The organism is Maribellus maritimus (genome assembly GCF_022267315.1).
In the GTDB taxonomy this organism is placed as follows: Bacteria; Bacteroidota; Bacteroidia; order Bacteroidales; family Prolixibacteraceae; genus Draconibacterium; species Draconibacterium maritimum.
Window position 1 is genome coordinate 57,672 of sequence record NZ_JAIKLE010000017.1, and the last position, 92,643, is coordinate 150,314.

General features: G+C 37.9%; 77 protein-coding genes, 1 tRNA gene, 1 other RNA gene and 1 pseudogene (1 of these 80 cut by a window edge). 27 read left to right on the forward strand and 53 right to left on the reverse strand.

Annotated elements, in window-relative coordinates:
- The 5 genes in view from treY to treZ are tightly spaced (at most 25 nt apart) and all read right to left on the reverse strand, a layout consistent with a single transcriptional unit that may run on beyond the window.
- Positions 1-1,085, reverse strand: partial view of a malto-oligosyltrehalose synthase gene (treY, locus tag K5G00_RS15770; RefSeq protein WP_238767145.1) — the 5' portion only. The gene continues 1,609 nt to the left of window position 1, outside the view; the window shows 1,085 of its 2,694 coding nt (coding positions 1-1,085); its start codon is at positions 1,083-1,085; its stop codon lies beyond the left edge, outside the window.
- Between the two features lie 3 nt (positions 1,086-1,088).
- Positions 1,089-3,071: a 1,4-alpha-glucan branching protein GlgB gene (gene glgB / locus K5G00_RS15775; RefSeq protein ID WP_238767146.1), complete on the reverse strand. Its 1,983-nt coding sequence runs from the start codon at positions 3,069-3,071 to the stop codon at positions 1,089-1,091.
- A gap of 25 nt (positions 3,072-3,096) precedes the next feature.
- Entirely contained in the window at positions 3,097-6,438 is a 3,342-nt protein-coding gene (gene treS / locus K5G00_RS15780; protein WP_238767147.1) for a maltose alpha-D-glucosyltransferase, read from the reverse strand.
- An 11-nt stretch (positions 6,439-6,449) separates the two neighbouring features.
- Positions 6,450-8,444: an alpha-1,4-glucan--maltose-1-phosphate maltosyltransferase gene (locus K5G00_RS15785; protein ID WP_238767148.1), complete on the reverse strand. Its 1,995-nt coding sequence runs from the start codon at positions 8,442-8,444 to the stop codon at positions 6,450-6,452.
- A 6-nt stretch (positions 8,445-8,450) separates the two neighbouring features.
- Positions 8,451-10,274: a malto-oligosyltrehalose trehalohydrolase gene (gene treZ, locus K5G00_RS15790; protein ID WP_238767149.1), complete on the reverse strand. Its 1,824-nt coding sequence runs from the start codon at positions 10,272-10,274 to the stop codon at positions 8,451-8,453.
- A gap of 233 nt (positions 10,275-10,507) precedes the next feature.
- Here treZ and glgX point away from each other — a divergent pair, with 233 nt between their 5' ends.
- Positions 10,508-12,670 (forward strand): glycogen debranching protein GlgX, encoded by a 2,163-nt coding sequence (gene glgX, locus K5G00_RS15795; RefSeq protein WP_238767150.1) that lies wholly within the window; start codon positions 10,508-10,510, stop codon positions 12,668-12,670.
- Positions 12,671-12,840: 170 nt separating this feature from the next.
- Entirely contained in the window at positions 12,841-13,263 is a 423-nt protein-coding gene (locus tag K5G00_RS15800; RefSeq protein WP_238767151.1) for a bacteriohemerythrin, read from the forward strand.
- Between the two features lie 82 nt (positions 13,264-13,345).
- On the opposite strand, the gene K5G00_RS15805 is transcribed toward K5G00_RS15800, so the two are convergent.
- The 8 genes from K5G00_RS15805 to K5G00_RS15840 all read right to left on the reverse strand — a co-directional run bounded on the left by K5G00_RS15805 (position 13,346) and on the right by K5G00_RS15840 (position 20,777).
- A complete protein-coding gene (locus tag K5G00_RS15805) occupies positions 13,346-14,464 on the reverse strand; it encodes an ABC transporter permease (protein WP_238767152.1) in 1,119 nt (372 codons plus the stop codon).
- A gap of 70 nt (positions 14,465-14,534) precedes the next feature.
- Positions 14,535-15,641, reverse strand: a complete 1,107-nt coding sequence (locus tag K5G00_RS15810) for an ABC transporter permease (protein ID WP_238767153.1) — start codon at positions 15,639-15,641, stop codon at positions 14,535-14,537.
- 151 nt (positions 15,642-15,792) lie between these two features.
- Entirely contained in the window at positions 15,793-16,512 is a 720-nt protein-coding gene (locus K5G00_RS15815) for an ABC transporter ATP-binding protein (RefSeq protein ID WP_238767154.1), read from the reverse strand.
- Between the two features lie 33 nt (positions 16,513-16,545).
- On the reverse strand, positions 16,546-16,920 hold the full coding sequence (locus tag K5G00_RS15820; RefSeq protein ID WP_238767155.1) for a four helix bundle protein: 375 nt from the start codon (positions 16,918-16,920) through the stop codon (positions 16,546-16,548).
- A 77-nt stretch (positions 16,921-16,997) separates the two neighbouring features.
- The gene (locus tag K5G00_RS15825) at positions 16,998-17,906 is read right to left on the reverse strand and encodes an ABC transporter ATP-binding protein (protein WP_238767156.1); all 909 of its coding nucleotides are present in this window, start codon (positions 17,904-17,906) and stop codon (positions 16,998-17,000) included.
- 58 nt (positions 17,907-17,964) lie between these two features.
- On the reverse strand, positions 17,965-18,843 hold the full coding sequence (locus K5G00_RS15830) for an HlyD family secretion protein (protein WP_238767157.1): 879 nt from the start codon (positions 18,841-18,843) through the stop codon (positions 17,965-17,967).
- A gap of 57 nt (positions 18,844-18,900) precedes the next feature.
- Positions 18,901-20,166 carry a TolC family protein gene (locus K5G00_RS15835; RefSeq protein ID WP_238767158.1) on the reverse strand — a complete coding sequence of 422 codons (1,266 nt, stop codon included), beginning with the start codon at positions 20,164-20,166 and terminating at the stop codon, positions 18,901-18,903.
- Positions 20,163-20,777, reverse strand: coding sequence for a TetR/AcrR family transcriptional regulator (locus K5G00_RS15840; RefSeq protein ID WP_238767159.1), 615 nt, complete (start codon positions 20,775-20,777; stop codon positions 20,163-20,165). Before K5G00_RS15840 ends, K5G00_RS15835 begins: the two co-directional genes overlap by 4 nt.
- 385 nt (positions 20,778-21,162) lie before the next feature.
- Here K5G00_RS15840 and K5G00_RS15845 point away from each other — a divergent pair, with 385 nt between their 5' ends.
- The 10 genes from K5G00_RS15845 to K5G00_RS15890 all read left to right on the forward strand — a co-directional run bounded on the left by K5G00_RS15845 (position 21,163) and on the right by K5G00_RS15890 (position 37,573).
- Positions 21,163-24,549 carry an autotransporter outer membrane beta-barrel domain-containing protein gene (locus K5G00_RS15845; protein ID WP_238767160.1) on the forward strand — a complete coding sequence of 1,129 codons (3,387 nt, stop codon included), beginning with the start codon at positions 21,163-21,165 and terminating at the stop codon, positions 24,547-24,549.
- Positions 24,550-24,894: 345 nt separating this feature from the next.
- Complete coding sequence (locus tag K5G00_RS15850; protein WP_238767161.1) at positions 24,895-25,344, forward strand: hypothetical protein; 450 nt, start codon at positions 24,895-24,897, stop codon at positions 25,342-25,344.
- 407 nt (positions 25,345-25,751) lie between these two features.
- Entirely contained in the window at positions 25,752-26,288 is a 537-nt protein-coding gene (locus K5G00_RS15855) for a DUF4402 domain-containing protein (protein ID WP_238767162.1), read from the forward strand.
- Positions 26,289-26,369: 81 nt separating this feature from the next.
- Positions 26,370-26,882, forward strand: a complete 513-nt coding sequence (locus K5G00_RS15860; protein ID WP_238767163.1) for a DUF4402 domain-containing protein — start codon at positions 26,370-26,372, stop codon at positions 26,880-26,882.
- A 172-nt stretch (positions 26,883-27,054) separates the two neighbouring features.
- A complete protein-coding gene (locus K5G00_RS15865; RefSeq protein ID WP_238767164.1) occupies positions 27,055-27,930 on the forward strand; it encodes a fimbrial biogenesis chaperone in 876 nt (291 codons plus the stop codon).
- Between the two features lie 99 nt (positions 27,931-28,029).
- Complete coding sequence (locus tag K5G00_RS15870; RefSeq protein WP_238767165.1) at positions 28,030-28,500, forward strand: DUF4402 domain-containing protein; 471 nt, start codon at positions 28,030-28,032, stop codon at positions 28,498-28,500.
- Between the two features lie 89 nt (positions 28,501-28,589).
- On the forward strand, positions 28,590-31,151 hold the full coding sequence (locus K5G00_RS15875) for a hypothetical protein (RefSeq protein ID WP_238767166.1): 2,562 nt from the start codon (positions 28,590-28,592) through the stop codon (positions 31,149-31,151).
- A gap of 185 nt (positions 31,152-31,336) precedes the next feature.
- A complete protein-coding gene (locus K5G00_RS15880) occupies positions 31,337-32,179 on the forward strand; it encodes a 3-keto-disaccharide hydrolase (RefSeq protein WP_238767167.1) in 843 nt (280 codons plus the stop codon).
- Positions 32,180-32,619: 440 nt separating this feature from the next.
- Positions 32,620-35,346, forward strand: coding sequence for a CotH kinase family protein (locus tag K5G00_RS15885; protein WP_238767168.1), 2,727 nt, complete (start codon positions 32,620-32,622; stop codon positions 35,344-35,346).
- Between the two features lie 175 nt (positions 35,347-35,521).
- Positions 35,522-37,573, forward strand: a complete 2,052-nt coding sequence (locus K5G00_RS15890; RefSeq protein WP_238767169.1) for a M13 family metallopeptidase — start codon at positions 35,522-35,524, stop codon at positions 37,571-37,573.
- 56 nt (positions 37,574-37,629) lie between these two features.
- Here K5G00_RS15890 and K5G00_RS15895 read toward each other — a convergent pair whose 3' ends face one another.
- Entirely contained in the window at positions 37,630-38,562 is a 933-nt protein-coding gene (locus tag K5G00_RS15895) for a DMT family transporter (RefSeq protein ID WP_238767170.1), read from the reverse strand.
- A 188-nt stretch (positions 38,563-38,750) separates the two neighbouring features.
- Here K5G00_RS15895 and K5G00_RS15900 point away from each other — a divergent pair, with 188 nt between their 5' ends.
- Both K5G00_RS15900 and K5G00_RS15905 read left to right on the forward strand, forming a co-directional pair.
- On the forward strand, positions 38,751-39,215 hold the full coding sequence (locus K5G00_RS15900; protein WP_238767171.1) for a MaoC family dehydratase: 465 nt from the start codon (positions 38,751-38,753) through the stop codon (positions 39,213-39,215).
- Between the two features lie 147 nt (positions 39,216-39,362).
- Entirely contained in the window at positions 39,363-40,070 is a 708-nt protein-coding gene (locus tag K5G00_RS15905) for an MgtC/SapB family protein (protein WP_238767172.1), read from the forward strand.
- 8 nt (positions 40,071-40,078) lie between these two features.
- On the opposite strand, the gene K5G00_RS15910 is transcribed toward K5G00_RS15905, so the two are convergent.
- From K5G00_RS15910 to K5G00_RS15920, 3 genes are read right to left on the reverse strand one after another with little or no spacing between them, the layout of a single operon-like run.
- On the reverse strand, positions 40,079-40,549 hold the full coding sequence (locus K5G00_RS15910; RefSeq protein ID WP_238767173.1) for a low molecular weight protein-tyrosine-phosphatase: 471 nt from the start codon (positions 40,547-40,549) through the stop codon (positions 40,079-40,081).
- A 14-nt stretch (positions 40,550-40,563) separates the two neighbouring features.
- Positions 40,564-41,313, reverse strand: coding sequence for a shikimate dehydrogenase family protein (locus K5G00_RS15915; RefSeq protein ID WP_238767174.1), 750 nt, complete (start codon positions 41,311-41,313; stop codon positions 40,564-40,566).
- A gap of 5 nt (positions 41,314-41,318) precedes the next feature.
- Positions 41,319-42,257: a DUF368 domain-containing protein gene (locus K5G00_RS15920; RefSeq protein ID WP_238767175.1), complete on the reverse strand. Its 939-nt coding sequence runs from the start codon at positions 42,255-42,257 to the stop codon at positions 41,319-41,321.
- Positions 42,258-42,426: 169 nt separating this feature from the next.
- Here K5G00_RS15920 and K5G00_RS15925 point away from each other — a divergent pair, with 169 nt between their 5' ends.
- A complete protein-coding gene (locus K5G00_RS15925) occupies positions 42,427-43,005 on the forward strand; it encodes a hypothetical protein (protein WP_238767176.1) in 579 nt (192 codons plus the stop codon).
- Positions 43,006-43,011: 6 nt separating this feature from the next.
- Here the strand turns inward: K5G00_RS15925 and K5G00_RS15930 are convergent, their stop codons facing one another.
- From K5G00_RS15930 to K5G00_RS15940, 3 genes are all read right to left on the reverse strand, one after another.
- Positions 43,012-43,911, reverse strand: coding sequence for an EamA family transporter (locus K5G00_RS15930; RefSeq protein WP_238767177.1), 900 nt, complete (start codon positions 43,909-43,911; stop codon positions 43,012-43,014).
- A 98-nt stretch (positions 43,912-44,009) separates the two neighbouring features.
- The gene (locus tag K5G00_RS15935; protein ID WP_238767178.1) at positions 44,010-45,434 is read right to left on the reverse strand and encodes a tetratricopeptide repeat protein; all 1,425 of its coding nucleotides are present in this window, start codon (positions 45,432-45,434) and stop codon (positions 44,010-44,012) included.
- A 59-nt stretch (positions 45,435-45,493) separates the two neighbouring features.
- A complete protein-coding gene (locus K5G00_RS15940; RefSeq protein ID WP_238767179.1) occupies positions 45,494-47,023 on the reverse strand; it encodes a DUF4301 family protein in 1,530 nt (509 codons plus the stop codon).
- Positions 47,024-47,181: 158 nt separating this feature from the next.
- Between K5G00_RS15940 and K5G00_RS15945 the strand changes: the two genes are divergently transcribed.
- A complete protein-coding gene (locus K5G00_RS15945) occupies positions 47,182-48,126 on the forward strand; it encodes a TIGR01212 family radical SAM protein (RefSeq protein ID WP_238767180.1) in 945 nt (314 codons plus the stop codon).
- An 85-nt stretch (positions 48,127-48,211) separates the two neighbouring features.
- Here K5G00_RS15945 and K5G00_RS15950 read toward each other — a convergent pair whose 3' ends face one another.
- From K5G00_RS15950 to K5G00_RS15990, 9 genes are all read right to left on the reverse strand, one after another.
- Positions 48,212-50,539, reverse strand: a complete 2,328-nt coding sequence (locus K5G00_RS15950; protein ID WP_238767181.1) for a GH92 family glycosyl hydrolase — start codon at positions 50,537-50,539, stop codon at positions 48,212-48,214.
- A gap of 129 nt (positions 50,540-50,668) precedes the next feature.
- Positions 50,669-51,796, reverse strand: coding sequence for a class-III pyridoxal-phosphate-dependent aminotransferase (locus tag K5G00_RS15955; RefSeq protein ID WP_238767182.1), 1,128 nt, complete (start codon positions 51,794-51,796; stop codon positions 50,669-50,671).
- A gap of 20 nt (positions 51,797-51,816) precedes the next feature.
- Complete coding sequence (locus K5G00_RS15960; protein ID WP_238767183.1) at positions 51,817-52,572, reverse strand: LytR/AlgR family response regulator transcription factor; 756 nt, start codon at positions 52,570-52,572, stop codon at positions 51,817-51,819.
- Positions 52,569-53,642, reverse strand: coding sequence for a sensor histidine kinase (locus tag K5G00_RS15965; protein WP_238767184.1), 1,074 nt, complete (start codon positions 53,640-53,642; stop codon positions 52,569-52,571). The genes K5G00_RS15960 and K5G00_RS15965 overlap by 4 nt, the downstream gene beginning before the upstream one ends.
- Positions 53,643-53,766: 124 nt before the next feature.
- Positions 53,767-54,399 (reverse strand): hypothetical protein, encoded by a 633-nt coding sequence (locus K5G00_RS15970; RefSeq protein WP_238767185.1) that lies wholly within the window; start codon positions 54,397-54,399, stop codon positions 53,767-53,769.
- A gap of 229 nt (positions 54,400-54,628) precedes the next feature.
- Positions 54,629-55,399, reverse strand: coding sequence for a hypothetical protein (locus K5G00_RS15975; RefSeq protein ID WP_238767186.1), 771 nt, complete (start codon positions 55,397-55,399; stop codon positions 54,629-54,631).
- 17 nt (positions 55,400-55,416) lie between these two features.
- On the reverse strand, positions 55,417-55,833 hold the full coding sequence (locus K5G00_RS15980; RefSeq protein ID WP_158869168.1) for a PAS domain-containing protein: 417 nt from the start codon (positions 55,831-55,833) through the stop codon (positions 55,417-55,419).
- 147 nt (positions 55,834-55,980) lie between these two features.
- A complete protein-coding gene (locus K5G00_RS15985; RefSeq protein WP_238767187.1) occupies positions 55,981-56,742 on the reverse strand; it encodes a DUF4197 domain-containing protein in 762 nt (253 codons plus the stop codon).
- Positions 56,743-56,799: 57 nt separating this feature from the next.
- Complete coding sequence (locus tag K5G00_RS15990; RefSeq protein WP_238767188.1) at positions 56,800-58,638, reverse strand: YgiQ family radical SAM protein; 1,839 nt, start codon at positions 58,636-58,638, stop codon at positions 56,800-56,802.
- Between the two features lie 235 nt (positions 58,639-58,873).
- On the opposite strand from K5G00_RS15990, the gene K5G00_RS15995 reads away from it, so the two are divergent.
- Positions 58,874-60,664, forward strand: a complete 1,791-nt coding sequence (locus K5G00_RS15995) for a GNAT family N-acyltransferase (protein ID WP_238767189.1) — start codon at positions 58,874-58,876, stop codon at positions 60,662-60,664.
- A 25-nt stretch (positions 60,665-60,689) separates the two neighbouring features.
- Here K5G00_RS15995 and K5G00_RS16000 read toward each other — a convergent pair whose 3' ends face one another.
- The 3 genes from K5G00_RS16000 to K5G00_RS16010 all read right to left on the reverse strand — a co-directional run bounded on the left by K5G00_RS16000 (position 60,690) and on the right by K5G00_RS16010 (position 63,879).
- On the reverse strand, positions 60,690-62,306 hold the full coding sequence (locus K5G00_RS16000) for an ABC-F family ATP-binding cassette domain-containing protein (protein ID WP_238767190.1): 1,617 nt from the start codon (positions 62,304-62,306) through the stop codon (positions 60,690-60,692).
- 143 nt (positions 62,307-62,449) lie between these two features.
- A complete protein-coding gene (locus K5G00_RS16005) occupies positions 62,450-62,665 on the reverse strand; it encodes a YwbE family protein (protein WP_238767191.1) in 216 nt (71 codons plus the stop codon).
- A 2-nt stretch (positions 62,666-62,667) separates the two neighbouring features.
- Positions 62,668-63,879 (reverse strand): S-adenosylmethionine:tRNA ribosyltransferase-isomerase, encoded by a 1,212-nt coding sequence (locus tag K5G00_RS16010; protein WP_238767192.1) that lies wholly within the window; start codon positions 63,877-63,879, stop codon positions 62,668-62,670.
- Positions 63,880-63,995: 116 nt separating this feature from the next.
- Between K5G00_RS16010 and K5G00_RS16015 the strand changes: the two genes are divergently transcribed.
- From K5G00_RS16015 to rnpB, 3 genes and pseudogenes are all read left to right on the forward strand, one after another.
- Positions 63,996-65,042 (forward strand): Smr/MutS family protein, encoded by a 1,047-nt coding sequence (locus tag K5G00_RS16015; protein ID WP_238767193.1) that lies wholly within the window; start codon positions 63,996-63,998, stop codon positions 65,040-65,042.
- 302 nt (positions 65,043-65,344) lie between these two features.
- A pseudogene (locus tag K5G00_RS30205) lies at positions 65,345-65,482 on the forward strand (four helix bundle protein); the annotation flags it as partial.
- A gap of 41 nt (positions 65,483-65,523) precedes the next feature.
- Positions 65,524-65,939: RNase P RNA component class A (gene rnpB / locus K5G00_RS16020), an RNA gene on the forward strand.
- Between the two features lie 56 nt (positions 65,940-65,995).
- Here the strand turns inward: rnpB and K5G00_RS16025 are convergent.
- The 10 genes from K5G00_RS16025 to K5G00_RS16070 all read right to left on the reverse strand — a co-directional run bounded on the left by K5G00_RS16025 (position 65,996) and on the right by K5G00_RS16070 (position 75,976).
- Positions 65,996-66,562, reverse strand: a complete 567-nt coding sequence (locus tag K5G00_RS16025; RefSeq protein ID WP_238767194.1) for a fused DSP-PTPase phosphatase/NAD kinase-like protein — start codon at positions 66,560-66,562, stop codon at positions 65,996-65,998.
- 116 nt (positions 66,563-66,678) lie between these two features.
- Complete coding sequence (locus tag K5G00_RS16030) at positions 66,679-67,053, reverse strand: DUF3795 domain-containing protein (RefSeq protein ID WP_238767195.1); 375 nt, start codon at positions 67,051-67,053, stop codon at positions 66,679-66,681.
- The gene (locus K5G00_RS16035) at positions 67,050-67,775 is read right to left on the reverse strand and encodes a DNA alkylation repair protein (RefSeq protein ID WP_238767196.1); all 726 of its coding nucleotides are present in this window, start codon (positions 67,773-67,775) and stop codon (positions 67,050-67,052) included. The genes K5G00_RS16030 and K5G00_RS16035 overlap by 4 nt, the downstream gene beginning before the upstream one ends.
- A gap of 67 nt (positions 67,776-67,842) precedes the next feature.
- Positions 67,843-68,622, reverse strand: coding sequence for a helix-turn-helix domain-containing protein (locus K5G00_RS16040; RefSeq protein ID WP_238767197.1), 780 nt, complete (start codon positions 68,620-68,622; stop codon positions 67,843-67,845).
- Between the two features lie 10 nt (positions 68,623-68,632).
- Positions 68,633-69,271: a hypothetical protein gene (locus K5G00_RS16045; protein ID WP_238767198.1), complete on the reverse strand. Its 639-nt coding sequence runs from the start codon at positions 69,269-69,271 to the stop codon at positions 68,633-68,635.
- Positions 69,272-69,371: 100 nt separating this feature from the next.
- Positions 69,372-69,941 (reverse strand): DUF4256 domain-containing protein, encoded by a 570-nt coding sequence (locus K5G00_RS16050; protein ID WP_238767199.1) that lies wholly within the window; start codon positions 69,939-69,941, stop codon positions 69,372-69,374.
- 167 nt (positions 69,942-70,108) lie between these two features.
- Positions 70,109-71,116: an NAD-dependent epimerase gene (locus K5G00_RS16055; protein ID WP_238767200.1), complete on the reverse strand. Its 1,008-nt coding sequence runs from the start codon at positions 71,114-71,116 to the stop codon at positions 70,109-70,111.
- 9 nt (positions 71,117-71,125) lie between these two features.
- A complete protein-coding gene (cysN, locus tag K5G00_RS16060) occupies positions 71,126-73,120 on the reverse strand; it encodes a sulfate adenylyltransferase subunit CysN (protein WP_238767201.1) in 1,995 nt (664 codons plus the stop codon).
- 21 nt (positions 73,121-73,141) lie between these two features.
- The gene (gene cysD / locus K5G00_RS16065; protein WP_238767202.1) at positions 73,142-74,050 is read right to left on the reverse strand and encodes a sulfate adenylyltransferase subunit CysD; all 909 of its coding nucleotides are present in this window, start codon (positions 74,048-74,050) and stop codon (positions 73,142-73,144) included.
- Positions 74,051-74,170: 120 nt separating this feature from the next.
- Positions 74,171-75,976: an SLC13 family permease gene (locus K5G00_RS16070; RefSeq protein ID WP_238767203.1), complete on the reverse strand. Its 1,806-nt coding sequence runs from the start codon at positions 75,974-75,976 to the stop codon at positions 74,171-74,173.
- A gap of 380 nt (positions 75,977-76,356) precedes the next feature.
- Between K5G00_RS16070 and K5G00_RS16075 the strand changes: the two genes are divergently transcribed.
- From K5G00_RS16075 to K5G00_RS16085, 3 genes are all read left to right on the forward strand, one after another.
- Positions 76,357-76,429, forward strand: a tRNA-Lys gene (locus K5G00_RS16075).
- Positions 76,430-76,685: 256 nt separating this feature from the next.
- The gene (locus K5G00_RS16080; RefSeq protein ID WP_238767204.1) at positions 76,686-77,912 is read left to right on the forward strand and encodes a site-specific integrase; all 1,227 of its coding nucleotides are present in this window, start codon (positions 76,686-76,688) and stop codon (positions 77,910-77,912) included.
- Entirely contained in the window at positions 77,881-78,429 is a 549-nt protein-coding gene (locus K5G00_RS16085) for an ORF6N domain-containing protein (RefSeq protein WP_238767205.1), read from the forward strand. Before K5G00_RS16080 ends, K5G00_RS16085 begins: the two co-directional genes overlap by 32 nt.
- Before the next feature lie 47 nt (positions 78,430-78,476).
- On the opposite strand, the gene K5G00_RS16090 is transcribed toward K5G00_RS16085, so the two are convergent.
- The 6 genes from K5G00_RS16090 to K5G00_RS16115 all read right to left on the reverse strand — a co-directional run bounded on the left by K5G00_RS16090 (position 78,477) and on the right by K5G00_RS16115 (position 87,150).
- A complete protein-coding gene (locus tag K5G00_RS16090; protein WP_238767206.1) occupies positions 78,477-79,145 on the reverse strand; it encodes a RipA family octameric membrane protein in 669 nt (222 codons plus the stop codon).
- Positions 79,146-79,147: 2 nt separating this feature from the next.
- Positions 79,148-82,948 (reverse strand): DEAD/DEAH box helicase family protein, encoded by a 3,801-nt coding sequence (locus K5G00_RS16095; protein ID WP_238767207.1) that lies wholly within the window; start codon positions 82,946-82,948, stop codon positions 79,148-79,150.
- On the reverse strand, positions 82,945-84,252 hold the full coding sequence (locus K5G00_RS16100) for a restriction endonuclease subunit S (protein WP_238767208.1): 1,308 nt from the start codon (positions 84,250-84,252) through the stop codon (positions 82,945-82,947). The genes K5G00_RS16095 and K5G00_RS16100 overlap by 4 nt, the downstream gene beginning before the upstream one ends.
- On the reverse strand, positions 84,249-86,318 hold the full coding sequence (locus tag K5G00_RS16105) for an HsdM family class I SAM-dependent methyltransferase (RefSeq protein WP_238767209.1): 2,070 nt from the start codon (positions 86,316-86,318) through the stop codon (positions 84,249-84,251). Before K5G00_RS16105 ends, K5G00_RS16100 begins: the two co-directional genes overlap by 4 nt.
- A 9-nt stretch (positions 86,319-86,327) precedes the next feature.
- Positions 86,328-86,615, reverse strand: a complete 288-nt coding sequence (locus tag K5G00_RS16110; protein ID WP_238767210.1) for a helix-turn-helix domain-containing protein — start codon at positions 86,613-86,615, stop codon at positions 86,328-86,330.
- Between the two features lie 352 nt (positions 86,616-86,967).
- The gene (locus K5G00_RS16115; protein WP_238767211.1) at positions 86,968-87,150 is read right to left on the reverse strand and encodes a hypothetical protein; all 183 of its coding nucleotides are present in this window, start codon (positions 87,148-87,150) and stop codon (positions 86,968-86,970) included.
- 178 nt (positions 87,151-87,328) lie between these two features.
- On the opposite strand from K5G00_RS16115, the gene K5G00_RS16120 reads away from it, so the two are divergent.
- The 4 genes from K5G00_RS16120 to K5G00_RS16135 are packed head-to-tail and all read left to right on the forward strand — an operon-like array spanning position 87,329 to position 88,518.
- Positions 87,329-87,541, forward strand: a complete 213-nt coding sequence (locus K5G00_RS16120; RefSeq protein WP_238767212.1) for a hypothetical protein — start codon at positions 87,329-87,331, stop codon at positions 87,539-87,541.
- Positions 87,542-87,548: 7 nt separating this feature from the next.
- On the forward strand, positions 87,549-87,893 hold the full coding sequence (locus tag K5G00_RS16125; RefSeq protein ID WP_238767213.1) for a hypothetical protein: 345 nt from the start codon (positions 87,549-87,551) through the stop codon (positions 87,891-87,893).
- A 15-nt stretch (positions 87,894-87,908) separates the two neighbouring features.
- A complete protein-coding gene (locus K5G00_RS16130; protein ID WP_238767214.1) occupies positions 87,909-88,283 on the forward strand; it encodes a hypothetical protein in 375 nt (124 codons plus the stop codon).
- A gap of 10 nt (positions 88,284-88,293) precedes the next feature.
- Positions 88,294-88,518 carry a hypothetical protein gene (locus tag K5G00_RS16135; RefSeq protein ID WP_238767215.1) on the forward strand — a complete coding sequence of 75 codons (225 nt, stop codon included), beginning with the start codon at positions 88,294-88,296 and terminating at the stop codon, positions 88,516-88,518.
- 127 nt (positions 88,519-88,645) lie between these two features.
- Here the strand turns inward: K5G00_RS16135 and traN are convergent, their stop codons facing one another.
- From traN to traJ, 5 genes are all read right to left on the reverse strand, one after another.
- Complete coding sequence (gene traN, locus K5G00_RS16140) at positions 88,646-89,527, reverse strand: conjugative transposon protein TraN (protein ID WP_238767216.1); 882 nt, start codon at positions 89,525-89,527, stop codon at positions 88,646-88,648.
- Positions 89,528-89,560: 33 nt separating this feature from the next.
- Positions 89,561-90,856 carry a conjugative transposon protein TraM gene (gene traM / locus K5G00_RS16145; RefSeq protein WP_238767217.1) on the reverse strand — a complete coding sequence of 432 codons (1,296 nt, stop codon included), beginning with the start codon at positions 90,854-90,856 and terminating at the stop codon, positions 89,561-89,563.
- Positions 90,840-91,106, reverse strand: a complete 267-nt coding sequence (locus K5G00_RS16150) for a TraL conjugative transposon family protein (RefSeq protein WP_238767218.1) — start codon at positions 91,104-91,106, stop codon at positions 90,840-90,842. The genes traM and K5G00_RS16150 overlap by 17 nt, the downstream gene beginning before the upstream one ends.
- Before the next feature lie 2 nt (positions 91,107-91,108).
- On the reverse strand, positions 91,109-91,732 hold the full coding sequence (gene traK / locus K5G00_RS16155; protein ID WP_238767219.1) for a conjugative transposon protein TraK: 624 nt from the start codon (positions 91,730-91,732) through the stop codon (positions 91,109-91,111).
- Between the two features lie 62 nt (positions 91,733-91,794).
- A partial coding sequence (gene traJ / locus K5G00_RS16160; RefSeq protein ID WP_238767220.1) for a conjugative transposon protein TraJ occupies positions 91,795-92,643 on the reverse strand: 849 nt, incomplete at its 5' end.

A 92,643-nucleotide genomic window follows, 5' to 3' on the forward strand; every position in this document is an offset into this window, starting at 1 on the left:
ACCAACGCTAAAAAATCGTAGCCAGTTGTTCCTTCCACCGGCCAGTTTTCAGGAATATCTTCTTCTTTTTCCAGAATCTTTTCCACCACCACGTAAGCGTCATTTCCTGTTAGATCTCTCAGGCGTTCGAGATATTCCGAAGGATTAAACAACCCGTCAATATGGTCAACCCGAACTCCCTGAACAACATTACTATCTATCCATTTTTTTAAGAGATTATGAGTTGTGCTGAAAATAGCTTTATCCTGAACATTGACACAAATTAACCCATTGATGGTAAAAAAGCGGCGGTAGTTAATTTTTTGTTCTGTGTCTTTCCAAAAAGCTGGCTGATAACTTAAATGATTTATCAGCTCTTTTATCTTTTCAGGGTTATTATTTATTGCTGAAAGACATTTGTCTATGAAACTTCTGGTGTTCTCTTTCGATGAATATTCATTTAAAAGATTCTCATACGCGTCACCAAAATTTTTATTCTGCATAACCGCGTTTAAAAGCTCTGTAACTGTTGCAGGGAGAGTTTCCTCTGGTTTATCGTTTAGGATTGAGGCGAATGCTGAAACCGACACAGGATAACTGGTGTCGAAATAGTTTAATTTAAATCCGTTTTTCCCGATACCAACCGACAACTCTCGTTCTTCAATCATTTGTTCCGGAGGTTTGCCAAAAAAGGGCAACATTAATTGATTTTTTGCAGTTTCATTTGGCTGATTTTTAAGGATGTCGAAAAAAGAATAAAATGCTGAATCTTTTCCTTTTTCGAGTACATCATAAATCCACGGATTTTCAACAGAAAAAGCCATGTGGTTGGGGACTATATCGAGTAACAATCCCATTTTTAACTTCCGGAGTTTCCTTATAAAGGATTCCAAATCGTTTTTGGTACCAATTTCTGGATTTAACAATAAGGGATTAGTAACATCGTAACCATGTGAACTTCCTTTTATTGCTTGAAATAGCGGGGAGCTGTAAATGGTTCTTATTCCCATTTGATTTAAGTAGGGTAATATTTTTTCCGCATCGTTTAGTGTGAACTCTTTATTGAATTGCAGCCTGTACGTTGTTACCGGGTTATATTTTGTCATTTTTTACTCTTTTGCAAACATTACGATACTTAGCGGTGGCAGTAAAACATTTATTGATTGTTCTTCCCCATGATACGGAACCGGATTGGATGCAACTCCTCCAAAATTACCCATTCCGCTTCCTCCATATTGGTTGGCATCACTGTTCAGAATTTCAAGCCAACTAACCTCTTCCGGAACGCCAACCCGGTAATTGTGTCGGGGAACAGGTGTAAAATTGGCAATTACAATAACCGGATTCTTTCCCGACTTATCATATCGTATAAAACTAAGAATTGAATTTTGTGAGTCGTTGGCATCAATCCATTTAAATCCTTCACCAAGAAAATCGTTTTCATATAAGGCCGGGAATCGTTTGTAAACACTGTTAAGATCTTTTATGAAAAATTGTATTCCTCTGTGGTTTTCTGCATCAAGCAAATGCCAGTCGAGACTACTTTCATGGTTCCATTCTTTCCACTGGCCAAATTCCATTCCCATAAAATGTAGTTTTTTACCGGGGTGGGCAAACATGTATCCGAACAATGTTCGCAAATTGGCAAATTTTTGCCAGTCGTCACCTGGCATTTTATTAATCAAACTACCTTTTCCGTGTACTACTTCATCGTGAGATAATGACAGCATAAAATTTTCATTAAATGCATACATAATGCTGAATGTCATTTGGTTGTGGTGGTAGCTTCGATGAATAGGCTCATTTTTAAAATACCCCAGCGTATCGTGCATCCATCCCATATTCCATTTCATCCCAAAGCCCAGTCCGCCGGTATAAACAGGCCGCGTTACCATGGGCCAGGCGGTAGATTCTTCAGCAATTGTTTGTATATCGGGGAATTTTGAATACAAAGATTCGTTCATATCGCGCATAAATTGAATGGCATCGAGATTTTCGCGCCCGCCGTGTTCGTTGGGAATCCATTCTCCTTCTTTTCGCGAATAGTCGAGGTATAACATGGAGGCTACCGCATCAACGCGAATTCCATCGATATGAAATTGCTCCATCCAACTGTGGGCACTACTTATTAAAAAATTACGGATTTCATTGCGACCATAATTAAAGATATAGCTGTTCCAATCGGGATGATACCCTTTTCGCCGGTCCTGGTGTTCATATAAATAGGTTCCGTCAAAAAAGTGCAGGCCGTGTTGGTCGCCCGGAAAATGTGAGGGTACCCAGTCGATTATAACACCAATGTCGTTTTGATGAAGGTAGTCAATAAAATACATAAAATCATCGGGAGTGCCGAAGCGACTGGTTGGTGCAAAGAATCCGGTTACCTGGTAACCCCATGATCCTGAAAAGGGGTATTCAGTTACAGGCATAAGCTCCACGTGTGTATAGCCCATTTCTTTAACATATGCTGCAAGTTGTTCTGCAAGTTCAGAATAATTCAGTGGTTTCATATTTTCCTCCGGTTTTCGTCGCCACGATTCGAGGTGGACTTCGTACACAGAGAAGGGACTGTCAAGAGCATTGTTTTTTTTTCGGTTATTCATCCACTTTTCATCGTTCCAATTGTAGTTATATTCCCAGACAACCGAAGCAGTTTTAGGCGGTTGTTCGCTATAAAATCCTACCGGATCGGCTTTTTCAACTTCGTAGTTTTTATATTTTGAACGAATAAAATACTTATATGCTTCACCCTTTTCCACTCCGGCGACAAATCCTTCCCATAAGCCTGATTCATCTTTTCGACGTTTAAGCGGATTGGCTTCTTTTTGCCAGTCGTTAAAATTTCCTATAACTGACACTGATTCGGCATTGGGAGCCCACACCGCAAAAAAGGTTCCCCGGATATTGTTGTGTTCAATTACATGAGCGCCCAGTTTCTCGTGTAAAGAAAAATGTTTTCCCTCCCTGAAAAGATAGATGTCATAATCAGAGATAAAATCATCCAAATTTTCCACCACAATCGACTGATTTTTTGTAATTGATGTATTTATTGATTGTTCTGTTGTATTCGATTTATTTTGCTTTTCATTCATAATTTCCTTTTTTCTTTTTTTTGTTTTATTGTTGTTCAACTTCAACCAAATCGTTAAGAATTTTCTTTAGCCCGTTAAGTGGGATGTGTAACCAATCCGGGCGGTTGTTAAATTCATAATCGGCTTCGTAAATGGCTTTTTCGATCGTATAAACCGACAGTAAATTATTGATTTCCTGCTCTTCTTCAGGGATGAAGGAAGCTTTTCCTGCTGTTTTTAAGTAGCCCTCCATAAATGCATTTTGAACCATTTCGTACCACGCATCAAGCCACGGTTTTAGAAAGTCAGAATCCCCCGGTATTTTCGACTTATTCTCCAACTGGCCCATATATATAGCATAATGAAATGAACGCAACATTCCGGCAACATCCTTAAACGGACAGTGTTTTAGTTTACGCGCAGTAAGCGAACGTGTTGGTTCTCCTTCAAAATCGATAATCATAAAATCCTTCCCCACAAACAATACCTGGCCAAGATGATAATCGCCGTGTATCCTGGTTTTTGAAGTATGAATTTTTTTTCTTTCCAGTGTACTTTTTATGGTCGAAAGAAGCAAACTTTCATTGCTGATGATGTCATCAATCAGCTCCTTCTGTTCATCATTCAATTTCTTTTTCGACGATTTCATTTGGTTTACCGTTCTTTTTATGAGTGTGCGGAACGACTGATACAATGATTTTTGGTACAAAAGAGAAAATGGTTCGGGCGTAAATTCTTTTTTGTTTTTTACCGAGGCCAGCGCCAAATGCATTTCGGCTGTTCGGCGTCCCAGTAACTTCATCATTTCCAAAAAGAATGAGCCGAGCAGATCTTTCATCTTTTCTTTTCCTACAATTTCAACTACATTCAGATGCTCGTCGTCATCTTTGAAATCAACCGTTAAATTTTCTTTGTCAGCGACAATCCGGTCGAAGTACTGGTCGATGGCTGATTGGGTAAACTCCCATGCATTTCCTTCGTTTGAAACAAAATCGACCAAAATACCTAGTGCTGAACTTTCATCATCCTTTTTCCTATACTCAAGTGCTCCCGCAAAAGTTGGAAAGTTCCGAAAAGAGGTATTTTCAGTCAGTGTTTTTATGATTTCCAATTCCGGATTATTGCCTTCCTCAGGACTTCTGTAAAGTTTAAAGAAAAAGCGACTGTCGTATAAAAAAGAAGTATTCGACTGTTCGGCAAGTAATACACGTGAGGGAACAGGAAGTTCTTCTTTTTTTACTTTTGATCCTATTTTTTTACCGGGAACACCTGCAATTTGAGTGTCTTTGTTTTTTATCTTTCCCTTTTGAAAGATTAGGCGGAAAAACAGATCCCTTATGTTCTTGTTATAGGATCCGTCGTATAATAATCCTTCATTGTTGTCAACTTCAACATATGCAATCAGTGCTTCCGGGTGATTGTACTTGATTTCAGTTGCCTCGTTACCTGTAATTAGTGAAATTAGTGAAAGAGGAATTACATATTTTTCATTTTTCCCTTCAAGGTAAAAGATTTCAATCAGAAAAATGTAAGATTTTAACGGACCATCAGAAAGGGGAATGGTGTCTTTTATTTCAATACTTTTTATTTTTTTTGCTTTTCCTCTAAACCATCGGCTTTTGGGTAAATAGTTTGAAAACAGCTTTTGAAGTTCTGTTTTTGTTGTCATTTTCATTTGATTCCATGCGGTGCCTGAAATTTCCAATTGCGGATTGGTTGACAAAGATTCGGCAAATTCCTCCACTTCCTTTTTGCTCAATTCAAACCAAAAATAGTTCTTCAATTGCAGTGGAAAGATATAAGGCTCTTTTCCTATGGCCGCAAACTCGTTTTGACTGAATACTTCTGTTGGTACATAGCCTTCGTATTCAGACAAATCGAGTTCGGCTTGTTGTGAATATCTTGAAAGATTGATTACAACCAGTATTCTTTCTTCTTTGTAACTTCGGGTAAATGCAAGTATTTTTGAGTTATTTGTATCAATAAACCTGATGTCGCCACGACTAAAAGCTTTAAATTGTTTTCGTTTGTCAATTACTCTGCGCATCCACCATAAAAGCGAACTTAGATTTTTTTCGTGGTTCTCCACGTTAAGGGTCTCGTAATGATAATCGTGGCTGAATATCACAGGTAAGAACAATTGCTGAGGTTCAGCGGGAGAAAAACCGGCATTTTTGTCGGATGACCACTGCATTGGTGTTCTTACTCCATCGCGGTCGCCTAAGTAATAATTGTCCCCCATACCAATTTCATCTCCGTAATAGATTATTGGTGTTCCCGGCAATGAAAAAAGCAGGATGTTCATTAACTCAATATTTTTCCTGTTGTTTTCGAGCAACGGAGCCAACCTTCGCCTGATGCCAAGGTTTATCCGCTGTTTGGGGTTTTTTGCAAATGCTTTATACATATAGTCCCGTTCTTCATCCGATACCATTTCGAGGGTGAGCTCGTCGTGGTTTCTCAGGAATATCGCCCACTGGCAATTGTCGGGGATTTTGGGTGTTTGTTCAATAATATCTATCAGCGGAAAGCGGTCTTCCATGCTCATCGACATGTATAATCTTGGCATGAGCGGAAAATGGAAATTCATGTGGCATTCATCGCCTTCACCAAAATATTCGGAAGCATCATCGGGCCACTGGTTTGCTTCTGCCAGCAACATTTTATCCTCATAATTATCGTCAATGTGTTTGCGAAGTTTTTTTAGAAACTGGTGTGTTTCAGGTAAGTTTTCACAGTTGGTTCCTTCTCTTTCATATAAGTAAGGCACGGCATCAAGCCGCAACCCGTCGACACCGATTTTAAACCAAAAATCGAGCACTTTTATCACTGCTTTATGCACACTGGGGTTGTCAAAATTTAAATCGGGCTGGTGTGAATAGAAACGGTGCCAGTAATACGCGCCTGCCACAGGATCCCACGTCCAGTTTGAAATTTCGAAATCCTGGAAAATTATCCTTGCGTCTGTATATTTTTCGGTGGAATCATTCCATACATAAAAATCGCGGTACACCGAGCCTGGTTTTGCTCTTCGGGCACGTTCAAACCATTTGTGTTCGTTTGATGTATGATTAAGGACAAGTTCTGTAATTATCCGTAATCCACGGTTGTGTGCTTCGCGGATGAAACGTTTAAAGTCGGCCATTGTACCATAATCCGGATTAATTGCAGTGAAATCAGAAATATCATATCCGCCGTCTTTTAAAGGTGATTTGTAAAAGGGTAAAATCCAGATAGCTGTAACCCCCAGCGATTTCAGATAATCCAGTTTTTCTATCAATCCCTTAAAATCGCCAATCCCATCTCCATTACTGTCTTTAAAAGAACGCACATGCGCCTGGTAAATGACAGCATCTTTATACCAATTATTTTTTTCGTTTTTATTCATCGTTACTTTTTTTACATGAAATAATCAAAATCTCTTTCGCTGCGTACTTTCCTCCTCACCTTAAAAATATGTACAGGCATAACTCCGGGATTGATTTCCACGTAGTTGTGCTCGCCATTCCACAGAAAGTAGGAGCCGCTTATCAGGTCATGAACCTGATAGGGAACATTGTCATCCATTTCAAAATCTTTTAAAGGAAACCGCAGCCAGCCGGAATGTGTATGATAAGGATCGAGGCTAACCACAACTAAAATAATGCTACTCAAGTCGTCCGATTTTTTGCTGTAACAAACTAAAGCTTCATTATCAATTTTATGGAATTTGAGAGAATGTGTGTTCTGTAAAGCTTTGTTTTCCTGCCTGATTTTGTTGAACCTTGTTATTATCTTTTTTAAACTTTTTGAGTTTTTAAAGTCCCAGTCTTTTATCTCGTATTTTTCTGAATTCAGATACTCTTCTTTTCCCGGTTGAATGGGTGTGTTTTCCATTAATTCAAAAGCGGGGCCGTAAATTCCGTAGTTTGAACTCAGGGTTGCAGCGAGAGCAATACGTTGTATAAATCCTGCCCGGTTGGTCACCTGCAGAAATTCTGGCAAAATATCCGGTGTATTGGGCCAAAAGTTAGGACGAAAAAATTCACTTGTATCCGTATCCACAAGTTCTTTACAATAGGCTTCCAGATCGTATTTTGTATTTCGCCAGGTAAAATAGGTGTACGATTGTGTAAAGCCCTGTTTTGCAAGGTTGTTCATCACCTTTGGACGAGTAAACGCCTCGGCCAGAAATATGACATCGGGATGCTCCTTTTTTATCTCTTGAATAACCCAGCCCCAAAAGTTAAATGATTTTGTGTGTGGATTATCAACCCGGAAAATTTTTATTCCTTTTTCAATCCAGAAGAGAAATACGCTTTTTAGTTCTTCCCACAGATTTTCCCAGTCTTCAGTTTCAAAATTTAATGGGTAGATGTCTTCATATTTTTTGGGCGGGTTTTCTGCATATTGCAGCGAACCATCGGGACGTTGCCTGAACCAATCAGGGTGTTCCGTTACATACGGATGATCTGGTGAGCATTGGAAAGCAATGTCCATGGCAATTTCAATACCTTGTTCTTCTGCTTTCTGGACCAGTTGCTCAAAATCATGCAATGTACCCAGTTCGGGGTGAACTGATTTATGGCCTCCTTCTTTGCTCCCAATGGCCCAGGGGGAACCCGGTTCTCCCGATTTTGCTTTTACACTGTTGTTTTTACCTTTTCGTTTGGTTTCGCCAATAGGATGAATCGGCGGAAGATACAACACATCAAATCCCATTTCTGCAACATACGGAAGAAAGCTTATACAGTCGTTAAAGGTTCCGTGTTTGTTTCTTTCAGGATGTAGCGAGCGGGGAAAAACTTCATACCAAGTACTAAAATTTGCTTTTTTTCGCTCTACACTAACTTCAAAAAATTTTTCGAAGCTGGTAACATGATTTTTTAAAGGATATCTGATCATTGTCAGGTAGAGCTTGTTATTTAAAATCGATTCGATTTTGTTTTCCATGGAGGTTTCGCCCGATGTAAACTTCCCCATTATTTTTTGAAGGAAATTTTTGTCCTCCTCGCCCATGGGGGGATAAGCATCAATGGTTTGGCGGATAATAACCGCACCTACTTTTAAATCAATCTCAAAATCAACAGCTGCATCAATTTTTTTTAATATGTCGCGATGCCACGACTTGAAATGATCAACCCAGGCATTTACGGTATAATAGCATGAGCCCATCTCCAATAAACGAAATTCTCCTTTCCAGGTGTCGTTAATTACATATTCCATTTCTGTTTGATGCCATTCTTCCTCCCTGTTATACCTGTACAAAATTTCGGCGCTTAAAACATCATGACTATCACAATAAATGTCGGCTGTAACTTTAAGATTGTCACCCATTATTCGCTTTACAGGAAACTGTCCATCGTTAACTTTTGGTTTGATATTTTCAATAAAAACTCTTTGTTGACCGTTCATATTTTTTTATTTTGAATATATTATTATAGACTTTTTTTGTATTGAAAGATTTTGGTTGTCAACCAAGATAGCAGGAGCTATCTCTCCCGGCCCTTTCCATTTTGTTGCTGATGAATCGACTATTTTTTGTAGCTTTTCTTTACTGTCCAACTGAACTCCTGTTGATTTTTCTTTGTCTTCAAAATTCATAAATGCAATCAGACGTTTTTCTCCATGCCACCTTTCCATTTTAAACAGTTTACCATCTTCTGTGATGGTCAGATTGTCTTTATCCGGTATTTGGAGAACAGGATGATTTTTTCTTAAATGGATGAGTTCCCGGTAGAAATCAAACATTGCTGTTTTTTCTGCATCACCTTCAATATTCCACGATAGTTTTGAATCATTAAAAGCTGTCCTGGAATCCGGGGCGATAGCTGCGCTTGTATCTGCGAAAAAATCTTTAAACTCTTTTTTTCGGCCTTCGCTAACAAGCTTATTTAATTTCGGGTCGAGGTGGCTAACGAAATAATAAAACGGGTTTCGTTCACCATACTCTTCTCCCATAAAAAGCATTGGAATATTGGGGGTAACAAACATGGCGCCTGCGATGGTTTTTGCTGTTTCAAAATCAGTGAGCGAAATTAGTCTGTCGCCACGCAGCCGGTTTCCTATCTGATCGTGGTTTTGGTTAAAAATGACAAACTGTTTGCCCGGATTATTTTTTGTGGAATTTCCGTATGACTTTTTTCTGAACTCGGAATATTGTCCGTCAAAAACAAAAACATCTTTTATTGATTTTGAAAGTTGCTGAGGTTTACCAAAATCCATGTAATATCCTTTTTTTTCACCGGTGACCAATGTGTGAATTGCATGATGAAAATCATCGGTCCACTGTGCATCAAGTCCATAACCACCGGCTGAAACCGCGTTTATGTAACGTACATCATTTAAATGTGATTCGGCTATTAAATAATGTTTTCGACCCGTTTTATAACTTAAATCTTCCATATTTTCTGCCAGTTCCTGCATGATATGCCGGGCACCAAAATCAAAAATGGAATGAACCGCATCCAATCGAAGTCCATCTATATGAAAATCACGACACCACATTAAGGCATTTTGAATTATAAAATTTCTGACCTGGTCGGAATGTGGTCCATCGAAATTGACAGGATTTCCCCATGGTGTGGAATATTTTCCCGAAAAATAGTGGCCAAAGTTCCCCACATAATTTCCTTCGGGGCCAAAATGGTTATAAACAACATCCAGAATTACGGCAATTTTATTTTGGTGACATTCATCTACCAGCTTCATTAATTCGAATGCTCCCCCATAAGAGTTTTGCACTGCAAAAGGGTAAACGCCGTCGTATCCCCAGTTTCTTTTTCCGCTAAATTGAGCAACCGGTAGTAGTTCTATGGTGTTTATTCCCAGTTTTTTAAGATAGCTTATCTTTTTTTGAATTCCCTTGAACGTACCCTCAGAAGAAAAAGTTCCGGTGTGTAGTTCATATTGAATCATATCTTCAGGAGGGATGCCCTTCCATTTATCATCGTTCCACTTAAAGGCCTTTGTGTTAATTACTTCGGAGGCTTCATGCACTCCTCCGGGTTGGGAAAGTGATGCCGGGTCAGGAAAGCTGTCCTTGTTGTTTAAACGGTATTTGTATCGCGTTCCGGAACTTATTTTTTTTACGTTTACTGTCCAGTATCCCGACTCTAATGGCTGCATTTCAATTGATTGACCTTTTTGTGGGAGTTCAAGATGAACAGAATTGGCTTTTGGCGCCCAGGTGGTAAATTCACATGAACTCTCTTGAACGAGAGGGAAAATGGTTTGATATTTCATAAAAACTGTCTTTTACTTCAGGTTCATAATTCGGATTTGGGTGTTTGATACAAAATCTGTTGCAAGGTTTTTGCCAAACCTTGCATTAAAAATTGATGGAATGAAGTTTTAAGCAGATGTACTTTGAGGCCGCGCGGTAAAAAATTATAGCTGCTTGAACCGAATGGTATAGTATTTAGTAATTAGTAAATAATGAGGCAAAATCTACAGAATTCAAAAAAAACAGAGGATTTATGAATAAACCAGACGAAACAAGAATTAGTTATAGTGGAAGAGTTTTACCGGGAAAACCTTATCCGTTGGGGGCAACGTACGACGGGAAAGGGGTAAATTTTGCTCTTTTTAGTGAAAATGCTACAGGAGTCCGCCTCTGTCTTTTTAAATATCCCGAGGATTTGCAGGAATATATGCATGTTGATTTTGACGAAGTAACCGACTATGTGTGGCATGCTTATTTACCGGGAATCAAACCCGGGCAGCTTAATGGGTACCGTATTTTTGGACGGTATCAACCCAAAAAGGGGTTTCGTTTTAATTCACAAAAACTTTTGATTGATCCTTATGCCAAATCAATTTATGGTCGGGTAGATGTGCGTAATAACATGTTTGACTACGAAATAAATAAAGAAGGTGAAAGAATCAGACTAAAAAAAGGCGGAGAAGACAGTGCTGCTGACATAAAAAAGTCAGTGGTTATTGATACGTCATTTGACTGGGAAGGAGTTGTTAAACCCGATATCTCCATGCACAACTCGATTATTTATGAATTGCATGTAAAAGGTTTTACTGCAAGGCATCCGGGGATTCCGGAGGCAGAGCGCGGAAGCTATAAAGCTTTGGCTAATCCGCAAATCATAAATTATTTTAAAGAGCTGGGAATAACAGCTATCGAGTTAATGCCGATACATCACTTTGTACACAATAAATTTTTACTTGATAAAGGACTTTCTAATTATTGGGGCTATAATTCCATCGGTTATTTTGCTCCTCATGCAGAATACAGCGCTTCTGGTGTCAGAGGTGAACAAGTTACCGAATTTAAAGAAATGGTAAAAGCTTATCACCAGGCAGGTATCGAAGTGATCCTTGATGTGGTTTACAATCATACCGCAGAAGGAAATCATTTAGGGCCAACACTGGCATTTAGGGGGATTGACAATCACCACTACTACAGGTTGGAGCGTAAAAAGCCTTTGTATTACACCGATTACACCGGAACCGGAAATACATTAAATATGCTTAGCAGCCGAACTCTCCAACTTGTTATGGACAGCCTCAGGTATTGGGCAACCGAGATGCAGGTTGACGGTTTTCGGTTTGACCTTGCATCAACGCTTGCTCGGGGGCTTTACGATGTGGGAAAACTTTCGACTTTTTTGGATACGATCCATCAGGACCCGATTATTTCACAATTGAAACTGATTGCTGAACCATGGGATTTGGGGGAAGGTGGTTACCAGGTTGGTAATTTTCCGGTGCTGTGGGCAGAGTGGAATGGGAAGTTTCGCGACTCTGTGCGGAAATTCTGGCGCGGCGACGAAAGCCAGGTTAGTGAACTGGCTTACCGTTTAAGTGGAAGTAGCGATTTATATAAAGATAACGGAAAATTGCCTTCATCAAGCATTAATTTTGTAACAGCACACGACGGTTTTACGCTGCACGACCTTGTAAGCTATAATAAAAAGCATAACGAAGACAATCAGGAAGACAGCAGGGATGGTGAAGATCATAATATCAGCTGGAATAGCGGAGTGGAAGGTCCTACTGATGATCCGGAAATAAATAAACTCAGAGAAAAACGAAAACGTAATTTTTTGAGTACCCTTTTGTTGAGTCAGGGAGTTCCGATGATTAGCCACGGCGATGAGTATGGACGGACGCAAAACGGTAATAACAACGCATATTGTCAAGATAATGAAATTGCCTGGATGGATTGGGATTGGGATGAAAAACAGAAAAATTTATTTGAGTTCACAAAAAAAATAATTTCAATCAGAAACGAACATCCGATATTACATCCGCGACGTTATTTTAAAAACAGAAGTATACAGGGCGAAGGAGTTTTTGATATCCGCTGGTTGAATACAGATGGAATAGACATGAGTCAGGAGGAATGGGACACCAGTTTTATTCGCGCTATGGGAATGTTGTTAAACGGAGAACTGATGAAAGAGGTAGATGAGTTTGGAAATAGTTTAAAAGAAGAGATTTTGCTTATTTTGGTAAATAGTTATTGGGAACCGATAACATTTACATTGCCACACGAAGGCTTAGCGCCGAATTGGGAAATATTGGCAGACACCGAAAAAGAAAACACAGATTATCCTTTTCTTACGGTACAGAATGTTTATGAAATTCAGGCCCGATCTCTGGTTTTGCTAAAGAACTTATTGTAACAACTTCTTTTATTCAGCTAAAGTCTAGAATTGTTTTTATTCAAAATTGTCTGAATTAAACTTGTCTCATTTCTTTTGGTTAAAGTTTTAGTAATGAAAATATTATCTTTTTAGAATTTATTTTATAACTTGAATGCCATAAAATATCAGAAAACTAATAGCCCCGTTTTATGAAAGATTTGAATTGGAAAAATCAGTACAGTGTAGGTGTTTTCGAAATTGATGCTGAACACAGGATTTTTCTTAAAACCATCAAAAAAATTTATCATGCCTTTGAGAGTGAAATGGATGACGAAATTATAAAACTTTTGCTTGAAGAATTGTATAAATATGCCGATTTTCATTTTACGAGTGAAGAAAATGTAATGTTGATGAACGATTATCCTGACTATAAATCACATAAGAAGCAGCACGATGAACTGATTCAGACTCTTGCGAATACCATTAATTTTCTGGATGTTAAGAAGATTGATAAAGAACAGTTGATTCGTTTCCTGATTCAGTGGTTTAAAGAGCACACTGCGTCAATTGATTTAAAGCTTGGAACCTATTTGAAAGAGAGTAAAGCCAGCCATCTTCTGGAAAACTACTGAATCAAATTTTTTGCAAAATTCCGCTTTTCTTCTCCAACTTCGAAATAGTAGAAAAGAAACAGCTAGCGGTTGCCGGAGACTTTTAAGTCGTTTTTCTGTAGCGCCAAATCGCCAAACTCAAAAAGATAACTCCCAGGAGCAAAAGAGAAAGAAATTCTTCCAGTAAATCGATAAAGCCAGATCCCTTTAGTACTACATTTCTCATTATTTTCATAAAGTAGTACATTGGGTTGGCCCGGTCAATTGTTTGCGCCCAGTGTGGCATACTTTCCACGGGCGTGAAAATCCCTCCCATCATTATAAAAATCATCATAAAAAAGAAACTTATAAACATGACTTGCTGCTGTGTGTCACTTACTGTCGAAATAAACAAGCCAAGCCCGAGCGCACCCAAAAGAAAAACACTTGCAAAGGCGAATAAAACAAGGAGGTTGCCAACAACGGGCAGATCAAATACCAGCCAGGCGACTAAAAGGCCAAAGGCCAAATCAAACAAGGCGATTAACCAGAAAGGTACCAACTTGCCAATGATAAACTGATATTTTTTTACAGGAGTTACATTGAGTTGCTCAATGGTTCCGATTTCTTTTTCACGCACCAGGTTCATTCCCGACATAAACATACCAATAACAGTAACTAAAACGGCCAGAATGCCGGGTGCCATAAACCAATGGTAATCGAGTTCGGTATTATACCAGTAGCTTTCTGATATTTTTACTTCGCCGGGTGGCGAAAATTCAGGAATACCTTTCCATTCGGCAATCATATTCTTGTTAAAATTCCCAATAATTCTCGATGAATAGGAATAAATAAGTTGTGCTGAATTTCCGTCGATGGCATTTACAAGGAGTTGTACCTGGGCTTTGTCATCGCGGATAAGGTTACGTTCCATATTGGGAGGTATAACGAGAATTGCATCAGCTTCATCGCTGAAGAGCATCTCTTCTCCAATGGTTTCGTCTGGCACTGCAAATTCAAGATTATAGAACGGTATGGCATCGAATTTTGCAATCATTTCCCGGGATGTCTCAGAAAGATCTTTATCAACTACAACCATGTCGATTTTTTTCATATCGAAAGTTGCGGCAAAAACGAGTACAAGCATTTGTAGCAACGGCACTCCAAAAATCATAGGTAGCATCGTTTTATTCCGGAAAATCTGCCGGAATTCTTTCTGTAATATGTAGCGAATTGTTTTCATTTGTTAATTGTTTCAGGTTGCACGTTACAAGCTGCATAGTTTCTCCCCCCTGGGGGAGTCAGAGGGGCTTTTATTCCAACCTAATCTTAAATTTCCGTACGCTCACCGCAATAAAAAACAGAGTCATTCCAATCAGTATTAATGTTTCTTTCCATACGAAAAGAATTCCCACTCCTTTAAGCATAATTGCACGAATAATGGTAACAAAATAACGGGCTGGCATAATATGGCTTATTACTTGTAAAACAACCGGCATGTTCTCTATCGGGTAAATAAATCCTGACAAAATAATGGTTGGCAACATTAATCCAATCATCGATATAAACATGGCAGTCATTTGATTTTTTGCAGCAGTAGAAATAAGGATACCCAAACACAGGGCCATCATGATAAACAAAATGGTTTCAAGCATCAATAAGATAAAACTTCCGGTAATGGGAACTCCAAAAACCAGATTACCAATAAGTACAATGACAAATGCATTTGCAACCGACAGCATAAGGTAGGGGATAACTTTCCCAATAATAATTTGCGCAGGTCGTAACGGCGAAACCAGTAGTATTTCCATGGTGCCCAATTCTTTTTCGCGAGTGATGGAAATAGAAGTCATCATAGCAGAAATGAGCATTAAAATGAGTGCCATAACACCGGGAACAAACATATAGGCACTTTTCATTTCTTCATTAAAATACATCCGTACTTCAGGTTGAATTTGCATAGGTAGCTGCAGATTCGGATACATCTTCTTTATGTAGTCGTTAATGATTCCGGAAGTGTAAGAAATAACCAGGCGTGCGGTGTTTGGATCGGAAGCATCGGCAATAAGCTGTACATTTGCCTTTCCCTCCTTTTTTAATTTTTCTCCAAAATTGCTTTCAAAAACAATTACTTCTTTTACTTTTCCTTTTCTGAAAATATCTTCTATGCCGTTTGTATTTTCCAGGTTTTTATCGAGAATAAAATATCCTGACGACAGTATTTTATTTGTAATTTGCTGCGTGGTTATATCTTTCGACTGGTCGTAAACAGCAATGTGTACATCCTTGATTTCGCTTTTAATAACTGTCCCGAAAATTAGCAGTTGGGCAATCGGAATTCCAAATAAAATCAACATCGTCCGCGGATCACGAAAAATGTGGAAGAATTCTTTTTTTATAAAAGATTTAAGCTGTTTCATATTTTAAAATAGCTGGAAGACGGAAGTCAGAAGAAAGAAGTTGAACCATTCAATTCCGATTTTTTGTCTTTCATTTTTATATTTCATTCTTTGTTGTTTATTCTTAGCTTATTTCCGGTTCCCCTCCGTTGGAGGGGTTAGGGGAGGCTTCTTACCTTGCTATTTTTATAAATACTTCGTCCATGTTTTTTGCATTGTATCTTTCTTTTAGTTTTGCGGGTGTGTCCAGTGCTTCAATTTTTCCGGCATCCATAATCGAAACGCGGTCGCAATATTCGGCTTCATCCATGTAATGCGTAGTAACAAAAACAGTTATTCCGTTACTGGCTGCTTCATAAATCAAATCCCAGAATTTTCTGCGTGTAACCGGGTCAACGCCGCCAGTGGGCTCATCGAGAAATACGATTTTAGGTTCATGAAAAATGGCTACCGAAAAGGCCAGTTTCTGTTTCCATCCCAGAGGCAAGCCTGCAATCAACTTGTTTCTCGCATTTTCCATTTCCAGCTTTTTTAACAGTTCCGCCATTTTCTCTTTTCTTTTTTTGGGCGGTATTCCATAAATTCCAGCGTAAAGTCGTATGTTTTCAGCAACGGTTAAATCCTCATATAACGAGAATTTCTGACTCATATATCCTATGTTTTTTTTGATTTTTTCGGTCTCCCGGTAAATATCAAAACCTGCAACTTTTACATCTCCCGAAGTGGGAGAGGAGAGACCACATAAAATCCGGATAGCTGTTGTTTTGCCCGCACCATTTGCCCCAAGAAATCCAAATATTTCGCCTTTGTAAACGTCAAAACTCAGGTTGTCGTTGGCAGTGAAGGAACCGAATTTTTTGATGAGATTTTTTACTTTGATAATTTCTTCCATGTTGAATAAGTGATCAGTGGTCAGTCGCAGTGATCAGTTAAGGTCTTTACTGCTACTGAATTTTTCTGGATTTAAAATCATGTAATTTATAAGTTTGCCAATTTCCTGTGTTTTGGCCTCGAATTTTTTAAATTCATCTTCTCCAATGTATTTACAGGCATAAGCAAATTCGAGCCAAACTAATGTCTCACTGTTTTCACCATCGGAATCCGTGAGTTTACTTTTATGCTTCGGATAATTTTTTTTACGGTAAGCTTCCGCAACATTGCTGCAGGTTGATCGGGAAGAACGCCGAATTTGGTCAGTCAGCGAATATTTTTCTTCCTTCGGAAAACTTTTGGAAATCTCGTATATTTCCATTGCTAGTTGGAAACCTATTTTGTAAACATGTAAGCTTCTGAAGTCCATAACTTTTTTAAAAAAGATTATATTATAATTTTATTACTTTCTAATTTGAACAGCGATCACTGTTCACTGATCGCTGTTCACTTACTATTCGATTGCATACTCATAAATACATCCTCAATTCCGGGAGAAATTTCTTCTACCACAATATTGTTATGGTTCTGTTTTTCGAGGTAAATATCCAGTTCATTGGTTTCAACATCGTCGTTAATTCCGGTAAAGTGTACAAACTGTCCAAAAGCAAATACAGATTCGGCTTTTTCAAATGCTCTCAAATCGTTGATAAGACGGTACATTTCGTCAGATCTAATCTGGATAATTCTGCGCGGGAATTTTTCAGTAATTCGTTGTGGAGAATCCACGTTCAGAAGTTCTCCTTTTTGAATCAGAGCAACACGGTCGCATAAATTGGCTTCGTCCATATAGGGAGTTGAAACGAGTATCGTAATTCCCTTTTTCTGCAGTTTTTTTAGCATTTCCCAGAATTCCTTTCTTGATACTGCATCCACTCCGGTAGTTGGCTCGTCAAGGACGAGAATTTTGGGTTTATGGATGAGTGCACAGGAAAGTGCCAGTTTTTGTTTCATCCCTCCTGAAAGTTTTCCTGCCCGGCGGTTTTTGAATGGTTCTATTTGGTAATAAATATCACGTATAAGATCATAATTTTCTTGAACGGTTGTTCCAAAAACGGTAGCAAAAAAGTTAAGATTTTCCTCCACACTCAAATCCTGGTACAGGGAAAAACGTCCCGGCATATAACCAACGATGTGTCTGATCTTTTTAAAATCATTAACTACGTCCAGCCCATCCATTTTAGCTTCACCTGACTCAGGTAGCAACAGTGTCGTTAAAATGCGCATCAAAGTGGTCTTTCCTGCTCCGTCGGGTCCAATTAGCCCAAACAATTCTCCTTCGTTTACTTTTAGAGAAATTTTTTTTACTGCTTGGTTTTCATTGTAGGACTTTGATATTTGGTTAATCTTTATCACCCTTTAAATTATTATAGTTTCGCTTTTAATTGTTGACAAATACGACCGAGACTGTATGCTATAAGTTCACTTCCCCGGGCATTCCAACCTTCAACGTACCATCGTTTTTTACTTTTACTTTAACGGCATAAACCAGTTTAACTCTCTCTTCTTTTGTTTGAATAATTTTGGGTGTGAATTCAGCCTCCGAAGAAATCCAGTTTACCCTTCCACTTAGTTCCTGATTTTCCGTTTCTGATTTGTCGATGACAACATTCACCTGTTGCCCGATTTTAACATTTGGGAGTTGTGCTCCGCTAACATAAACTTTTAATGTGAGTTCATCTAAATCAGCTATTTTAAAAAGTGGTTTCCCCGGGGTTGCCAATTCACCCTGTTCTATGTAGGTTTCCAGAATTGTTCCACTTACGGGTGACTCTACCTGACAACGTTGAAATAAATCTTCGGCAGTTTCTTTTTGAGTTTCCAAAATATCCAGTTCCTTGTTAACAGATGTAAATTGTGTTCGCGTGCCTGCAATTTGTTTTTTTATTACACTGATTTGGCTTGTTACATCGTCCAGTTGCTTTTGTGTGGCAGCCTGATCTTTTACCATCTGTGCTACCCTTTTCTTATTTGTCTCCAGATTTTTAATCTGTTCCTCATATATTTCTATTTGCGATTGTATCGATTGTTTTTTTGATAGTGTAGCTGATTTTTGCGCATCAATTTGTTTTAGTTTTAAATCAATCTGAACAGTATCGATTAAGGCAGCCATAAAACCGGCTTCTATTTTTTGCCCTTTTTCAATATTTAACTGAAGAATTTTTCCTGATGATTCGGATGATACAATTACGGGGTCAGCTTCAAAATTCCCAAAAGCATCCGATTTTTCGTCTGTATTGTTGCAGCTAAAAAGAAGTGCTGCAAACAACATAATTAATAAAATCTTTTTCATTGTATTTTGGTTTTAAATCCTTTACATATTTCTGAATACTCTAGCTCTGAACAGCGACTATTCATTGAATATTTTTCCTTTAATTAAATTATACTTTTCTTTTGCTTCGTTGAGTTGAATGCGGTGAAGTTCAACGTTCAATTTTGCAATGGTTTCTGCTTGTACATCCTGTATATAATCTGAAGTTGTTATTGTTTCGTTTTCCAACCTTGAGGCGGATGATTGGGCAATTTCGGTGCGCAGCGTTACTATTTTTGTATCTGTTTCAATTAATTTTTCAAGTTTGCTGATTTGTTCATTCTGCTGGGCGAGAAGCAGTTTTATATTTTGATTGAATGTTTCTTCCTGTTGTGAAATCATTTTCGATTGCAGCTGAAGTATTTCCTTCTGGCGGTTGGTTTTTTTCCAATCGAACGCATTCCACGATAATCCAACTCCGACAAGATAATAGGTGTCAAATTTGTCATTCAACATATTTAAAGCAGGTTTACCGTAACCAGCCTGTCCAAATCCAAAAACTTTTGGGTTGCGACTTTTTGTCAATAAATCGCTTTGCCTTTCGAATTGATTTTTTTGGGAAGCAAACAAATCCAGTTCCGGTCGTGATAATTCATCGTGCTTATTTAGTTCCGAAGCGTTATATTTCAGTACTGAATTTTTATTGATTGTTTGTCCGGTTAAAATGGTCAGTATCTGAATCGCTGTTTTTTTGCCGGCGTCCAATTGCAGAGCACTTTGTTCGATGTTTAAGATTTCAACTTCGAGAGAAAGTGCGTTGGATTTTTCTATCATTTGGTTTTCCACTCCTGATTGAACCATTTTGAGTTTTTCCTGCAATACTTTTTTTTGGGCAGCCAGCACTTCCTTTTGTTTGTCCATTGCCAGCGCTGTAAAAAATGCCTGTGAAATCTGTTCAGTCAACTTGTACAATTCTACTTCAAGCTGGCTAAGATTACTTTGTAGAATTGCTTCCTCCAGTTTTGTGTTCGATGTCGAAATTCCACCATCCCAGATGTTTTGTTTAAACTCTGCATAGGTTTTATACTGGTCTTTCGAAACGGAAGGGATATCAATTCCCGGCATGGAAATATTTACGCTGGTAACATCCGACTGGTAGGTTGCCTGTCCGTTTAGCGCAAGCTGCGGCAGATAATTGGTTTTTATGTTTTCTTTTTTTAAAGACGTAATTTCCTGCCAAACTTCCGCTTGTTTTAAATTAGGGTAGTTTTCACGCGCCCAGTTATAACAATTGTCCAACAGAATCTCCTGTTGTGCAAATGCCAACTGCGTGGGTAGCAGTAATAAAATTAATAGCTTTTTCATTTTATTAAAATTGAATGTAAAATGAATTCTGTAATTGTTTTTTTTCTTCGCTCAATAAATGTCTTGTAGGCTTCTTTGTCGTTTTCAAAAAACATTATGGTCATTAGCGGTCCGGCTGCAATAGGAAAAATACTTAACCCAAGGATATTGACCAGGAGGTCCCGCGGATCCATTTTTCTAATTCTTCCGGCTTCCATTTCTTTTTTGAACATAGCAAAAATCTTGTCAGGTTGAATTCCGGTTCCTTTTATGATTTTTGCCAAAAAATCAGGATTTCGATTCATTTCTTTCAAAATAAAAGTTGGAAGAAATGGATTCTTCATTAATAAATCAATGTAGCTCTCAACAAAAATTCCCAGCTTTTTCTCAATCGGTAAATCAGAGTACACCATATCCATGAGGTTGGGTAATATTTTGCTAAAAACTTTTTTGAAAATAGCATCAAACAATTTTTCTTTTGTTCTGAAATAGTAATGAAGCAAAGCCTTGTTAATGCCTGCTTCGTCTGCAATTTCCTGCATCCGGGCGCCATCCATTCCTTTTTTGATAAATACATTTTGTGCGGCGTTCAGAATCTTTTCTTCAGCGTTGTCTTTTTTTATTTCATTCATTTTATTAAAAAGTTTAACTAAATTGTTTAACTACTTGGTCAAAATTAGAATGAATATATTGATTAACCAAATGTTTTAACTGAAAAGTTTAACCAAGTAGTAAAAAATATATCACAATCTTTTTAATTTGTTTTTGTTACGCCTTTACAAGTGAGATAGGGGGCTTTTCAAGTTGCTTCGATTGCTTTGTTAATTGTTTTCTTTTTAAAAAGAATTAATAGCTGATCGATTCGAAAAACAAAATGGGGCAAATTGTCCAGATTTTAGAAAAACTTTGATTATCAGGTTTATTAACTGCGTTTTCTTAAAGATGTTCTGCATCTTCTGTTATTTTTGTAATGAAGTTTTATGGATGTTGTTAATCTTCTTTATTAAAAAAATAGGCATGTCCTTATTTCGTAAAATATCAATTTTGTTTGAGAAATCATCTTGGAGATCAGGATTTTTCGAAAAAGTATACGGTATTCGGTCTGTAGTTTTATCGCCGGTTTTTTCGCTAATTTTGACGGTTGTTTTTCTGTTAGCATTCGAAAGTGTTGCTGCGCAAAACTGGAATTGGACGGGAGATGTTAGCAACGACTGGCACGAAGCTGCCAACTGGGATCAGGGAAGTGTGCCGGATGGCAACGCTAAAGTGATTATAGGTCTTATTGCATCTGGTATTTATCCGGAAATAAAAAGCGATGTAACAGTTTCAACCCTTACTGTTAGTGATTGGTATGGCGGAGCTATAGCCGTGGTGAATGGTGCAACACTTACCATTGAAAATAATCTTGATATTCAGGACTACGGAGAAATATTACTTGACAGCGGGAATCTTCAATTTAATGGAAAAGGGAATAACGGACACGATATTACCATGGCGTTTCTCAATACTTCTATCAGGATCATTAATTCTGGAACACTAAACTCGCCGGATTGTAAATTAACCATAAATGGTGAATTGATACTTGAGGACGGGAATATTAATCTGGGGGATGGGTTTGAGTTGGCCTCGGGGAAGACTTTTGATGTGTTGCGGGGAAGTGTAAATGTGTATGGCTCAACATTGATTAAAGGAACGCTAAATGGAGGAGTCGGAAATTTTGTTTTTGACGGGGATTCCTCGAATAGCACCCACAAGGCTGAAATAAGAAGTGAAGGGCGTTTTTACATGTCTCCTTCCGCTTCTGATGTGCAGACCTTGGATTGTACTTCTGATGATCCCGAATTCTCTGGTGGAACTGTTGATTTTTATACACCGTGCTACATTCAGAACTCCGGTTATTTTTACGGAGGAAATGCGTATGTTACTTTTTACAATTCGATTAGCCCGAATGGAACAGCCGTGATAGAAACTCATAATGGTATGCTTTTGTTTAAAGGAGATCTTACTGCTTATGGTACAGCTAATATAAATATTACATGTAGAGGCACACTTCAGGTAAACGGGAATACTACTTTGAAATCAGCAGGCTATATAAATGCTGTAAGTGGTGATATTTATTTTGGAGGCAGTTTAAGAACTGAAAACAGCAGTGGAACAATAAATGCAGGAGGAAGTACAATTTATTTTAGCGGAAGCAGCTTTGAAAATGAAGGTTTTTTTAATGCAGGAACAAGTACTTTTATTTTTAATGGAGACAATCAGGTGTTTAGTACACACAGCTGGAGGGATGACAATACGTTTTATAATCTTGTTGTAGAAAGCGGAGCTGATGTGCAGTCTACCCACAATGTGATGGTTTTAAATGATTTGGAAGTTGGTGAAACTGGGAGTTTTACGATTGAGCCTGGTAAAACGCTCGATGCAGTTGGTTATGTTACCGGCGAAGATTACATTTTTACCAATCGTCCGTATATTGTATCGTTAGTAATTAATTCAGAAAATACAATCACGGCCATTTTTAACGAACCCCTGGATCCTGTTTCATCACAAACTGCATCTAATTACCGGGTAGAAAATGAGACGGGGAATACAATTGACTATCCAAAAAATCCGGTTCTTGGAGGGGCAAATAACAATGAGGTTTCCTTGGTACTTGGTTTTAATATTGCGTCGGATGTTAATTATTATCTTATCGGGAATAATGTTAAAAATTTGAATAATTATACTTTAAGTGCTAATCATAAAAAAAGATTTCTGGAAACAGAGCCGGCAAATTTTTGGAGATGGGCAGGAACAATTGATTCAGAATGGGAAAAAGCGGGGAACTGGGTAAAGAACAAACTGCCTCAAACCAGTTCACATGTTGTTATCCCGATAACACCAAATGATCCCCTGATATCGTCGCAGGGGAACCGTATTTTTGATCTTGAAATAAAGACAGGAGCATCGTTAACGATCGGCTCAACAGGGAATTTAACTGTGGATAACAGTGTTTCAAACAGTGCGGGATCCGGAGGTTTACTTATTGCTTCTGATACCGAAGGAACCGGTTCGTTAATTCATAATACCAACGGCGTTTTGGCAACATTTCAACGGTATATTTCGGGCGAACCTCAAACATGGCAAATGATTTCTTCGCCTGTGGCAGACCAGGAAATTTCGGGAAATTTTACACCTACCGGGGGGAGTGATGCATACGGCGACAATACACGATACGATTTTTATTCGTGGTATGAGCCGGATACCTCCTGGGTGTATCTTCTGAATACCAATCAGCCGCCAACGTGGCTGACAAGCAATAACAATAGTAATAATTTTATATCAGGAAGGGGGTATCTCATTTCTTACAAGGATGCCCATCCAACCAAAGCTTTTCAGGGAACCCTGAGTAACGGAGAAGTTTCTGTTCAATTGTCCAAAACAGCAGGAACGGGAACAGAGTTTGGATTTAACCTCGTTGGAAATCCGTATCCTTCTTCTGTCGACTGGAAATCTTCCGGCTGGGGAAGAAACACATTGGAAGGTAATAATCAAGGTTATGATATCTGGATTTGGAGCGAAACAAACAATAATTATGGTGCTTACAATTCAGCTTCTGCATCAGATGATGGTACTCTTGGAGTTTCGCGTTATATAGCACCAACTCAGGGATTTTTTGTGAAAGCCAGTCAATCGGGAGTGCTTTCCATGAGTAATTCCGTCAGGGTAAATGAAGGAGCCGGAAATTGGCTTAAAAATGCTAATAGCACTCAGAATAGAATTGTGGTTGATGTGAAATCTACCGACGGATTTGGTAAAGATGAAGTTATTATTGAATTTGGACATACGGGACAAGAAACGGGTACGGCGAAACGATTTAGTTTTGTGCCTGCCTCTCCGAGTTTGTTTCTGGAGGAAGAGCAAATGGCTTACTCAATACGCTTGTTGGGAGAAAAAGAAGATTATCCGGTTTTGCCCGTCTCTTTTGATGCCGGAGAAAACGGAAATTATGAACTTACCTTTCAATTTAATTCAACAGCTTTTGAGACCTTTAAATTGTATGATAGAATTACCGGTCAATGGAATGATATAGAAGAAGGAGAAGTCTATTCTTTTGAAGCTGAAAAAGACGAAAAAACCGACCGTTTTGTTTTGCAAATTGTATCAGGAGATTATGCAGATCCTTACGAAACACTTCCGGTTATTATTTATTCTGAACAAAGAAAAATAACAGCTGATTTACGTCTTGTCGAAGGCGAATACACTTGTGATATTTATACTCTGACAGGGCAGAAATTAGTGACCCGCAAACTTTTCGGGGGACAGACCGCAGAGTTTGTTGTCCCCTCGGCAAGTTCGATAGTTATTGTTCAGATAGTGGGGCAAGACGGAAGAAAAATAGAAAAAGTCCCTGTTATTTATTAGTTGGTGTGTGTAAGTAATAGAAGTGTAATATCTTTGAGGAAGTTACTTCCACACAAAAATAAATCAAGTAAGTCAGTTTTTTTTACCCTTAAAATCAGTTAAAATTACCCTCTCTTTCAGAGACACTCTGTTTTATTTATTTGTTGCATTTGGTTAAATTTATATCGACGTTTTGAATTGCCTTGTAAATTTTTAAAACCCTGAGAGATAAAAAAAGTTTTTTTTATCTTTTTTTTAAACAAGGTGAAAACGTTCTTTGTTTTACAAATTAGGAATTTAAACAAAACAAAAATGGACGCTTTGATATTTTGTAAATTTCCTAGGTGCTTGCATATAATAATCAGATTGAAAAATACTTTTGTATTGACGATTGTATTTTTATTTATTATGTTAGGTTTTGGAAAGGTTGGCGCACAGGTAAGGGCCACTGGACATGTATTTGCTGAAATAGTAGAACCGGCAATGCTTACTGCCAGTACCAGCAACGATCACATTATTTATAATAATGAGAATACAACATCATCAGATTTGATTCTTGCAGAAATAGCTGTTGCCGGAAGCGCTGATACTGATATGGGTGTATCGGTTCAAACTACAGTGCTGGAAGGAAAAAATGGAGAAATTTATTCTTTTGATACTTTCTTTTGTCCCGATTCTAATCAGTCGGCGGCCGGGAATACCATAGATGCTGATAAAAGAGTATTTAAGCTAAACGGAACACCACAAAAAGACATTGTCGGGGAAAAAAATAATATGTTTACCGGGCAATATGAGGTAACATTTATGTACAATTGATGTATCCTTTTTTAAACCTTTTGGGTGTGTCTTTCGTCATTTATATAAAATCTCTGCTGTTACAAATCCTGATTTTACTTTCCGTTTCCTTTTTCTGTCTGTTTAAAAGCTCAGCAATGAAAATAAAATAAAAACTGAGTGATGTAGATTTCCAAAATCCGGAATTTTCGTCCCGCTTTCCCAATCGATCTAATTTATACTTATTTTTTTATTCTTTCCCCTGTTATCTTAAAATGAGTCTGCGTCCCATTTTGAACACTCTATTCCCTTGGGGAGAGTGTTTTTGTGTTGATTGGTGATGTTATATTGTTGTTTATCAGTGTTTTGCATAAAAAGGCATGCGCATTGCTTAAGGGGTGGCACGAAAATGTTAAACGAAAATTAATAAAATTTAAAAACACAAAATCATGAAAAAGTTAGTTTTTTTATTCGCAAGCCTTTTTATTATCGTAGTTGCAACGCAGAGTGTAAAAGCACAAGAATCGGCGACTGCAGAAAGTTCTGCTACAATTATTACGCCGATTAGTATTTCTAAGAATACGAGTGCTGTGGGAGGAGGAGATTTAAATTTTGGTAACATCGCAGTTCAGTCAACTAATGGAGGAACTGTTATTTTATCTACTGACCCAGAACAAGACAGGGAAGCTACTGGTGGAGTTACATTGCCCGTCTCAACGGGAATAGTAAGCCCAGCATCCTTTACAGTAACAGGAGATGGAGAAAGGACTTTTTCTATAAGCCTACCAACTACTTCAATAGTTTTAACAAGTGGAGAAAATGAAATGACTTTAGGCTCATTTGAAAGTTCTCCAAGTGGTTCGAGTTCACTTTCAAGTGGTACAAAAACTGTTACAGTTGGTGGAGTTCTTCAAGTTAATGCACAACAACCAGCAGGTGTATATACAAATGCAAATGGATTGGAGGTAACTGTTAACTATAATTAAGATACAAAACGATTTCAAAAAAAGGGCGGCCAGGGTTGCCCTTTTTTTTACCCAGTTGTTAAGGTTTTAAAATTCACAAACATGTACCGTTATTTTTTTATCGCTTTTATTTCTTTCTTTCTCATACCTGGTGTGGCACGTTCGCAAGAAAGCAGCATTACAGCAGAGGTGTTTGCCGAAGTAATTGAAGCGCTGGCCGCCAACGAAGATCAGGCTTTAAACTTTGGCCGTTTTACAACGGGGAATAACGGTGGTTCAATTGTTATTTCTCCGGGAGGAATTCGTTCGGCGCAGGGATCGGTAATTGCGGCTGGCGGCGGATACAGTCCCGGTAAATTTTTAGTGGAAGGAGAGCCGGGCGCTACTTTCAGTATACAGCTTCCCCGAACAGCCACTACATTGGTGCATTCTGAAAGCGGAAAAACGATGGATGTTGAAGGCTGGGTTTCGGACCCTCCATCGGGAGATGCAGCTACCTTGTCGGACGGAGAACGTTTGGTAAGTATAGGAGCTACGCTCAACATCGGTCCGGTTGATGAGAATCCAGTTGGTATATATTCGGGTTCTTTTATTGTAACCTTTGCCTACAATTAGCCATTTCATAATATTCCGGAGTATTTAAGATCTTATCGTTTTGTTTATTTAAACCTCATTCCTGTTCTGTAAGTTTATTTTCCGCCGACACGTGCTGGTGATTATTTTTGTATCACAGTATTGTTGTTGATATTTATTAAAAAAATGTAGTTTTGAAAGAAAATTCCCAATTATGATACAGAAAAAACAGATTAATACCGCTCAGTTTAGACTATCCTTTTTGTATAAAAGCATGTTGTTCTTTTCGGTTGTTGTTCTTCTTCTTCCACAAATTAGCAGGGCACAGGGAGATTTGCTGATAACACCGCGGCGTGTCGTTTTTGAAGGGGGTAAACAAAGAGAGGAAATAACACTGGCGAATACGGGACAGGACACCGCTTATTATTCAATTTCTTTTTTACAATACAGAATGACCGAGGATGGCAATTTCAAGGAAGTAACTGAGCCGGAGGAAGGACAAATGTTTGCAGATCCGTATATCCGGTTTTTTCCACGCTCGGTCGAGCTTGCTCCGGGTGAGTCACAGGTGGTTAGAATGCAGTTGAGACGGATGCCCAATATGGTTGATGGTGAATATCGCTCTCATTTGTATTTTAGGGCCGTGCCGGAAGAAAAACCATTGGGCGAAGAAGATATATTAACCGATAGTACAGCAATTGGAATACGATTGACTCCTATTTTTGGAATTTCCATACCGGTTATAGCAAGGATTGGTAACCTTTCGTCTGACGTAGTTTTGAGCGATTTGAATGTTCAGCAAAATAGTCAGGGAGCGAATGTGCTTAATGTTGTGCTTAACCGGGAAGGAACCCAGTCGGTTTATGGCGACCTGAAAGCAGAATACATTACTCCTGAAGGCGAAAAGTACTATGTTGGGCTTGTAAAAGGAATTGCTGTTTATACACCCAATCTGTTGCGGCGTTTTACCATGACACTCAATACTCCTGAAGGAATTGAATTAAATAAGGGGAAATTGCTTGTTCGGTACAGCAGTTCAAACGAAGCAAAACCTCAGGTGTACGATGAAAAAGAATTGGGGCTAAAATAAAAAAGACGCTTTATGCCATTCGGAGAAAATCCCGCAAGTCATCAAAACTTTTGTTTACGAGCAATTTTTATTCGCTTCTGTAAAACTTTTATCCTTGTTGTGGCTTTTTTAATTTTTTCAGAAAATTCATTTGGACAATCTCCGTTTCCTCCGCCGAATCAGTTGCAGGTTTTTGCGGCCCAGGAATTAAGTTTTGGCAGCTTTTATACAGGAGCTTCCGGCGGAGAAGTTATTGTCAGCCCGGAAGGCAACTGTATGACTAACGGGTCGGTTATGGAACTTGCCCTTTCTCCTGCTACTCCTGCTGTATTCGATGTCCGGCTTATTCCCGGTAGAATAGTTCACATTTCTTTTCCTGCCTCGGCAATGCTTACCAGAGTTGGGAGCAGTGAGAGTATGATGATTAGCGGGTTTACCTCTGATAAGCAAGGAAATTATTTTGTTACTACATCTGCTCATCCTTTTATTAATCCGGTGAAAGTTGGTGCTACGCTTCATGTTGGCAGTGAAGCTTCCAATCCCTCAGGAGATTACGTTGGTAGTTTTTCAGTAACATTTATTCAGGAATAAAACCTCATTTCAGATTGAAAAGAGTGCAAATAAAAACTCAGCCGTCAGAAATAATAAGGCCAGATTTTTTTTCAAGTCTGACCGGTTTTATGGTGGTTAAGCTTTTGATAATTTTGCTTCCTTTGTTGCTTTTTTGTAATATTTCAATAAGTCAGAATGTTGAATTTGAGGAGATTCCTGTTACCTTGAGAGTAGAAGGAGTGGGAGCTACGAACCTGGATCCCTTGTACAGTTATGATGTGGAAAAGTTATTTTTACCAGTCTTAGATGTTTTCCACCTGCTTCAGATAAAAGCGGAATCCTCGTTAAATATGGACAGGATATCTGGTTTTATGGCAGATGAAAGCAACAAATATATGATAGACAACATAAATAAACAGGTTTTTGCCAATGGGAAAACGTATAATTTAGAAGTTACTGATTTAATAAAAACTGAATTTGGTTTGTATTTAGATCATCAACTGTGGGGAGAGTTATTTGGTTTGTATTGCGATTTTAATTTCAGAAGTCTTACTGTAAATGTTAAACCAGGCTTTGAAGTTCCGGCCATACGGGAAATGCGGCTCAAGCAGTTTCGCGAAAATGTAAATATTCTTAAAGGGGAAGAAAAGGTAGATACATCTATAAACCGCGATTATCATTTTTTAAAGTTCGGAATGGTTGACTGGGCTGTCAGTTCTACACAAAGTACCGCACAATATAACGATACAAGAATCTGGTTGGGAACAGGAGCCGAATTGTTTGGAGGAGAAACAAGCCTGCTGTTAAATTATTCATCCCGCGATGGTTTTAATAACCGAAACCAGCAGTATTACTGGCGTTGGGTGAACAATCAGGCAAAAATGGCCCGGCAAATCAGGATCGGAAAAATCAGTTCTTCTGCAATTGCATCCATATACGACCCATTGATTGGAATGAGTATTACCAATGCCCCAACAACTTACCGCCGTTCTTTTGGAGAATATACAATCAATGACTATACAGAACCGGGTTGGACGGTGGAGTTGTATGTAAACAATGTGATTGTTGATTATCAAACAGCTGATGCCTCGGGATTTTATAGTTTTAATGTGCCGCTTGTATACGGAACGTCGCAGGTAAGACTAAAATTTTATGGCCCCTATGGAGAAGAGCGGACAAAAGAAGAATTTCTTAATATACCGTTTAATTTTTTGCCTGCCGGAGAAATGGAATATACGTTGAGTTCAGGTATTGTTATGGACGGGGATTATTCCAGGTTTGGCCGCGCAGAAGTAAAGTATGGAGTGAGCCGATTTTTAACAATCGGTGGAGGAATAGAATATCTTTCCTCAATTGCAAATGGAGATAAAATTCCTTTTTTTTTGGCTTCAGTCACTCCTTTTCCCAACTTTATGTTAACGGGCGAATATGCCGATGGTGTGCGTACAAAAGCGCTTGTAAACTACAGGTTGGCGTCAGGTCCAATGCTTGAACTTAACTATGTTCTTTATGATAAAGAACAGCAGGCAATAAGGCTCAACTATCTGGAAGAACGTGGCGCAACTTTGTCTGTGCCTTTGAATTTTAAATTTTTAAATGGTTACACCCGTTGGTCTTTTAAACAAAATGTATACGAAATGCTTACGTATAACACTGCCGATGTAACTTTTTCATCCTTCTTTGGCAATGTAAATACAAACATAAGCGCTTACGCCAACTGGTTGGGAGGAAGAGACCCTTATATATACAGTAATCTTGGTTTGGGAATCAGGCTGGGGCATGGCTTTACAGTCAGACCACAAAGCCAGGTCGACATCACGAATAAAGATATAACTTCTGTAAAAGCAGAGGTTGAGAAACGTATTGCCCGATCGGGATACTTATCCGTTTCCGGAGAAGAGAATTTTAGATCCTCTTATCGCAGTTTGCAGTTTTCATTTCGTTGGGATTTTTCTTTTTCTCAGGTTAATTTCTCTGCCCGTGTTTCCAATAATGAATTTTTGTCGACTCAGGGGGCCCGTGGCAGTTTTGCTTTTGGTGGAGGCAATGGATATATTCATAAAGATAACAGATCGGCAATTGGGCGATGTGGAATTGCTGTTGTCCCATTTGTAGACATTGATCATGATGGTTTTAAAGATTCGGATGAACCATTTGCTCAAGGATTGAGCATTGGATTGAGAGGAGGGAGGACTTTAAAAAATCTCCAGGACTCTATAATCAGAGTTGTTGGATTAGAACCATATACAAGTTATGTATTAACGCTCGATGATAAAGGCCTGGAACAAATTTCGTGGCAGCTGGAGCATAAAAGCTATCGTATTTATACCGATCCAAATCAGTTCAAAAAAGTATATATTCCTGTTTTGCCTATGGGGGAAGTGAATGGTTGGGTTTATTTGAATGACGACAGGGGGGAAAAAGGCCAGGGACGGATTGTTGTAAACTTTTACAATGCTGACGGAGAAATGGTTGCCTCAACAATGACTGAGAGAGACGGCGGCTTTACTTTTTTGGGTTTGCCACCCGGACAATATTATGCTGAAGTGGATAGAGCACAATTGGAAAGTTTAAAAATGAAATCAGTACCGGTAAAAACAGACTTTACAATAAAACCTATGGCCATTGGCGACATTGTTTATGATATTCAGTTTGTAATTCAGCGTATCTCTGAAGATATCAAAGAATAAGAAATTGCTGTAAGTCAAATAATGAATTTGTTACAGCCTTGGTTTTACCGGTTTAATATTTTCTGTCTCATGTTATTTCGCTTTTTGTCATGCATCTGTTTTCTGATTCAGTAAGATTATGTTGGATAATATTATTATTACCTTTACAAAATCTAAATCAATTAAAAACTCTTAAAAAGAAAAAAATGCGTACACTTTTTTTATCATCAAAAATTTTAATTGTAGCCTTTGTATTGGTGTTATCGGCTTGCAATTCAAAACCCAAAAATCAGGAAGCGGAGCAAAAATCTGCGGAAACAGCAACTGAAGAGAACTGGATTCAATTATTTAACGGAGAAGATTTAAACGACTGGCAGATAAAATTTACCGGACACGAGTTGGGAGATAATTACAACAACACCTTTCGTGTAGAGGATGGTTTACTGCGTGTTCGTTATGATAATTGGGATGAATGGAACGGTGCATTTGGACACATTTTTTACAAAGATGAATTTTCGCATTATAAGCTGCGGGTAGAATACCGGTTTGTTGACGAGCAAGTCAAAAACGGTCCGGGATGGGCATTCCGCAACAATGGATTGATGATACACGGCCAAAGTGCAGAGTCAATGGAATTGGATCAACAATTTCCTACATCAATTGAAGTTCAGTTGCTTGGCGGAATAAACGGGAAAGATGGCTATGATCCGCGTTCAAATTTAAATCTTTGCACGCCGGGAACCAATGTTGTTATGAACGGTGAATTGATTGAGCAACATTGTACGAACTCAAAATCAGAAACATGTTATGGTGATGGATGGGTTACGGCAGAAGTTGAAGTTCACGGTGGTGAAATCATAAGGCATTTTGTAAATGGTGAAGAAGTGATGCATTACGAACAACCACAACTCGACCCGCGAGATGCAACCTATGAAAAATTATTACCCGCCGACGGAAATAAATTGATAACAAAAGGAACAATCTCACTACAGGCTGAAAGTCATCCAACCGATTTTAGAAAAATTGAATTGCTGGTGCTTGATGAATAATATTTTAGAACTAAACGAAAACATCATAAAGCCGGTTTCTTTGTAAGAGAACCGGCTTTAATTTTGGTCTTTTATAATATAATAGATGAATTTTATTTCTTTTCCGGGATATAAATAATTATACACCCCCTGATTTTGTACCTGCTTTCTTTCTTCGCTACCACCAGTAATTATATATCGAGTAGCGTAGCCACCAAAAGACAATTTATATTCTCCCAATATTTCACTGCTTGTTTTATAGAAAGCTCTGGGTTTTACTCCGGGCTGGCTCCAATAAAAGCAATCCCTGGTTGGATTTATTCGTGTAGTTTGAATGTATAGTTAGTTGTGTTGAATTGAATTTCCTTTCGAACACTAACAATAAATAATTTTGAAAGTTATTCGATAAGAAAACTTTTTAAAATTCCATTATATTTAACAAGATTAATTAACCTTTGCTTATGAATTTAAGAACTGTAGCGGTTGGGTTGAAATTTATTCGTGCTTTTAGTATCGTTTTTTTCGGCCAGTTTACCGGTATACTTTTATGGGCAGGTGAATCGGATTTCATTTTGGATGAGCTGGCTGTTTTCGAAATTTCAGAAGAAAAATCAGGTATTACATTTAGTCAATCCGGAAATTATTATAAGGAGGCTTTTTACCTTTCTTTATCAACTACTCCGACATCGACAATAATTTTCACCACCGACTGTTCTACTCCAACTATAAATAATGGTACGGTGTATACTGACCCCATCCTAATTGATTCAACCACTATAATAAAGGCAATTGCTTTTTCAGATACCAATACATCTGAAATGGTTACAAACAGCTATTTATTTGTGTCGAGCGTTAAAGAACAATCGAAAAATCATATTGGATTTCCTGAAACATGGGGTGGTTCCAAAACCATACCTGCCGATTATGAAGTGGATCCTGAAGTTATAAATGATCCGGAGTACACATTTGAAATTGATTCAGCTTTTTCAGATCTTCCGTCACTGTCGTTAACCATGGATGTGAATAGTTGGTTTAATCCGGATACCGGAATGTATGTGGGTTATCCAAACTCTGATATTTCAATAGAAAAAGCAGTAATTGCTGAGTTTATTTTTCCGGAAGAAATTGAAGAAAGTTTTGCTGTTTCCTGCGGTGTGCAAAACCAGGGAGGCACAAGTATTGTAAACTGGAAATCACCTAAACAATCAATGAGACTGCTATTTAAAGAAATGTATGGCCCAACCAAATTGAAATATAAACTTTTCCCTGATTCAGAAATAAATTCAATAAATACACTGGTGGTTGATGCGATGTTAAATTCCACCTGGATTCATCCAACCGACGAAGATCAACGTTTTCATGCGCTTTACCTGCGCGACCAGTTAACGTCAGACCTGCAAAACGATATGGGCAGGTTAAGTTTTCACGGAAGATATTTTCATTTGTATCTAAACGGGTTGTATTGGGGAATTTGTAATTTACACGAAAGGCCCGATGATGCTTTTTTAGCAGAATATCTGGATGCAGAAAGAGAAAAATTTGATGTATTAAAACACAATCCGAATACAGTTGTAGCAGGGACAAATAGTTTCTACACGACCATGCTCACAAGTGCGCGGAATGGTTTTTCGGAAGTCAGACAGTTGTTGGATTTTGAGAAATACCTCGATATTTCGGCTTTTATCGATTACATGCTGTTGAATTTTTATCTGGGAAATTACGACTGGGCGCATCAGAATTTTTATGTTGCAAGAAACCAAACATCAGCAGACGGATTTAGGTTTTATCCTTGGGATTCAGAACTTGTTATGCGTTTTGCCGATGTTACCTACGACAACACCGGAAAAAACGATGAAGGCGGACCCACGGAAATTCACAGCTTGTTAAAAGAAAATGAGGAGTACAGGATGATGTTTGCCGATGCTGTGTACAAACATCTTTTTAATGATGGAGCTTTAACACCTGAAAATTTCAGAAAACGATTTTTGTTTCGCAAAAGTGAGATTGAAAATGCAATCATTTTGGAGTCAGCCCGGTGGGGAGATTATCGTAAAGACGTTTCGGGAACAACCTACACAAAAAAAGATTTCTGGATTCAGGAAGTAAACAGAATTCTGGATGATTACATTCCCAAAAGGCGAGATATTGTTATAGGACAATTAAGAAAAAGCAGCAATAATTTGTTTCCGAAATACCTGCCTCCGGAGATTGAGGCAAATACCCTGGAAGACGGAGAAATCGAGATAACCTTAAATTCGCAACATGAATCTTTGGGGGAAGTATATTTTACTTTGGACGGTACCGACCCGAGAGCAGTTGGCGGAGAAGTAAACGGAGCTGTGTATGCTGACAAATTTGTTGTTGGAAAGACTTTGATTTTGAAAGCCCGGTTTTATTCTGCGTCAGATAAAACATGGAGTGCTCTCACTGAAGAGAAGTTTGTCTTTGATGATGTTTACGGAGGAGATATAGTAATCAATGAAATTATGTATCACCCGGAAGATGATTATCCTGAATTTATTGAGATTATGAATTTTGGAGAAGATCCCGTGAATTTGAAAGGATTTAGATTTTCCGGTGGAATTAATTATTTGTTCGGCACCAATGAGAATATCAACCCCGATGCCGGGCTTGTACTTACCAACGACAATGTTTTATTTTCCAGAGTATATAAATTTAGTGCTTTTGGTCAGTTTCAGAAAAATTTGAGCAATAGTGGAGAAACCATTTATCTTACAAACGGGTTTGAGCAATTGATTGATTCTGTTGCCTATTCCGATACTATTCCTTGGCCAGAAGAGGCTGATGGAGACGGATATTCTCTCGAATTAAAAGATCCTGAACTGGATAATGCCTTGTGGTCCAGTTGGAGAGTTTCGGAGAAAATTTACGGCTCTCCTTATCATCAAAAATCACTGAAAGATACGGATGCTTTTATTTATCCAAATCCTTTTCTGTCGGATATTTATGTTGAGCTTGGAGATGAAAATCTGGCACAGGAATCATTTAAACTTGAAGTTTACAACCAGTTAGGAGTACGAATAAAAGTCGTTAAGGTCGAAAGTTTTAATGCACAAATTCATGTTTCGCTGGCGAGTTTACCTTCCGGACTTTACTTTTTTAGATTAATTCCTGATAAAAAATCAATATTTAAATCGCAAATGCTAAAAGCAGTGAAATTGAAATAGCCTGGTTACTTTCTGCATTCTCCATTTTTTAATATTGTTTCAGTGGAATAAATCACTACAGGTGTGTGCAGTTTATTAGGTGTTCAAAAATAAATTAGACAATTGTGTTGTAATTTTAATTCAAAATCCGGAACAAATAGGTTGTTATAAATTTTAATTTCAGAATAAATTTAAAATGAAATCAAACAAAAGAACTTCAGTAGCGGCAATGTATTTATTCGCAATTACTTTTGTTGCTTTGGCTTTTACAAATTGCACAAAAAAAAATGAACCATCCATCCGGACAGATTACATGGATTTGTCGATTAACCCCGGAGATGATTTTTACAGATATGTGAACGGAAGCTGGATTAAAAACAACTCAGTTCCGGAAGACCGTTCCAGTTATGGTTCGTTTGATATTGTGCGAAAGAAACGGGATGCCGATGTAAAAGCTTTGTTGGAGGAAGTGGCTCAAAAGACTGATACTGAAAAAGGCAGCGTAACACAAAAAATACGCGATTTTTATGTCACAGCAACGGATACGGTTGAAATTGAATTGCAGGGAATCAGTCCGCTTCAGCCGGAGCTGGATTTAATTGATAATATCAAAACAAGTCAGGATTTTCAGGATGCCGTTGCACGTTTTCATACATATGGCCTGGACCCTTTATTCGAAGGTGGGGTTATGCAGGATTTGATGAATAGTAAAATATTTAAATTTTACCTCATGCAGGCAGGAATCGGTTTGCCCGACCGCGATTACTATACCAACCAGGACGCTCGTTCAAAAGAAATACGTGAAGAATATGTAAAACATGTGGCGAAGATGTTTGAACTTGCCGGTCTCGAATCTCAAACAGCACGGGAAAATGCGGAAACAATTATGGGGATTGAGACGCGTTTGGCAGAAAGTTCAAAAACACGTGTTGAAATGAGAAATATTCCGGCGCTGTATAATAAAATGAGTTTGGAAGAGCTTTCAGAATTGGCTCCCGGATTTAACTGGACTCGTTATTTTAACCAAATCAGCGATACCGATTTTGGAGATGTAATAGTAGGTATGCCCCTATTTTTTCAGGAAGTGGGCGAGTTGATGAAAGATGTTCCTGTTGACGACTGGAAAGTTTATCTCAAATGGAACCTGATAAATCGTTCTTCAGAGTTTTTAAGCTCCGATTTTGTAAATCAGGATTTTAACTTTTATTCCAAATTTCTTTCAGGGAGCGAAAAAATAAAACCTCGCTGGGAAAGAGTAGTTGGATTTGCTAATGGTGCATTAGGAGAGCCGCTTGGGGAATTGTATGTGGCAGAATATTTTCCGCCGGAATATAAAGCAAAAATGGAAGAGTTGGTTGGGAATTTGAAAAAAGCACTTCGTTTAAGGTTGGAAAATCTTACGTGGATGACCGACTCAACAAAACAGGCAGCACTGGCCAAACTTGATGCGATGGGCGTAAAAATTGGGTATCCCGACAAGTGGAAAGACTACTCAAAACTGACAATAGAGACAGATTCTTATGTTATGAACGTAAGACGTGCCAATTATTTTGCTTATTACGACCAGTTGGACAAATTTGGCAAACCGGTAGACAAATCGGAGTGGGGAATGACGCCGCAAACAGTAAATGCCGGATATAATCCATTGATGAATGATATTACGTTTCCAGCTGCAATATTACAGCCGCCGTTTTTTTACGCCAACGCCGACGATGCCGTAAATTATGGTGCTATTGGAATGGCTATTGGTCATGAAATGACACATGGTTTTGATGATCAGGGAAGAAATTTTGATAAAAACGGGAATATGATTGATTGGTGGACACCAAAAGATGCGGAACAGTTTAACAATCGTACACAACTTTTGGTGGATCAGTACAGCGATTTTACTGTAGGCGACAGTGTACATGTTAACGGCCATTTATCGCTTGGTGAAAACATTGCGGATTTTGGAGGGTTAACAGTGTCGCTTGAAGCATATAAACTAAGCAAGGAAGGAAAAGCCGCCCCAAAAGATATAGAAGGGTTTTCCGATATTCAACGTTTTTTCCTCTCTTATGCACAGGTATGGAAGGGATTAATAAGGGAAAAAGCTTTGTTGCGTTTGGTTCAGGAAGATGTACATCCCTGGGGTGAGTTTCGTGTAAACGGAGCTACTTTTAATGTTCCGGAATTTTATGAAGCGTTTAATATTAAACCTGATGATAAATTATATCGTACGCAGGAACAGCGACCAGTAATTTGGTAAATCATAGAATATTATATTATTTAATCCCGTGGAATTTGCCGCGGGATTTTTTGGGATCATTTTTTTGCCAAATTTTTACCCAAGGCTTTTGAGCTTTTCCTATTGGCATAATTTAATGCTAGTAATGACAGTGCAATAAAACTCATTCCAATAATAGAAAAGAGATCAGGCTTTTCATTGGATATAATTATCCAGCTGAGAATGGCGCCTGATACCGGGATGAGAAATTTCCACACATTTAAAAGCGAAACTTTTACACCCGGGCGTTGCAAAAGAATATTCCAAATTGTAATGGCTGCCGCTGATAAGAAACTAAGCCAGGTTAGGGCGTAAAAATAAGCTGGCGGGAAAGGTCCGGGCTGAATCCCTTCTATCGGGATAGAAATCAGAAAAAGCATAAGTCCACCAACCGAAAGAGATGTTGCACTTAACACAATCGGCGAAACTCCTTTTGAATATTTTGAGACCATTACATTTGAATATCCGGAAACCAGATTATTCAATAACAATAACCCGATTCCAAGAAGCTCCAGTTCGCCTTTCATTTTTACTTTTGAACGTCCAAGGGTAATAATGGCAATTCCTGTAACACCAATTAAAATGCTGGCCGTTTTCAGTGGTGTCATCTTATCATTCTGGAAAGTAAAATGAGCCACAAGTGCAATAAAAAGCGGAGATGAACCAATTATCATTGCTCCCAGAGAACTGGGTACGAGGTTTAAACCGCTGTAAAAGAGCGCATATTGTGTGAAAATCTGTACGATGGCCAAAAGTAGTACAAACTTCCAGTGCTTTTTAAGCTCCCGGAAGAATTTGAGCGGTTTTCCAAAATAAATAAAAATGAGAATACCGGATATAAAAAAACGGATACCTGCAAATTGAAACGGAGTTTGATATTGCAATCCAATTTTTACACCAACAAAAGCTGTTGACCAAAGCCAGCATGCAAAAATTGCCAGAAATGTGGTACTACGTAGAAGATTTTTCATCGCTCGACTGTATTTGCAAAGGTGAAAAAAAAGAGTGGATTATTTGAAATTTGACTAAAAAATAGAACGAGGCGTCTAAAAATTCAGTTTGACTTTATAAAACCTTATTTAAATTTCCTGTTTATCAAACAAAAATTGGGGTTCAGTACAATTAAAAACTTTAATTTGCATCATCAAAAATTTGTCAAATGGGAAAAACAATCATTAACAGCTACGAAGAGTTTGAATCTTATCTGGGAAAAGAAATCGGCACATCAGAATATATCCAGATTACACAGGATCAAATCGATAAATTTGCTGATGCCACACTCGATTATCAATGGATTCATACTGATCCGGAAAGAGCGGCCAAAGAATCGCCGTTTAAAAGTACAATTGCACACGGCTATTTAACACTTTCGATGTTAACTTATTTGTGGTATTCTATTGTTGATGTGCGCAATGTGAAAATGATTGTAAATTATGGAATTGAGAAACTGCGGTTTCAGCAGCCGGTTTTGGTAAACGACAAAATCCGCGCAATTGTTTCCTTAAACGATATTCGTAATTTGCGTGGTATTGCCAAAATTCAGGTAAAAATCGTGGTTGAAATTGAAGGAAAAAAGAAACCGGCATATGACGCTTTTGTAACCTTTCTTTATCATTTCGAATAGTGAATTTCCAGTAAAAATATTAATGCCGTTTGATTGTTGAAATCAGGCGGCATTTTTTTGCCATCATTTGTTTGGGGCGATAATTATGAGGACATATTTTAAATCAAAGCGTTAATTTGTAAATTGGAGGTTGATAAAAGAATTTAAATGGATTACATCAACGAAGTATTAACAACAACCGAGATTACCTGGCAAGTTGCTCTGGTGAGAATTCTGGTTAGTTTTTTCATCGGTATGCTGATTGGTATTGAACGTGAAACTCACGATCAGCCCGCAGGATTACGGACACATATTTTAATAAGCATCGGTTCAACTGTAGTGATGTTGATTTCTATTTTTATTCCGCAAACATTCACCGACTTTCAAAACGGAGACCCTGGCCGAATAGCAGCACAGGTAGTTTCAGGAATTGGATTTTTAGGGGCTGGAGCAATTTTGAAATTTGGAGCCGATGTGAAAGGTCTAACAACGGCAGCTTCAATTTGGGCAATGGCAGCACTTGGACTGGCTGTTGGGGCCGGCATGTATATTATCGGATTCATTGGTGTTGTGGTGATTCTGTTTGCGTTAACAGTAATGAATTTATTTGAAAAGCGTGTTTTTAAAGAAAGAACAATCCGGAAAATAGAGTTGTACGTAAAAAAAAGAAATTCTGATATACAGGTTCTGAAAGAAATTCTGAAGAGTCAGGATATACGAATTATGTCAACCGGTTTTGAACGAAATATTAATGAGGCTACTGATAAAATTGTGTTTCTGGTGGGGGTAACACGCAAAATGAATATACAGAAACTTTCAGATAATTTTGAAAAACATCCCGGGATTGTTGCTGTAAAAGTGGATATACTGGAATAATTTTTAGCTTATTCCAGCTTTTTTAGCAATCCTTCGCAACTGTCTTCCAGTAAATCGAGAACCAGCTCAAAACCTTCTTCTCCGCCATAATACGGATCGGGAACTTCCTCGTAATTCCATTCTTTGGCAAAATCAGTCATTTTATGAATTTTTGCTAAATCGGCACTGTTTTGCGTCATCGATTTTAATGCTTCAACATTCTGATCATCCATCCCGATAACCAAATCAAAATGCCCGAAATCAACATCCGGATTAAATTTTCGCGAAATACTTGTGAGATCATATCCGCGTTTTACCGCATGTTGTTTCATCCTGCGATCGGCAGGTTCACCTGCATGCCAGCCCGATGTTCCTGCAGAATCAATTTCATATTTCTCTGCCAGCCCTTCTTTTTTTACAATTCCTTTAAATACTGCTTCAGCGCTGGGCGATCGACAAATATTACCCAAACAAACAAACAGAACTTTCTTCTTTTCCATAAATAATTTCCAATCTATTCTTTACTATTCCAGATTTCATATGACTTTAATGCCTGGCCGAGCAACATTTCGTATCCGTTCTTTGCAGTGGCTCCCCTGGCTTTTCCTTTGTTCATAAACTGTGTTATTTCAGGGTTATAAACCAAATCAAACAGCAAATGTTTTTCGCCTATAAATTCATAAGGAATGGGAGGAAAGGTTTCCGTTTTGGGGTAGGTTCCAAGTGGAGTTGCATTGATAATTATCGTTCGTTCCGTCATCATTTGTTCATCAATCTCTTCGTAACGAATTTCATTTTCTTTTAACTCTTCAATAGAAGCAGAAATAAACTCAATTCCAAGATGATTTAAAACGTATTTTAAAGCTTTTGAGGCTCCGCCGGTCCCAAGTATCAGTGCTTTTTTGTGATACTCTTTTAACAACGGTTTTAAGGAGTTTTCAAAACCAAAGGTATCGGTGTTAAATCCTTTTAAATAAACTCCCGAGTCAGAACGGATTATTTTCACCGTATTCACTGCGCCAATTTTTCGTGCCGAGTCATTTAAATCATCCAGAAAAGGAATGACCTGTTCTTTATACGGAATGGTCACATTGAGACCAATTACTTCGGGGTTATTTTTTATAATCTCCGGAAACTTTTGAATCGTATCAATCTCAAAGTTCTCGTATGTAGAATTTATTTTTTCGGTTTCAAATTTTTCTGTAAAAAAACGTTTTGAAAATGAATGGGTGAGCGGGTAGCCTATTAATCCGTATCTTTTCATCTGTATTAATTCGCTTTTTTTGGTTTTGTTAATCCTTCAATTATAAAAATAATGGCAAATCCGGCCACAGCCAATAAAATTGCACCAACTAAAAGAGCATTGTCTCCTGTAATTTGTTCATAGGTTCCCGGTAAAATATTTACTTCAACCAGTGGTTTTATTTCTCCGTGCCGATCTGTAAAAGTTTCGGTAACTTGTTTCCAGGGCCAGACTTTATTTAATGAACCCACCATGAAACCGGCCAAAACAGCAATGGTTTGATTATGAAATTTTTTTAATAACCAAGACAAGATATTTGAAAAAGTAATAATTCCGATGGCTGCTCCCACCATAAAGGTAAGAATCACGGCTATCTGCAGATTTCCAACAGCATCAAGGACGAACTTGTACATCCCAAGCAGAACAAGAATAAAACTCCCAGAAATTCCTGGTAAAATCATGGCACAAATGGCGATAGCTCCTGAAACAAATATAAACCATGTGGTTGTGTTGGCCTCCGCAGGTGTAATTACGGTGATGAAATAAGCAACGATAATTCCCGCAATACCTGCAACAACAGTTGAAATATCCCATTTTTTTATCGTTCTTGCCACATAAATTGCCGAAGCGACAATTAATCCGAAAAAGAAAGACCATACCAAAACAGGATGGTTGTCAAGCAGATACTTCAATCCTTTTGCCAGCGAAAAAACGCTGATTCCGATTCCCAATAAAACGCATACCAGAAAAGTTCCGTTAATGGCTTTCCAAAAGTCTGCGATTTTTCCGCTTAGAATAAGTTTTAATGCATTTAAGTTGATGGATTTTATTGAGTTAATTAACTCTTCATAAATTCCGGTAATAAATGCGATGGTTCCGCCGGAAACACCCGGGACCACATCAGCAGCTCCCATTCCCATTCCTTTTAAAACCAAAACGAAGTAATCTTTTGCTGTTCTGTTCATATTAAATTTTACGTTTCTCCTTGTCTCTTTTTTGTTCTCTGCTGTTATACTTCCAGCAAAGCTCACTCAAAATTCACGGAGATTTTTGTCTTTAAATTTTGGAGGTGCCAAAATAACAAAAACTTACCATAAATTGTTATGAAAAATAAAAAGCTCAAATCGTTTAAAAATGAATTTAAGAAAGATTTTAACTGTTATTATTGTTTTTGGTATGATACAATCCTACGCTCAGAAAAATATAGAGGCGGAAGTGAAAACTTTACAACTCGAAGAAAACGGAAATTTTCTCAATAATTCCGGATTGCCTGTATTGTTGTATAAAGATGTTTTTCGTTTTGAAGGGAAAGACCCTGCGTCGACCATCGAAAGAGTTTTTGCTGAAAACAACTGGGGAGCTTCGTGGCGAAATGGTATTTATGATTTTCAGCATTACCACAGTACGGCGCACGAAGCATTGGGTATTTACGGCGGCTGGGCAGAGGTTCAACTGGGCGGGTCGGGTAGCGAAATAGTACGGATTGAAAAAGGCGACCTGGTAGTTTTACCAGTTGGAACGGCACACAAAAGAATTAATTCCGGTGACGGTTTCGCCGTTGTTGGTGCTTATCCGGATGGACAACAGTGGGATATGAATTACGGGAAAGCAGAAGAAGTTCAATCAGCAAAAGAAAATATTTCAAAAGTAAAACTTCCTGAAAACGATCCGGTTTTTGGTAGAGACGGTAAAATGTTTGAGTTTTGGAAATAATGAAAACTAGCGGCTTCCCAAAGTAATCAGTAAAATGCCGGCAAGAATTCCAATTAAATAAATTCCTTTTCTTTTTAGATTTTGTTCTTTAAAAAGTAAAGCGCCTAAAGTGAAGGTAATCAGAACGCTACTTCTGCGCAGTGCGGAGATCATCGAAATCATTGAGTCTTCCAAACTTAATGCGTAGAAATATAAAAAGTCAGCAACCACCAGGGTAACTCCTATCAGCGGGATTGTCCAGCGCCAACGAAATTTTGTAGTATTTTTGCGGTTGGGAAACCAGAAAACCGCCAAAACCGGAAACAAAATAATTACCTGGTAAAATGAAAACCATGCCTGTACCGCAATTCTATCTATGCGTGAAATAATAAATTTATCGTACAATCCGCTGATGGAACCCAAAATAGTTGCACCAATGATAAGGTAAATCCACTTGTTTTTCCTGAATTCAATACCTTCGAGCTTGCCGGCGGTTGAAAAGAGATAGAAAAAGATGAGGGTTAGTGAAACGCCTACCCATTGCAAACCATTAAGTCTTTCCTGAAAAATAAGCAATGCTCCGGCTAATGTCCATAACGGACCAGTGGAGCGAATCGGCGCAAAAATAGTAACAGGCAGATGTTTCATTGCAAAAAAGGCCAGGATCCAGCTGGAGACTACAATAACTGATTTTAGTATGATTTGCATGTGTTCAGTAAGGGTAAGTGAAGGCGCAAAAAGCCCAATCGCAGCTAACTTATCAGGAAAGAGGCCTGACCCGATTACAACCGGTAAAAATAGTGCCGTACTTGTAAGCGTGGAAAAAAAGAGAACCGGCATAACAGCATTTCCGTTTAGCGATGTCTTTTTAAAAATGTCATAAATACCCAGAAAAAGGGCGGAAAGAAGTCCTGCAAAAGCCCACATATTTAACTTTTTTGCAAAGATATATTATGGTAATCCGGGAAAGTAATTTACTGATATTCCGATACCTTTAATAATGAATTATTAAATTTAGATAACACTTATTCAAAATTATTGGCCTTCCGAAATTCATCGACCAGTTTTTTAAGTCGCTTGTTTTTAGGAGCTTTGGGATAAAAATCAAAAAGAAGGTTGATTTGAAGAAAGTCCTGTTTCATTGCAGTGTTCAACATTTCAAAAGCATCGGGTTCATCCTTGTTTTCAAGATATAAACTCACCAACCGGTATTTTAATATCGCGTCACCGTTCTTTTTTATTGCGGCTTTTAAAATCTGAATGGCGTTTTCGAGTTCTTCAAAGTTCAGATATACGTCAGCCCATGTTAGCCATATTTCGCTGTTTTCCGGCTCCAGTTTGACAGCTTTCTTTAACGCTTTAACCGCGTTCTTTTTGTGGTTGAAATCGTTGTATACTTTTGAAAGCGTCAGCCAGTATTCTGGATTGGAATCGTCAATCTCCAATGCTTTTTTGATAAAAACAATACTTTCCGGGAATTTTTTCTCCACCCACATAATTAAGCCTACACCAAACCAGGCAGTATCATTATCTTCGTTAATATCAATGGCTTTCTGATAATGTTCTGCTGATTTTGTATAATCTTCCAGATTCAGATAACATTCGCCTATATAACAATAAGCATCGTCGTTTTCCGGCTCAAACTCCAGATATTCAAAATATTTTTTAATGGCATCTTTATATCTGGCGGCATTCGCATAAGCATTGGCGATATTAAAAAGAGCCTGGTGAAATTCGTCGTTCAGCGCGAGAGCAAATTCATAGGCCTCAACTGCTTTGTCATGATTACCTGCTTTATTTTGTGTGATACCTAAATTAAACCAGGTTGAATAATTAAACGGATCAATATCAAGATATTGATTGTAATACGAAACGCTTTTTTTGTAGTCGCCCTGCTGGTCACAGAAAAATCCCAGTTCATAAAGCGCCATTTCATTTTTCGGATTAGCAATCAGTGCCTGCTCAAAGTGTTGAATGGCAGTTGGAATATCACCGGTTTGAATATAGGCCGCCCCGATATGATACAATATGTCATCGACCTCTTTGCCTGCGCTCTTAATGGCTTTTCGGAATGACCGTCCTGCTTTAGGTTCATCTCCCAAAACCAACCATGCCGAACCTTTTATAAGGTGTACATCGGGGTTGGTAGATTCAATCTTTTCAACAAGATTAAGGTGTTTTATTGCATCTTCAATTTTTCCTTTACTCAATAAAACCTGCGCATACTTTAGGTGGAGAGTTACCGCATTGGGATGAATTTGAATACCCTGCCGTGCTGCTATTTCTGAAGCGTTTATATCCCCTTCTTCGAGCAACTGTTCTACAATTCCTTCAAATTCAGAAACATCGAAATATTTTTTATTACCCGATATCAGCGAACGTTTAAAACGGTTCAGGGCTTCACTGATATCTTCCTCACTGCTAAAATTTTTCCTCTCTTCTTCGTTCATCTGCGTAACAATGAATTCGCGAAATTAATAATTCCAATGAATTAACGGACAATTTTATATTATTGATGTTGTTCTCGTAACAAATCGTTCACAGTTTTAACCGGGTTAAATGTCTCAATCGGAACTTCTGCAAAGAGCGTATTCCAGTTACTCATTGCTCCGTTCCAAAGCCCCGGAAGCTCCTGCGCTTTCAAATTCTTCCCGTCTTTCGATTTTTTTGAAATAAAGCCTGTTGCCGGATCGGTATATTCAAGTAGGTTGTATTTTTCACCTTTATAATTTTTTATTCCGCAAACCAGGTCAACAGGATTAAAATGTGTGGCATGTGAAATTATTGTCTGCTGTTGCATACTATTCGGGTCAATTTGCGAGCTTTCCACAACCTGCAACGAAACTGTCTCATCCGGATTTTTTGCCCAGAACGGTCCGCCACCCGGCTCACCTTCGTTTTTTACCATCCCGCATACCCGTAAAGGGCGGTTGTATTTTTCTTTTAAATAATGATAAAGTTGTTCCTTTTCAGTGTAATACTGACTCTCTGCCGGTTTTGTATTGAGCTGGTTTTCCAGAAAATTGGCAGCTTCCGCCAAAAATGCATGATCCAGTGCCACCGGATGTTTTTCGTTTAGCTCTTTTTGGTAAAGGAAAATTTTTTCCTGGTATTTTAACAAAACGCCGGCCAATGCTTTTTTATAATCAACCGAGGGTTTCTTTAGTTTGTCGGGAACAACATTGTCAATGTTTTTTATAAAAATGATGTCGGCATCCAAATCGTTCAGGTTTTCAATCAGAGCTCCGTGACCTCCCGGCCGGAATAACAAACTATCATCAGCTTCCCTGAACGGTTCGTTTTCCATATCAACAGCAATTGTATCGGTGGATGGTTTTTGTTGGCTAAAAGAAACGTCAAAGGTTACGCTTAGCTCATTTTCATAGGATTCTTTTATTTTTTGAAGCAGATTCTCAAAACTTTCCTGGTGTTCGGGCGAGACCGTAAAATGCAGTCGCACTTTTCCCGCACTGTCTTTTGCGTATTTTGCGCCTTCTGCCAGATGCTCTTCAAAAGGGGTACGGTCAATATTTTTATATTTATGAAATTTTAAAAGTCCTTTGGGAAGCGAGCCGTAATTTAATCCTTTTTCACTCAACAAATATCCTACCTGGTTTTTACAACTTTCTTCTTCGCTGTTTTCGCTGATTTTGTTTTTAAGTTCCTGATAAAAAGCAAACTTTTCTATCTCGTCAACAAATTGTTTTACTGCTTTATTTTCTTTTAAAACTTCCTCGGGTGTTTTCGAAGTCTCACACTCTTTCAGAGCCTCGAAAAGCGCTTTAAACATTCGGCTGGCTGCACCGGAAGCCGGCACAAATTTTAGTGGTTTGATACCAGATATTACCTTTGCCTCGTAACGTTCTATATTTTTTTGAAGTTTTTCTTTGTCGAGTTGAATAATCCCTTTGCCAACAGAAGCAGCTTCTTCCACATGCAAAAAAGGAAAACCTTTTTTGAATTTTTCAATCTGTTGATTTACAATTTCAATGTTGCTTCCGCGATTTTGTATTTGTAGTTTGTCTTTTTCAGAGAACATATACCTGTTTTTTGATATTTAAAAATAAAAATAAGATTCCGGTTTTTTATACGAATAACAGCCTGTAAGGACTAAAGTTTTCAAGATTTTGTTAACAGTTTTCTGAATCGGTTGATACTGACTTATTTTGTTTATTTTTGCGCTGTTAATTTGATGGGATGACGGACAAGAATTTTTTCTGGAATCATAAAAAACGATACAACGATTTTCCAACCTATTTTAAAAATAAGTTTTCGGAAAGAGTGCAGAAGGTTTCCGTCGATGCGGGGTTTACCTGTCCGAACCGCGATGGATTAAAAGGGAAAAGTGGCTGTACTTACTGCAATAACAAAACCTTCAAACCAACCTACTGTAACCTGGAAAACAGCGTTACAAATCAAATTCAAAAAGGTGTGGATTTTTTTGCCAAAAAATACGCTGCGATGAAATTTTTGGCGTATTTCCAAGCCTATACAAATACTTATGCTCCCCTGGAGGATTTAAAACGGCTTTATGAAGAAGCGCTTCAGCATCCTAAAATTGTTGGTTTGGTAATTTCAACCCGCCCTGATTCGGTAGATGAAGAATTGCTGGATTATTTGTCGGAGCTGAGTAAAGGAGCTTATGTAATGGTTGAGTTTGGGGTAGAGTCGCATCTTGATAAGTCGCTGGAATTAATCAATCGCGGGCATTCATTTGCCGATTCAGTTTGGGCGCTGGAACAAACCGAAAAACGCGGCATTAATAACTGTGCTCATATGATTTTAGGGCTTCCCGGTGAAAACCACTCCGACTGGCTCGAACAGGCAAAGATTATTTCAAAACTGCCGGTTAAAAACTTAAAATTGCATCAGCTTCAGATTCATAAAGGAACCATACTCGAAAAGCAATACCGCGAGAAACCCGATTCATTTTTTCTTTTTTCTGCAGAAGAATACATTGAACTGGTGGTTGATTATCTTGAGTTGTTAAGTCCACAGATTATTGTGGAGCGGTTTATTAGCCAGGCGCCACCCGACATGTTGCTTGCTCCCAAATGGGGGCTGAAAAATTTTGAGTTTGTTGCTAAAGTAGAGAAACGCCTGAAAGAAAGAGATACCTGGCAGGGGAGATTATACAAATAAATCCGGGGATTTTGAATGTCTAACGTTTTGAAAACAAAAAAACGAATCCTGGGATTTATTTGATTGAATACTATATTTTAAAATTTTATTTTGCCGGTGTATTTGTCATATAAAATTTAATTTCTCCGCCGTTCATAATGTCGCTGTGTTTTAAAGTGAGTCCATCGATTTTTTTTCCGTTGATTTCTACTTTTTCAACATACACATTTTCCGGGCTTTGATTTTTAGTATTGATTACCAGCGTTTTTCCATTATCTAAATAAAGGTTCGCTTTTTTTACCATGGGGCTGCCTATGGAATATTCGTCGGCTCCGGGCAAAACGGGATAAAAACCAAGCGAGCTAAATATATACCAGGCGCTCATTTGGCCGGCATCATCGTTGCCGCACAAACCGTCTTCCTTACTGCTGTACATGGTTTTCATAATCATTCGAACACGTTCCTGTGTTTTCCATGGTTGGCCGGTCCAGTTGTAAAGATAAGGGATATGATGTCCCGGTTCATTTCCATGAACGTAATTCCCGATAATCCCGTCTCTGGTAATATCTTCGTTATTTTCGATATATTTTTCTGCAATTTCAGTCGTAAATATTTTGTCGAGCGACTGGGCGAATTTTTCTTTTCCCCCCATCATTTCAATCATTGTATCAATTTCGTGTGGAACATATAAACCATAATTCCATGCATTTCCTTCAATAAAACCCTGGCCATGTGTATCCATCGGATCGAAATTTTTGCGCCATTCACCATTTTTGAGTTTTGGCCGCATAAAACCAATTTCTTTATCGTAAATATTTTTAAAGTTTTCAGAGCGTTTTAAGTATTGGTTATACACTTCAGTTTTGCCAAGTTTTTGAGCTATCTGTGCGATGCACCAATCGTTATAAGCATACTCCAATGTTAAAGAAACTGAATAGTCGCTTTTTTCTTCTGATACATAACCATTCCTTACAAATTCATCGATCCCGTTAAAATAACCAACATTTGAAGTGCTTATACATGCATCAAGGGTTTTATTAAGGTCGGCATCTGTATTTCCTTTTGCAACAGCATCGGCTATTACTGAAACAGCATGGTAACCAATCATACACCAGTTTTCGTTGGCATAATGACTCCAAATCGGTAACATGTGGTGTACACTTTGCTCCTGATGGGCCAGCATCGATTTAACCATGTCGTTATTTTTTTGTGGATGAAAGATATTAAAAAGCGGATGCAGTGCCCGGTAAGTATCCCATAATGAAAATATGGTGTAATTTGTAAAACCTTCACTTTGGTGAATATTTTGGTCGAGTCCCAGGTACCGGCCATCCACATCTTCGTAGATAATCGGGCTTAACATGCTGTGGTACATGGCGGTATAGAACGTTTGTTTTTCTTCCGGAGTTGAAGTTTCCACTTGCACTTTTGCAAGTTCTCTGTTCCATCTTTGCCGCGTTTCTTCTTTTATCTGTTTAAAATTCCAGCCCGGTATTTCAGCCCTGAGGTTTTTTATTGCTCCTTCGGTGCTCACCGATGAAAGAGCAAATTTTATTTTTATTTTTTCGTCTTTTTGAGTTTTAAAATTGAAATATGCGCGAATATTTCGACCTGCCATTTCCGGGAAATTCTCCTCTTCTTCAAACCGGCGGTAAAATCCGTTGTAGGTGAGTTTGTCATATTTCTTATGTCCGTAAGTCTCAAAAGGTTTTGAAAAAGCCATTGCAAAGTAAACTTTCCGATTTCGCGCCCATCCCTTGGTTTGCCTAAATCCGGTTACCAGAGAGTCGTTTTCAACGCGGATAAAAGTCCACACATTTTTTTCATCGTAATTATAAATGTTGTAGACCAAATCGAGAATAATGTGGGCATCTTCCGACGCCGGAAATGAGTATTGATGAAATCCCACACGGTCACTGGCTGTTAGTTCTGCTTTGATATCATAATCTTCAAGATGGACTTTGTAATAGCCCGGTTCTGCTGTTTCTGTCTCATGTGAAAATTGCGAATGATAACCACTTCCCGGATTGTTGACTTCACCCGGATTAAGAACGAGATCGCCTGTTGTAGGCATCACTAGAAAATCACCCAGATCGGAGTGGCCAACTCCGCTAAAATGCGTATGAGCAAAACCAAAAATAGTATGGTCGTCGTATTGATAACCTGAGCAGTACCGGTATGTTTCTCCATTGTATTCTCCATCAATAGAGTAAGGCTCTATATTGGTTTCCGGGCTTAACTGAACCATTCCAAACGGAGTTGTAGCCCCGGGGTAGGTATGGCCCATATTTTTTGTGCCAACCATAGGATTGACAAATTGAGCCAAATCCGGAATTGGCAAATTTTCTTTTTGGTTTTGTATTTTTTGATTTGGTTTTTGACAGGAAAATAACACAATTGTACCAATAGTAGCAAACAGCAGCAGTTTCTTCATTTCAATAATTTGTTTTTGGTTTTTATAACAACGCTTATTTTCGAGGGTAGGAATACAAAAGTAGCATTTTTGAAAATGCGTGAAAATATAAAAATTAAAAGATATTGTATTGACTATTGAAACGACTTGCTATTTCAATAGTTGTAATGTCTCTTTAATACTTTTTATCAGTTGATTAATGTCTTTTTGAGGTAACGTGAGTGGTGGCATAAAACGAAGTGTATTAAATTTGTTCCCCGTAACAAAACCATTATCAAAAAGCTGACTGTGGATTTTTTCTGAGTTTATCTCTTTTTGAAATTCCAAAGCCAACATCATTCCTCGTGCCCTGATTTCCTTTATTGTACCGGAATGATTTTTAGCCACTTTTTCCAGTTCTTTTTTGAAAAATACTCCGGTGAGGGCTCCTTTTTCAACATGGTTTTCTTCTTCCATTATTCTGAAAACTTCCAACGCAACCGCACAACCCAGCGGATCGTTTTGGTGCGACTGTGCATAGCGGAAAGGAGCGTCTTCAAATTCTTTTGCTATCTCTTTCGAAACAGAAACAGCACTAACAGGGTATCCGTTACCCAATGCTTTTCCTGTAGTTACCATGTCGGGGAGAACATTGTAGTGCTGAAATCCAAACCATTTTCCCGTGCGTCCCATTCCGGTGGTTACTTCATTTGCAATAACAATTACACCATTTTGTTTTGCCTGTTTTGCCAGTTTTTGGATAAACTGAAAATCAGGAAATTTAATAATTCCCAGCGATGCGCCTCCGGTTTCTATTACAAGTGCAGCAATTTGGCTGAAATCGATATTTTGAGTTGCAGCACTATTGTTAAAAGGAATAACGATTAAATTGTTGTTTTTTTGTGAATTTTGCCCGTCTCCGTAAGCACTGAGGTACGAAATGTCTGTCGTGAGAATTTTATTCCGGCCTGTAATTTGTTTGGCTAATGTAATGGCAAGGTTTACAGCTTCGGATCCGGAACTTAGAAATACACTTTTCCCATTTATTAATTCGGTTTTTTGTGCTATTTTTTCTGAAAGTTTTTCAGCATGCCTGTTTCTGAAAAAATATCCCTGGTGAATTGATTTTTCTAGTTGGTTTTTAACTACATGATTAATTTTTGGATGATTGTGTCCCAGATTTGCACACCAAACACCCGATTCAAAATCGATATACTTTTTCCCTTCAGTATCATATAAATAGCAATCTTCTGATTTTTCGAGGTATTTTTCAAAAGGGGTATAAAACTGAATTATCATTGAAATAAATTTTTAAACATCTATTTATCCAGCCATTTTTTGAAAACAGGAGACCGATCGACACTTACCACAGTTTCAGTTTCGTCTTCCACCGGCGGGTTTAGTTTTAGTTTTATCCGGCTTCGCGACCAGGCTGTCATGTTTTCAATGGCATTCAAATTGACGATATATTTCCTGTTGATGCGGAAAAATTGATTGGGATTGAGTTGCGTTTCCAGTTTGTCGAGACTAAATTCAAGAGGGTAGGATTGGCCATCGAATGTTTTTATGAAGACGTTTTTTCCTATCGCATTGAACCAGGCAATCGCGGCAGTTTCTACCATTCTTATTTTTTGACCGATTTGAATGATAAAACGTTTTTTGAATTCCGGCTGAGTACCTTTTATTTCAGATAACAAACTTTCGAAGTCGATAGTAAAGACTGATTTTACCGATTTGTATTTTTGAAGACTAAGGGTCAAATCTTCCTTTCGAATTGGCTTTAACAAATAGGCGATACTATTCAGTTCAAAAGCTTTTATCGAATACTGGTCGTAAGCAGTTGTGAAAATAACGGGAGTATTAACCTGAACCTGTTCAAAAATACTAAAACTTATTCCGTCAGAGAGCTGGATGTCCAGAAAAATCAGATCGGCCTGGTTTTTTGTAAACCACTTTACTGATTCTTTTACAGAGCCTAAATTGGCTCCAATTGAAAAGTCGGGGGCAACTTCTTCCAGCATTTTTTTAAGCCGTTCTGCAGCTACTGCTTCATCTTCAACTATAACTACTCTCATATTTCTTCCGGTTTTATCAGCGGTAGTTCTACTTCATAGAAGTTGGTTTTAACCATAAATTTTGGAGTCTGTTCGGTTATCATCGCATAACGTTTTATCATATTTTTTTGTCCCAATCCGGTAGAACCTCCGGATGAAATTTTGGGTTGCAAGTTGTTCCGCACTACCAGCCATTTATCTTTAGCGCAAAGTTCTATTTTTAATGGATTTGAAGTGTTGACAATGTTGTGTTTAATAGCATTTTCGATGGTTACCTGCAGCGATAGTGGCGGTAAATATTTTTTTAGAAAATCACCCGGCAAATCAACATCAAGATACAATGAATTGTCGTAACGCATTTGCTGGAGAGAAATATACGAGCGGATAAATTTTAATTCTTCGTTAAGCGACACAACCGGTTTTTCAATAGTTTCCAGAACATAGCGGTAAATCATTGAAAACTCATCGATAAATTGTTGGGCTTTTTTTACATCTTTATCAATTAATCCGGAAAGGACATTTAAGCTGTTAAACATAAAATGCGGATTGATCTGACTTTTTAACACTTCGAATTTGATTTGCGAGAGTTCTCTTTCAAGGTTTTCGGCTTTTATTTTTGAACGGTTACTTTCATTAAAATAAAGCCAGGCTTCGAGAGAAATCATCATCAAAATATTTACTCCAACTGTAATTAGTGCGTTATAAAAAAGAATTGAATTTAAATCGTCGTTGGTAAACGGGCTTACTGCATTTGAGATTAGTGTAACAAAAAATGAAATGAAAACGGCCATAAGAAACGCAAACAGAAACTGAACCGTTATTCGCAAAAAGATTTTTTTGTGCCATGGTAATTTTTTGTTCAAAAAATGAATAAGGAACAAATTGGGGTAAGCCAACATAAAACCGCCAACAAGACTGAGAAACGAGCCAAATGCAAGGCGAATAAAAAAATGTGTTGCACCTTCAATTATTGCGTACCCCGAATAGTGATTGTATAAAATGATAACCAATTGGACTCCGACGGAAATTCCCAGCAAAAAGTTAAGAAGTTTTCGAAAAGGGAAAAGTTGATTTACGGTTGAAAAGCTCATGCCGGAATTTGATTTTTTAATGAAAGTAAAAATAGAAAATTATACTATTTTGTATCAAATAATAAAAGTAATATTTGGAAAGATGCAGCCTTGAAAATGATTTTCCAAAGCTGCATGTTAAAGTCTAAAAAATGCCATATTTTATGGATATGCCTACATTAAATTGTTCAAATATGTCGTCGGCAGTTTCATTAAGTTCTACAGGCGATGTGTCGCGGTAACTTCCCTGTACACCCAACCACCAGTTTCCGGCCAACCGGAACATAAATTCTGCCGCAAGTTCATTGGCAGCAAAACGCTCCTGATCAATAATTTCTTCATACCACAATTTGTTTTCTTTGAACTCTTTGTTGTAAACATATTGTGCAAGTCCCATTCCGGTTGTCCAAGAAAATGAAAGCTTTGCTTTGTCTTTTAAAGGAACAATGTACTCGAGAAACAAACCGGAATAACCAGCCTCCAATCGGTAAGTTCCGTTCGCAACCAGCCGATCGAGATTTTTATCGTAATTCAGAGCACTTCCGGCGAAACCGATTCCCCAGTGTTGGTTAAAAACCAAGCCAGCTTTGTAGCCCAACCAGTTTGCTGAATTATCCATAACCGTTGAATAGGTTCCGGATACGCCGCCATACAGCCCAATGGTGTTGGTTCTTTTTTTTCCCTCGTAACTCCAGATGTAGTTTTTCTTTTCCTGTGCCAGGCTTGTTAAACACAGTAATCCGGACAATGCAATTGTTAGCCATACTTTTGTTTTCATTGTTTAATTGTTTTTTGAGTTTTTAATTATTTTTCAATGATTCAAAAGTAGAGTGCTTTCTTGCCTGAAGAAAATAAAAGAGAGCGAACGCGAAAAAAGAGGGAGTGAGTATGAAAGCAAAAAGGAAAGGTGTCTTGCCGGCGGAAGGTTTTTGCTTGATTTGTTGAGATAGAACTATCTCAACAGGAAAAGTTGTACACTTAATTGTTTGGCGAAAATTTGCTGTTCTCTATCCTTTTATCTCCTCATCAATTATTCCCAGAATGGCATCCAGTTCTTCCATTAACGGATTGTAGTGAGTTGATTCTGTAGCACGGGTGGTAAGAATAAATATAAGAATGTTATTTTCAAATTCCTTGGAATTCAGAAGATTCAGGTTACTGATGTTATTTTTTCCGGGCAGTAAACCTAATTCTTTACCGGATACATCTGTTAAATCAAAGATGGTCCTGATGCTGTTGGATTCTTTTCGAAACATATCGAGAACCTTTTCTCTTTGAATACCAAGATCGTTCTCCTGTTTGGCAATATCTTCCAGTGTCGAAATCCAGGTTGTCAGGTATGTTTTAAGTATGGGATTGGAAATGTCTTTTAAGCTTCCCGAATTTATCATTTCATTTAGAAGCGAATTATTAGGGTTGAAAGCAATGTCGAAAGCAAAAGTATTGTAAAGCAATTCTGAAAATTCACTTTCATCTGGTTGTATATTTTCGTCAGATATATATTCAACGATTTTTTTTGCACCCTCAAAGTTACTATTGTTTACCTCAATAAGTCTCTGTAGTTTTGATTTGCTGGTTTGAAATTCATTTTTTAATCCAATGAGGTATACCTGTTCTTTTTCTCTTATAATTCGTTTTTGATTGCTGTTATTAATGGCAAGTGCAATTAAAATTCCGATAACCACAAGAATGATTTCTCCAAATGCGTAGAGCAGGTAATTACTGATTTTTTTTTCAGTGATTAACCTTTGTCTGATTCTTCGAAAAAATTTAATCATTACCTGCTACAATCCGTTTAGTGCTTGCGTGTGCGATCCTCAATTACTACCAAACGATATTTATCTCCGTGCATTACCACCCGGTGTGTATCGATGTGCAGATGTTTGGTTACAATTTTATTGTTGATGTAAAATTCCCGAATTAGTGCCACTTCTGAAAGATTACCGCCGGAAAGCAATTCGCGCATCTGGCATTTTTTACAAAAATTGCTTTCGCGGGTAACAGCGGTTCCCCGTTGTGTACATCCCATTATTTCACAAAACTCGTGGTCAATAATATCACCTTTGTCGCTTTTTGTTAGCTTTTGAAATGATTTGTTAAAATATTTGACTTTAAAGTCGTGGTCGGTTAGAAAGATGGCTTGCGGATGGTGCTCAATCAGTTGGTTTACCAGGTCGTTTGCCTCTTCAATTCGTACAAATTCAAGTCGCATGGCAGTAAGTATTAATGAGTTAATTTTTTGCCTGAATGAAAACCTACATCAGTTAATTCATCTTTGGCAATTGGAAATTAACAATAAAAATTAAAATTTTCAATGGAACATGTTTTAGAATCTAAAAATATTTTCAACAGTTTGAGTTTAGCTGCTAACTGAACCAAACACACGTTTTAAAATATCAGTGACCCTTGCAGCCGGATCTTCCCGGATTAATTTCTCCTGGTTTTCTATTTTTAGAAATAGTCCGTCGAGTGCTTTTTGTGTCAAATATTCATCTAAGTCGATTTCAACAGGTTTAAAACCGGCAACTTTTCCAACCATCGAATTTGCAACTTCATTCCATTTTCCGGTAAGCAAATCCCAGCTTTGTCCTGTCGATACATTTCCAACCAGTTTTTTATCTACTGAAGCTTTTATTTTTGGGCGGTACAAAGCAAAAAGCTGATTATATGTCGTATTGTGTAAATAGTGTGTTGCGGCATTGTCGGCTCCTCTCAGTATTCCAATAGCATCGGTAATGGTCATACTTTTTATACTGTTTACAAAAATAGGTTTAGCTTCTGAAACTGCGTCTTCTGCCGCTCTGTTAATTCGCAACAAAACATCTTCAACCAATTTTTGGCCTCCCGGAATTTTGCTGACGTTGTCTACAATCATACCGGCTTCCGGTGGTAATAAAATCTTTGCCATTTCATCTTTGTAGTAGCCATCGGTAACCCCTAGAATATCTACTGATTTGTTTGTTCCAACAACAAGTGCTTCTTTTAGCCCGGCAACAATCTCAGTCCGCGTTAACGATTGTCCCTGGCTTTCTTCAAGTGTTTGTTGTGCAATTTGCGCCAGTTCGGCGCAAGCTGTAAAAAGAAATAGAAATGTAAAGGGTAAAATTTTAATAATTTTCATTTTGAAAGTTTTTTGAAATCTTTTTTAATATACAACGAATTTTTCAGGAGGTACGATTCATTTTTTGAACAATTGCTTGACCAAATCATTGCGTCCCTTTTTTTCAAGGTCTTTTTTGATCGAATTTTTAAATTCATTTTTATACCAGAAGAAAAACTGCCGCTGGTTTTCCTTATCATGTTTATTTTTGGCGGTGAAAATTTTTTCCATGGTGTACGGATGGTAGCCCGAGTAATAAACAACTGTTGCCAGCGTCATTGGCGTAGGGGTAAAATCCTGAACTTGTTCCAGTCTGAAATTCATTTTTTTTGTTCGAATAGCCAAATCGGCCATATCTTCTGATTTGCTTCCAGGATGGCTTGAAATAAAATAGGGAACTAACTGCTGGTTTAGTTTTTCTTCCTTGTTTATTTTAATGAATTCATCATTTAATTTTTCAAACAATTGAAATGAAGGCTTTCGCATAAATTTTAATACTTCGTCCGAGGAATGCTCCGGCGCCACTTTTAACCGGCCCGAAACATGGTGTTTTATAACTTCCCGTAAATATTCCTTGTTGCTTTTGTCTGTTTCTTTGTTCCCGGTTTTTTCCAATATCATATCGTAGCGAATTCCACTTCCCACAAATGCCTTTTTTATTTTTGGATTCTGTCGCACCTTTTTGTATAAATCAAGCATGGGTTTATGGCTGGTGTCGAGGTTTTTACAAATGGAAGGGAAAATACACGACGGTCGTTTACACTTCCTGCAAATTTCTTCATGGATTCCTTTCATTTTGTACATATTGGCAGAGGGACCTCCCAAATCAGAAATGTAGCCTTTAAAATCAGGCATTTCTGTAACCTTTTCAACTTCTTTTAAAACCGATTTTTGTGAACGGCTGGCGATAAATTTTCCCTGATGTGCTGAAATGGTACAAAATGTACATCCGCCAAAGCAACCACGGTGAATGTTTATCGAATGCCGGATCATTTCATAAGCCGGAATCGTCTCTTTGTTATTGTAACGCGGGTGGGGGAGTCGGGTGTATGGCAGGTCGTAAACCCGATCGATTTCTTTTTCTTTGAAAGTAGGCCAGGGCGGATTTACCACAATTTTGCGGTTGTCAACTTTCTGAATCAGTTTTTTTGCCTCCATTTTATTCGATTCTTCCTCGATATGCATAAAATTCCGGGCAAATGTTTTTCGGTCGGCCAGACATTCTTCGTGTGACGCCAGTTCCAACTCATCCCAGTTCTTTTTTGTAGCATAGTTTTTCTTGGCATCAACTATAAATGAGGTTTGCGGAATGGTAGTCAGGTTTTCAACCGGTACTCCTCTTTTTACCAACCGGGCAAATTCAATAATCGATTTTTCCCCCATTCCGTAAAAAAGCATGTCGGCCTTTGAATCCACCAAAATGGAAGGCATTAGCTTATCCGACCAGTAGTCATAGTGTGTAACCCTTCGCAGCGATGCTTCAATCCCACCAACCACGAGCGGGATTTCAGGGTAAAGTTTTTTTAGAATATTGGAATAAACAATGGTCGCATAATCGGGCCTGTATCCCGATCTTCCGCCCGGTGTATAGGCATCGTTGCTTCTTTTCCGCTTTCCTGCGGTATAATGATTAACCATCGAATCCATGTTTCCACCGGTTACTGCAAAAAAAAGTCTTGGTTTCCCCAGTTTTTTGAAATCACGCAGGTCGTCTTCCCAGTTGGGTTGCGGAATCACCGCTACCCGAAGTCCTTCCGCTTCCAGAACGCGTCCGATTACGGCTGCTCCAAATGAGGGATGATCAATATATGCATCTCCCGTAAAAAGTATTACATCGATATCGCTCCATCCCAGCTGTTTTACCTCTTTCTTCGATGTGGGCAACCATTGGCTGCTATTTGTTTGAATATTGGTCATACAAGTTTGTTTTTCATTCTAACAAATAAATCAGTGTTTTGATGAAAAAATATAGAAATCATTCATTTTTCAGAAGATATTACAAAATTATTTGTGTATTTATTTGATATCCAGCAAAAATAATATTTGCGGTCAAAGAAGAGGTGTGTTTTGCTGTGATAAAAAATAAAAATTGAAAAAACATTCTATTTTTGTACCTTTATTTCGGTTGGCTTTAATCGTAATGCAGCAATAAATGGAATTATTAAAACCTAAGGACATTTTTAAAACACGTCCTGCATTTACTCTACTCGGAGGTGAATATTTTGCCAAATTTCTGATGTATATTCTCCGTTTCAACAAACTAAATAAAATTTACAGCCAGATAGCTGAAAAACATGGACTCGAATTTATAGACGAGGTGATTAAAAGCTTCGAATTTAATATTGAGTTTGATGAACAGGAATTAAAAAGGATCCCTCAAAAAGGTCCGGTAATAGTGGTTTCCAATCACCCGTTTGGAGGACTTGACGGGCTGATTTTGATAAAATACCTTTCAATGGTCAGAAGCGATGTAAAGGTTATCGCCAACTTTTTGTTGCAGAAAATTGAACCGGTTTCCAACTATTTTATTGCTGATAATCCATTTGATAAAAACAATACAGAAAATGGTTTTGCCGGAATAAAACAGGCCATTACGCATTTAAAAAACGAAGGGGTTTTGTGTTTATTCCCGGCCGGCGATGTAAGTACTTACGGTACTTTCGACAGCGCTACCGATCACGTTTGGCAGTTTCCGGTGGTTAAATTTGTAAAAAAGGCGAGAGTGCCGGTTATTCCTGTACATTTTCAGGGAACAAACAGCCGCCTTTTTCATATTCTGGCCAAAATACACCCTTCGCTCCGGCAGGTAAGGCTTCCTTCCGAACTGCTCAGCAAAAAGCATAAAAACATCAAAATTCGGATAGGCAGTCCGATAAAGGTTGAAGAGCAGGATCGATTCGACGATGTGTACCAGTTCGGGCGTTTTGTCCGGGCAAAAACATACAGTATGGAATCGAATATTGAAGTCAGGCGATTCTTTAATTATTCAATGAAACCATCCTCGAAACCTGAGGCCATTATTGACCCCGTTCCACAAGAAGAAATTTTAAAGGAAATTCAAAAAATAAAACAGGATTACACGCTGTTTAATCTTAAAAATTATACGGCATACTGCGCTCCTTCAAAAGAAATTCCCAATATTTTGAATGAAATTGGCCGGCTTCGTGAAATTACTTTTCGCGATGTGGGGGAGGGAACAAATCAGAGCATTGATATTGATGAGTTTGATTTGTACTACAACCAGATGTTTATCTGGGATGAAGAAGAACAACGCCTGGTTGGTGCTTACCGGATTGGTTTAGGGAAAGACATCCTTACTCAATACGGGAAGCGTGGCTTTTATTTACATACTCTTTTCCGGATTGATGAGGAGTTTAAACCTGTTTTGAGTGAAAGCCTTGAACTTGGACGTTCGTTTGTGATTAAAGAATACCAGCGAAAACCAATGCCGCTTTTCTTGCTTTGGAAAGGGATTCTTTACTTTTTGCTGAAAAACCCGGAGTACCGCTATTTGATCGGTCCGGTGAGCATCAGTAATAATTATTCAAAAATTTCGAAAGACCTGATTATTAAATTTATCATGTCGAATCATCTGAACTGGAAAATGGCGCAACACATAAAACCGAGGAACAGTTACAAATTTAAAAGTAACAATCCGGATATTAATATTCTGATGGAGAATATGGAGCGTGATATCAACCGCCTGGATAAAACCATCGGCGACTTGGATGAAACGAATTCAGGGCTACCGGTTCTTTTGAAGAAGTATATCAAGCTGAATTCAAAAATCATCGGGTTTAACGTAGATCCAAAATTTAATAACTGTCTTGACGGATTGATTGTTTTGGATGTTTATGATGTGCCAAAGAATACCATCGAGTCGCTTTCAAAAGAAGCCAACGACGGCTCCATTCTGGAACGTTTTTACAGCAACAGGGAATAGAGCTTCTTAATGTAACGCTGCCAAATTATTCTGCATACATTTTTTCCCTCTGTTCACGAATTCTTTCGTCTGAAATATAATCGTCGTAATCCATTAATTTGTCAATAATTCCGTTGGGAGTTAATTCAATAATCCGGTTACAAACGGTTTGAATAAACTCGTGGTCGTGCGACGACATAAAAATATTACCGGGATATTTAATCAGGTTATTGTTAAAAGCCTGAATGGATTCCAGGTCGAGGTGGTTGGTTGGCGTGTCTAAAATGAGTGCGTTGGCACCTTCAAGCATCATTTTTGCGATGATACAACGTATTTTTTCACCTCCGGAAAGTACATTCACTTTTTTATAGATTTCTTCTCCTGCAAAAAGCATTTTTCCCAGTTGCCCGCGGATAAAAACTTCAGTAGTGTCGTTTGTAAATTGGCAAAGCCAGTCAAACAGCGTCATGTCACTGTTGAAGTAGTCTGAATTATCAAGTGGTAAATAGGCAGTGGTGATGGTTTGTCCCCATTGATAAGTTCCTGTATCAGGCTTTTTATTCCCGCTAATAATTTCAAAAAAGGCGGTCATCGCCCGTGTATCTCTTGAGAGAAAAACAATCTTTTCATCTTTTTCAGCCTTAAAATCGACATCTTTAAAAAGTAGTTTTCCATCAACACTGGCACTCAGTCCGTTTACTTCCAGAATTTGGTTTCCTGCCTGACGATCCGGAGTAAAGATTATTCCCGGATACCTGCGTGTTGACGGCTCAATGTCTTCAATATTAAGTTTTTCCAACATTTTTTTGCGGCTGGTGGTTTGTTTCGATTTGGCCACATTGGCACTAAAACGCGAAATAAATTCCTGCAGTTCTTTCTTTTTCTCCTCTGCCTTTTTATTTTGAATTTTTTGTTGCCGTAATGCTAACTGACTGCTTTCGTACCAGAAGCTGTAGTTTCCGGCAAACAGTTTTATTTTTCCGAAATCGATGTCTACTGTGTGGGTGCTAATCGCGTCGAGAAAGTGTCGGTCGTGTGAAACCACCAATACCGTGTTTTCGTAATTCGACAAATAATTTTCAAGCCATTGAACAGTTTCCAGGTCAAGGTCGTTGGTTGGCTCATCAAGTAACAAATTATCAGGATTTCCAAAAAGAGCCTGTGCCAGCAACACCCTTACTTTTTGTTTACCGTCCATATCTTTCATCAGGGTGTAGTGGAATTTTTCCTTTATGCCCAGGTTGCTAAGCAACGTTGCTGCATCGTTTTCAGCATTCCATCCTCCCATGTTTCCAAAAGTTTCTTCCAGTTCAGCGGCTTTCATGCCGTCTTCCTCTGAAAAATCGGGTTTGTTGTACAGGGCATCTTTTTCCTGCATTAAATCCCACATTTGAGTGTGTCCTTTTAATACGGTGTTGAGTACGGTAAACTCGTCAAATGCGAAGTGGTCCTGGCTTAATACCGAAAGTCGTTCGCCTGGTCCGAGTGAAATGTTTCCCGACGTAGCATTAATTTCGCCCGAAATGGCTTTTAAAAAAGTAGATTTGCCGGCTCCGTTGGCTCCAATAACACCGTAGCAGTTTCCCGCAGTAAATTTCAAATTAACATCCTGAAATAAAACGCGTTTTCCAAACTGAATTTTCAAATTTGCAACTGTAATCATACCTTAAATGTGTTTTCTAAACTGTTTGCTTCTGAAAAAGGCTGCAAACCTAAGAATTAAATCAGATTAAACGGAATATTATTCAGAAAAGAGGGGGTGATAACTGATTTGTTAACAGTGAAATATTTATTTGGAGTTTTGATTTAATCCTCCACAATAATTCTTTTTACACGCCCAACTTCCCCTGTTTCAAGCATAACTTTAATTCCGTGTGGGTGGTTTGTTGAGTTGGTTAAAATTCGTTTGACAATACCATCGGTTAATTCGCCGGTTTGCTGATGGTGTTTTTGTACGATTTCAACTTCCAGTCCAATCTTGATATTTTTTCGAAGTCGTCCGTCTTTGTTCTTATTTTCCATTGTTATTTCATATATAAATTACTGTCGCCATAACTTAAAAAGCGGAAATTGTTTTCAAGCGCATAATCGTAAATTTCTTTCCATTTTTCTCCCAAAAATGCACTGATTAAAAGCAAGAGTGTGCTTTGTGGCTGATGAAAATTGGTAAACATTCCACTAATAATTTTAAAATCGTAGCCCGGCAGAATAATGATTTGTGTAGAAAACTGAATTGCTTCCAGCCTGGAACTTTCAATATAATTGAGGATATTTTGCAAAGCCTTTTCAGTAGTTATCACAGCTTCTTTTTCATAAGGTTCCCATTGAAGTACTTCAGGGAAACCGGGGTTAAATGTATCGTCTTCCAATTGTAAGCCCAGCCAGTATAAACTTTCCATTGAACGCACCGAGGTTGTGCCCACCGCAATTATATTTTCCGGGTTCTGAATAAAACTTTCAATAATAGATTTTTTAACAATAACTTGCTCGTGATGCATGGAGTGCCCTTCAATTGTTGCGGATTTTACCGGCTGAAAAGTTCCCGCACCAACATGAAGCGTGATTTCTTTGTTCGCTATATTTTTTTCGGAAAGTTGTGAAAGTACTTTTTCTGTAAAATGCAAACCTGCTGTAGGAGCCGCCACCGACCCATCTGTTTTTGCATAAACGGTCTGGTAGGTTTTTTCGTCCGATTCCTCTGTTTCGCGATTTAAATAAGGAGGAATGGGAAGTTGCCCAATTTGTTCAATTATTTCAGAGAAGTGAAAATTGCCGTTCCAGCTAAATTCAATCAAAAATGAATTCTCTTCCTGTGCTTTTTTTTCTGCGCACAGCGTAACTGTTTTTCCGTCAATTTTGAATTGGTTTTTGAGAATTCCGGTTTTCCATTTTTTTGAATTTCCAACCATACATTTCCAGGTTGCTTTTTCTGCTTGCCGGAAAGAGATCTGATAGTCAGCTGGTTCAATCGGCTCTAAACAAAAAATTTCGATTTTTGCCCCGGTTTCTTTTCTGAAAAACAAACGTGCGTGAATTACGCGTGTGTTGTTAAAAACCAACTGTGCATTTTCCGGCAAATACCGACCGCAATTCTCAAAAATATCTTCTTTTATTTCCCCGTTTTTCCAGGTGAGAAGTTTCGATTTGTCGCGTTCGCTCAGCGGATATTTTGCAATTCGTTCTTCGGGAAGGTTGTAGGAGAAATCGGTAATTTTTATGTCTTTGTACGAACTCAATTTTTCTCTTTTTTCAACCGCAAAAGTAGTATTTTTTCGTTGTGCGCCCTGCGTTTGTTTTGCGAAAGGCTGTTGCTTGATTTTTAAATTGTACTTTTGCAGAAAATTCTACGAAAATGGTAAAAATTGGAGACAGAGTACGTTTTTTGAATGATGTTGGCGGGGGAGTTGTAACAAGTTTTGTAAATAAAACTACGGTGAATGTTGAAGGCGAAGACGGGTTTGAAATTCCTTATCCGGTTTCTCAACTGGTGAATTTAAGTGAATTTGAGCGGGAGGAAAAAGGAATTGAGCAGGAGCCTGCACCTGAACGAATTACAGAGTCAGTAAAAAACGAACCGGAACCGCAGCAAACCGAAGGAATGAAACTGGCCGGAAAAACGTCGCCCGATTTTTATTTCTGTTTTGTTCCCGATGATTCAAAAAATCCGCTCGCCGGAGAAACTCATCTGGTTTTGGTTAACGATAGCAATTTTACCTTACTGTATCGTTACTCGCATTATCGGGATGAAAAATACAAGCTTATTACATTTGGTTCGGTTCAGCCCAATTCAAAAGTTAATTTGGAAAGTATCGAGCAGAATGACTTAACTGATTTACCTGACTTTGTTTTTCAATTGCTTTATTTTCAGGATAACGAAAAGGAACTGCATCAATCGGTTGCAAAAAAATTTAAAGTCAGCCCGGTGAAGTTCTATAAGGAAAAGAGTTTTCAGCCCAATGTGTTTTTCCGGAAAAATGCGATGGTTTTGCAAATTACGCCCAATGTTTTGGCGGTTGAGTTGGATAAATTAACCGACGATGATTTGCAGAAGGTTGTAAAATCAAAAGAAAAGGCGGAAGCTCCGCAAGCTCCTTCCAGGAAAAAGTCGGCGGAGGTGGTTGAAGTAGATTTGCATATTCAGGAATTGCTTGACGATGCTAGTGGATTGAGTAACCGCGAAATGTTGGAAATTCAGTTGGAAAAAGTAGAGTCGGAAATGAATGAAGCTATCCGTTCGCATGTAAAACGGATTGTTTTTATTCACGGACTGGGACAAGGGGTATTAAAACAGGAAGTTGCCAAATTGCTCAAATCCAGATTTTCAAAATATTATTTTCAGGACGCCTCATTCAAAGAATACGGCTACGGCGCCACAATGGTGATTTTGAGGAAAGGGTGAAAGGTATAAGGATGAAAGATAAAGGATTAATTTGGGAAGTTGTAAACTAGACCGAATTAATCACTTAAGCATTTTGTTATAGAAAAAGAAAGAGACCTCAAAAAACGTACAAAAAGATTTTGTATCGATTGTATTCATCTTTTAGAGGAACTCCCAGATGCATTTTTGGGAAATCATATCAAAGGTCAATTGATTGAGGTTTGACTTCTGTTGCGGCAAATTATAGAGCGGCGAATCTTGCTCAGTCAACTGCCTCATTTGTTTCTAAAACAAGTATTGTTATTGAATAAGCAGATGAATCAGAATTTTGGCTGGAATTAATTGCTGATCTCAATCTTATTAAATCGGAAGAAAGAAATAAGCTGGAACAAGAGGCTTCAGAATTGACTGCTATTTTTGTTTCATCCGGAAAAAAGTTACAAAATCGCAAATTCACTTAATCGTTGATCTTTAATCCTTAATCATTTTCCTTACTTTTGCAGTGGCAGACCGCTTTATCGCTGCCGGCAATTATAGTCGGCAGAGGAAAGTCCGGGCAACACAGGGCACCGTGTTTCCTAGCGGGAAGATCTTTGAAAAAGGATAGCAACGTAACAGAAAATAACCACCTTGTTTTGACGTGTCATTACGGGGAACGGGTGAAAAGGTGCGGTAAAAGCGCACCGGTGATGATGGCGACATCGTCAGCCGTACGTCTCACGGGTTGCAAGGCCATGTATATTCTGGTAGTTTGCCGCTGTTGCGGTACTGCGAAGCTGCCCGCTTTGCTTCTCTTCGCACAAGGAAATCAGGAGGGGTAGGCTGCACGACTCCGACAGTGATGCCGGAGCCAGATAAATGATAAAGCTTCCCGGGTAACCGGGATGACAGAACCCGGCTTACAGTTCTGCCATTTTATATTTAAGGAGTAACTTTTTGATGAGGGTTACTCCTTAAATTTTTTTGAAATGGATCTAATCTGTTTTCCAAATAATTTTTTTGTCCAGCAAATTTTCAAGAGGAAAAGAGAATCTGAGTTGTTTGCCGAAATCAATTGCTTCATTCATCTCGTAATTTTGGTATTGAACCAGGTATGCAATCATAAAATTACTTACCCTTCCGCAACTCGCACAATGAATGAATACTTTGTTGTAGCGGCTGTTTAGTGCGTCTCCAAATTTTATTAAATTTTCTTTTGTATATGAATCATTTCCTAAAACAGGGATGGAAATATACTTCATTCCCAGAATGGCTGCCCTCTCTTTTTCGTTAAATGCTGATTTTGCGAATTCATCATTTTCTTTTTCTGAACGAAGATTAATTATTAAGTCTACTTCCTGCGTTTTTAGCCATTCGAATGTTTCCAGGTTGGGTTGTCCGCTAAAAAATAAATTTCCACTTTGATACAGATTTGGCGCAATTTCTCCCAGTTTTTGAATTTTGGGAAAGTCTTTCTTTTCAAAGGATTTCGAAAAAGATGTTTCAGTTATAAAAACAAGATTTATTAGCAGAAGCATTAATAAAAAAGATAAGGATTTCATAATGAGTGATTTTTACTTTTTGTACAAAGTTAAAACCCATTATACAGGCTTTGTGTTAACAGTTTGGAAAAAGTTGTTAAGGAACTGTTATTGAGAGAAAACCAAGAATACGGTTTTTATTGTTTCTTTGTTTTTATTGTCACCCAGTTTTTGTCCATCATAAACCGGATAAACTCACTTTCTCCTTTTTCTTTTATCATCTCAATGCCTTTTCTTCTGCTGGTTTGTGTGATAAATTGCCCGAACCGGACAAGAAGAGGATTGTAGATTTTACAATTTTTTATGGTTTTATATTTGTTACAGCTGGCACAGGAATCAAAACCGTTTTTAATACAACATGGTCTCACTTTGCAGGTTTTATACCCAACAGCACAGTCGGGAGCATCTCCTTTGCAGCCTGAACATTCTTTTTTGATATACTTTGGACAGGCTCCGCAATAAAACCCGCAATATGAGATTAAGGCGATATCTGGTTGATTGTTCGTTTTCATTTTTTTGTTCTTTTGAACCTTTCCCTATCTGTTTTACTCATTTTTTCGGTGGCATAGTGAATAATTTTTCTTCCGCATTTTTCTTTCCATTTTAAAAGAAAGTTTTCTGCTTTTTCAGGATCATTTTTCCATACTTCCCGTAAAAAAGTCCCAAGTCCTTTCTGAACATCCTCTTCCGGGTCTTCCATCAAATTTTCAATTACCTTTAAATATGAATCAGCCTGATGTCCCTTTTTTATGGCTTCAACAAAGGTTACCGGAACAGCTCTTCTTTTCCATTTAGACGGTGATGAGGTCCATCCTGAGAAATCTTTTGGCTGAACAATTTTTTCAAAAATAAAAATTGACAAAACAGACATACACAAAGCATCGGTATTTGCCCAGTTTTGAATTCCATTTTCCAGCCATTTTCCAATTCGCTCAAAGGTTTCCGGAGTAAATTCATTTTTTCTTGAGAGAATAAAATATGTCGCGCAGTGGGCTTCTTCATACTTTCCTGTCGCAACCAATCTGTCTCCAAAATCAAGAAAATCTTTTGTTGTCATATCTTCCTCCCATTCTTTTAGCCATCTGTTGTGTTGTGCTTCCTCCTTTTTCCTGTCGCAGCCATAAGCATCCAGTCCTTCTCTGAAATACCGGGAAAGTTTTTTTACCACATTTTTATCTGCATTTTTGATGTAGAAGTCGATTACCTGTTTGTGCTTTTGTTCAATTTTATTCATCGTTTTAGCTTCTTTTAAGTAAAAGTAGGCGATAAAAAATAAAGACAATTGTAAAAAATCGTCTTTATTATTTTTTGTTAAAAAAGTCTCCGGGAGTTTGGCCTGTTAACTTTTTAAAATCATGAATAAAATGTGATTGGTCGTAATATCCGTTGTCGATAGCCAATTGATTCAGATCCGGATTTTTGTACTTGTTTTTTGTTTTTATAATATGCTGTAACCTGACAATACCAGAGAATTTTTTTGGAGTCATTCCGACATGAACAGAGAAAATCCGTTCAAATTGTTTGATTCCCAGGCATATTTCTCCTGCCAGTTGTCGGGTTTTAATTTGTCCTTTATACTGTTCAATTAGTTTTACAGCATACTCAATACGTTCAAAATCTTTGCTAAAAATAAGTTTTTGAATAAAAAAGCTTTCCAGAATTTCTATTCTTTGTTTATTGTTTTCGGAACTTAGTAGTTTGTCCTCCAGTTCGTTGGCCCCTTTTTTTGTAAGGTCTTTGAATGCAAGATTCTCGTTTGATAACTCTTTGGCGGGAAAATGAAAAAAAGCCTGAAGTCCATAGGGCGTAAAAATAATCAGAATCATACCTGTATTGCCAGCCAGAGACAAATCGTAATAGCTGTTTTGCTGGCCACAAATTACAAGGTTGGGTTCAATATATGCATCGGAGCTTTTCTTTATAAACAAAGATGGAGAGCCGTAATGAAAAACCATGCAGGCATTTCCGGTTGGAAATACACGTTCACATGGTAGAAAAGGAGTTGAACTATTGATCTCAACAATATAATATCCTTTTATAAAGTCTTTTAATATGTCACTGGGTTGAATAAATTCGGCCATTTATTTTTCTTTATTTTAAGATCTCCAGCGGTTTAACATCATTTGCTGTAAGTTTTTTGCAGTACTTTTTTTTGTCCTCGTTAGAATAATAAATCAGGGAGTCTATCCAGTAGCCTTCGAAACAATCTCCCTGAAATGTGATTAGCAGCAACCCTGAATCTTTGTTTATTTCAAAATTTGTTATTTGCGGCGCTCCGCTTTCCTTTGAGCATTGGTAATATTTATATTCTCGCCCAAATATCGATATTTTAAAAGGAAGACCGGTTGTTTCGCGTTGGGAAGCTTTACTGATGTATTTAATTTCGGGTTCCCACTTTAGCGAAATAAAACCGGGAAGTGCTGTAGTATCAGGATGTGAAAGGTATGCAAACCCTTTTTTTCTGATAACTTCCTCTCTGTTTTTTTCAAAATCATACCGGGAACTCCAGTTCAGGTCTTTTTCAATTGAATTGCTATCAATTTTGTAGATAAATAGTTCAGTTTTGCAGTCACATTCAGCCCAGTCGGTCCGTGTAAAAAATATTGAATTGGTGTTAGTATCGAATCCTATAATGTCGACCTTGACTGGCTCCAGTACTGTTGAAAATCCTTTCAGGTAAATAAAAAGGAACAGAAATAAAAATGCGATCTTTTTTAAATTTGGTTTCAAGGTTTTGCTTTTGGGGTTGTAAATTAATCAAAAATACTATACAATCGAAATAAACTACAACAGCAGAAATTCGGAGGGCTTCTTATATTTATTTTGTGTTTTATACTTTTAAACAGCCGCGGAATCCTCTGGCTGCATAATATGAGTCTGCTCCGTTATGGTAGGTGAAAACGGTATTGTAGCGGCGATCGCAGAAGATGGCGCCGCCAAGTTTTCTGATTTCATCGGGCGTTTTCACCCAACTCGACGTTTTTAAATCGAAGTTTCCAAGTTTTTGCAGTTTCCGATATTGGTCCTCTGTCAGAATTTTGATGCCTAGAGTGGCCGCCAAATCTATCGCACTGTTTCGCGGTTTATGTTTTTTTCTCGACTCCAAAGCCTCACGATCATAACAGATGCTCCTGCGGTCTTTGGGACTTTCTGCCGAGCAATCGAAAAAAATATATTCGTCCGCCTGTTCATCATATTCCACAACATCCGGCTCACCTCCCGTTTCTTCCATTTCATTTAGCGCCCACAATTTTTCTTCTGAAGATTTGTCCAGTTTTAATTTTACTTTTTCCCAAATTAGATCGCTGTGCCGGTTCATGTTTTTTTCAAAACGGTTTTTTAATATTCTGAACAGTTCCTTTTTCTCTTCCGGTGAAAGTTTGTTTTGGCTGGCATTCATGATGTTTCCTTTTTGTTTTACAATTAAACAGATTGACAAGGAAATAGTTAATTTTAAAAGAACAAATAATCTTAGGTCTTTTCTTTTTGAGAGTTGTAGACAATATCTTTCAAATTCCGGAACCTAAATTTGGATGCGTTGATTTTTATTGGGAACCAGACGTTCTTTTATTTATAGAACGAATTATACCACTTTACAAACTCACCAATTCCTTTTTCCAGCGAAGTATTTGGCGCGTAAGCAAAATCTTTTTCCAATTCGCTAACATCGGCAAAAGTTTTGTATACATCGCCCGGCTGCATGTCGTAATATTCTTTTTTTGCTTCCTGCCCCAAAGCTTTTTCAATGGTTTCAATAAAATCTATCAGTTTTACAGGCGATGAGTTTCCTATGTTGTATACTTTATAAGGTGGCTGCTTTTCAGGCGCTTTTTGAATAATTTTCAGAATACCCTCCGTAATATCATCAATGTATGTGAAATCGCGGTATAAATCGCCGTGGTTAAATATTTTAATGGAATTATCAGCCAGTATATTTTTTGTAAAAGAGAAATATGCCATGTCCGGTCTTCCCCAGGGGCCGTATACGGTGAAAAATCGTAGGCCTGTGGTAGGGATACCATACAGATGGCTGTAAGTATGTGCCATCAGTTCATTGCTTTTTTTTGTAGCAGCATACAAACTAACCGGATTATCAACATAGTCGGAAGTGGCAAGCGGCATTTTTTTACTGTTTCCGTAAACACTCGATGAACTGGCGTACACCAAATGTTTAATGTTGTTGTGCCGACAGGCTTCCAGAATGTTGGCAAAACCAACAATGTTGCTCTGGATATACGCATGTGGATTTTCGATACTGTAACGTACACCGGCTTGCGCCGCAAGGTTACAAACCAGGTCAAACTTCTCGGTTTCAAAAAGTTGGTTAATTTCCTTCTGGTCCTCCAGGTTCATCCGGTAAAAAGAATAAGCAGGATTTTTTGTGCTTTTTACTTTTAGATTCCAGCTTCCAGCTTCCTCCGAAATTCCAGCTTCTTTTAAACGTGCAAATTTTAGCTCAGTAGAATAATAGTCGTTGATATTATCAATACCCACAACTTCAAATCCTTCTATCAATAATTTGTTGGTGAGGTGAAAGCCAATAAAACCAGCTGTCCCCGTAACGAGAATTTTCATATGCAGATTTTAATGAACAGGGAAAATTTTATTTGCAGAAATATAATCCAGAATTCTGTCAATATTGATTTCGTTTTCTTCCGGCTTTAATACCAGTGTAGCATCTCCGGGTTTTTCGTATTCCAAATCAATACCCGGCAGATTTTCAATTTCGTCTTTTTCTGCTTTTTCGTACAGTTCAGGCTTGTTGTTTTTGCAATATTCCATTGTTGCATCCATGTACAACAGGTGGAAACGTTCTTCGCCAATAATTTGTGCAATCTGTTTCCGCAGTGAATTGTTCCTTGAAATAAATGAACAGATGGTAATGATTCCCTGGTCGTTTAGCATTTTGCTGATGTGTGCCACACGGCGCAGGTGTTCGGCACGGTCGGCCGGCGAGAAATCAAGTTCTTTGTTCAGTCCCATCCTTAATGAGCTTCCATCAAGAAGAACCACTGTTGCACCATTTTCAAACAATTTCTTTTCAAGGCTGAATGCCAGTTCGTTTTTACCTGAACCGTGCAAGCCTGTAATCCAGATGGTTTCTCCTTTCTGGTTTAGTTTTTTCTGCCGCTCTGCTATGGTAACAAGCGATTTCCCTTTGGCAATGGTTTCTTTGTCCGTATCGGTAATTCTTGATGGCAGGTTTTTGCTTCCCAGTTTGTCAATAATCATTCCAACCGCACAGGTATTATGTGTTACCGGGTCAATCAAAATAAATGAACCGGTCTGGCGGTTTTGGGTATATGGATCAAAAAACAAAGGTTTTGTGGTAGTAATTACCACACGCCCGATTTCATTTAATTTGAAATTTTCAATATTCGATTTTTCCAGTGTGTTTACATCTACTTTGTATCTTACCTGGTCGATTTTTGCCTTGGTATTGTTGTTGGCGTGTTTGATGTAAAACGGTGTGGAAAGGTCCATCTCGTTTTCATCCATCCAAACCAGCATGGCTTCAAAATGACGTTCTACACGCGGGCGGTTGTCGGGATGGACAATCATATCACCACGCGAGATATCGATTTCGTCTTCCAATGTAACGGTAACCGATTGCGGTGGAAAAGCATAATCCAGTTCGCCGTCGTATGAAACAATCGATTTAACTTTCGACGTTTTTAATGAAGGAAGTACCAGTATGTCGTCTCCTTTTTTGATTATTCCGGAAGCTACCGAAGTAGAAAAACCACGGAATTTTATATCAGGGCGAAGTACAAACTGCACCGGGTAACGCAAATCGGTAAAGTTACGGTCGCTGCTGATGTGAACTGTTTCCAGAAATTCCAGCAAACTGTTTCCGTGATACCAGGGGGTGCGTTCCGATGTTTCCACCACATTATCGCCTTTCAAAGCAGAAAGCGGGATATAATGAATATCCGGAATATCGAGCTGGGCCACAAAGGTTTCATAATCTTTTCGGATTTTTTCAAACACTTCCTGTCTAAAATCCACCAAATCCATTTTGTTTATGGCCACAACCACGTGTTTTATTCCCAGAAGACTGGCCAGGTATGTATGGCGTTTGGTCTGGGTGATTACTCCGTGGCGGGCATCAATCAGGATAATGGCCAGGTTTGCAGTAGAACCACCGGTTATCATATTCCGGGTGTACTGCTCATGCCCGGGTGTATCGGCAATGATAAATTTTCGTTTTGCAGTTGAAAAATAGCGGTAGGCTACATCAATGGTGATTCCCTGTTCGCGTTCGGCTTTTAGCCCGTCGAGAAGAAGCGCATAATCGATGTCTTCTCCTGCATGTCCAACCCGTTTACTGTCGCGTTCGAGAGCCGCCAACTGATCCTCATACAGCATTTTACTGTCGAACATTAACCGTCCGATGAGGGTGGATTTACCGTCGTCAACGCTGCCGGCAGTAAGCAGGCGCAACAGGTCCTTTCTTTGGTCCTGGTCGAGAAATTCGCGTATGGAAAGCCCCCCTTGTTCCCCCTCAAGTGAGGAAACAGAACCTAGCTGGTTTTTTGATGTGTTATTATGATTGTTTTTTGGTGTATCTTTTCCCATTTTGATTGGTTTGTTTTTTTCTTAGAAATACCCTTCTCGTTTTTTCTGTTCCATACTTGCTTCCTGGTCGAAGTCAATAACACGGGTTGTCCGTTCAGAAACGGTGACAGTCATCATTTCTTCCACGATTTTTTCAATGGTGTCGGCTTCTGATTCAACTGCACCTGTTAAGGGGTAACATCCCAGGGTACGAAAACGTACTTTTCGCATTTGTGCCTTATCGCGTAATTCTTTGGGCATACGCTCATCGTCAACCATAATCAGGCTGCCGTCAATATCAACAATCGGGCGCTTTTTTGCATAATAAAGAGGTACAATCGGAATATTTTCCAAACGTATGTACTGCCAGATATCGAGTTCTGTCCAGTTGGAAATAGGAAATACACGTATGGATTCTCCCTTGTGAACCTTGGCATTGTATATATTCCAAAGTTCCGGGCGCTGGTTTTTGGGATCCCACTGGTGAAATTTATCACGGAACGAGAAAATACGTTCCTTTGCACGTGATTTTTCTTCGTCGCGGCGGGCACCTCCAAAGGCGGCGTCAAACTTGTATTTATTCAATCCGGCCAACAGGGCCTGTGTTTTCATTACATCGGTATGCACCTTGCTTCCGTGGGTAAAAGGACCAATCCCTTTTTTAAAACCTTCTTTGTTGTAGTGAACAATCAAATCCCAGCCCTTTTCTTTGGCGTAGTTGTCGCGGAACTCAACCATTTCTTTAAATTTCCACTTCGAATCGATATGCATTAACGGAAACGGGACTTTGCCCGGATAAAAGGCTTTCTCTGCTAACCGGACCATTACCGAAGAGTCTTTTCCAATCGAGTAAAGCATAACCGGGTTTTCGAATTCGGCGGCTACTTCCCGTATGATGTGAATCGCTTCGGCTTCCAGTTCGCGCAGGTTTGTTAAACTATATTCCTTCATGAATTGGGTTATATTTTTTCAAAATTGTAAGAATGTGGGCAAATATAAAACTTTTATTTCAACCCTTTTCTCTTCGGCTTTATTCATTAAAAATTTAATAACAGACAAATTGGTTTTTTATTAGAAATGCCAAAAATAAGGGATCAACAGAAGTGATAAAATAAATGCCAGTAAATTAAGTGGTAGGCCTATTTTTAGATAGTCTTTGAACTTGTAGTCGCCAATTGCCTGCACGATTAAATTGGTTTGATACCCGATTGGTGTTGAGAAACTTGCTGAAGCTGCGATGGCAATCGTTACAAAAAAAGGTTTGGGATCAATATTTAGTTGTTGAGCCGCTGCCATCGCAATTGGAAAAACCAGTGCAGCCGCTGCATTATTCGTAATAATTTCGGTGAATATCGCTGTTAAAATGTAGATGGCTGCAAGAACTCCAATTGGTCCAAATCCTTTTGCGAAATTTATTGTTGTTCTTGCTATTGATTCTGCTGCACCCGAATTTTGCATTGCTTTACTAATGGCAAACGCAAATGCAATGGTTATTAATACGTCCCAGCTAATGGCCTTTGTATATTTCTGATGGGGCATGATTTTCATCCAAACAAGCAGGATCGAGGCAATGGCAGAAAAATAGAACATATCAAAAGTGATTCCCGATGGAGAAGAGAAAAATTTCCCAATCGTACTGCCAATAATCATCAATAGAAGTACGATAAAGGCGAGCCATTTTTTCCAGAAAGTCCCGGTTGTCCGGTAATCGCGAATATAGGATGTTAAATAAAAGACTTTTGAATCTCCCCAGTTTTGCGCAAATCTTTCCGTAGTTAATAAAACCAGATTATCTCCTGCCTTAAGTTCTAAACTGCTTAAGTTGGACGTAATTCGTTCTCCGTTTCTGTGTATCGATAAAACTACTGCCTGGTAATGTTCAAAAAAATTGAATTCTGTTATTGTTTTTCCAATTCCCGGAAAGCGGGGAGAGAGTACCGCTTCATATTGTTTTAACTCATTTTTGGGAACACCTTTTATCAGGTCCATACCGCGCAAACGAATATTGTCGTTTCCTAGAATAAGGTTCAGTCTGTCTGATTTGCCTACAACCAATAATTTATCTCCCGGCATAATGAAGTAATTTCCTTTGTTTACTTCAATTGTTTTCCCGTCTCTTTCAATGGTGCGTATGATAAGACCTCTCAATTCTTTTATCCGGCCGTTCTTAATCTCAATACCAATAAAACTGCTGCTTTCCGGTATAATGAGGTCGTAGAAATAGTCTTTAAATTCAGTAGAACTTCTTGAATTAAAAAGGATTTTTTTCCCGGGCAAAAGTTTGTTCCCGGCAATCGACATATAAATTGTTCCGATAATTGCGATAAACAAACCTACTTTGCCCAGTTCGAACATGCTAAAACCTTCATAACCATTCTCTAATATAAGGCCATGAACAACAAGGTTAGTAGAAGTGCCGATAAGTGTGCACATACCTCCCAGGATGGTAGCGTAAGAAAGGGGAATAAGAAATTTTTTCGAAGAGAGATTTAGTTTTTCTGTCCATTTTTTAATAATTGGAGCAAAGATAATGACAACAGGCGTATTGTTCAAAAATGCTGAAAGAACAGAAACCGGAAGCATAATCCGGGGAATCAGAAAGACCATTTTCCCTCTTTTTCGGGGGAGGTATGTTTGCGCAAGCCGGTTAAGTATTCCCGATTGACGGACACCTTCACTAACCAGGAATAAAATACCTACTGTGATCATTCCTTTATTCGAAAAGCCTTCAAGTGTTTCTTTTTCGCTAATAACTCCGGTGGCCATCAAAAGCACTGCTCCCGTGAAAAAGACCAGCCCCGGGCGCATGATTTCCTTTGCGAGAATTACTATTAAGGCAAAAATTATAGCCAGTACTATATATCCTTCTAAAGTCACTTATTCTTTCTGCGGTATTTTAAAGTGTTTTTTCGATTCGTATCCGTAAAATGTAAAAATCAAATCTACTATTAAAATTTGTTCCTTCAAACAATCGTTTTATTTTGATTTTTCAAAAAAAATAATTCGAATTTTATTTTTTATTCAAAAAAATGGAGCGATGATAATAAATTATCATAATTCTCTGATGTTAGTTGATTATAAATCTGCTTTTTATGCAAAACAGAATTTGTAAATTTTATTTTATTTTGGATGATTAAAACTGCGATGTATGAGTTGTTAAATTTAATTTTTTTGAAAAAATACTCTTTGGGTTTGTGTAGAAAAAAATAAATATTACTTTTGCACCCGCCTTTGAGGAACAAAGGTGCTACAAGGATGACTCAGTAGCTCAGCTGGTAGAGCACATCCCTTTTAAGGATGGGGTCCTGGGTTCGAGCCCCAGCTGAGTCACTTTTAAAAAAAGACAATTTATTGTCAAATGATGAAAATCCGTGTAAATCAAGAGTTTACACGGATTTTTTTATTTCCCTGAAAGTCATTTAAAAGCCAAAAAATGCCTGTTTTAGGCACTTTTTTGTACCAATTTTGTTACAGAAGCTTTTTTCTTGAAAATTTCCTGTAACAAACATAAGTCTCTGATTTGTCGCATTTTGTCACAGCATAGCTCGATAGGTTAATGTAGTTTTAAACGTTAATTTTTAGCAAAATGAGTGACAATTTTAAGATTTTCTTCTACCCTAGGAAAAACTATGTAAACAAGAATGGAGAGGTAAGTATCAGGGTATTTCTTACTTTGAACGGGGAACGAGCCCCGTTTACCTCAGAAATCACCACCCCAATTGAACTTTGGGATGATGAAGAAAACCGTGCATCTGGTGATTCAAAACAAGCGCTTGTTATAAATGAGAAGTTGGACGATTTAAAGGCTGAACTAAAATTTCATTATAAGGAGCTAAAACGACATGATGTTTTGGTTACTGCCGAACAAATAAGGGAAGCTTATTTAGGAACGACTGTAAAGAACTATAAATTATTGGAAACTTTTAAAGAGTATAATGATAGTTTGAGTAAACGGGAGGGCAAAGATTTATCATCAGCTACTGTCTCAAAGTATAAGCGCACATACAAGCGTCTGACGGAGTATATTAAGGAAAAACACAAGAGGAGTGACATCTCATTTCGTCAGGTTAACTATAGTTTTATAAAGGGATTTGATGATTATTTGACTACCACCTGGAATTGTGATACAAATACCAAAGTGAAGTACCTCCAGCACGTAAAAACAATTGTAACCATTGCACGCAATAATAATTGGATTTCATCCGATCCATTCTCAAATTTTAAGATTAAAAGAAAAAAATCTGATCGCGGATATCTGACTCAAGATGAATTGGTTGCCATGATGCGAAAAAAGTTTAACGTTAAACGTCTTGAACAGGTTCGGGACGTTTTTGTCTTCTGTTGTTTTACCGGACTTTCATATATAGATGTCAAGAATTTAAAGAATGAACATATTCAAAAAGCCTTTGATGGAACATTCTGGATAAGAAAGAAAAGGGAAAAAACCGGAGTGCAATCCGATGTTTTAATGCTGAAAATAGCAAAACTTATCTTGGATAAATACAAAGGGATGTCAGGTGATGGTTATGTCCTTCCTGTAATTAGCAATCAGAACATTAATGGATATTTAAAAGAAATCGCTGACGTTTGTGGTATTGAGAAAAACCTAACTTTTCATCTGGCCAGGCATACTTTTGCCACGACAGTTACATTAGCTAAGGGAGTTCCTTTAGAAACGGTTAGTAAGATGTTAGGTCATACAAGTTTAAAAACTACCCAAATATACGCTCGGATTACTGATCAGAAAATCGGGCATGACATGAAAAACCTTTCCAAAAATCTTGGTTCAATGGGAAATGCATTTAAACCATAAAAATTTTATGATGGAACTCCAATTAATACAAGAAAAGATATTTGAAATTAGAGGCAATCGGGTTATGCTTGATTTTGACCTTGCTGAATTGTACCAGGTAGAGACAAGGGCTTTAAAACAAGCTGTCAGACGTAATCTGAATCGGTTTCCAGGCGATTTTATGTTTCAACTTACAAAAGATGAATGGACAGAGCTTATCACAATTTGTGATAAGCTTCCAAAATCTGTTAAATATAGTCCGGCCTTACCTTTGGCGTTTACCGAGCAGGGCGTTGCCATGCTCTCCAGTGTACTCCGCTCTCAATCGGCAATAGAAATTAATATTTCAATTATGCGTGCATTTGTTTTAATGCGCCAACTCGCTTTAGGATATGATGAGCTTTTGAAAAAAATTGAACAATTGGAAGTCAATACTAACCTTCAATTCTCGGAAATTTATCAGGCATTAACTGAGCTAATGAAAGAACCTGAAAAGATTGAGCGAAATCCGATTGGATATAAGACAAGAAAAAATTAGTTTAAGTGGTGATATTTAGGGCAGTTAATTAACTGCATATAATGACATTATTTTTTGTCGTTTAGTTTATGTGGATTATTGTATTCAAAATTTCGAATTGAAAATGAAAATAAAGCTTCACCTTTATCATTCGTACATACTTCTCGTTCAGAACTTCTTTTTTCTTTTCGCATTATGTAAGAAAAATATAACGTAAAGATTGTGAGCGGGATAGTAACATAGTCAATATCTTTTATCGTTCCTGAAAATGAAATGTGTTGAATCCAATAGTTTATTGCAAGCATAACCCAGATCCCCATTACGAACTGGCTAATCCTAATATTAACTTTGGAAACAGAGTAAGCTGATTTATCAAGAACTGTTTTATATATAGGACCGGTAATTTTTTCTTCCAGCATATCTATATGTTTTTCCCAATTTTCTTGCCACTTTTTACTACCAATATTGGCAAAGTACCATGCAAGAGAGAAAATAAATCCAAGGCATGTAACAATATATTCTGCTTGAGTAAAACCAGTTTCAGTCTTAACCAAGATGAAATAACCAGCGAACGAAGCTGCTATAAAGCCCCAAAAGTAAGTTGCTCTTTTCCAGTAAAGTTCTATCTCAAAATCCCGATTTTTCCACGCTCGTTCCAATGCCAAATAATGTTTTGAGGTTCGCTCTTCAGACTTGCCAGAAAACTGTTCATAATATTCTTCTTCGCTTAAATGCATTGCTATGAATTTAAATATTTCATTACCTCTACCGGGTTATTCATTATTTCAGGATTCTTATCCAACTTTATAACTTGCTCCATAGTCAATTTTAATATTACAACATTTGGAATGTTATCGACAGTTGTTTTAATGATAATAAGGGAATCCATTTTAATAGCTGCATTCGGAAACTCTTTGACGGCATCCATCAGGGCTTTTGCTGCTTCGCTATTATTTTTGGTTACTTCTGATTGAACTTTCTCCAAATATGCTAATTCCAGGGCTTTTTTGCCTTTATCAATCAATTCCTTTGCCTCTTTGCTGTTTGCAGCTTTCCTGGTAAACACTATACCTTTTCTTATCCATGAGCCTTGTTGAAATTCTCCCAGACTAATAAAATCAAATCCTAAAATTTCAGCAAAATCTTTATATGCGATAAACGTATTTTCAGCTTGAATATAATTGTCTGAATCTAAAAACATATAACCAGTATGTCTCAATATAAATTCAGTCGGAGCTTCAGCTGCAATACTTAGTTGGTCATTTTGTGAATAATCTTTTGTTTTTAATGTTCTTTCAAAGTCATCGCAAAGTTGGTTTAGACTATCCTGGGTTTCTCTAATGAAAAACTCTCCAAGGTCTTTGTTTCTGCGAATAAACTTGCGATAAATCTTTGCAAAGTCATCGTATATTTCTTCTGAGTCAAATGCAGAACCATCGTCCTGAATTTTTGCGATAACTCTTATCCCGGAGCTGTCATTTCTCAGGTAGTCGAAAAACAAATCAATTTTAGATTCAAAGTCTTTAATGAGTTCCTCAATGGCTTCTTCTTCCTGGTTTCTTTTCTCAATAACCTTCAGGATGTTGTATTTGTATTGGTTATCAGAAGCACCATTAGAACCCCCTGTTACTGCTTTCTTGCCTTCTTTAACTTTTTGTTTTACAGGAGCAACAATACCAATTTTGTTATCAAAATAGATTTCTACATCGTCTATTATTTCATCCTGCCTATTGATATTGTTGTATTCATTATTGAATCTTCTCCAGAAATTGAGAAAGTGTTCTTCACTATACTTTTTATCTAAATGAATGACAAACTCAATAAGATTAAGGATTCTGAAATATTGATTGATTTTTGATTTTAACTCTTTCGATTCTTTCGGATTCCCAGTGATATAATCCGAGAAGCTGTTTTCGAGTTCAATAATGGTTTCGATATTTTTATCTCCGCTTTCGTATTTAGTAAAAGCTTCGAAATGATTTAAAAACAATGAGTGCTGTTTTAAATCCTGATAAAATATATCAAGCTTTTCTTCATCTCCCAGAGGGTCAAAGTCTGATACAACGACATTACTAAAATGCTCAAAGGCTGCTTTTATATTTTCTACATTGATGTTCTTGTAAGAGAAATCAATGATTTTACAGTCGTTTTTATATTTGGTTGTTCGGTTAACCCTGGAAATTGTTTGAATTGCGTTAATGCTCCTGATTTCTTTATCCAAAAACAGGGTGTGCAACTTGGGTTCATCAAAGCCAGTTTGAAGCTTATCTACGACGATTATCAGCCCATTCTTTTTTATGGCGAAGTTTTGCAATACCTTTTCTTCTGATATGCCACCGTTCAATGAGTTTGAGCTTGGATAATCCTGACTCTCGCTATAAACAATATACACCGGCGCATCTTTAAAACGCTCGTATTTCTTTTCTTTGGTTATTTCGCTGAAATACTGTTCTGTATATTTTTTATATCGGATAGCTGCTTTTATGGAAGATACGGCCAACATGGCTTTAGCAGTTCCTCTGATTTGATGATAAACAGTAGAAACTAAGCGTTCAACAACAAATTTTGAAACAGCTTTAATCCGCTCATCATTCTCATATATTTTTTTCTTTCGAATGGCGTATTTCCTGCCGTATTCATCAATACCAGTATCGATATCGTCTGGTATGGTTTCGTACCCAAAATCACCTTCAAAACCTTTTATTTCACTATCCGGCAGTTCAAAGAACATTTTGGCAGAAACGGGCACAATTCCTTTTATGGGATTTAGAATATACCCGTCTTCAATGGCTTCCCGCATTGTATAATAATCAAACGGAACCCATATTTTCTCAGCTTCGGCATATTTATTAAACTCACCGAACCTTGCTAATGAGTGGTCGCTTGGGGTAGCAGTAAAACCAATGATGAGATTTTTTTTCTGTTGCTGCTTCTTATAGCTATTGTTGTTATCAAAACTGCTTTGCAATTCATCAAACAATGAAATCATTTCTTCATGCTGAACTCCACTGTTGCTCCGGTGAATCTCATCAATCAAAAAAGCAATACGAAGTGAAGCCAGTTTTTTTACAATTTCAGGAGCTAAAACATCTTTAATGGTTGTAAACTTCTGAACATTAACAACTACAATTCGGGTATCACTATTTAAAGCCTTTAAGAAGGACTTTTTGTCGTTGGCTTCAATGAACATCTTATTGCTGATGTTCATGTTAAACATTTTTGAATCCAATTGGTCACGCAGTTGCACCCTGTCAACGACCAACATTACTTTATCGTAAACGTAATGGCTGTTTTTTCGCAGGTCTTTTAATTGCAGTGCTGTCCACCCTATAATGTTGCTTTTACCAAATCCGGCGGCATATTGAAGCAATAAAGAATAAACCGTTTTATTGTTCTGGTACTTTTGCCTTTTGGTAATCAGTTCTTCGGCTTGCTTTTCTCCAACTCCTTTTGCTTTTAGTTCTTTGCGAAGTTTATTGATGAAATAATCGGGTTCGTTCTCATGTGACAGAAATTCATCGATTTTACTGAGTATTTTATCTGTGCCAAATTTTTGTTTGGGGCGTGGAGAAATCAACCGACCATCGTTGTGTTTGTATTCCTTGGTTTTACTGCCTTCTTTTTTTATTAATTCTCTTTCTATGAAATTATAATAGAGTATTTCGCGCTCTATCATTTTCTTATCGTACAAAGCCTTAAATACTTCTTCAAACCGTTCGGTTTTTGTTCCTTTCGGATTTCTTAGAGGATAGGTTTTAAAGTCTTTTAGAAGCTTTTTGTTGTAATCGTCGAAGTCGTAACTATGGTCTGAAACTTTATTTTTTATTTCATCGAACTGATTGGCAATATTTCGAATAATGTAGGTCTCATTAATATCGGTTGATGTTATGTGAATGGCTTTTTCAAAAATCTTTAGAAAATCTTTGCGGATACTAAATGACAAGTCGTTATTGTCAGCTATGACCAGGTATTCCTGTACTGCATTTAAATAATCTTTGGCAACTTTATTTCTCCCGTTTCTTCTGGCATTTTGGTTATTGTAATTGCTTTTTAATTCGCTGTAACCTAAGTATATTCCATTCAGGAAAAAAGACAGGTCAGGGCGAAAAGAAAAACGTTGTTTGTCTTGAAATCGGAAAGTGTAAGGAAGTTCCTGCACAACAGAAAAAATATTTTCATCAAATAGTTTGTCTTCGTATGTTTCGCTTCCACTTGGATAAAACAAATGCAGTTTTATTCCTTCAAAAGTTACCGATTTGTTGTTGTTTATAAATATGGCCATGTTCATGGATTCCTTAACACGTTGGTTCAGGAAATCCATAAATTCAGTTAATAGTTTCTTTTCGTCGCCAAACTTCCGTAAAAGCTTCCGGTAGTTATCCCTGTTGAGTGTTGTGTCGCTAATAAATTGCTTTAAGTCTTCAACAATAAAAAACTGTGGTGAAACGGTGTTGGCTTTTACTTCTTTGTATTGCAAACCATCGGAGCGTTCACATAAAAAGTTGACCAAGTATTTGTCTTGTAAATCTAGTTCATTCATGGTTCGGTTACTTTTATTTTACCGGTTACAACATCATTAATCAAGGTTTTTCGAAGCTCTTTTAATGTTTCTATCTGATTTTGGATATTGCCGATTATTTGGTCGATTTTTAATGTCTTGTCATCTAGATATTTTGCTATTTGCCTTTGCTCTTGTTTGGGTGGAATAATAATTTTTATGCTTTTGAAGTCATCAAATTTCATTGATTGCCTCATGCTTCCTCCTTGTGAGTAAAAGACCTTTTTTATATCGTATGAGTGTAATAAATAAAAGACAAAACTCGAACATATTGATTTGTGAAATATTAATCCAAGATATGCTGAAGTTATAATACCTTTCTCATGAACGAGTCCTACCCTTAAACTTTTTTTATCATTTTGAAGGTCTGTTAATCTTAAAATTATGTAGCCTTTTTCTACAATTTGGTAACTGTCAAATGATTTTGGCAGTAATCCAAATGCTGTTTCAAAATCTTTTATTACAATGTTTCCATAACTTAAGGATAGTAAATTTGTCTCCTTTAAAAGGATATTCTTCCTTTTGTTTTGCTTGCAGATATCAGTTGTTCTTTTTATTTCCCAATGTTCAGGAATCATCCCAATCCAATTAATGCCGCTATCTTTTAGCTTTATATTTTTTTCTAACCCACGACAAACAGTTGCACCAATTAGGCTTCTACGGAGTTCTTGATAATGGATGATTTTTTGTTCTAACAGATTAATCTTTTTATCAATAGCCGTGGTTTTATGGTCAAGGAAGTTGGCTATTTGCTTTTGTTCTGTTTGATTAGGAATTAATACAGGAATATTCAGTAACTGACCCATATTTAAAGCTTCTTTCGATGAGCCTGCCTGAATCATCATTATATGGTCCTTTATAAAAGGTGACTTTAAATAAAAAGAAAGAAAATCGACCTTCCTTTTCTTTATTCTGAGGAAAATAATATGCTGATTAATATTTGCCTTTTTTAGGTTCTCAGGAACAACACAAGTTCTTCCAATTGACGCTCCTGTTATATTTATTAATATATCAAAGGGCTTTAATTGTGACCCTTTCATTTTTTTATTTGTTTCTTCATCAATGAACGAAACATCTTCAATTCGGAGTCCGTCATCATAGACGTTCTGACTTCTTAACAAAGGGATGCCACTTTCTACGTACACTTCACTGCCTCCTTTAGGAGTAACTCCACTACCAATCCTTATAACTAAATCCTTAATTCTGAGAACACTCCATCCTGAAGGGGTTTGTCCCAAATTAAGAACTTGTTCATCATTATATAATTTGTATTCTTTAATGTTCATAACCCAAGCTCCGATTCAAGGCTTTGTAATTCTTTTTCCAGTTCACTTAAATTAGCAGTAATTTCCTCAACAGCCCTTAGTTGTTCGGGCTTATAAAATTCCTTATTGAAGTTAATTTCTACTCCTAAAATATTATCCAGGAATTCAAAAGGTTTATGAATGTATTTTGCCATAAAATCAGCAATCCACTGATTGTTTTCAGTATCATCGGGTGAATAGGGGATGATTTCATAATCCTTTTGGTAATCGGGTGTTAATTCAACAGAAATAATAATGGAAGCTCCTTTAGTTTTAGAGGATTTATAGGAAGCTTTAATTATGATTTTACCGCATCCCAATTCTTCCTGTTTTCCTTTCTGTTCTTTTATCAAGGTCTCCTTATCTTCATCGTACCAGAAAACAGCATTCTTCTCATAAACCTTTAAATCGGCTTCTTTGTAGTCCAATAGGGCAATTTGTGGTTTTATATATTCATCAAAATAATGTTTTAGAGAATGGTATTTATCTTTATCGTAATCAGTGATTTCAAAATCTGATAGTTCAATCGTTACATCTTCCAATTGCTGAAAGATTTTCACAGGTTTAAGTTTCACTGATTTGGCCCTTATTTCTTCGCCTTCTTTATTGATTTTTACGGGCAGTTGTGATTCAAATGTTTTACCATTTTCATCAATATTGGTCAGCATAATAGCTTGTTTATTATAGTAAAAGTGCCATTTATCAAAGACTTTTGTAAAACCATTGTCTTTAAATTCTGCCAAAGCTTTAACAATTTCATCCCGGTTTTCCTGTGCCATTTCTTTCCTTTTCTTACCCCTGCTTTTTTTGAGTGGCTTGAATAGTTCGGAGCCATTAATCAGAAGCACTTTGTCTTTTCTGTCAACTGCTTTGTTTTTGTTAAATATCCACAGGTAGGTGTATATACCGGTATTGAAGAATTCATCGGTTGGCATTTGAATAATGGCTTCCACCCAATCCTGGTCAAAAAAATATTTGCGGATGTTGCTTTCACCGCCTCCGGCATCTCCACTAAATAGAGTAGAGCCATTATGAACTACAACTGACAGCCCATCGTTAGCCAATTGGTAAATGATGTGCTGGGTAAATAAAAACTGGCCATCAGAAATGGACGGCAGGTCAATAAAACGTTCAGTCGTGTCGTTTTTAATGTCTTTTTGATAACCTTTCCAGTCAACGCCATACGGAGGATTCGCTACAACAATGTCAAACTTCTTTTCTATAAATGAGATGTTTGTAAGTGTATTGCCATATTTTATTTCTGAATCAGTACGGAAACGGCTTTCAATTTTTGCCAATGCATAAAGGGTGTCGCTCCAATCTTCTCCGAAAGTTGCCGTTGGCCGGGAAAACTTTTCTTTGATTTTATCTTCCACACCAAAAAGAAGGTTTCCTCCGCCGCAGGTTGGGTCATAGATTGTAAGGAACTTCCCATTGTCCGAAATTTTGGAAGCAATGATTTCTGATATTAATGAGATAATATCATCTGGTGTATATTGTTCCCCTGCTGTTTCCGCCGAAATGTCCGCCCATTTTCTTTTAATGTGTTCTTCAAGCGTGGTTATTTCTGAGTTATCAAACGGTTCTAAATCAATCTCGCTCCAGGCCTTTACGGTATCAAAAAGAATCCGTTTCTTTTTTAGCTGACCACTTGTGCCGGAAATATCAAGAAACTTTTCTTCTTCCGTTCCTTTGTCAACACCTAATAGGTTTTTTGTCCCTCCATCAAAGGCTCTTAGATAAGCGTGAAAATCAACATCAAAGGTTTTATCATTTTTGCAGATGTCTTTTAAGGTTTTGTTTTTTCGGATTACGTAGTCGTTGTAACCGTAACCTAAATCACGAAATTCTTCGACAAATTCATCAATATCATCCCTGCTTATTTCCTGTTCCAGTTCTTTTGAATAGCGCAGCAACCGGCTTTCTACCAAAATTAGCGCAAAGTAGGGCATCATAAATTTCGGGAAATCACTTTGCTTAATTCCTGCCCCTATTAATAAATCGGCTGTGCGCCAAACGTCTGATTCGTATTGTAATATGTTATTCATATTTAGTCTTTAAACTTCTTCGTTTAATATTTTTTTTAATGCTTCGTTTAAAAAAGGTTGCCCCGAAAAATCCTTCATTATTTTTTCGGCAATATATTTTATCTGCAAATCTTTAAAATTGACATCTAACGATTCGGATAATGGTTTTATCATTGAGATCGTAATTTGCCTTTCGCCTAACTCCATTTTTGATAAGGTGCTGGTATCCACATTCAGGGCATGGGCAACAATGCGCTGCGGAATTCCTTTTTGTTCTCGTCTGGCTTTTATGTATGCTCCAAAATTTGCGTTTTTCATACGAAATTATTTTTAGTAGAGACGAAAATATTTTGAACCTTATTTTGAATTTTAATATTCACAGTAACTTATTGGTTATGTTTTTTGATAAAAACTGCTTAGACAGTCTTGTCAAAAATAGTAATAAATGGAGCTCAAAAAATGACAAAAAATTGAATTTAATTTTTCCTGTACTTTAAAATTGGAATAATTGATATTATTCAATGGTTATCTTTCTATTATTAAGGAAGATATATTTTCTAATAATCTTCCTATACCTCCATCCCCTTCATTCCGGTCATTCGTTCTTCTCACTTCTTGCATTCAGAAGCTTCGGTACCCCATGCAAGAGTAACTCCTGCATTTCGCTAAATCACCCTAATCGGGTTGAACCGCTTATTTCCTCGTTACACTTGCCTTTGCTTACAGCATTAAAAATCTCAAATAAAGTTCCAGTGCCTCCGGTAACTTCATTCCATGTATTTCTCCGAACCTGTTCGGAACATTCCTTACATTCAGTAACCTTCTGCACCGCACACAAGAGTAAACGCCTCATTTCACTTCGTTCGCCCTGTCTTCGCTCAGACCTCACTACTTTACATTCAGCTTCTACACTTGTTTTTGCCAACACGTAAAATTATCGTGAATGTTTAAAGGCCTTTCGAAAAAGTCGAAATTAATTTTTCAAATCACATTTTACAGATCTTCCTTTTTCCTGGCTACAATTTAAAATCATGCCTTTCCGCTCGGCCATTGTTGTTCCGATGGCAAAGGTAAATCCGTGTTTTACGGGTATGCAAGTTCAAGCCTCCGGTTTTGCAGAAAATCTCCATCCTCCTTCCTCGGATAGTATTTCCCGCAAAAAACCTGCATACCCAAACACTACCTTTTTAAGCCACCAAAACAGCAACGACCGATCCGATGGAAAGACGCATAACATTAAATGATAATACTATGGAAAAGAAAAATGAAAATAACAGTTTTGAAAATGTGAGTAACGAAAAACAAAACTCACTCTCCTCCGGAATCCGCATAAGTTTAGGTATGAACTTCCCAATTATCAAACAAAAGTTTGTAAAAATTAAAGAGGCAGAATATTCAACTGATTTCGAGTTTTTCATTCAAAATCAGATACACGTGGTTGTAAGCGGCAATAAAGATTGTACGATTTGCAGCTCAGTTGAAAAACGGGTATTCTGGCAAGGATCTGCACTTCCTGATGATACGGTGTATAACCTAATTGAAGGCATTCATAAGGATATTCTATCCTTTCGGTACGGCGGGGAATTAGTTTACTAACAAAAACACAAAACGATGAAATTAGCTGATTTAAATAAAGATTGGAAACAGGATATTTCCGTCACATATAAACTGGGATTAATTGAATACCAGTGCAGGGTGAAGTATTTCCCATTTTGTAGTGGGAACAGGAATAAATATGAAAATCAAGATTTGACTGAACTCTTTACTCCTGTTTTTCATTTCGAGTTTGAAACCCTGAATACAAAGGAAATGACATATCAATCTCACTGGATTATGCCCTATTCCTTGGCGTGGTTTTTGAATAGCTATCCCGATTCCTCGTTAGAAACAATGGTTCGATTTGCTGCAAAGGAAAATGGATATGTTGAAAGAATTTCAGAGGTAAATCAAAAGTTGCAAAGAGGCACACAATTATCAATTTTCTAACCGACCCATTATGAAAAGAATTTTCAATAATCTCCCGGTTCGATGGATTCTCCGGCTTGCCATCATTGCCCTTGCTTCGTATATCACCGGATTAAGCTTTTGGTGGTGCTTGTTGGCTTATATCGGCATCATGTTTCTTATTGAATTTGCAAAGAATATGATTGTCATAATTCTTGGAATTGTGTTGGTTATTGGTGTATCCTTGGCCATGTTTTTTGGGTTGTTAACCCTCTAAATTTTGAGAAATAAAAGAAAAGGCAACTCAACAGTTGCCTTTCATGTTAACCCCCAAACACACGATAGGTCGGGATGACCTATCAATAATAAAGATACTTAAATTATGATTATTAAACAAAAGAATATTACAGCTTCTTAACTGAATAAGCTTTTGCCAAATCTCCATTTTTGATAATAAATCGCTGATGCCTTCCACCATCCTTTTCGAACAACTCCACAACCAGTTGTTTCTTATCCGGGATAGTGAATTTCTTAAATGCAAAAACGGTACTCTCTGCCTCTTTACCCTTTACAGAGGTTAGATAATTATAAGCCCGGACAGGTTCTATAATCGTTTCCTGAATAGCAGTGCGTTTGACAACTTTTTTATCGACGATTTTGAAAACAAGGAAGTCAATATCAAAAGGAATGTCAGAGGTGTTTTTGATTTCAGTATGGAGGAACACTAGCCCATTATGGCTAAAAATCCCCCTGAGTTGGAACTCAATTCCAAATTGATTGCTATTTACACGCTTAACTTTTTTCCGGTTGGTTTTATAGATTTTCTCCATTGCCATCTGTACCGCTTGCGGCGATTCATTCCCCAGTTCAGAAAGTTGAACCTCCATAGAATTTTCAGGACGATTGGTTAACTTATCGTTATGAAGAAAATTTTTCATTTCGATGTTCAGTTTTTCCGGTTCTTTTGAATAATTCACGATAAACGAGTAGAAGCTTCCTTCATCGGTGATAACGGAGAAGTTAGTTTCTTCAGTAAAATCTTTTACAGCAGCTTTTACCCGGACCACATTTTCCGCACCCTCTGCTTTTCCTGCTATGATATTGGATGAGCCCAAATCAATATAGGAAATCCCCGAAGGGAAAATCAGGTGAACCGTTTTGTCATAGGTAACCTCCAGATAATAGGAAGGGATAACGTTGTTTTTAGGGATAACCTTTGTGTAATTGTTTTGAGCAAAGAGGGAGAAGGTTGATAGATATAATAAGATGAAAATTATCGGTTTCATTTTGATGATTTTTTTGAGTTAAAGAATTTGATTTTAATTGGATGGCATTAACAACAAGCGATGCCCGGCTTTCAGGGTTACTTTGGTTGTCCGTAGTTTTTTTGAAACATACTGGGAAGTCCCCTGAATAAAACTCCGCCCTACATCAGCAGCTAATTGCTGTCCTGCGGTTGTTCCCTGTGTAATACTGATGCTTGTCCCGGCATCGCGCCCCATAGAAGCGGTGATTTCTTTTAAAGCCGTTGTTTCCACAGAGCCAGGAATAAACAAACCTTGCTGTCCGTCTGTGTCGTAGGCGGTCAGTTGCACAGGTATAATATTACCGTTGTGTTCAAGGGATTGTATAAATATCTGCAAACGTTCTCCCTGAATTTGAGCGATGCCGGTTATTAGCGAATTCTTCAGAAGCTCAAAACCACCGGTTTCCACCGGTTCAAGCAGACGAAGTTTTACGTTTTGTCCGTTGACCAGTGTCTGGGTGCTGTTTACACATGCCCAAATCGTATTCCGGTCTTTCTGAACTTTTTCGCATCCAGCGGTTATAAAAGAATAATTACGAGGTGTTGAGACCTGCCCGATAAAAGCCGAATCACTGATATTCTGCTCCAGTGCAGAAACGGTATTATCCGAAATGGTCCTAATAGGTTTTGAAGGAACTGGTTGCTTTTCCTTTTCTATTGGTTGAGATTTTGTTGCTGAAACTTCAGTTTCAGTAACCTGCCCGGATGATTCAGGCATATATCTGGAAGCCAGTTGATATGACTTTTCCATTAGCCTTAACTGCTCATCCACACTGCCTCCTTGTCCCTTCAGAGCAAGCTGATTTTTTAACTCCTCAATTTCCTTTTTCAGCTTTTCATTTTCAGTATCCTCTTTAGGCTTTTCATAAAAATTATCGAGGGTTTTATTAATTCCCTTGTAAGCCGAAGCTGAATTTTGTATTGCTTTTTCCGGTTGTTTCGAGCCTGAATATTTTCCGTTTGATGTGGATTGTTCATCCTTGCTGTCCGGTACCGACAAATCAAATTTTGCAGGTTCGTCGTTCCCCATCATTGCTGAAAACTGTTCCAGTGAACGAACCGGCTTTTCTTCAAACAATTTCTCCTGTTCAAAGGCGCTGATTTTGTCCTTTATAAGGTTGCTTTCCGCAGGCATGGGCAGTTCTGTGTTCAATCCTGTTGCCCCTTTGGTTGTACTGCTTTTTTCTGATGGCTTAAAAATAAGCCAGAGGCTTGCAGCAAAAACCGCAAACATCAAAGCGAAAACTGCATACTTTTTTAGCTGTTGTTTTTGCTTTGGTTTCAGTATAGTTTTATTGTTTTTGTTCATGAAATATATCTTTAAGTTTATGGATTAAACTGTCCTGTGGTAAGTCAAGAGGTTTGATATGTTCGATGTCGAGTATCTTCTGCACCTCCTGATTATTGAAAGAATCCCAAAGCATGAAAGAGAAAACTGAGGCAAAAAGGATGCACAATCCAAGCACAACAACTTTGCGTTTCTTTTGTGGAATCCGTTCACATGCTTTTCGGATGGTATCATCCAGCAAACGGCTGGTTCTTCTGATCTTTTGTTTCATGGCTACCGGTTTATGGTTTGAATATCCCTGTTTTCTTTTACCGTAAAATTCTCAATCGTGAAGCCATGCGGATTGTTGTCGCTCCGTACTGAATTAATGAGATTACAGGTGGTAACCAGGCTCCGCTGCGTGATATTACTCTCCCGGATGATAACCTGCCGGGCATAGGTAGAAGCTGTATAGGGATAGTTCCTGAAGTCAACCACCACACTATCCACCTGTAGTGTCTGATTGATATTCCCGGAGATAATCCTGTTGAAATACCCTTTTTCAACCAAATCCTTGTAATAGGTGTAAACACTTTTGTCTGCCAGAAACATCGCCCGGTTGATGTTGGATTCTATGGCGTTTTTATCCGGAGAGAGCGTAAAGAAGAGTTCGTGAAACCGCCGGATATGTTCCCGCGCTTCCACCGGACGGTTTTGGGATAAATCCTGTGAAAGGGCAAGGATTAACGATTTTCCTTTGTCCAGCACATAGATTTTCTGCCGCTGTTTTTCGGCAAACCGGTAGGCGCTGAAAACCGAATAGCCGGTAATGCCTGCGCACAGGATGACAAATACAATCCCGAAAAAGCGAATCTGCCTGAAGCTCGTTTCAATATTTTTTAATGATTTAAATTCCATAACTTTCTTTTTTAAAATTCTTATTCTTTCTCCTCTCCTTTGGAGAGGTTGGGAGAGGCTCTTTATTTCTTTAATAGTTTCCCTGATATATTTCCTGCTGACGCCCCGACTGCCCCTGCAGCCACAGAACCGGCTTTGCTTGCCGATGAGCTTACATTCTTCCCATAATTGCCCATACCCCCGGCCATAATAATCCAGTTTGCTACTGTTGGAATCGTAAAGTATCCGATAATACCGATAACCATAAACACGATATACACCCCATTGGAAGCCTCGACCGAATAGGTTGGATCTGCCTGTAGCTTGTCAATATCCGCTTGAAGCATCAGTACCTGAATCCGTGCAAGGATGGAGCTGAACAGGTCAGAAACCGGGAGCCAGAGATAAACCGAAATGTACCGGGAGAACCATTGTGTCATTGTCGATTGAAATCCATCATAAATACTAATGGCAAAAGCAATAGGACCAAGAATGGAAAGCACAATCAAAAAGAAAGTACGGATGGTGTCAATAACCAAAGCTGCCGCCTGAAACAGTAATTCCAGAATCTCCCGGAAGAAATCGCGGATATTCTTTTTCATGTTGTACAGGCTCCGTTCAATATACATTCCCGACATGGTTGCCAAATCCGAAGGGCTCCATCCTAACTCATCCAGTTGTTTATCGAACTCCTCATCACTTACAAGAAAGGCAGTTTCAGGATTTCGTTTCATAGCCTCGATTTCCAGTTGCTCTTTTAAATCCCGGTATTTTTCCATATCAAAAGTCTGGGATTCCAACATCTGGTGGGTGCCTTTCACAACTGGGCTCAAGACCACATTGATTGTTCCCAGAACAAAAGAGGGGAAGAACATAATACACAAGCCAATGGCAAAGGGGCGCAAAAGCGGGTAAACATCAATGGGTTCAGT

Coding starts and splice junctions, on each gene's coding strand:
- glgB (WP_238767146.1), bottom strand. CDS start 3,071: ATGAATGAAAAGCAAAATAAATCGAATACAACAGAACAATCAATAAAT.
- treS (WP_238767147.1), bottom strand. CDS start 6,438: ATGAATAAAAACGAAAAAAATAATTGGTATAAAGATGCTGTCATTTAC.
- K5G00_RS15785 (WP_238767148.1), bottom strand. CDS start 8,444: ATGAACGGTCAACAAAGAGTTTTTATTGAAAATATCAAACCAAAAGTT.
- treZ (WP_238767149.1), bottom strand. CDS start 10,274: ATGAAATATCAAACCATTTTCCCTCTCGTTCAAGAGAGTTCATGTGAA.
- glgX (WP_238767150.1), top strand. CDS start 10,508: ATGAATAAACCAGACGAAACAAGAATTAGTTATAGTGGAAGAGTTTTA.
- K5G00_RS15800 (WP_238767151.1), top strand. CDS start 12,841: ATGAAAGATTTGAATTGGAAAAATCAGTACAGTGTAGGTGTTTTCGAA.
- K5G00_RS15805 (WP_238767152.1), bottom strand. CDS start 14,464: ATGAAAACAATTCGCTACATATTACAGAAAGAATTCCGGCAGATTTTC.
- K5G00_RS15810 (WP_238767153.1), bottom strand. CDS start 15,641: ATGAAACAGCTTAAATCTTTTATAAAAAAAGAATTCTTCCACATTTTT.
- K5G00_RS15815 (WP_238767154.1), bottom strand. CDS start 16,512: ATGGAAGAAATTATCAAAGTAAAAAATCTCATCAAAAAATTCGGTTCC.
- K5G00_RS15820 (WP_238767155.1), bottom strand. CDS start 16,920: ATGGACTTCAGAAGCTTACATGTTTACAAAATAGGTTTCCAACTAGCA.
- K5G00_RS15830 (WP_238767157.1), bottom strand. CDS start 18,843: ATGAAAAAGATTTTATTAATTATGTTGTTTGCAGCACTTCTTTTTAGC.
- K5G00_RS15835 (WP_238767158.1), bottom strand. CDS start 20,166: ATGAAAAAGCTATTAATTTTATTACTGCTACCCACGCAGTTGGCATTT.
- K5G00_RS15840 (WP_238767159.1), bottom strand. CDS start 20,777: ATGAATGAAATAAAAAAAGACAACGCTGAAGAAAAGATTCTGAACGCC.
- K5G00_RS15845 (WP_238767160.1), top strand. CDS start 21,163: ATGTCCTTATTTCGTAAAATATCAATTTTGTTTGAGAAATCATCTTGG.
- K5G00_RS15855 (WP_238767162.1), top strand. CDS start 25,752: ATGAAAAAGTTAGTTTTTTTATTCGCAAGCCTTTTTATTATCGTAGTT.
- K5G00_RS15860 (WP_238767163.1), top strand. CDS start 26,370: ATGTACCGTTATTTTTTTATCGCTTTTATTTCTTTCTTTCTCATACCT.
- K5G00_RS15865 (WP_238767164.1), top strand. CDS start 27,055: ATGATACAGAAAAAACAGATTAATACCGCTCAGTTTAGACTATCCTTT.
- K5G00_RS15875 (WP_238767166.1), top strand. CDS start 28,590: ATGGTGGTTAAGCTTTTGATAATTTTGCTTCCTTTGTTGCTTTTTTGT.
- K5G00_RS15880 (WP_238767167.1), top strand. CDS start 31,337: ATGCGTACACTTTTTTTATCATCAAAAATTTTAATTGTAGCCTTTGTA.
- K5G00_RS15885 (WP_238767168.1), top strand. CDS start 32,620: ATGAATTTAAGAACTGTAGCGGTTGGGTTGAAATTTATTCGTGCTTTT.
- K5G00_RS15890 (WP_238767169.1), top strand. CDS start 35,522: ATGAAATCAAACAAAAGAACTTCAGTAGCGGCAATGTATTTATTCGCA.
- K5G00_RS15895 (WP_238767170.1), bottom strand. CDS start 38,562: ATGAAAAATCTTCTACGTAGTACCACATTTCTGGCAATTTTTGCATGC.
- K5G00_RS15900 (WP_238767171.1), top strand. CDS start 38,751: ATGGGAAAAACAATCATTAACAGCTACGAAGAGTTTGAATCTTATCTG.
- K5G00_RS15905 (WP_238767172.1), top strand. CDS start 39,363: ATGGATTACATCAACGAAGTATTAACAACAACCGAGATTACCTGGCAA.
- K5G00_RS15910 (WP_238767173.1), bottom strand. CDS start 40,549: ATGGAAAAGAAGAAAGTTCTGTTTGTTTGTTTGGGTAATATTTGTCGA.
- K5G00_RS15915 (WP_238767174.1), bottom strand. CDS start 41,313: ATGAAAAGATACGGATTAATAGGCTACCCGCTCACCCATTCATTTTCA.
- K5G00_RS15920 (WP_238767175.1), bottom strand. CDS start 42,257: ATGAACAGAACAGCAAAAGATTACTTCGTTTTGGTTTTAAAAGGAATG.
- K5G00_RS15925 (WP_238767176.1), top strand. CDS start 42,427: ATGAATTTAAGAAAGATTTTAACTGTTATTATTGTTTTTGGTATGATA.
- K5G00_RS15930 (WP_238767177.1), bottom strand. CDS start 43,911: ATGTGGGCTTTTGCAGGACTTCTTTCCGCCCTTTTTCTGGGTATTTAT.
- K5G00_RS15935 (WP_238767178.1), bottom strand. CDS start 45,434: ATGAACGAAGAAGAGAGGAAAAATTTTAGCAGTGAGGAAGATATCAGT.
- K5G00_RS15940 (WP_238767179.1), bottom strand. CDS start 47,023: ATGTTCTCTGAAAAAGACAAACTACAAATACAAAATCGCGGAAGCAAC.
- K5G00_RS15945 (WP_238767180.1), top strand. CDS start 47,182: ATGACGGACAAGAATTTTTTCTGGAATCATAAAAAACGATACAACGAT.
- K5G00_RS15950 (WP_238767181.1), bottom strand. CDS start 50,539: ATGAAGAAACTGCTGCTGTTTGCTACTATTGGTACAATTGTGTTATTT.
- K5G00_RS15955 (WP_238767182.1), bottom strand. CDS start 51,796: ATGATAATTCAGTTTTATACCCCTTTTGAAAAATACCTCGAAAAATCA.
- K5G00_RS15960 (WP_238767183.1), bottom strand. CDS start 52,572: ATGAGAGTAGTTATAGTTGAAGATGAAGCAGTAGCTGCAGAACGGCTT.
- K5G00_RS15965 (WP_238767184.1), bottom strand. CDS start 53,642: ATGAGCTTTTCAACCGTAAATCAACTTTTCCCTTTTCGAAAACTTCTT.
- K5G00_RS15970 (WP_238767185.1), bottom strand. CDS start 54,399: ATGAAAACAAAAGTATGGCTAACAATTGCATTGTCCGGATTACTGTGT.
- K5G00_RS15975 (WP_238767186.1), bottom strand. CDS start 55,399: ATGATTAAATTTTTTCGAAGAATCAGACAAAGGTTAATCACTGAAAAA.
- K5G00_RS15980 (WP_158869168.1), bottom strand. CDS start 55,833: ATGCGACTTGAATTTGTACGAATTGAAGAGGCAAACGACCTGGTAAAC.
- K5G00_RS15985 (WP_238767187.1), bottom strand. CDS start 56,742: ATGAAAATTATTAAAATTTTACCCTTTACATTTCTATTTCTTTTTACA.
- K5G00_RS15990 (WP_238767188.1), bottom strand. CDS start 58,638: ATGACCAATATTCAAACAAATAGCAGCCAATGGTTGCCCACATCGAAG.
- K5G00_RS15995 (WP_238767189.1), top strand. CDS start 58,874: ATGGAATTATTAAAACCTAAGGACATTTTTAAAACACGTCCTGCATTT.
- K5G00_RS16000 (WP_238767190.1), bottom strand. CDS start 62,306: ATGATTACAGTTGCAAATTTGAAAATTCAGTTTGGAAAACGCGTTTTA.
- K5G00_RS16005 (WP_238767191.1), bottom strand. CDS start 62,665: ATGGAAAATAAGAACAAAGACGGACGACTTCGAAAAAATATCAAGATT.
- K5G00_RS16015 (WP_238767193.1), top strand. CDS start 63,996: ATGGTAAAAATTGGAGACAGAGTACGTTTTTTGAATGATGTTGGCGGG.
- K5G00_RS16025 (WP_238767194.1), bottom strand. CDS start 66,562: ATGAAATCCTTATCTTTTTTATTAATGCTTCTGCTAATAAATCTTGTT.
- K5G00_RS16030 (WP_238767195.1), bottom strand. CDS start 67,053: ATGAAAACGAACAATCAACCAGATATCGCCTTAATCTCATATTGCGGG.
- K5G00_RS16035 (WP_238767196.1), bottom strand. CDS start 67,775: ATGAATAAAATTGAACAAAAGCACAAACAGGTAATCGACTTCTACATC.
- K5G00_RS16040 (WP_238767197.1), bottom strand. CDS start 68,622: ATGGCCGAATTTATTCAACCCAGTGACATATTAAAAGACTTTATAAAA.
- K5G00_RS16050 (WP_238767199.1), bottom strand. CDS start 69,941: ATGAATGCCAGCCAAAACAAACTTTCACCGGAAGAGAAAAAGGAACTG.
- K5G00_RS16055 (WP_238767200.1), bottom strand. CDS start 71,116: ATGAAAATTCTCGTTACGGGGACAGCTGGTTTTATTGGCTTTCACCTC.
- cysN (WP_238767201.1), bottom strand. CDS start 73,120: ATGGGAAAAGATACACCAAAAAACAATCATAATAACACATCAAAAAAC.
- cysD (WP_238767202.1), bottom strand. CDS start 74,050: ATGAAGGAATATAGTTTAACAAACCTGCGCGAACTGGAAGCCGAAGCG.
- K5G00_RS16080 (WP_238767204.1), top strand. CDS start 76,686: ATGAGTGACAATTTTAAGATTTTCTTCTACCCTAGGAAAAACTATGTA.
- K5G00_RS16090 (WP_238767206.1), bottom strand. CDS start 79,145: ATGCATTTAAGCGAAGAAGAATATTATGAACAGTTTTCTGGCAAGTCT.
- K5G00_RS16095 (WP_238767207.1), bottom strand. CDS start 82,948: ATGAATGAACTAGATTTACAAGACAAATACTTGGTCAACTTTTTATGT.
- K5G00_RS16100 (WP_238767208.1), bottom strand. CDS start 84,252: ATGAACATTAAAGAATACAAATTATATAATGATGAACAAGTTCTTAAT.
- K5G00_RS16105 (WP_238767209.1), bottom strand. CDS start 86,318: ATGAATAACATATTACAATACGAATCAGACGTTTGGCGCACAGCCGAT.
- K5G00_RS16110 (WP_238767210.1), bottom strand. CDS start 86,615: ATGAAAAACGCAAATTTTGGAGCATACATAAAAGCCAGACGAGAACAA.
- K5G00_RS16115 (WP_238767211.1), bottom strand. CDS start 87,150: ATGAGGCGTTTACTCTTGTGTGCGGTGCAGAAGGTTACTGAATGTAAG.
- K5G00_RS16120 (WP_238767212.1), top strand. CDS start 87,329: ATGCCTTTCCGCTCGGCCATTGTTGTTCCGATGGCAAAGGTAAATCCG.
- K5G00_RS16125 (WP_238767213.1), top strand. CDS start 87,549: ATGGAAAAGAAAAATGAAAATAACAGTTTTGAAAATGTGAGTAACGAA.
- K5G00_RS16130 (WP_238767214.1), top strand. CDS start 87,909: ATGAAATTAGCTGATTTAAATAAAGATTGGAAACAGGATATTTCCGTC.
- K5G00_RS16135 (WP_238767215.1), top strand. CDS start 88,294: ATGAAAAGAATTTTCAATAATCTCCCGGTTCGATGGATTCTCCGGCTT.
- traN (WP_238767216.1), bottom strand. CDS start 89,527: ATGAAACCGATAATTTTCATCTTATTATATCTATCAACCTTCTCCCTC.
- traM (WP_238767217.1), bottom strand. CDS start 90,856: ATGAACAAAAACAATAAAACTATACTGAAACCAAAGCAAAAACAACAG.
- K5G00_RS16150 (WP_238767218.1), bottom strand. CDS start 91,106: ATGAAACAAAAGATCAGAAGAACCAGCCGTTTGCTGGATGATACCATC.
- traK (WP_238767219.1), bottom strand. CDS start 91,732: ATGGAATTTAAATCATTAAAAAATATTGAAACGAGCTTCAGGCAGATT.